This is a genomic window from Thiocystis violacea, assembly GCF_016583565.1.
Lineage (GTDB): Bacteria > Pseudomonadota > Gammaproteobacteria > Chromatiales > Chromatiaceae > Thiorhodococcus > Thiorhodococcus violaceus_A.
In genome coordinates this window covers 1-113,198 of the sequence record NZ_NRRF01000010.1, presented here as the reverse complement: position 1 = coordinate 113,198, position 113,198 = coordinate 1, and the positions used below count along the sequence as shown (strand labels likewise).

Sequence of the window (113,198 nt, the reverse complement as noted above, 5' to 3'; positions counted from 1 at the left end):
GACCGAGCTATCGGGCAGGGCGACGCGAGCGAGCGGGCGCACTGAGGGCGCTCCTCGGGTATACTTTCAGTCGCGTCGGTGACCGGTTGCTTCGGTCTTTATGCCGGGGATTGGCGTCCCCGGTGACGGCGCCTTTCAGCGTCATCTGCGTTACACGATAAGCCTTGAATCGAGTCCTTTGCAACGCCTCGCGAGCCGGTTACTCGCGGGGCGCTTTCGTTTCTGGCCCATCGCTCTGTTCGTTTCGCGCGCCTTTCAGCGCGGATCTGTCTGGATTTGCTGCTCATCTCGCGCTCCCTCACGCAGCCTGGGTGCCGCACTGCGACAACCAAGCAACGAAGCGAGGACGAACCACGAACAGCATCGCTTTCTTGGCTTTCGGATTGATGCGTCGCTCGACGATCGCGCCGGATGCGAGGAGCCCGTTTACGGCGCGGAACCTCAGCCACCATTGGAGCTGGCCTTTGGTCGCGATCCCATTCTTTTCGCATTCGCGAATGAAATCAGATAGCTGGGTGATGTCGGATAGATCCAGCGGGGTGCTGGCGGGTGCGGAGGGTAGAGTCATCTTTGCGCCTCACGGGTTGTTGTGTGAGGCGCAGTGTCGGGAATCGTGCCGGAGAAATCGCGAAATGAAACCCGGCTATTTCGTTTCGCATGGCGCGAGAGATAAAGCCCTTCGTCGGTCGCGATGCCTTTTCCAGTAAACCTTGACCATGGGAGCGTCTATTTCGCGAATCCCGCCTTGCAGCAATTCGGCAACAACCTCATTGGCATCAGGTTCCGACATCAGTAGATGATCGACAAGGAGCCCGACCTGCGCAGCCACGCGGTGCTCCCACCAAAGCTGGTCGATAGGGTCCAGCGAAACCCCGGCGCGCCGCTTGACGTGCATCGCAGTGCTGGCGTCTTGACCCTGCGCGACCCCCATCAGCGTGCTCGCGAGAAAAGACCGCAGTCCCTCGGGCATCTCGGAATATCCATGAGCCAGGCATAGAGATCCGAGCGCGTGCAATTCTCGCGCGGCCTCGGGCGATGTGTTCTTGCGACCTTGGCGCGGGGTAGTCGCCATGGTCAGCCATAAATCAACCCAGCCCCACGATTCAAGCACGGCGATCAAATCAGCCACATCTGCGGCGGATTTGATCTCGGCGCACATCTGCGGCGTGAGCATCGGCACATATCCCACTGGCCGAGCCTTTGGCTTTGGCGCCTTCCTGATCGACTCCCTTATCGCCAAAGCCTCGCGGCTTAGAGGAGGCTTGGTGGCGCCTACAAGTCTCTTGATCGCGTCTCTCAGTAGAGTTTTGGCGGGTCGGCGGCTCATTCAGCCGCCCTCCCGCCGAGCACACCAGCCAAGGCGCTTTCCATGAGCCCTCGGGAGTCCTCCGCGACCAGATGCACATAGCGCGCGGTGAGCCCTGGGCCGGAGCGGTGCCCGAGGATCGCGGCAATCTGGAAGGCGGACGCCCCAGCTCTGGCCAGATAGGAACCGCAGGAATGGCGAAGGTCATGGATTCGCAGGGTCTCAACCTGGGCGGATTCCTTTGCCTTGCGCCATGCGTATTCGACGTTGGCTTCCTCGCCGGCTGATCCGCCAGGAAAGACGCGCATGTCGTCCAGCTTGCGGACCTTGGCGCGGGCTTCGAGGAGTAAGCGCGCGTCTCCGAGCAGCGGGACGCGCCTGTCATCGCCGTTCTTGGTGGCGCGCAGTAGGATCGATCCGCCCTTGAGGTCCACGTCGCGCCATTCGAGCTTGAGCAGCTCGCCTCGACGGGCACCGGTCGCCAGAGCTAGCCGGACGAAGAGCCCGAGATCCGGCCAGGTCGATGACTGATCGCAGGCTTCGAGCAGCCGAGCACGCTCGTCGTCTTCGAGGCACCGACCGAACCGGCTACTACCCTCCTTGCGCTGGCGCACTCCCGCAAACGGGTTGTCCTTGAGCCCATACCATCCCCGGTCGAGCCCCGCCTTGAAACAGGCACTCAAGGCCGACTTGTAGCGGTTGATGGTCGAGCCACTGCGCGGCTTGCTGTTCTCCCCGGCCGGGTGAGAGCCGCGACCAACTCGCTCCATCTCCAGGCTGGCCAAGGCTTCGCGCGCGGTGTCGGCGGTGAACTCAGCCAGAGTCACGTCCCCATAGCGATCCCTCCACCAGCCGAGCCGGGACGATAGGTTGTGATCCTTCCCGTCATGGACCTGCATGTAGCGGTCGATCAGGTCGGCTAGGGTATGCTTTCGCAGCTCGCCCCCGAGCACCTTGCTCCAGCGGTCAAAGTCGGCCTCGACCTTGGCGGCGAAACCCTTGGCCTCGGTCTTGGTGCGGAAGTAATTGGGTGGGAGGGTCTGCCCCTTGCGGGTGATACGGACCTGCCAGGGTTTCGCCCTGCCGTCCGTCAGCTTGCGGATGGATGCCATGGAACCGGACTCCCGAAGTCCGGTCGGCTACAATCGGATGGAGCCATTGCCGAACCTCTGCACTAGGTTGGTCTTGGTCAGAAGCCTCGCGGTGTTCTCAGCACCCCGAGGCTTCGTCGTTTGTGGGCTCAGAACAGCACCGCACGACACAAGTTTAGCGCAGTTTTTTGGAAGTCTTGGCTCAGATTTGGCTCAGGAGAGGATTGAAAACCATGCGGCTATCAGAAGCCATCCGGCCAAACGATTGATTTTTAAGATGGTGCCCGGAGCCGGGGTCGAACCGGCATGACCGAAGTCGAGGGATTTTAAGTCCCTTGCGTCTACCAATTTCGCCATCCGGGCGGGAGTGCGGCGCCCTCTGCCTTTCGTCTTCCAGAGGGAGGCGTTCATGCTACATGATTTCGAGCCAACTGAGCTCCCATCCAGCCTCAGAGGCACGCCATCCGGGAATGCCCAAGCGCGGGAGGCATGCTCGAACTTGAGCCGAACACGCGGGATTCTAATCCACTGCCGCGAGCGAGCAACAAAAAAAGGCCGATCACGCAGTGCGTGATCGGCCCTCCCATGAACCCCAGTCGGGGGGGTGAGGTTCATCGGACCCAAAGAGATCCAACGGCTAGCCGGGATCCCGCTACGTTCAAGGATTGTCGTGAGAATTGTCGGCGCCGATCACCCGGCAGGGGGCGGGCACCTCTACCAGATCCTCGCCGCTGCGCCCGTCTGCCGACGCCACGCCGAGGATCCAGGGTCTTGCTTACTGCGCGTTGATCTTCACGCGACGCTGCTCAACCGAGTAGATATCGACGCCCGGCAGCATGTCGAGTTCGCCACGGCTATCGACCGAGACGATGTCCTCGGCGGGAACGCCACGGCTGATCATGTACTCTTGCACGGTCTGCGCACGACGCATGCCGAGCTGATAGTTGTAAGCCTCGGAGCCCTTGGCGTCCGTGTGGCCGGTCAGCGAGATCTGCTCGCGCGCTTCCGTCGCGTTGACGTTGGCGATGTAGTCGTCCAGGCGACGCAGCTCGTTGTCATTGACGATGTTATCGATCCGATACTTGTCGAACTCGAAGTTCAGGCGAACGGTGAACTCGGCGGGCACGACGACGGGCTGAACGCACGGCTCCAGATCAGTCGGGCCATGCAGGCTCTGCCAGCACTCGCCGTAGTTGGTCACCCACGCCGTGCCGTCTGGCTTGGCAGACCAGAAATGCTCGTAGTTGTAGTCGCTCGCATTCACGGCCAGCGGAGCTGCGAGCATGGTGGCCACCGCGAACGGAGCGGCCATCAGGGCGAGGCTTGCGATTTTCAGTTGTTTGCGCATCTTTTCGTTTCCTGTTCAGGTGGGTGGAGATGATCGAATCGGAGACTTTGGGTTAAGCTGAGTAGACGTCAGTTAAAAACAACACGTCGTGATTCTTCTCTCGCTCACGCCACGTTCCCGCCTCGCGAATCTCACTGGCGAAATTATCGGAGCGCTGACGACGTTACCAGAGCCGCTCGTTTGACACAGACATTTTAGCCTACAAAAAGAGCAAAAGTGCAACTTTTTTCTGGTCTCGCAACATATTTACAACGCCCAAGCGTTTCCCGCCACGATCCGTCCATCAAGTCGAGTGAGAAATGAGGCAAATCAAGTCAAGCAGGACCAGATCGCGCGTGCCAAATTTACAACATTTACGTGCCGGGCGCGCCTTTTCGTACAGGCATTCGGCGGCCGGATGTATGTATCAAGCATCGATCAAAAGCGATGAGGCAAGTTGTCTATGTCCAAGTCCATCGACTACGAGGGCCTTGAGCTTGGCGTCTCCCATGAGCCGCTCGAACTCGACCGCATGGCCGCTATCCGCGACATCAGTGGCAACATGGCACGCCAGGCGCGGCGGGAGCTCCTGCTCTTCGGACGTACCATCGAATCCAACCTCTACGACCAGCAACCCTTCCTTGATGCTGTTCGCCGTCTAGCGCTGTCCCGACCGACCCTTTCGGTGCGCATCCTGGTCTTCGACCCGCGGGATGCCGCGGCATCCGGTCACAGACTCGTCGAGCTCGCGCGACATCTGACCTCGCGGATCGGGATCCGCAGCGTCGACGAAAACGACCGAGACCGCCTGGATGCCTTCCTGATCGCGGACGAACGCGGCATCGTGCACCGCCGCTTCGCCGACACCATGGCGGCCATCGCGGATTTCAACAACCCGCTTGAGGCTCGCAAGCTGAGGACGGATTTCAACCAGATCTGGGAGAGAGGCACACCAGACACCGAACTCAGGCGGCTTTACCTTTGATGCATCGGCTGCGGCGCCCGAGTCAGTCGGACACCCGATCAGACACGCAAGCCCCCTGCCCGAGAGGCGGCACAGGCGCGTGCCGGCGGGCGTCACGGCCATGACGCATCAAGAACGCCCCACCCGGCAGCGCCTGCGGCGTTGGCCGCGCCTCCTGCCCCTGACACTCGTGATCCTGGCCAGCACGCTGTCGGGATGGATCTGGTGGGCCGAGCACCACCCCGACAAGGAGCGTGCGCTCAGGGTGTTGGCCCAGCAACAGCTCGAAGCCTGGCTGCCCGATGCCATGGGGACCGACCAGGATGGCTGGCATGGCCTGCAACACCACGGGGCGAATCCGCACCCAAGCGCAGGGCGCGTGCTCTTGGTTCACGGACTGGACGAACCCGGAAGCATCTGGGACGCGCTCATTCCGGCCCTGCAGTCCGATGCCTATGACGTCTGGGAGCTGCGCTATCCGAACGATCAGGGAATCGACCGCAGTGCCGCCTTCCTGGCGGGAGAATGGCCGCGACTGACGGCCGAGTCGCCTGTCTTCCTCATCGGGCATAGCATGGGCGGACTCGTCATCCGCGACTTCCTCACCCGCTGGCGATACCCAGCCGGCGAGGCGCCTCGGGTCGCCGGCGCCGAGGTCGGCGGAGCCATTCTGGTTGGGACACCCAATCACGGCTCGGAGTGGGCGCGCCTGCGGATCTGGCTCGAACTTCGGGAGCACTTCGCGCTCAACGAGCATCGCCGCTTTTCCTTGCTCGCCTCCCTGCGCGACGGAACCGGTGCCGCCAAGATCGACCTCAGACCGGACAGCGAGCTGCTCAAGCACCTCAACGCCCGCCCCTGGCCCGCGCAGATTCCGCTGCAGCTCATCGGCGGCCGGCTCGTGGAGCCGACCCGCGAGATGACCGACAGCCTGGCCGCCATCGCCACGCACACAGGCTCGAAGGGGCTGCAAGAGGGTCTCTCGGACTGGTGGTCGACGCTCGGGGACGATCTCGGTGATGGCGTGGTCGCGCTCGCCTCACTCAGGCTGCCAGAGGCCCCGCCTCCGATCCTCGTGAACGCGTCGCACCGAGGCATGCTGACGCGCCTGATGCCCTCCGACGCCCTGCCGCCAGCGATCCCGATCATTCTTGAGATCCTGCAGCAGTGGCGACCAGACGCGCCAGACGCCCCTGAGACCGCGCCAGTGCACTGATCGACATCAGTGACGCAGGATGCGTCCGTCCAGACCTGACGGTGGCTGAGCGCCAGAGCGAATCGCCGCGATCACCACCTCCGCGACAAGACGCCCGGTCATGACCTGCTCGCCATGCTGGGCCAGCATGGCGTAACCGTCACCGCCCGCCGCAAGGTAGTCCGGCATCACGACCCGGTAGCGTCGGCTCGGATCGATCGCTTGGGTGCCGCGCCCTGCCGCGTCAAAACGGGCGGACAGGAGACGACCATCGGCGATCGCATAACGCAGACCGGAAACCTGCAGAAAACCGCCCGGCTCCTCGGCCGGGTCAAGCCCGGCGCTGCGCTCCAGCGCGGCGACGATCTGGGCGCCGGCGAGTTCGCCGACGACCAGCTGGTTGCCAAAGGGCAAGGCCTCGTAGACCTGCTTGAGGGTGACCTCGCCCCTGGGGATACTGGCCCGGAAGCCACCCCCGTTGAAGAGCGCAACATCCGCCGCCGTGATGTCGCGCGCGAGATCCGCCACGAAGTCGCCGAAGATGGCCTCGCCACGACGGATCCCCTCGCGCGCGGCACTCAGATCCACGTCGACCCTGCCGATGACCTCGCCCATCCCGGCCTCCGCCTGAGCGACGATGCAGTCGACCTCGGCGGCGATCTCAGGATCTTCTGGCAGGCTCGCGACGACAGGGATGAGTTGGTAACGGCTCGGCTGCAAGCGGCCCTGCACGCAGCCCAGATCCATCCTGCCGAGCCACTGTCCACGCGCGCCGGCCTGCAGGATGCTCACGCCGGACTCCACGACCGGCGCGCGCAGCGCCTTGTGATCATGGCCGCCAACGATGACGTCGATGCCCGCGACCTCGCGCGCCAGGCGCCGGTCCGCCGCAAGTCCGAGATGCGACAGGACCACGACCAGATCCGCGTGCGCCCTGAGCCGGGGTACCAGAGCACTGGCAACCGCGACGGGCGACTCCGCCCGCAGCCCCTGGGTGTTGCGCGGATGGGTCGTGGTCAGCAGCTCGGCCGTGGTGAGCCCCAGCACAGCGATCGCCGGCTCCGCGTCTCCGCCCAGCATGAGATGCGACTGCACGGGGAGCGGCCGGGGCCTCGCCTGCACATTGGCGCTCAGGAAGGGAAAGGACGCGAGTTCGGCCAAGCGACGGAAGTTGTCCTGCCCGTCGTCGAATTCATGATTGCCGAGGGCCGCGGCGTCGAGGCCCATGCGCTCCAGCAACAGAACGTCGGGCTGCCCCATGAAGAGGCTTGAGGTCAGGGTTCCTTGCAAGAGGTCGCCAGCGAAGAGGAGCAGAACCGGCCGATCAGGATCTTCGGCCCGAACGTCGGCGACGCGTCGGGCGATCCGCGCGATGCCGCCGGCCTGGCCATCGACCGCACCCGAGATGGGCGCAAGTTGACCATGGAGGTCATTGAAGTGCAGGAGGGTCAGCTGATCCCCGAACCGGCATTCGGCCTTCGCCGGCCCCTGCAGGGCAATCAGCGCGAGCAGGGCGAGGAGCCCATCCCGAAACGCGCCTGTGCGCCACACGTGAACACCTCGCTGATGCCTGGAAGCACCCCGCGCTTCGATCTCTCAGCCCGACGGGCCGCAGGTCCCGCGTTGCAGTGGCACCCGCGGCAAGGGCTGCGCAGCCAGGATGCCGCGCAGCCCGATGGGGCTTATTGCTGCGGACGGCTCAAAGGCCCGAACTGCAGCATCCAGGCAGGCTGTGGGCGCTGCACCGGGGGTGCCGGCTTAGCCACTGGGGCGGCGACCGCCTCCGCAGGAGCCGTCGGGGCCTCTTCAGGCGCCGCCGCTGGTGCGGCGTCGGCCTGAGGTGCTTCTTCAGCGGGGGCAGCAGCGGCCTCAGCCGCCGCGGCCGGCGCCTCCTCAGGCACCGCCACAGCCTCGACCGGGGCAGCGGCCGGCGCCTGCTCGGACGCGGCGGCAGCCTCGGCAGCAGGCTCGGTCGGCGCCTCAGCCTCGGCGGGGGCAGCGGCCTCGGCGGCCGGCGCCTCGGTCACATCCGCTGACTCGGGCGCCATCTTGGTCTCGGCAGGCGCCACGGCCTGCTCAGCAGCAACCGGCGCCTCCGCGGCCGGCGCTGGCTCAGCCGGAGCCGCCGGAGCCGCCTCCTCGGCCACTGGCGCCGGGGCGGCAGGCGCCTCGACCGCCGCTGGTTCGGCGGCAACCGGTGCCTCGGCAGGAGCCGCCGCCGGTTTCACGCTACGCGAGGATGGCAGAGGCGCAAAATGCTCGAGACCCGGCTGCATGATGATCATGGGCTTGGCACTGGGCGTCTTTGCGGCAACAGGCGCGGGCGCGCTGCTCGCCGGTTCCGGCTCGGCGGCGGCTGCCTCTGATGCCGGCGCGGGCGCCTCAGCAGCGGCGCTAGCCGCAACCGGCTCGGCCACCTTCGCCGTCTCTGCCGCCGACGGCGCTGGAGGTGCTGCGGGCGCGGGGGGCGCCGCTAACGCAACCTGCCCAATCGGCGCGATATTCGCCTCGACTTTGCTTTGATCGAGCGGCTTCGGGTTCGCGATCAACGCCTCGTGCGTGGTCATGTAAACGGCTCCCGCCACGACCAAAGCGCCTACGCCGCCAACGATCAGTTTGGTCGAATCGACGGACTCCAGCGATGCCCGCAGGCTTGCGAGACCGGGCACGAGTTCATTCATCAGGTAAATCCTCTTGGTTCGAAAATCTGCTAGTCATTAGGAAACTATCCGCATAGCCTATCTAGGCTGCCTGAACGGGCGCATTGGTTCAAGTTGAGTATGGATTCCGAGGGTCTGCACTACCTCGTCTTTTTTGGCTGCTCCTCCAACGTCAATGCGAATCCTTCGGTGATTGCCATGAAACAACATCTCGGCAGAGACCATTCCGCCGGATGGACGACACCTGCGCCCTCCCCGCTGAGAGTCTGCACCGACCGGTGACGGGCGCGCCCATCCTAGCGCCCATCGTCTAAAGGTACAGCGCCGGAGCCGCGAGCGACCAAGACGCAAATCCCCTTTCTTGTTACAGGTTACTCAATCCTGAAGATTGATTCACTGTTCGCGCGTTCAGGATCCGAGTCGGTTATATTTTCACGATTGTATTGCGGCTTTCGCAACAGACCCTCGCGCCCCGAAGGTCGCCAGGTAGAGATCCTGCGCCGAGCCTCTGCGTCCTGATCGTTTCCGGCACCTCGCTGAGTGCCGCGCGATCCCGCCATTCCCAAAGACCGGAGAACGACTACGATGACCGACTACGTCCGCTGGCTAAGCGACCTCGGTATGGACGATGTACCCGTCGTCGGAGGCAAGAATGCCTCCCTCGGCGAGATGATCCAGAACCTCACCCACCTGGGGGTCCGCGTGCCCGGCGGTTTCGCCACCACGGCCGATGCCTATCGCGAGTTTCTGGCACACGAGGGCCTGGACGAGCGCATTCAAGCCGTGCTCGACGAACTGGACGTGGACGACGTCACCGCACTGGCCGAAGCCGGCCCCCGCATCCGCGCCTGGGTGATGGAGCAGCCCTTCCCCGCCGCGCTCGAAGAGGCGATCGACACCGCCTATGCCCGCCTGACGAGCGAGGCCGGCACCGACGACGTCTCCTGGGCCGTGCGCTCCTCCGCAACCGCCGAGGACTTGCCCGACGCCTCCTTCGCCGGTCAGCAGGAGACCTTCCTCAACGTCCACGGCATCGACAGCATCAAGCACCGGATCAAGGAGGTCTTCGCCTCCCTGTTCAACGACCGAGCCATCTCCTATCGCGTCCATCAGGGCTTCGAGCATCGCAACGTCGCGCTGTCCGCTGGCATCCAGCGCATGGTGCGCAGCGACCTGGCCGCTTCCGGCGTCATGTTCACCCTGGACACCGAGTCCGGCTTCCGCGACGCCGTCTTCGTCACCGCCAGCTACGGCCTCGGCGAGATGGTCGTGCAAGGCGCCGTGAATCCGGACGAGTTCTACGTCCACAAGCCGACCCTGGCCGCCGGTCGCCCCGCCATCCTGCGCCGCACCGTCGGCGACAAGGCGATCCGCATGGTCTACAGCGATCCGGAGCACGACGCGCACGTCAAGACCGAACCGGTCCCTGAGGACATGCGCCCGCGCTTCAGCATCACCGACGAAGAGGTGCAGGAGCTGGCCAAGCAGGCGCTGCTGATCGAGAAGCACTATGGCCGACCCATGGACATCGAGTGGGCGAAAGACGGCACCGATGGTCTGCTCTACGTCGTCCAGGCGCGCCCCGAGACCGTCCAAAGCCGCTCCGGCAACGTCATCGAGCGCTACGTGCTGCGTCAGAAAGGCCCAGTCCTGACCACCGGGCGCAGCATCGGCAGCCGTATCGGCGCCGGCCAGGCCAAGATCGTCGAGAGCATCGCCGACATGGATCGCGTTAAGCCCGGTGACGTCCTCATCACCGACATGACCGACCCCGACTGGGAGCCGGTCATGAAGCGCGCCGCCGCCATCGTGACCAACCGCGGTGGGCGTACCTGCCACGCCGCCATCATCGCCCGCGAGCTGGGCGTACCGGCCGTCGTCGGCTGCAACAATGCCACGGACGTCGTCAAGGATGGCCAGGCAGTCACCGTGAGCTGCGCCGAGGGCGACACCGGCTACATCTACGACGGCAAGCTGGACTTCGACTACAAGACCGTCGAGCTGACCGCCATGCCGGAGATTCCGGTCAAGATCATGATGAACGTCGGCAACCCGGACCGCGCCTTCGCCTTCTCGGCCACGCCCAACGCCGGCATCGGCCTGGCGCGCCTCGAGTTCATCATCAACAACATGATTGGCATCCACCCCAAGGCGCTGCTGGAATTCGATCAGCTGCCGCAGGACCTCAAAGACCAGATTTCGCCGCGCATCGCCGCCTACGCCAGCCCGCGCGAATTCTATGTCGCCAAGCTCGCCGAGGGCATCTCGACCCTGGCCGCGGCCTTCTCGCCCAACACCGTGATCGTGCGCATGTCGGACTTCAAGTCCAACGAGTACGCCAATCTTATCGGCGGCCCGCGCTACGAGCCCGAGGAAGAGAACCCCATGATCGGCTTCCGCGGCGCTGGCCGCTACGTGGCCGAGAACTTCAAGGCGTGCTTCGAGATGGAGTGCGAGGCGCTGAAGCGGGTCCGCGACGACATGGGCCTGACCAACGTCGAGATCATGATCCCCTTCGTCCGCACCCTGGGTCAGGCCAAGGCGGTCAGCGAGGCGCTGGCGGCTCAAGGTCTGGAGCGCGGCAAGAACGGGCTGCGCCTCATCATGATGTGCGAGCTGCCCTCCAACGCCGTGCTGGCCGAGGAGTTCCTGGAGTACTTCGACGGCTTCTCCATCGGCTCCAACGACATGACCCAGCTGACCCTGGGTCTGGACCGCGACTCCAGCCTCGTCGCCGAGCACTTCGACGAGCGCGATCCGGCGGTGAAGAAGATGCTCTCCATGGCCATCGCCGCCTGCCGCGCCCAGGGCAAGTATGTCGGCATCTGCGGTCAGGGTCCGTCCGACCACAAGGACTTCGCCGACTGGCTGCTCAAACAAGGCATCAGCAGCATCTCGCTGAACCCGGATACCGTCATCGACACCTGGATCTATCTGGCCGAGCAGGCCAAGACGCTCTAGACATCCCGCCAGCCTCCAGCCGTCGGCGGAAACGTCCGCCGGCGGCTGGTGCTCACCGAGAAGCAACCCCATCCCTTCCCCGGCAGAACGGGCCTGTCAGCCTAGCGCACCAACTAGCCGGCCCGACCGGCCTCTTCTTTCCCTTCCGAACGCTCCGCACCTGGCTCAGACGCGCCATCCTCCGTCTCAGGCTCGTCCAGCGCGCAGGTATCGACCAGACCATGCTCCTCGCCGAAGTCGAGCAGCAGCGAGTCCACGTCCGGCAGCACGTCCGCAAACTCCACCCCGTAGATCTCCCAGATGGAAATGAGCAGCGAGGCGATCAGCGGACCGATGAAGAGCCCCGCCAGCCCGAACATGAAGATGCCGCCGAGGGTGCTGAAGAAGATCATCAGCTCGTGCATCTTGGTGTCCTTGCCGACCAGGATGGGACGCAGGACGTTATCCAGGCTGCCCACGATCAATCCGCAGAAGAGCCCGAGCATCACGCCGGTTGCCGTATCCCCCTGAGCGATCAGAATGATGACGGCAGGGATCCAGACCAATGCCGCGCCGACGTTCGGGATGACCGAGAGCACGGCCATCACCGTACCCCAGAAGACCGAGTTGTTGATTCCAGCGAACGCAAAGGCGATGCCCGCCAGCGTGCCTTGTAGCAGCCCGATGAGGAGCGAGCCCTTGAGCGTCGCGCGCGTCACCGAGGTGAACTTCTCCAGCATCAGCCGCTCATCGCTCGTCTTGAGCGGCAGGTAGTAGAGGATGCGCTCGACCAGCTTGGGACCGTCCATCTGCAGGAAATACATGCTGTAGAGCAGCACGAAGGCCATGAAGATGAAGTTGGCGGTCCCCAGGGTGGCTGAAGAGACCCAGTCGACCAGCAGCTTGCTGAGCAGGCTCGCGACGGTGCCGGCCTGCTGCAGGATGAGATCACGGTGGGCCATCACCTGGTCGTAGAAGGGCAAATGCTGCAGATAGGCGGCGAGACTGGCCGGATCCTGCATGGCACCCTTGAACCAGACCGAGAGCAGCTGACTGACATCCAGCGCCTGACCGATGAGGACGGCGATGAGCATCGCGGTCGGGATCAGCACCACGATCGCCATGACGAAGAGCGTCAACAGGGATGCCAGTGACGCCTTGCAGCCCAGCGTCCGCCGCAGCCGCACATAGAGCGGCCGAGCCAGGGCGCTGAAGAGGCCGGCGAGAAAGAGCGCCATGAGGAACTGCTTGATCATGGCGAGGAAGAGCGCCGAGATCCCGAGCGTCATCAGCAGGATGACGGCCTTGTTCACGGTGTCCTGGCTCACGTTGCTCATTGAGATCCCCACTCCTCGACTGGCACAGTGCGATGGTCGGGAGTGTATCTCAAACGGGGAGGCGGGCCGTCAGCACAGCCGAGGGAGACCGCTCCCACTGCGTCAGTGCCCGCCGCCCTTGAGTGCGGCGTTCATCCCCTCGATGGTGTCCTTGGCATCGCCGAAGACCAGATAGGTGTTGTCCTGATAGAAGAGCAGGTTGTCCACACCCGAGTAGCCAGGGCGCATGGAGCGCTTGAGGAAGTAGACCTGCCGCGCACGGCCCGCCTCCAGGATGGGCATCCCATAGATCGGGCTGCTGGGGTCTTCCTTGGCGGCGGGATTGACGACGTCGTTCGCACCCACGACCAACACCACATCCGTGCTCGGGAACTCGGAGTTGATCTCGTCCATCTCCAGGACCTGGTCATAGGGGATATCCGCCTCGGCCAGCAGCACGTTCATGTGCCCCGGCATCCGCCCAGCCACCGGATGGATGCCGAACTTGACCTCGACACCACGGGCCGTCAGCAGCTCCATCAGCTCCTTGAGGGCGTGCTGGGCCTGCGCGACGGCCATCCCATAGCCGGGCACGATGATCACCCGACCCGCGTCCTCCATCCAGTAGACGGCGTCTTCCACGGCGGCGGACTTCACGCCCTTCTCAGCCGCTTGAGCACCCGCACTGTCCGCCGATCCGCCGTCCGACCCAAAGCCGCCAAAGACGACATTGATGATGGAGCGGTTCATCGCCTTGCACATGATGAAGGAGAGAATCGCGCCCGAGCAGCCCACCAGCGCGCCGACGATGATCAGCAGGTTGTTGTGCAGCGTGAAACCGGTCGCCGCCGCCGCCCAGCCCGAGTAGCTGTTCAGCATGGAGATGATGACCGGCATGTCCGCGCCACCGATCGGGATGATGAGGGTGACGCCGATGGTGAGGGCCAGCAGCGTCATGAGCAGCAGCGAGAGCAGGCTCCCCGTCATGGCAAAATGCACGGCAAGCGCCACCGCTGCCGCACCGATGAGCGCGTTGAGCAGGTGCTGCCCCTTGAACTTGACCGGCGCCCCGCTCAACAGCCCCTGCAGCTTGCCGAAGGCGATCACGGACCCGGTGAAGGTGATGGCGCCGATGACCACGCCGGCCGAGATCTCGCCCATCAGCAACGGATTCAGCAGCCCACCGGCCTGCTTGTGGAAGAAGGTGCCAATTCCGACCAGCACCGCCGCCAGACCCACGAAGCTGTGCAGGGCCGCCACGAGCTGCGGCATGGCGGTCATCTGGATGCGCATGGCGACGATGCCGCCGATCACCGCGCCGCCCGCGATCCCCGCGATGATGAAGCCGTAGGACTGAACCTCGCGCCCCAGCAGGGTCGCCACAATGGCGATCAGCATGCCGAGCATGCCGTAGAGGTTGCCGCGCCGCGCGGTGGCCGGATGCGTCAGGCCCTTGAGACCGAGGATGAAGAGGACGGCGGAGACCAGATAGGCCACCGCCTGTTGGTTGACTGATAGATCCATCGATGGCCGTCCTTATTTCTTCTTCTTGAACATGGAGAGCATGCGGTGGGTCACCAGGAAGCCACCGAAGACGTTGATGGAGGCCAGCAAGACCGCCACGAATCCGATGAGCTGAACCAGAATTCCAGACTCCGGGTCGCCCGCGACCAGCAGCGCGCCGACCAGCACGATGCCGGAAATGGCGTTGGTCAGGGCGACCAAGGGGGTGTGCAGCGAGGGCGTCACGCCCCAGATCACCCAATAGCCGATGAAGCAGGCAAGGACGAAGACGTACAAAGCAACGAGCGAGGGATCGAGTGCCTCGGGCATGTGCGTGGCTCCTGAATGGATGTGATGTGCGCGCCGCGCGCCGGGAAGACCCGGCGAACCGCGGCGCAATGCTCGGATGTCGGCCTCGGCGGCGCGATCAGACGGCGGGCCGCGCCAGCATGGCCGCCGTGATGTCGTCGGCGTCCAGATCCTTGAGCGCGGGTCCAGCCTCGCCGGATTCGATCATGATCTCGATGAGATTGAGCAGATTGCGGGCATAGAAGGCGCTCGCGTCCGCGGGGACCAACGCCGGGTAGTCGGTGAGTCCGACAATGGTGACGCCGTGGCGCTCGACGATCTCGTCCACGACCGTGAGCGGGCAGTTGCCGCCGCTCGCCGCCGCCAGGTCGACGATCACGGAGCCTGGACGCATGCGCTGGACGACCTCCTCGGTGACGAGCACGGGTGCCGGCCGACAGGGAATGAGCGCCGTGGTGATGATCACATGGGCCTTGGCGAGCTCATCGCTCAGCGCCGCCCGCTGGCGCGCCTTGGCCTCTTCCGACAGCTCCTTGGCATAGCCGCCCTCCCCGGCGCCGCTCTCGCCCAGGTCGAGGTCGATCGGCTTGGCGCCGAGCGACAGGATCTGCTCGCGCGTCTCGGGGCGAACGTCGTAGGCATGGACGTCCGCACCCAACCGACGCGCCGTCGCGATCGCCTGCAGACCGGCCACGCCGGCACCCAGCACCACCACCCGCGCGGGCTTGGCGGAGCCAGCAGAGGTCATCATCATGGGGAAGAAGCGTCCGTAGCGGGCCGCGGCCTCCAGCGTCGCGCGATAGCCAGCGATGTTGCTCTGCGAGGAGAGCACGTCCATGGATTGGGCACGCGAGGTCCGTGGCACGCGCTCCAACCCCAGAACCCGCAGCCCTTTGGCCAGCATCGCCGCCACGATCGGATCCTCGCCGCAGGACTCCAGCAGCCCCATGTAGAGCCCGCCGGGCCGCATCGCCTCGACGTCCGCCTCATCGGGCCGGCGGACCTTCAGGAGGAGATCGACATCATAGGCGCCGGCCCGATCGGCCAGCCGCGCGCCGGCCTGCGCATATTCAGCGTCCGGATAACCGGCCAGGACACCGGCCCCGGCCTGCACCACGACCTCCAGCCCCTTCCCAACCAGCTTCTTGACGACATCCGGCGTCGAAGCGACACGCGTCTCGCCCGTGCGCGTCTCCATAGGGATTCCGATCTTCATGCTGCGATTCGCCCCGTGCTTCGGTGTCACCGCCCTCAGGGCGGAAAAATCGGCGCATTATCATTGGGTCCTTCGATGATCGCAACCGTGGGGACGCGTAAACCGAGCTGCGCGGATGATATGAAGGCGCCGACGGTCGCCGCCTGCGCTCCACGCGCAACGCCCAACCCGCGCTTGGCCAGCCTCCCGGACGCAACCGATCGACCGCGAGCCGGAAAGACAGAGCCAGAAGGGCACGCCCGAGAGTCGGCCGCTGAATTCCAACCGCGACCAAGCCGCCAGGCCAGGCGTGCTCAGCCCGCGTAGCGTTGCGCCAAATGCCGGAGCCGCTGCACCATCGAGGCGAGCCCATTGCGGCGGGACATGCTCAGGTGCTGATCCAGACCGATCCGCGTGAAGTAGGCCTCTGCGTCGAAACCGAGGATCGCGGCGGCATGCTGACCCGAGTAGAGCTGCTGGAGCAAGGCGATGAGGCCGCGCACGATGTTGGCGTCACTATCGGCCAGGAACTCGATGACATCCTCTGTCCCGGGCTTGAGCCGCGCGGCGATATGGACCGTGCTCTGACAGCCGCTGACCGAATTCGCCGCCGTCTTGAGGAAATCCGGCATCACCGGCAGTTTGTCCCCGAGGTCGATGATGTGCTGATGGCGCATGGGCCAATCCGGCAGAAACTCGAAGAGATCGGCGATCTCATCTGCGGCCGCCTCGGGTGACTGCGCCGCGGCAGCGGGATACGTCAGATCCTGCGTCTCCGCCAGCGACTCGGATGCGGGCGTTATCGGCGAAACAGAGGCCGACACGCGCGTCCGAACCGACGCCACGATCTCAGTCAACGCCTCGGCCAAGCGGTCGATGTCGTCACGCCCGTTGTAGAGCCCCAAGGACGCCCGCGCCGTCGAGGTGACGCCAAGCCGATCCATGAGCGGCTGACAGCAGTGGTGTCCCGTGCGGATGCAGATGCCACGCAGATCCAGCTGGACCCCGATATCGAGCGTCGCGATCGGCGGATCCCTCATGACCCAGGACACCACGCCGCTCTTCGCGCCCGCCTGCCCCTTGATCTCCAGCCCCGCGACCTGACTCAGCCGCTCGGTCGCGTAGCGGAGCAGCGCCTGCTCGTGGGCGCTGACGCGATCCAACCCAAGTGCCTCGATCCATCCGATGGCCGCCCCCAGCCCGACCGCGCCCGAGATGTTGGGCGTACCGGCCTCGAACTTGTTCGGCAGCGCCGCGTAGGTCGTCTTGGCGAAGGTCACACGCTCGATCATATCGCCACCGCCCTGGTAGGGCGGCATGCAATCGAGCAGGCGACGCTTCCCGTAAAGCACCCCAATCCCGGTCGGGCCGTAGAGCTTGTGGCCGGAAAAGGCATAGAAGTCGGCGTCGAGGGCCTGCACGTCCGTTGGCCCATGGGCCACCCACTGAGCCCCGTCGATCAGCGCCAAGGCACCAACCGCGTGGGCCTCGGCGATGATGTCGCGCACGGGATTGATGGTCCCGAGCGCATTGGAAACATGATTGACCGCGACCATCCGCACCTGCGGCGAGAGCAAGGCCCTGTACGCCTCCAGGTCGAGCTCACCCGCGTCGTTCATGGGGATGACCTTGATGCGGGCGCCCGTCGCCTCTGCCACCAGCTGCCAGGGGACGATGTTGGAGTGGTGCTCGAGGACGGAGAGGATGATCTCGTCGCCAGGCCTCAGAGTCGCCCGGCCCCAGGTGGACGCCACGAGATTGATCGACTCGGTCGTACCGCGCGTGAAGAGACACTCGGCCGGCTCCGCGGCGTTGAGCAAACGCGCCACGCTCGCCCTCGCCTCTTCATACATGCGCGTCGCCGTCTGGGAGAGCTGATAGACGCCGCGATGGATGTTGGCGTGATGCAGACGGTGATAGTCGCTGACCGCCTGAATCACCGCCTCCGGCTGCTGGGTGCTGGCGGCGCTATCGAGATACACCAGAGGGCGTCCGTGCGCGCGCGCCTGGAGGATCGGGAACTGAGCACGGATCTCCCCCACTGAGGTCGAGCCATGATCCGATGTCGCGAGAGACGGGGAAGCTGTCATAAGCACTCTATGCTGAGCAGAGTTTGGAAGAGTCAAACGCTCAAGGCGATGACCCCAGTATGACAGTTGGTCAATTTGAGCGGAAGCAGCCGAGGGGCTGGCGCGCATTGACTGAGCAGGGAGTAGACGCAGGGATTGACCCCTGCCGAAACGAAAAACAGCGACCGAAGTGGTCGCCGTTTTGAAATTTGGAGCGGGAAACGAGACTCGAACTCGCGACCCCAACCTTGGCAAGGTTGTGCTCTACCAACTGAGCTATTCCCGCTAACAGCCGCCTATTATAGCGGCCTATTTTCGCTTGTCAAGCATTTTTCACCGTGATGCGATGGCGTTCTCGTCAGCCTTGCCGGAGAGACTCGGCCAGGCCGCCATCATATAGAGCACCATGGACCAGAGCGTCAGGATGGCCGCGACGTAGAGCAGCACGATACCGATACCGTAGACCCAGGGGCCAAAGACGGAATCCCTGAGGATCAGCAGAACGATGGAGATCATCTGCGCGGTTGTCTTGATCTTACCGAGATTGGAGACCGCGACAGCGGCGCGGGCACCAATCTCCGCCATCCACTCGCGCAGCGCCGAGACCGTGATCTCTCGACCGATGATGACCATGACGGGCAGCGCGATCAAAATACGCGGATCGGCCTGCAGCAGGACCACCAGGGCGACGGCCACCATCAGCTTGTCGGCGACGGGATCGAGAAAGGCACCCAGTGGCGATGTCTGCCCCAGGCGACGCGCCAGATAGCCATCGAGCCAATCCGTCAGCGCGGCGGCGCCGAACACCGCTGCCGCCGCATAAGGCGCCCAAGGTTCCTCGACGTAAAAGACGGCGACGAAAACGGGAATGAGCACGATACGCAGCATCGTGAGGATATTCGGCAGGTTCCACATCGCTTCAGGATCCCGAGACGTCTTGGTGAAAGGCATCGTAGATATGCTGGGCCAACTGCCGGCTGATGCCATCGACCCCAGCAATCTCCTCGACCCCGGCGCGGGACAGACCTTGCAGCCCGCCGAACTGCCTCAAAAGGCGCTGGCGGCGCTTGGGTCCAACCCCGTTGATCTCTTCCAGCACTGACGTCGTTCGCGCCTTGGCGCGACGCTGACGGTGACCAGTGATTGCGAAGCGATGGGCTTCGTCGCGCACCTGCTCGATCAGATGCATGGCCGGCGAATCACTCGGTAGTATAACGGGCACCCCCTGCCCCAACAACCAGAGCTGCTCGGTTCCCGGACGTCGGTCAGGCCCCTTCGAAACGCCGACCAGGAGCATGCCGGTCACGCCCAGCTCCTGGAGCGCGGCCGCAACGGCCCCCATCTGACCGCGCCCACCGTCGATGAAGAGGATGTCCGGGATCGGATACTCGCCCCGCTTCACCCGGGTATAGCGGCGTGTCAGCGCCTGATGCAGGGCGGCGTAGTCGTCTCCGGGCGTGATGTCGTCGATATTGAAACGCCGATAGTCCGACTTGCGCGGCCCTTCCACATCGAAAACGACGCAGGATGCCACGGTGCGCTCCCCGCCCGTGTGGCTGATGTCGAAGCACTCCATGCGCGATGGCAGCTCCTCGAGGTCCAAGGCATCCCGCAGCGCCTCGAGACGACGGGCATAGCCGGCTTGGCTCCCCAGGCGCGACTTGAGCGCGATCCGCGCATTGTCCAGCGCCATGTCCAGCCAGCGCGCCCGCTCGCTCCGCACGCTGCCGCGAATCTGCACGCGGCGTCCGGCCTGCTCGGAGAAGGCCGTTTCGAGCAGCTCCAGGTCATCGGGCTCGACGCTGACGATCAGCTCCGACGGAATGAGCTTGTCCACGTAGAACTGGGCCAGGAAGCCGGCCATGAGCGCGGCGGCCTCCGTATCGTCCGGCGCCTGCGGGAAGAAGGCCTTGTTGCCGAGGTTGCGCCCGCCCCGCACGAAGAAGACCTGAACGCAGTTGACGCCGGCCTCCTGCGCGCAGGCAATGATGTCGAGATCGCCGCCCTCCCCGTTCACATACTGGCGCTGCTGAATGCGCACGAGCGTCGAGATCTGATCGCGCAGCACCGCCGCACGCTCGAACTCCAGCGCGGCGGACGCCTGCTCCATGCCAGCCGCCAGCTCGCTGACGACCTCGTCGGTGCGTCCTTCGAGAAACTTGATGCTGTGGGCGACGTCCTCGAGGTAGTGCTCCGGGGAAATCAGTCCGACGCAAGGCCCGCTGCAGCGCTTGATCTGATACTGCAGACAGGGCCGCGACCGGTTGCGGAAGAAGCTGTCTTCGCACTGGCGCACTGGAAAGAGCTTCTGCAGCAGCTGCAGGGTCTCGCGCACGGCCCAGGCGCTGGGATAGGGCCCGAAGAAACGCCCGGGCCCCTTGCGCGAGCCGCGATAGAAGGCCAGCCGGGGATAATCGTCCTGAGTGGTCAGATAGATGTACGGATAGCTCTTATCGTCGCGCAGCAGCACGTTGAAGCGCGGTCGCAGCAACTTGATGAGATTGCTTTCGAGCAGCAGCGCCTCACCCTCGGTGCGCGTCACCGTCACCTCGATGTCGGCGATCTGGCTCACCATGAGCTGGAGACGACCGTTGAGCGAGCGGCCGAAGTAGCTGCCGACCCGCCGCTTGAGGTTCTTCGCCTTGCCGACATAGAGCACGGTCCCGTCCTCATCCACCATGCGGTAGACGCCGGGCGACTGCGGCATGCCCTTCAGCAGCTGACGCGGATCCTGGTCCGTCATTCCGCCGCGACGCCCGCCGCGTCGACAGCGCTCAAGAGGCTATGAGCCCGGCTGAAGACGGCATGGAACATGGACGCCGTCAGGCGGCCAGTCTGCGTGTTGTAGCGGCTGCAGTGATAGGAGTCGATCAAGACCCCGCCAGCGGGCAGGCGATGCTCCGCGCCGTGCGCAAAGCTGAACGCGGCTTGCCGCAACCCCAGGGCGCGCAGCACGGCGGTGTGCGCAATGCGCCCGAGCGCAACCACCACGGCGTGCGGCGGCAACTGCGCCAGCTCGGCCGCGAGAAAACCATTACAGGCGCGAATCTCGTGCGTCGTCGGCTTGTTGGCGGGCGGCAGACACTTCACCGCATTGGTGATTCGGCAATCCCTCAAGGTCAGGCCGTCATCCAGCGCGGTCGAGACCGCGCGGCTACCGAAGCCGAATCGGTGGAGCGTTTCGTAGAGCAGGATCCCGGCGTGGTCGCCGGTGAAGGGCCGCCCTGTCGCGTTGGCGCCATGCATCCCTGGCGCAAGGCCGACGATCAGCAGGCGCGCGCCCTGCGCACCGAAAGGCGCGACCGGAGCTGCATGATAGGTCGGATAGGCAGCGCGCACGGCGGACAAGTGAGCCGTGAGGCGCGGACAACGGCGACATTGGGGATCGAAGTGCTCAAGTGTCATCGGTCACGACCCAGACTGGATCCTGCAGGCGTCGGGGCGGAGATGAAGAGGCGGGTCTGCGGGCCAGCTAGCCCAGCGGACAGACGGGAGAATTCGAGCATGCGGGAGACGCGCTGTGTGGCGGAGAGGGAGGGATTCGAACCCTCGATAGGCTATTAACCTATACACACTTTCCAGGCGTGCTCCTTAAGCCACTCGGACACCTCTCCGGGATTGACGAGGGTCGATCTCAGCTCAATTTGACGCACCGTGAATCGGTGAGCGCCCCGCTGACGATCTTTCCTGTCGTTCAAGAGCGCGGAAAGATACATGAACTGGACGCGGGTTTCAAATCCAACCTCGAGCGCGCGCGGACCGCATAATAGTCCGACTCGAAAATCCGTCAGCCGGAATGCAATCACCGTGTCGCCACGCCGTAAAACCCAGGGGCCGTCGGCCGCCGATCGGGCGGACCGCCATCGCCTCTATGAACTCGCGGTCCAGAATCCCGCCGCCGAGGTCGATTTCGTCGACCGGACATTCCGCATGCTGCGTGGCCGCGGCGCGCGCCTCTTGCGCGAGGATTTTTGCGGGACCGGCGCGGTTTGCTGCGAATGGGTGCGCAAACGCCGGTCGAACCGTGCCTGGGGGCTGGACCTGGACGCCGAGGTGCTGGCGTGGGGCCAAGCGCATCACCTCGCGGCACTGACGGAGCATGCCCGCGCGCGCGTCGCGCTGATGCACGCGGACGTGCTTGCGCCACAGGATCGGCGGGCCGAGATCGTGCTCGCGATGAACTTCAGCTACTGGCTCTTGCGTGATCGCACCACGATGCTGCGCTACTTCCAGCAGGTGCGCGAATCCTTGACCGATGACGGCGTGCTGTTCCTCGATGCCTACGGCGGCTATGACGCCTTCCGCGTCCTGAGCGAGACACGGCGGGTCAGCGATCCGGATGGCGGGGAGTTCAGCTACGTTTGGGAGCAAGCCGCCTACGACCCCATCTCCGGGCGCCTGCTCTGCCACATCCACTTCCGCTTCGACGATGGCTCCAGCCTGGAGCGCGCCTTCAGCTACGACTGGCGCCTATGGACACTGCCAGAGGTGCGCGAGATCCTGATGGAGGCAGGATTCTCGAGGATTCTGATCTACTGGCAAGGCTGGGATGAGGACGACGAACCGGACGGCCACTTCGTTCCGGCCGAGACCGGAGAGCCGGATGCGGGTTGGATCGCGTACCTGACGGCGGAGCGATGAAGCTGACGGCCGCATCCGCGGCCGATGGGTCATGATCAGTCGCTCCGGGCGGAACGCAGGCGCCCGAGGGATTCCAGACACCCTCGCTCGCGCTGCGTGCGCCATCCTGGCAAGGGCTGACCCACGCGGCCTTCAAGACGCCGGATAGGGCAATCGACCGTAGAGCCGACTCATGGCGTGCAGCCTCTCGGCGGCGCTCTCCTCAAGCATGTCCGCTCGGTAACGCCACACCCAGTTGCCTTCCTGCGTGCCGGGGCGGTTCATGCAGGCATCCGCGCCTAGCCCCAGGAGATCCTGCATCGGGAAGAGCGCCATGGCCGCGCTGGAGCCGAGCGCGGCACGGATGAAGTCCCAGTGGATCTCGCTTGTGTCGCTGTTGAGGTAGAGGCCGATGTTGCGTCGCAGATCCTCTTGCCGAGCCTCCCACCAGCCGAGCGAGGTATTGTTGTCATGGGTTCCGGTGTAGACGGCGAGCCGCTGGCGGTGGTTGTGCGGCAGGAAGGCGGAGCGCCCGAAGCCGTCTTCCAAGTCCTCGAAACCGAACTGCAGCACCGCCATCCCGGGCAGCTTGAGGGCGTCTCTGAGGGCCTCGACGTCCTCGGTGATGACGCCGAGATCCTCCGCGATCAGCGGCAGGTCATCGCCGAGCGCCGCGCGCAGCGCCTCGAACAGCGCCATGCCCGGCCCGGGAACCCAGTGACCGTTGATGGCCGTCTCTTCGGTGGCGGGGATCTCCCAATAGGCGGCAAAGCCGCGGAAGTGGTCGATCCGTACCACGTCGACCATCTCCAGGATCCGTCGCAGCCGCTCGACCCAGAAGCTGTAGCCATCCTCCGCGAGCTTCGACCACAGATACAAGGGGTTGCCCCAGCGCTGGCCGGTGCTGCTGAAATAGTCCGGCGGCACCCCGGCGATCGAGCGCGGGCAGCCCTGCGCGTCCAGATCGAACCACTCGGGATGCGTCCAGACCTCGCTGGAGTCATGGGCGACGAAGATGGGCATGTCCCCGATCAGCCGAACGCCGCGGGAGCGCGCATAGGCGCGCAGATCCGCCCACTGCCGGTAGAAGACGAACTGAATGAAGCGCTGCAGCCGCAGCTCCTCCTGATGGCCTTGCGACCACTCGACCAAGGCGCGGGGATCGCGTTGCGCGAGTTCGGGTGCCCAGTCGGTCCAGGGGCGCAGGTCGTGGTGCGTCTTGAGCGCGAAGTAGAGGGCGTAGTCGTCCAGCCAGAAGCCATGCGTCTCGCAGAACTCCGCGAAGGCGGCGCGCTCGGCCTCCCCCGCCTGGGCGTCGAAGCCGGCCATCGCGCGCGCCAGGCGCTCGTATTTCCAGGGTGCGACGGCGCCGAAGTCGACCCAGTCCTGCGGGAAGTCCGGCGCCACGAGATCCGCGTCTGCGAGCCATCCCAGATCCCGCAGCAGCTCCAGGCTGATCAGGAGCGGATTCGCCGCGAACGATGAGGTGCACTGGTAGGGGGAGTCGCGATACCCCGTCGGCCCGAGCGGGAGCATCTGCCAAAGCCCCTGCCCCGCGGCGGCAAGGAAATCGACGAACCGGCGCGCGGAAGGTCCGAGGTCGCCGATCCCGAGGGGACCTGGCAGAGAGGTCGGATGAAGCAGAATGCCGCTCGAGCGGTGCATGAAACATTGACCTCCGTTGATGGCTGGGGCAAGAAGAGTGCGGAGTCTAACCAAAGCGCCATGCAAAAATCTTGTTCGATCGCACTGAAGACGAAAACCCGATCGCGCCGCGGGCTCCGCGCGCATGAGGAGACGCCTGAATACAGGGCGAATTCGCGCCGGGCGCGAGCCGACGCGCGGTCGTGGCTCACCGCCGATTCGATGCTCGACGCGAGGTGTCTTTCGCCCGGATAATCCCAGGTCGGATTCATGAAGACGAGGCCAAGTCTAAAGAGCTTGAGGAGACGACAGATCGACCTCCACCCGATGCGATAACCAGGCGATGCGATAACCAGGCGATGCGATGAAATCAACCAACGATCTGGCGTCAGCCGCCAGCATCCGCGAACAGGTGCGCCAATTCCTGCGCGAGCGAACGCTCGAGAGCATCATCGATCAGCTGAGCCGCGGCGAGCTACAACTCGCCGACGTCCTGGAAGAGCTGTATCTCTGCCACAGCGAGCTCAAATTGCAGCAGGAGACATTGCGCGATAGCCAAATCATCGCCGAGCAATTGGTGGCGCGCTTCGTCCAACTCTACCGCAGCCTGCCCGTGCCCACGCTCCTGATCTCGCTGGACGGCGCCCTCAAGGAGGGCAACACCGCCGCAACCGAGACCCTGGCCCTCGACTGCAAGCGCTTTACACAGCTGGCAACCCCCAGGGACACGCCGATTCTGGAGGACGCCTTGCGGCAGGCGCGCACGCACGGGCAGGCCGCCTGCACGGAAGTCACGCTGCGCAGCGCCCGTTACGACACCCTCATCGTCGATCTGAAGCTGTTCCTGCTGCCTGGCGTGGACCACAATCCGCCCGAGCTGATCTGCACCCTCATCGACCAGACCGATCGAATTGCCCAGCGCAAGGCGTTGATCTCGACGGCACAGGTGGTGGATGCCAGCACCACCATCGCGGTGCGCTGGGAAGCCAAGCCGGGTTGGCCGCTGGTCTATGCCTCGGAGAACGTGCGGCATTGGGGCTTCCCGATCCACGCATTCGCCTCGGGCTATATCCACTTGATCGACCTGGTGCACCCGGAGGACCGGGAAGAGGTCGAGGCGGTCTTCACGGATGCCATCCTCAAGCGACGTCCGCATTTCACCCTGACCTGCCGATTCATCTGGGCCGACAATTCCGTCCACTGGGTCGAGTTGGAGACCAGCACCCAGAAGGTCGATGGCGTCAATGGCAGCTGCTACCAAGGTTTGATCAGGGACGTCACGGAGCGCGAGCAGGCACAGATCGCCCTGCGACGGCAGCTCAGATTTCAGGAACTCATCGCGGACATCTCGGGGTTCTTCGCCAACAGCCTGCGCGAAGACCTCGACCGGGTATTGGACGAGGCCCTGGATCGCATCGGGCATTTCTTCAGGGTCGACCGCTGCTACCTCCATCACTGCCACCCTGACGACCAGGCACCGGCACACACCCACAACTGGTGGACCGAGACCCTGCGCGCCGACAAAGACAGGCGCCGCCGGGTGGAAGGGGGCCAACTGGACGCCTGGCTGGACCGAATCCGCCAGACGGGGCTGATCTGCGTCCCGGACGCCATGCGCATGGCGCCGGAGGGCGACGCCCTGCAATCCGAGCTCGTGCGACGCGTCATCCGCTCGCGGCTGATCCTCCCGCTCAATAGCGAGGGCCACCTGCTCGGCGCGCTCGGGCTCGACACGCTGGTCAAGCCACGCGCCTGGACCGAGGAAGAGATCCGACTGCTGCGCCTCCTCAGCGAGACCATCGCGAGCATGTTGGTGCGCCAGCGCATCGAGCACGAACGCCAGACCAGCGAGACCCGCTACCGCCACCTCAGCGCGACCATGAGCGACGTCGCCTACTCCTGCGTCAGGGAGCCGGAGGGCACCTTCGCAATCGACTGGATCACGGACTCGGTCGAGGCCCTGACCGGTCACACCAGGAAGGAGGTGTTGGCCCGTCATGGCTGGGGTGCCTTCGTTCTGCTGGAGGATCGGGAGACCTTCGAGGGCCAGGTTTTGGGACTCGCCCCCGGCGAAACGACATGCTGCGAGCTGCGGCTGCGCCATCGCGACGGCTCCCTGCGCTGGGTGCGCGCCACCACGGAGTGTCAGGCGGATGCGACCGCGTCCGACACCCTGCGCCTCTATGGCGGATTGGTCGACATCACCGAGCAGAAGACGCGCGAGACCGAGCGACAGCGGCTCGCCTTACTGGTCGAGCAGAGCCCGAGCATCGTGGTCGTAACGGACCTGTCCGGCATCATCGAATACGTCAACGCGCGCTTCTGCGAAGTCACCGGCTACCTGCCGGATGAGGTTCGCGGACAGAACGTGCAGCAGTTCCAGGCCGACACGGCCCCGTCCGAGACCTGGAGCGCGCTGTGGAGCAACATCCGCCGTGGCCAGGTCTGGCGGGGGGAGTTCCAGAACCGCACGAAGTCGGGAGAGACCTTCTGGGAGCATGCACTGGTGACGCCCTTGCGCGACGAGCACGGCGTCATCTCGCATGTGGTCAAGCTCGGCGAGGACGTCAGCGACAAGAAGGCGCTGACCGAGCGGCTGACCTACCTCATCCACTACGACCCGCTCACAGGACTACCCAACCGGTCGCTGATGCGCGAGCGTGTCGATCGCGCCCTGGCACGAGCGCGCCGCAAGGGCCATGGACTGGCGCTCCTCTCGATCGATCTCGACCGGCTGAAGCTGGTCAACGATACCCTGGGCCACAGCGCGGGCGACCTGCTACTGCGCGAAGTCGCCCAGCGTCTGCAGGGACTGCTGGAGAAAGAGGACACCCTGGCAAGACTGGGCGGCGACAACTTCGTTCTGCTGTTGGGCAGGCTGGCGCAGGTGGCGGATGTCGTCTTGTTGGCCGAGCAGATCCGCAGCCTCGTCGAGCAGCCCATCCTCCTCGGCAAGGACAAGGCCCGCATCACCTCGAGCATCGGCATCTCCCTCTACCCCGAAGACGCCCAATCCACCGAGGCCCTGATGAGCCACGCCGACGCGGCGCTTCACAAGGCCCAGAGCGAAGGGCGGCGGCTCTACCGCTTCTATACCCCAGCCCTCAACGAGCAGCTACTCGAGCAGTTCCAGCTGGAGCAGGCGCTGCGACACGGCCTGGATCACGACGAGTTGCTGCTCTACTACCAACCCAGGGTCGACATCCGTACCGGAGAGATCCTCAGCCTAGAGGCCCTGGTGCGCTGGAACCATCCGCAATGGGGATTGATCGAGCCATCGCGCTTCATCCCGATCGCGGAATCGACCGGCCTGATCCTGGAGCTCGGACCGGTCGTCCTCCGCCAGGCTTGTCGACAGCTCAAGGCGTGGCAAACCGCGGGGATTCCGGTGGTGCCGGTCGCGGTCAACCTCTCGGCCAAGGAACTCTACCAGGACGCCCTCTCCAGTCGTATTCAGGCCATCATGACGGATGCCTGTGTCGATCCGGGCCAGTTGGAATTCGAGATCACCGAGAGCGCCGCGATGCACTCCGTCGACGAGGCCATCGACATCCTCTCGGCCTTGCGCGGCCTGGGTTTCGCGCTGGCGATCGACGACTTCGGCACGGGCCACGCCTCACTGAGCTACCTCAACCGACTGCCCACGCAGACGATCAAGATCGATCGCTCCTTCCTGCTCAAGATCGGCGGCGAGGCCGAGGGCGAGGCCCAGGGCGCAGCCATTGTGAAGGCCATCATCGGACTCGGCCTCAACCTTGGGCTGCACATCATCGCGGAGGGCGTGGAGACGAACTCCCAACGGGATTTTCTGATCGAGAACGGCTGTAATGTCGCTCAGGGGCACCTCTTCAGCATTCCCTTGCCGGCCGACAAGATCGAGCCGCTGCTGATGACAGGCAGCGTCTCGCCGACCCTTCACTGAGCGCAGCGCTTTGCCGGGCCGATAAGCGCCCCCAGACTCGGAGCATTGAGGCGATCGATCGGAGCATTGAGGTGATCGAGCCGTGTCTCGCCGCCTTGAGACACGTCAGAGATCGGCATGCGCGAGGCGGATTTGAGCGACAATTCGACGCATCCGTCCCCCAACATGAGGAGCAAGCACCGTGGATACAGGCGCCGCCAAGGCCATCGAAGTACTCGTCATCGCCGCACTCGTCATCGGCTTCTATGTGCAGCAACAAAATGCGCTGAAGCGCACGAACACAGACGAGAGCAAGACCAAAGAGGACGCTGACGCACCGTCAGCGGAGCCTGACAAGAAGCCGTGATCCGAACCCATCGGCGACCGAGCGCACGCGCCGCGGATGGACGCGCGCCTGCCGAGCACGCCACGGACTGCCCCAAGATGCGCGCCGCGTCGGGGCAACGGACGTCACAACTGGAGATCGACGCAATGAAACAGCTTCTGAGCGCGGCGCTGCTGTGCGCCTGCATCGCGGGGCCGGCACAGGCCTATGACACCTACCGCCAGGAGGAAATCATGGAGAAGGTCGAGACCTTCTTCGGACAGGGCGCGCAGAACCTCGGCCAAGTCGTTCAAAAGGCATTCGCGGATCAGGGGGAGCCCAACGCCTACATCGCCGGTGAGGAGGTGGCCGCCGCGTTGGGGATCGGCCTGCGTTATGGCCGCGGAGCCCTCAATGTGAAGGGTGGCTACGAACGACCGATCTTCTGGCAGGGACCCTCCCTGGGGCTGGACCTGGGCGTGAACGTCTCGAAGGTCTTCGTTCTCATCTATCGACTCCCGAGCGAAGAGACGCTCTTCCAGCGTTTCCCTGGCGTCGAAGGCAGCCTCTATTTCATCGGGGGCGTCGGCGTCAACTATCTGCAGTCCGGGGATGTCGTCGTCGCCCCCATCCGCTTTGGCGCGGGCTGGCGTCAGGGCCTGAGCGCCGGCTACATGGATTTCACCGAGCGGGCGTCCTACAACCCGTTTTGAGCACACGAAGGATGCAGCCGCCCGTCGCGGGCGGCGCGTCTCGAAGCTCGAGTTCGCACAGGCGAGCAGCCGCCAGCCAGAAGGCTCGACGGGCTCCCGACCCGACGTCTATCTGTCGTCATAGGGGCGAGGCGGCCTCGGACCGCGGTCATCATCGCGACCTGGGGGCGGTGGCGGTCTGCGGTCGTCTGGGCCGTAGACCCACTCATCATTGTGGGTCAGATCGTCAATGCGTCGATCGGCGTCGCGCAGGCGCTCTTGCAGCAGGCGACGACTCTCGTGTGGTGGATAGCCCTCGCGCCGCAGACGATCACCAAACTCCTGGATCTCACGCTGCTGACGCCTGAGCGAACGCGCCTCATGCTTGGTCAAGGCGCCAGAGTCGATACCGCGCTGGATCTCCTGCTGCTGTCGGTCCAGCCAGCGCTGAATGTCTTGCCGGCCGGGTTGAGCAACAGCCGTCAAGGCGGTGCATACACCCAGCGAGAGTAGAAACAGCCGACCAATCCACGTCTTCATCAACCGCTCTCCTGTTAACATGAGTTGCACATTGGCGGTCCAGCGTCGCGCCTGGATCATGAACGCCACGTGAGAGGTTCTGAAAGAACCCGCCGAGCCTGAGTGTGTGCACCGAGAGGCCACTGCCCAGCGCGCACGAGCACGCGTTGGCCTGCCCGCTCACCGGAATCGACGCCATGCATCCCACCGACATCAAGGCATTGACCGCACGCATCGGCCGCGCACACCTGCGCCAACGCCTGGGGCTGGAAGGGGATCATGAGGTCTTCGTGATCAACCGCCCTGGGGCACACTTCTTCTACCCTGAGAATTGGTATTCAGTCCACGGCTTCATCCGCAACTGCCTGCGCGTCGCGGGGCTCTATCAGCGCGCCCAGCATAATGCCTGCAACCTTCACGTCCGTCACCATCGCCTGGAGATCCCCCGCCTGCCGACGAGCTTCGCCGGCTTTCGGATCCTGCATCTCAGCGATCTGCACCTCGACATGGACCCCCGCAACGCCCAGGCGATCTGCGCCGGGGTCCGCGACCTCGACTACGACCTCTGCGTGCTGACAGGCGATTACCGCGCCAAGACCTTCGGACCCTTCGAAGCCGTCATCGCCGCCATGCGCTCCCTGCGTCTGAACCTGAAGGATCCGGTCTATGCCGTGCTGGGCAATCACGACACCCTCAGGGTGGTGCCGCATTTCGAGGCCCTCGGGATTCGCGTGCTCCTGAACGAATCGGACCGGATCGAACGCGGCGGGCACGGCATCTACCTCGCCGGGATCGACGACGCGCACTACTACCAGGTCCACAACATCGCCAAGGCCGCCGCCGACATTCCGGAAGATGCCGTCTCCATCCTCTTGTCCCACACCCCAGAGGTCTATCGACACGCGGCACACGCCGGATTCGATCTCTGCCTCTGCGGACACACGCACGGCGGACAGATCTGCCTCCCCGGTGGGATCCCCCTCACCTGGGATGCACGCTGTCCCCGCCGGATGGCCGCGGGTGCCTGGCGCTACCAGGACATGATCGGCTACACCTCGGTGGGCGCGGGCACCTCCGTGGTCAACGCCAGACTCAACTGCCCGCCAGAGATCACAGTGCACGAGCTGCAACCGGCCGCGACCTAGCGCCCAGGACGGGCGTGACGGCCGGTGACCAAGGGCGTCAGAACCAGATCGATCACAAAGAAGCCAAGGGCCACCAGGAGCAGTTCCAGAGCGCTCAGCGCCAGAGGCTCGCGCAGCACCAGAAGCGGGAGCAGGGACTCGGGAGCCTGATCCAAGACGAGCACCGACTGGCTCGCCCGCACACCAAGGCGGCGCTTGGCGAAGCTGGCGATCGCATCGCCAAGCATGGCGCCGGCCGCGACCCACAACCCAAGGCACCAGGAGAAGCCGAGCAGCAGCGCGACCAGCGGAGTGGTCACACCGCTCGCGACCCAGCCACGCCAGGTCTTCGAGCCACCCAGGATGGGTCGACCGTCCCACAGCAGGCGGCCGGAGTCGACCGGACGTGCCCAGCGCGATCCCAGCAGCAGGCGCGCAAGCACGGGCGAGGCATTGGCCCAGGTCACCAGAATCAAAGCAGCTAGCATCAACGATCTCATTGAGGATGCCCGGCAAACGAGGCGAATCCGGACGATGGCCGATACCGATGACCAAGATCCGAAGATTACCCTGAAACAGCAAACCTCTCGCGACACCGCAGAGTGGTGTCGCGAGCGAGCGCCAGCGTTTCATGTTCCGGGGTGCCGCCACTCCCGCATGCTCGTTAGACGAACTCCAGGGTGTGTCCAACCCTTGGAGTGTGTCCAACCGCTGGATCTAGACTCACGAGCGGCTTGGTTGACTCGCCCCAGGAGCCGGCGCTCGTGGCTGACGGCACCGCATGCGCACTGACGACCCGGCACCAAAGCCACCTAAAGGTGAACGGAGCGACATCTTCAGCAACGCGCTACCAACAAGGCGATGACTTTGGTGTATGTTGCGCGCCATGAACGCAAACTTCTCTGACTATCTCCTGCCCGACGTCCTGTTACGCGGTCTCGCCAAGGCCGAGCTCGTAACGCCAACCCCAGTGCAGACTCAGGCCATTCCGCTCGCAATGGACGGGGTGGACCTCCTGGTCTCGGCCGCAACGGGCTCTGGCAAGACAGCCGCCTTCCTCTTGCCGATCATGCAGCGCTTCATCGATCAACCCAGATCCCGCGGGGGGACCCGAGCGCTGATCCTGGTCCCCACGCGCGAACTCGCCCGGCAGATCTTCGAGCATTTTCTCAAGCTCGGCAGCTATACGCGCCTGAACGCGGGCGTGATTATGGGCGGAGAGTCCAAGGCGCACCAGATCGCCAGCCTTCGCAAGAACCCTGAAATCCTGATCGCGACACCGGGGCGCCTGCTCGAATTCATCGAGAGCCGGCAAGCCGATCTGACGGACCTGGAGATCCTGGTGCTGGACGAGGCCGACCGCATGCTCGACATGGGATTCGCCGACGACGTGCTGTCCATCATCGGCGCCACGCCGACGCAGCGCCAATCCATGCTGTTCTCGGCGACCCTGCACCATCGCGGACTGAGCCGCATTACGGATACCCTGCTGCGCGCACCCGAGGTGCTGGTAATCGACCCGGTGCGGGCACAGCACCCGAATATCACGCATCGCCTCATCCTCAGCGACGACCCCGCCCACAAACAGCTGCAACTCCTCTGGATCCTCGCGAACGAGACCTTTGCCAAGGCGCTCGTCTTCACCAATACGCGTGAGGGCGCCGCCAGTCTGGGCGATTTTCTGAAAGCCCAGGGGCAACGCGCCGCCGCCCTGCACGGCGAGCTGGAGCAGCGCGAGCGCAACCGCATCATGGGGCTCTTGCACAGCGGTCGAGTCAATACCATCGTCGCCACGGATATTGCCGCGCGCGGCCTCGACGTCCCCGGCATTCAGCTCGTGATCAATTTCGATCTACCCCGCAGCGGCGACGACTACCTGCATCGCACCGGCAGGACGGGGCGCGCGGGAGAGGCTGGGCTCGCCATCTCACTGGTCGGCCCGCCCGACTGGAACCGCATGGAGAGCATCACCCGCTACCTGAATCTCGACCTGCAGCAACAGGCGATCGAGGGACTCAAGGCGACCTTCCAGGGACCCTCGAAGCGCAAGGGCGCAGGCAAGGCGGGCAGCGCTCATCGCAAGGCCGCGCTCGCGACCAAGGCGAAAGACAAGCCCAAGACGAAGAACCGATTGCGGGACCAGAAGAACATCGGCAAGCGGCGACAAGCATCAGGAACGCGTACCCTCGAGGCCGGACATCGCCCCCTGGCCAAGAAGCAGCCCGCTGCAGTCGCGTCCCCCAAGCCGCGCAAATCGCCCGAGGACACTGACTAGCACCATCACGCCCGAGCATGGATCTCGGGCGCGCCCAGCCATCCGGGCACGCACTCTCGCCCGCTCCTCGCCGCGTCTGCGCTCAGAGTGCGACGCCCATCGCCTGGTGAATGTGCTGGACGACCATGGGATGCAGCCCGGTCTTCTCGGCCAGTTGACGCAGATAGTCGCGCTCTTCCTGGGTATCGACCTCGACGGCCAGCAAAGAGGCGGCATAGACCTCGGCGGCAATCTCCTGATTGGGTATCTCGGCGACGAAGGCATCGAGGTCGAGTGGCTGGCGCAGCTCCGCCATCAGCCAGGCCTGCTCCTCGGCGCCCATCCCGTCGGACTCCGCCTTGCCGGCAATCCGCGTGATCTCATCCACGCTGACCTGTCCGTCCGACTTGGCGATGTTGATCATCCCCTTGAGGATCAACTGGGCCTTGGTCTCCATGACCTGCGCCTCCGCGGGTGTCTCCGCCGGCTTGAGACCCAAGGGAAGATTTCCGGTATTGAAGGGTGCCTGCAGAGCGGCCCCAGCCTGCCCTTGCCCAGCGTTCGTGAGTGCCTTGAAGGCGACTCCGGCGAGCATCGCCAGGGCACCACCGGTCAGCGCACCCTTGATGGAATCCCCCCCACCACCCAGGAAAGAACCGAGCACGGCACCAAGCCCACCGGCCTGCGTAGGGTTGTGCGCGGCATTGCCGAGTGATTCCTTCGCCATCCCCATGATGGTGCCGAGCATGCCGCCCGCCCCACCTTCTCCTCCCAAGACGCCGCCCAGATTGCTTTGCAGATCCTGCAGGGCACTGCCCATGCGCGCCTGACCGGATTCACCCATATTGCTCTGCAAGAAGCCGCCGAGTAAGTCGCCAAAGTTCGCCATGACCTCATTCTCCCGGATTCGTCGATCATTAGAAGGGGGTTCGACTGCCAGTGAACGCATTCAGCACGCCGAGCGTCATCGTCCATGTCAGGCCGGCCCATTGTCCACGTCTCGCAGCGATTCGAAAACAGCTGATTTGGGCACCCAGGCCGAGCAGGACGGATGCCCAGAGGCCGCTGAGACACTGCTCTCGTCGCTCCGGGAGGACCGCCGCCGACGCTCGACTGCCGCGCCATGGCGGCTATTCGACGTCAGGCAACAAGCCGCCGACACGGTCCCCCGCGGCGAGACCCAAGAGGCTATCCGCACGCCCCTGATTCACGGCGATCTCGACCAGGCCCAGGGCATTCTCGTACCAGAACGCCTCCCCCGACTCCACCTCACAGAACGTCCTTGCGTGTCTGAGTCGACGCCATCCCAGCGGAAGCACCTGGCCTTGTACAACGCAAGGTGCACGCATGCCGGTCATGAGGTTTCCATACCTGTCGATATAGACCACGGCCTCCAGATCCGCCGGCCAGTCCGCCCCCACCATGGCGGTCACGGGCATCTCGGTGAGCTGCAAGTCCTCGCCCTTGCAGAGGCGTGCGGCCGCGGGTGCGAACCAATCGCGTCCGTGGAAGCTGGAGGACATCGCGTTCGGCTGCCAGCCGATTCGCCAGACCCGAGCCGACGGCACACGTGCGGCGAGGGGTGCGAAAAGCCCATTGTCCGGCCCTATGAACCAGTCTCCAGCCGCCTCGACGACGAGCGCGGCACGCGCCCCCCCCACGCCAGGATCGACGACACACAGATAGAGCGTCCCGCGCGGCATATCGCGCACGAGCGCTGGGAGCAGGTAGGCGGCGAGATCCGGCCTGAACGGCGCTAGATCCTGGACCAGGTCGATCTGCTCCACCTGCGGCACCAAGGCACTCAATCGGGCGCGCATCTGCCCGACATAGAGTCCGTCACCGAAGTCCGTCACCAGGGCGATGCGCGCGATCTCGGTCGTCGTCACTCCAACACCTCCATCCCTTGCTCGGCCATCGGCCCGCGCCTGCCGAGCTTAGCGTCACCTTGGTACCGCACAGCAGAGCTTTGAAGGTGCGAAAATACAACTTGTATAATCAGCATCTTACGCAGGCACCTAGGCGGTGCTCCGGTGGTTAGCATCGGATTTGAGGCAGCGCAAAGCAGGTAAATCAATCGGTTACGTTTCTACACTTTTCGTGACCTTCACAGCCCTGGTACCGCACAGTGACAGACACAAAAAAGCCGGGCGAGTGCCCGGCTTTTTCACGACCCGCTTGCGCGTGCCTCAATCTTCGTCGTCCTCGGCGGCCGTCTCGACCACTGGACGATCGACGAGTTCGACATAGGCCATCGGCGCCGCGTCGCTCGCACGAAAACCGCATTTGAGGATGCGCAGATAGCCGCCAGGACGATCCTGGTAACGCGGCCCCAACTCGACGAAGAGCTTACCCACGGCATCCTTGTCACGCAGACGTGAAAAGGCAACGCGGCGCTTGTGCACGGAATCCGACTTCGCCATGGTGATCAAGGGCTCGGCCACGCGACGCAGCTCTTTGGCCTTGGGCAACGTGGTCTTGATCAGCTCGTGACGAAACAGCGATGCCGCCATGTTGCGAAACATCGCCTCACGGTGAGAGCTGGTACGATTCAGATGCCTTCCGGCTTTGCGGTGACGCATGGTCCTGATCCCAAGTAATCGTTATATCATTGAATTCATTGATTAGAGGCCGCCAAGGCGACCTCAACCCAAGCTATCGGATGCTGAGCTCCGCGATATTCTCAGGCGGCCAGTTTTCGAGCCGCATGCCGAGCGAGAGTCCGCGCGTCGCCAAGACGTCCTTGATCTCGGTCAAAGACTTCTTACCGAGGTTCGGAGTCTTCAGCAGCTCCACTTCGGTCCGCTGGATCAGGTCGCCGATAAGATAGATGTTTTCTGCCTTGAGGCAGTTCGCCGAGCGCACGGTGAGTTCGAGGTCGTCGACCGGCCGCAGCAGAATCGGATCGTAGGGCGACTCGTCGCGCGATTCGAGCACCTGACTCTCGACCGGCCCGGTCCCCTCGAGGGCGACGAAGCTGGACAGCTGATCACGCAAAATGGTCGCTGACCGCTGAATGGCCTCTTTAGGGTCGATCGTGCCGTTGGTCTCAAGGTCGATCACGAGCCGATCCAGGTCTGTCCGTTGCTCGACGCGCGCCGACTGTACCTCGATCGCCACCCGCCGAACTGGACTATAGGAAGCGTCGATCGGGAGCTTCCCAATCGGGCGATCTTCGCTATTATCGAGCTCGCGCTGCGTGGCGGGCTCGTAACCCCGACCACGCCGCACGGTCAGCGTCATGCTCAGCTCACCCTCGGTGAGGTTCGCAATCACCAGATCCGGATTCGCGATCTCCGCCGAATGGTCGATCTGGATGTCAGCCGCGGTCACTGCACCGGCCCCACTCTTGCTCAGAGTGTAGGTCGCCTCGTCCTTGCCCTTCAGTGAGATCGCCAGCTGCTTGAGATTCAGCAGAATCTCAAGCACGTCTTCCTGGACACCTTCCAGCGTCGTGTACTCATGCAGCACACCCTGAATCTCGACTTCCGTTACGGCGCAACCGTCCATCGAAGAGAGCAGGATCCGCCGCAGGGCGTTTCCCAGGGTGTGGCCGAAACCGCGCTCGAGGGGCTCCAACGAGACCTTGGCATGGCGCGCGCTGCCATCGACCAGTTCGACCTTAACGATGCGCGGTTTCAAAAATTCGCCAATAGCGTCAGTCATTCAGTGCCTCTCTGGGTGCTCCTTACTTGGAGTACAGCTCAACGATCAACGATTCGTTGATATCGGCTGGCAAATCCGAACGGTCCGGAATGCGCTTGAAGACGCCTTTCAGACCCTTGGTGTCGACCTCGACCCAGTCGGGGAACCCATACTGCTCAGCGAGCGCGAGCGCATTCTGGATACGGACCTGCTGGCGCGCGGCCTCGCGAACCTCGACCTGATCCTCCGCGCTGATCTGGAAGGACGGGATGTTCACGATGCGTCCGTTCACCAAGATCCCTTTGTGGCTCACGAGCTGACGCGATTCCGCACGCGTCGCGCCGAAACCCATCCGATAGACGACATTGTCGAGCCGACGCTCGAGGAGCTGCAGCAGGTTCTCACCCGTAGCACCCTTGCCCTGCGCGGCTTTCTTGTAGTAATTGCGGAACTGCTTTTCCAGAACGCCGTAGATGCGGCGAACCTTCTGTTTCTCACGCAGCTGGACACCATAGTCGGAGAGGCGGCGGCGGCGATCGGTCGTCTGACCGGGCTGCTTCTCCAGATTGCACTTGGTATCCAAAGCGCGCGCGCGACTCTTGAGCGAGAGATCGGTGCCTTCGCGCCGCGCCAGCTTGCAGGTAGGGCCTGTGTAACGTGCCATGTCTCTTCCTGTTGAACTGTCAGACGTCAGACGCGCCGCTTTTTCGGCGGACGGCAGCCATTGTGCGGGATCGGCGTCACGTCGGTGATACTGGTGATCTTGAAGCCAGCGTTGTTGAGCGCACGCACAGCGGATTCACGTCCGGGCCCAGGCCCTTTCACGTTCACGTCCAGATTGCGCAGCCCGTACTCCTTCGCGGCCTGGCCAGCCTTATCGGCAGCAACCTGGGCCGCAAAGGGCGTGCTCTTGCGCGAACCGCGGAAGCCGGAGCCGCCAGAGGTCGCCCAAGCGAGGGCATTGCCCTGGCGATCGGTGATCGTGATGATGGTGTTGTTGAAGGAGGCGTGGACGTGAGCGACCCCGTCCGCGACCTGCTTCTTGACCTTCTTCTTCGTGTTGCGAATCGGTTTAGCCATTCGACGTAATCCAGCTCATAGGCAGCGCGCAGGCGCTTAGCGTTTAATCGGGCGACGCGGACCCTTGCGGGTCCGGGCGTTGGTTCGGGTCCGCTGTCCACGCAGCGGCAAACCACGGCGATGACGGATGCCACGGTAGCAACCGAGATCCATCAGACGCTTGATGTTCATCGACACTTCGCGGCGCAGGTCGCCTTCGACCGCGAATTTCGCGACTTCGCCACGCAGCTTGTCGACTTCTTCTTCGGTCAGGGCCTGAACTTTGGTTTCGCGCGGGATGCCCGCGGCGTCGCAAATTTGACCCGCACGAGTGCGACCAATGCCATAAATCGCAGTCAACGCGATCACGGCGTGTTTTTTATCTGGGATATTGACGCCGGCGATACGGGCCATAGTTTACGAACCCCTTTGTCCTAAATGCTCAGCGGGTAAACCGCGTAGTATATCAAACGGTCTGATCAGGTCAACCGGAGAGTGGTCAACCCTGGCGCTGTTTGTGGCGCGGGTCAGAGCAAATAACCCGGACTGCCCCGTTGCGCCGGATGATCCGGCAGTTTCTGCACAACTTCTTGACTGATGCACGCACTTTCATTGTTTATCTCCTAAGACTCGAGCGCCCCAGCGCTTCAAAATGGACCTAGCGCAACATGCCGGCGCCCGGCGACTTCAGGTTGGCCTTTTTCATCAGACCTTCGTACTGATGCGACATCAAATGCGCCTGTACCTGGGCCATGAAATCCATGACGACGACCACGACGATCAACAGCGAGGTACCCCCGAAGTAGAAGGGGACGTTGTAGCCGACGATCAAAAACTCAGGCAGCAGACAGACAGCCGTGATGTAGATCGCGCCCGCGCCCGTGAGCCTCGTCATAACCCCATCGATATATCGCGCCGTCTGCTCACCGGGCCTGATGCCAGGGATGAAGGCACCAGAGCGCTTCAGGTTGTCTGCTGTCTCCTTCGCGTTGAACACCAAGGCGGTGTAGAAGAAGCAGAAGAAGACGATCGCCGTCGCGTAGAGCAGCACATACAGCGGCTCCCCTGGCGCAAGCTTCGAGGTAATGTCAGCAATCCATCGCAGATCTTCATTGCTGCCGAACCACTGCCCCAAGGTGCCAGGGAACAGGATGATGCTCGAGGCGAAAATCGGCGGAATAACACCCGCCATGTTGAGCTTGAGCGGCAGGTGCGTACTTTGCGCCTGCATCATCTTGCGGCCCTGTTGCCGCCGGGCGTAGTTCACGGTGATTCGCCGCTGACCACGCTCCACGAACACCACGAATGCCGTCACCCCCAGCGCCATCGCGAAGAGCGCAAGCACCGCGAGGGAATTCATCTCGCCAGTGCGCGCGAGTTCGAGCGTTCCCCCCAGCGCCGCCGGCAGACCGGCCACGATTCCCGAGAAGATGATCATCGAGATCCCGTTGCCGATTCCGCGCTCCGTAATCTGCTCGCCGAGCCACATGAGGAACATAGTCCCCGTGACCAGCGACACGGTCGCAGTGAACACAAAACCAAATCCGGAATGCGTCACGAGCGCCGAGCCACCCGCTGTCTGGCCCTGCAGGGCCACCGAGATCCCGATCGCCTGGAAGGTCGCTAGAAACACCGTCCCGTAACGGGTGTACTGGGTGATCTTGCGCCGCCCGGACTCGCCTTCCTTCTTCAGCTGCTCGAGCTGCGGTACGACGGATGTCATCAGCTGCACGATGATGGATGCAGAGATGTAGGGCATCACGCCCAGCGCGAAGAGACTCGCGCGCATCAAGGCGCCACCCGAGAACATGTTGAACATGCCCAGGATGGAGCCCTGATTCTGCTCGAAGAGGATGGCGAGCGCCTCCGGGTTCACCCCGGGGACCGGGATGAAGGTACCGATGCGGTAGACCAGCAGAGCCCCCACCAGGAACATCAGACGCTGCTTCAGCTCGGTCAGCTGACCGGCCGCGCCCAGCGCCTTACCCATGGATCCGACGTTTCTAGCCATCCGTTTCGCGCCTTTCGCTTAGTCTTCGACGTTGCCGCCAGCGGCCTCGATCGCGGCCCGAGCGCCCTTGGTCACGCCGAGACCACGAACGGTCACCGCCCGACTCAATGCCCCAGACGCAATGACCTTCGCCACCTTCACGGCCTGATTGATGACACCGGCCGCCTTCAGGGCCTGCAAATCGACGGTATCACCCTCGACCAGCGCCAGCTCTTGCAGACGGACCTCGGCGGAATAAAGTGCCTTGCGGGAGCGAAAGCCGACTTTCGGCAGACGACGCTGCAACGGCATCTGACCGCCTTCAAAGCCAACTTTATGGTAGCCGCCCTTGCGGGACTTCTGCCCCTTGTGGCCGCGGCCGCAGGTCTTGCCGAGTCCGCTGCCGATACCCCGCCCGACCCGCTTCGGGGCGGTGCGGCTGCCCTCAGCGGGCTTCAGATCATTGAGATGCATCTCAGGACTCCTCCACGACCTTGACCATGTACGACACGGCATTGACCATGCCGCGCGTACAAGGCGTATCTTCGACTTCCACGACCTGGTGCATACGGCGCAAGCCCAGCCCCTGGACGCAAGCCTTGTGACGATCGAGGCGACCGTGGGCGCTGCGCACCAGCGTCACCTTCATGGTTTTCTTGTCAGACATCGCTTACCCCAGAATCTCTTCAACGGTCTTGCCGCGCTTGGCAGCGATGGTCTCGGGGTCGTTCATCTCGCGCAGCCCGTTCACCGTCGCACGTACGACGTTGATCGGGTTGTTGGTGCCGATGCACTTCGCCAAGACGTTCTGCACCCCCAGCACCTCGAACACTGCACGCATCGCGCCACCAGCAATGATGCCGGTACCGTCGGACGCAGGCTGCATGAAGACCTTCGCGGCGCCATGCTTACCCTGCAGCGGATACTGCAAGGTGGTGCCGTTGAGCTTGACCTCGACCATGTTCTTACGGGCGCTTTCCATTGCCTTCTGAATCGCGATCGGCACCTCGCGTGCCTTACCACGTCCGAAACCGACCCGCCCCTTGCCGTCGCCGACCACCGTCAGCGCGGCAAAGCCGAACTGACGCCCGCCCTTGACCACCTTGGCGACGCGATTGACCGACACCAGCTTCTCGAGAAGGTCGTCGCCTTCTGCCTTTGGATTGAAGTTCGCCATGATCGACCCCTTAGAATTTCAGTCCGGTCTCACGCGCGGCATCCGCCAACGCCTTGAGACGACCGTGGTAACGGAAGCCGGAACGGTCGAACGCAACCGAATCCACACCAGCGGCCAAGGCGCGCTCTCCGATCGCCTTGCCAATGACGGCGGCTGCCGCGACATTTGCCTTGTTTCCCTCGATCGACTGACGGAGTTCTTTCTCCAAGGTCGATGCGCTCGCGACAACCTTGTCGCCGGTCGGGGCGATAATCTGCGCATAGGTGTGACGCGGCGTGCGATGAACGCACAAGCGATACACACCAAGCTCCCGGATCTTGGCGCGAGCCCGCGACGCGCGACGCAGACGAGCCTGTTTCTTATCCATTTCTGAGACCCCTTATTTCTTCTTGGCTTCCTTACGCAGGACGTTCTCGTCCGCGTAACGAACACCTTTGCCCTTATACGGCTCCGGCGGACGGAACCCCCGAATCTCGGATGCGACCTGACCGACCTGTTGTTTGTCGGCGCCACTCACGACGATTTCGGTCTGACTTGGGGTCTCGATCGTGATGCCCTTTGGCACTGGATAATCGATCGGATGAGAGAAACCGAGGCTCAGGTTGAGGACATCGCCCTTCGCCTGCGCACGATAGCCCACGCCAACCAGCGTCAGCTTGCGGATAAAACCCTCGCCGCAGCCAACGATCATGTTGTTCAGCAAGGCACGGGTGGTCCCAGCCATGGCCCAGGCATCATTCTGCCCCTCGGCCGGCGCGACCTTGATCGCACCCTCGTCCTGGCAAACGGCAACCGCCGGGTGGACAGTCCACTCCATGTTGCCCTTCGAGCCCTTGACTTTGACGGTCTGGCCAGCGATCTCGACAGTGATACCCTTTGGCACCTGAATCGGCGCCTTCGCGACACGTGACATATCCGCCTCCCTTTAAGCGACGTAGGCGATGATCTCGCCGCCGTGCCCTGCTTGACGGGCCGCGCGGTCGGTCATCAGACCCTTGGAGGTGGAAATGATCGCAATACCGAGTCCCGCCCAGACCTTGGGCAGCTCGTTCTTATTGCGATAGATGCGCAGACCTGGGCGCGAAACGCGCTTCAGCATCTCGATGACTGGCTTGCCACGGTAATACTTGAGCTTGATGATCAGCTCGGACTTGCAGCCATTGGCCTCGACCGTTGCGTCGGCGATATAACCCTCTTCCTTCAGCAAGTTCGCGATCGCGACCTTTTGCTTGGAAGACGGCATCACAATCGTGATCTTGCCGCGCTGCTGGCCGTTGCGGATGCGTGTCAGCATATCCGCAATCGGATCCGACATACTCATGTGGTTTCTCCTGGGTCAGGCCACCTTTGCGGTGCGATACCCTGAAATCAGTTGACAGTTGTCAGTTGACAGTTGTCAGTCAGGCAGCCGAGCGGCTGACCCCTTCCTGAGCATGACTGACAACCGCATTGCTGCACCCTCGCCGCGAGATGACTTGCATCCGTCTCGCTCGAAGGTGCTTTGGTTAAGTCGCCCTTGGACGGTCGTGAGTCTCAGGAATCACGAAGACAGCCAAACGACCGCTTCGATCCTGACAACTGAGAACTGTCCACTGACAACTTGAGCTACCAGCTAGCCTTGACGACGCCGGGAACGTCACCGCGCATCACGGCCTCGCGCAGCTTGTTGCGCGACAGTCCGAACTTGCGATAGACAGCGTGCGGACGTCCGGTGATCCGGCAACGACGCTGCTGACGCGTGGGGCTGGCATCGCGCGGCAGCTTCTGCAGCTTGGCCGTCGCTTCGTCGATCTGCTCCGGACTTGCAGTGCGATCGTTGATCACAGCCTTCAGTGCCGTGCGCTTCGCGGCGTATCGGGCAGCAGTCTGGGTGCGCTTGACGTCGCGCGCAATCATGCTTTTCTTCGCCATAATCCTGTCTCAGATCCCTGGTCTTAGGTACGGAACGGGAAATTGAAGGCCTCGAGCAGCGCTCGACCCTCCGCGTCCGTCCGGGCCGAGGTCGTGATGGTGATATCGAGGCCGCGGAGCGCATCGATCTTGTCGTATTCGATCTCCGGGAACATGATCTGCTCACGCACACCCATCGAATAGTTGCCACGACCATCGAACGCCTTGGGGCTCAGTCCGCGGAAGTCGCGGATACGCGGGATCGAGACATTGATCAGTCGGTCGAGGAACTCATACATCCGCTCGCGGCGCAGCGTCACCTTGCAACCGATCGGCCAACCCTCGCGGATCTTGAAGCCGGCAACCGATTTGCGTGCGAAGGTCACGATGGGCTGCTGCCCAGCGATCGCCCGCATGTCCGCCACGGCGTTGTCCATCACCTTTTTGTCGGCGATGGCTTCACCCACACCCATATTGAGGGTGATCTTCTCGATGCGCGGCACCTGCATCACGCTCTTGAAGCCCAAACGCTCCTTGAGCTGGCCGACGATGCGCTCGTTGTATTCAGTCTGTAATCTGGACATCTCGCTTCCTTCCCTCAGACGTCGATGACTTCGCCGTTCGATTTGAACACGCGAACCTTGCGACCGTCTTCCAGGGTCTTGAAGCCAACGCGATCCGCTCCACCCTTCTGGGGGTTGTAGAGCGCGACGTTGGACACGTGGATCGGCATCGCCTTGTCGACGATCCCGCCCGGCTCACCGGCCTGCGGATTCGCCTTCTGATGCTTGCGGGCGATATTGATGTTCTCGACGATCAAATGACCCTCGTCGACCACCTTGAGCACGGTCCCGCGCTTGCCCTTGTCTTTACCGGTGATGACCATGACGTCGTCACCTTTTCTGATCTTTTGCATGACGTCGTCTCCTTACAGCACTTCAGGCGCCAGCGAAATGATCTTCATGAAGCGCTCGCCGCGCAGTTCGCGCGTCACGGGGCCGAAGATACGCGTGCCGATCGGCTGCAGCTGGTTGTTCAGCAGTACGGCCGCATTACCGTCGAAGCGGATCAAGGATCCATCTGGACGACGCACACCCTTGCGCGTGCGCACGACGACGGCATTGTAGACATCGCCTTTCTTGACCTTACCGCGCGGAATGGCATCCTTGACGGTGACCTTAATGACATCGCCGATGCCCGCGTAGCGCCGATGCGACCCGCCAAGCACTTTGATGCATTGCACGCTCTTGGCGCCGCTATTGTCGGCGACGCTGAGATTCGTCTGCATCTGAATCATTGTCTTTTACCTAAAGCTCGTTGCTGATCCGGGGTTGAATCCGGTTGCTCTGCGAATGACCGCGCCGACCGCGAGAACGGACGAATGCCTGCTAAGCAGGACGAGGGGCCGTCTCAGCGTGCCTTCTCGACGATCTCGAGCAGACGCCAGGACTTAGTCTTCGAGAGCGGACGGCACTGCTCGACGCGCACCAAGTCGCCTTGGTTGCAGCTGTTGTCTTCGTCGTGCGCATGCACCTTCGTGGAGCGCCGCATGAACTTGCCATAGAGCGGATGCTTGACGCGTCGCTCGATCAGCACGGTCACCGTCTTATCCATGGCGGCGCTGACAACGCGCCCTTCCAGGGTCCGATTGGTCTTGTTCTCGTCGCTCATGATTTACCGCCCGCCGTCAGTTCTGCCATCACCGTCTTGATCCGGGCGATGTCCCGGCGTACGACCTTCATCTGCGAGGGCTTGGACAGCTGCCCAGTACCCCGCTGCATACGCAGGTTGAATTGCTCGCGAAGGAGGTCGACCAGTTGCTTCTGCAGCTCTTCGACGCTGGTGGTTCTAAGCTCGTTCGCCTTCATCACAGAATCGTCCGCTTAATAAAGGTGGTCTGCACAGGCAGCTTCGCCGCAGCCAGCTTGAAGGCCTCACGCGCCAGCTCCTCAGTCACACCCTCGATCTCGTAGAGCATCCGGCCCGGCTGGATGAGTGCCACCCAGTATTCGACGTTACCCTTGCCTTTACCCATACGAACCTCGAGAGGCTTTTTCGAGATGGGCTTGTCGGGGAAGACACGGATCCAAAGCTTGCCACCGCGCTTGACGCTGCGGGTAATGGCACGACGCGCCGCTTCGATCTGACGCGCCGTCAGGCGTCCGCGCTCGGTCGCTTTCAGGCCGAACTCGCCAAAGCTCACGCTATTACCGCTCTGAGCCAGGCCACGATTGCGACCCTTGTGCTGCTTTCTGAATTTGGTACGTTTTGGCTGCAGCATGACTTACCCCTTCTTACCGGCCGTCTTGGACGCCGGCTCCTCAGGGTGTTGATCGGCAAAGACCTCACCCTTGAAGATCCAAACCTTCACGCCGAGAACCCCATAGGTGGTCCGTGCCTCGGCGAATCCGTAGTCGATGTCGGCACGCAGAGTGTGCAAAGGCACACGTCCATCACGCGCCCACTCGCTCCGCGCGATTTCGGCGCCATTCAGGCGGCCCGCGACGTTGACCTTGATGCCCTCGGCACCCAGACGCATGGTGTTCTGGATGGAGCGCTTCATGGCGCGGCGGAACATGATGCGCCGCTCGAGCTGCTGCGCGATCCCTTCCGCCACCAGCTGTGCGTCGAGCTCCGGCTTACGGATCTCCTCGATGCTGATGTGGACCGGAATCCCCATCATGGCGGACACCTTCGCCCGCAACTTGTCGATGTCCTCGCCCTTCTTGCCGATCACCACGCCAGGACGGGCCGTGTGAATGGTGATATGAGCGTTCTTGGCAGGACGGTCGATCTGAATGCGGCTGACCGAGGCCTTCGCGAGCTCCTTGCGCAGGAAGCCCCTGACCTGAAGATCAGTGTTGAGCAGATCGGCGTAATCTTTCGAATTCGCGTACCACTTGGACGTCCAATCCTTGACGATGCCAAGTCGGATACCATTCGGATGAACTTTCTGTCCCATGCTGGTCCCCTGGATCCCCTAGGCTTCGGCCACAGTCAGTGTGATATGACTGGTGCGTTTCATGATGCGGTTCGCGCGGCCCTTGGCGCGCGGCATGATCCGCTTCATGGTCGGGCCTTCGTTCACCTGAATGGCCGCGACCTTGAGCTCGTCGATATCCGCACCTTCGTTGTGCTCGGCGTTGGCAATGGCGGACTCTAGGACTTTCTTGATGAGCCCGGCACCCTTCTTGGTGCTGAAGCTCAGCGTGCTCAGGGCTTCCTCGACATGGCGGCCCCGAATTAGATCCGCGACCAATCGGGCCTTCTGGGCCGAGATTCGGGCGTACTTGAGTGTTGCGACGGCTTGCATCCTCGATCTCCGACTAGCGCTTCTTGGCCTTACGATCAGCCGCATGTCCACGGTAGGTGCGGGTAATCGAGAATTCGCCCAGCTTGTGGCCGATCATGTTTTCATTGACGAGCACCGGCACGTGCTGACGCCCGTTATGGACCGCAATGGTTAGACCAACCATCTCGGGCAACACCATGGAACGGCGTGACCAGGTCTTGATCGGGCGCTTGCTGTTTTGGGCGACCGCCTCTTCCACCTTCTTGACAAGGTGGTGGTCCACAAAGGGTCCTTTTCGAATCGAACGTGGCACTTGCTCAACCTCGCCTTAATTACTTGCGACCGCGGCGACGCACGATCATGCTGTCCGTCCGCTTGTTCTTACGTGTCTTGTGACCCTTGGTCGGCACGCCCCAGGGAGTGACCGGATGACGGCCACCGGAGGTACGGCCCTCACCACCGCCATGCGGGTGGTCGACTGGGTTCATGACCACACCACGGACCGTCGGGCGAACACCGCGCCAGCGGCTCGCGCCGGCCTTGCCGAGCTTACGCAGGCTATGCTCGTTGTTACCGACCTCGCCGATCACGGCGCGGCAATCGGCATGCACCTTTCGCATCTCGCCGGAGCGCAGACGCAGGGTCGCGCTACCGGAGTCACGCGCCACGAGTTGAGCCGACGCGCCCGCTGAGCGAGCGATCTGCGCACCCTTGCCGGGGCGCATCTCGATGCAGTGCACCTGCGTACCGACAGGGATATTGCGCAAGGGCATGCAGTTGCCCACCGAAATGGGCGCTGCATCGCCAGCCTGCACAGGAGCGCCCACATTCAACCCCTTAGGGGCGATGATATAGGCGCGCTCGCCATCGGCGTACTTCAGCAGCGCAATGTGCGCGGAGCGATTCGGGTCGTACTCCAATCGCTCGACGGTCGCCGGGACGCCCTCTTTATTGCGCTTGAAATCGATGATGCGATAACGCTGCTTGTGACCGCCGCCTTGGTGGCGAACGCTCACACGGCCCTGATTGTTACGCCCGCCGTTCTTGCTCTTCTTCTCGAGCAGCGGCGCATGCGGCTCCCCCTTATGCAGCCCAGGGGTCTGCACCTTGACGACGAAGCGGCGCCCAGCAGACGTCGGTTTAGTCTTTACGATTGGCATCTTGGTCTATCCGTTGCTATCCGCTGCGCAATCAAGCTGCGCCGCCGAAGTCGATGTCTTGACCTGGCTGCAGACGGACATAGGCCTTACGCCAGTCCTGCCGCTTGCCGAGCCGCTGCCCGAAGCGCTTCTGCTTGCCCTTGACGTTGAGGATCTGGACCTCGTCGACCTTGACCTCGAACATCAGCTCGACCGCCTTGGCCACTTCTTGCTTGCTCGCGTCCCGCAGAACGCGGAAGGCGACATGCCTGGAGATCTCCGCCATGCGGGTCGATTTCTCCGAAATGATCGGCGACAGCAGCACCTTCATCAGACGCTCATTGTTCATGCGAGGCGCTCCTCAAGCTTCTTGATCGCTGCCTCGGTTGCAAGCACGTGTCCAAAGGCGATCATGCTGACCGGATCGACCTCCTGAGCCGACAGGACGTCGACCTTCGCCAGGTTGCGAGCCGCCAGGTACAGGTTCTCGTCGAGACCATCGGTCAGAATGAGAACATCCTGCACGTCGTAGGTCTTCAACAGGGCCACCATCTCCTTGGTCTTCGGCGCGGAGACCGAAAGGTCGGAGGCGATGATCAAACGCTCGCTGCGCACCAGTTCCGAGAGGATCGAGCGCACCGCACCGCGGTACATCTTGCGGTTGACTTTCTGACTGTAGTCACGCGGTTGAGCGGCGAAGGTCACACCACCCGAGCGCCAGATCGGGCTGCGCGAGGTGCCCGAGCGTGCACGGCCGGTACCCTTCTGGCGCCACGGTTTGGCACCGCCACCAGAGACCGCCGAACGGTTCTTCTGTGCCTTGGTGCCGGCACGCGCGCCCGCCATATAGGCGGTCACGACCTGGTGAACCAGGCCTGGTTTGAATTCCACGCCGAAGACGGCGTCGGAAACTTGCACACTGGCCGCGCCAGTGTGGTTTCTGATGGCGATCTCCATGAGTGCTTAGCCCTTGTTCTTCTGCTTGACGGACGGCAGCACGATCAAGCGCCCGCCTGTCGGACCGGGCACACCGCCGCGGACCAGGAGCAGGTTGCGGTCGGCATCGACGCGTACTACCTCGAGGTTCTGCTGGCAACGATTAGCGGCACCCAGGTGCCCCGCCATCTTTTTGCCTTTCCAGACACGACCAGGTGTCTGGTTTTGGCCAATCGAGCCGGGCGCGCGGTGCGACAGCGAGTTGCCATGCGTGCGATCTTGTCCGGCGAAATGATGGCGGCGGATGACGCCAGCGAAGCCGCGACCCTTGGTCACGCCACGCACATCCACTTTCTGGCCCGGCTCGAAGATCGCTACGCTGATCTCGTGCCCGACCTGCATGTCTGCGCCTTCCTCTCCTTCCAGAGGGAACTCGCGCAGCACCTCGCCGGCCTCGACCCCTGCCTTCGCGTAGTGACCCGCCATCGGCTTTGTCACGCGGGAGGCCCGGCGCTCGCCAAAGGCGACCTGAATGGCGCGATAGCCATCGGTTTCCACGGACTTGACCTGGCTGACGCGATTCGGTGACACCTCGATCACGGTGACCGGGATACTCTCCCCGTCCTCGTTGAACAGGCGCGTCATGCCGGCTTTGCGCCCGATAACTCCAATCGTCATCGTTTCGTCCTCAGCTCAGCTTAATCTGGACGTCGACACCGGCGGCCAGATCCAGTTTCATCAGCGCGTCGACCGTCTTGTCTGTCGGGTCGACAATGTCCATCAGGCGCTTGTGGGTGCGCAGCTCGTACTGATCGCGCGCGTCCTTGTTGACATGCGGCGAGACCAGGACCGTGAAGCGTTCCTTTTTGGAAGGCAGCGGAACCGGACCCCGCACCTGTGCGCCCGTGCGCTTGGCGGTGTCGACGATTTCGCGAGCGGACTGGTCGATCAGACGGTGATCGAACGCCTTGAGTCGGATTCGGATTCTCTGATTCGCCATTTCCTTACTCGATAACCTTTGAAACCACACCAGCGCCGACGGTCCGGCCGCCTTCGCGCACGGCAAACCGCAGACCTTCTTCCATGGCGATCGGCGCAATCAGCTTGATCGTCATCTTGACGTTGTCACCCGGCATGACCATCTCGATGCCCTCGGGCAGCTCGCAGGCGCCCGTGACGTCGGTGGTGCGGAAGTAGAACTGCGGGCGATAGCCATTGAAGAACGGCGTGTGACGACCGCCCTCTTCCTTGCTCAGCACGTAGACTTCGGCTTCGAAGTGGGTGTGCGGGGTGATCGAGCCGGGCTTGGCCAGTACCTGACCGCGCTCGACGTCTTCACGCTTGGTGCCACGCAGCAAGGCGCCAATGTTGTCGCCGGCCTGACCCTGGTCGAGCAGCTTGCGGAACATCTCGACACCGGTGCAGATGGTCTTGACGGTGTCCTTAATCCCGACGATGGCGACTTCTTCACCCACCTTGACGATGCCGCGCTCGACACGACCGGTGACGACGGTGCCGCGACCGGAGATGGAGAAGACGTCTTCGATCGGCATCAGGAAGGCGCCGTCGATCGCACGCTCGGGCTCGGGGATGTAGCTGTCGAGCGCCTCCATCAACTTGTCGATGGACGGAGTGCCAATCTCGGAGGTGTCGCCTTCGAGCGCCAGCTTCGCCGAGCCGGTGATGATCGGGGTGTCGTCTCCCGGGAAGTCGTAGCTGGAGAGCAGCTCACGCACTTCCATCTCGACGAGCTCGAGCAGCTCGGCGTCGTCCACCATGTCAGCCTTGTTCAGGTAGACCACGATGTACGGCACACCGACCTGACGCGAGAGCAGGATGTGCTCGCGGGTCTGCGGCATCGGACCGTCGGCCGCGGAGCAGACCAGGATCGCGCCGTCCATCTGCGCCGCACCCGTGATCATGTTCTTGACGTAGTCAGCATGGCCGGGGCAGTCGACATGGGCGTAGTGACGCTTGTCGCTCTCGTACTCGACGTGCGCGGTGGCAATGGTGATGCCGCGCTCGCGCTCTTCGGGGGCGTTGTCGATCTGGTCATAGGCACGTGCCTCACCACCGAATTTCTTCGCCTGGTGGGTCGTGATCGCCGCCGTCAGCGTGGTTTTGCCGTGATCGACGTGGCCAATGGTGCCAACGTTGACGTGGGGCTTGCTACGTTGAAATTTTTCTTTAGACATCCCGCTCTACCTATAACTCGATGACTATTTCTTGGAGACCGCTTCGGCAATGCTGGCGGGCACCTCGTTGTACTTGCTGAACTCCATGCTGTAGGTCGCGCGACCCTGAGTCGCAGAACGGAGGTCGGTTGCATAGCCGAACATCTCCGAGAGCGGAACCTCGGCACGGATGATCTTGCCGGACGGCGCGTCCTCCATCCCCTGGATCATGCCGCGACGGCTGTTCAGGTCGCCCATGACGTCGCCCATGTTCTCTTCGGGCGTCACCACCTCGACCTTCATGATGGGCTCCAGCAGGACTGGCTTGGCCTTGGCCGCGGCCTCCTTGATCGCCATGGAACCGGCAATCTTGAACGCCATTTCGCTCGAGTCGACCTCGTGGTAAGAGCCGTCGTAGAGCGTGACCTTGATGTCGACCATCGGGAAGCCCGCCAGGATGCCGTTCTTCATGGCCTCCTGGATACCTTTGTCGACGGCCGGGATATATTCCTTCGGCACGGTGCCGCCAACGATCGCGTTGACGAACTCGTAGCCAGCGCCCGCCTCTTGCGGCTCAGCCTTGATATAGACGTGGCCGTACTGCCCGCGGCCACCAGACTGGCGAGCGAACTTGGTTTCCTGCTGGACGGCAGTGCGGATGGTCTCGCGGTAGCTGACCTGAGGCGCACCGACATTGGCCTCGACCTTGAACTCGCGCCGCATGCGGTCGACGATGATCTCCAGGTGCAGCTCGCCCATGCCGGAAATGATGGTCTGGCCGGACTCTTCGTCGGTATGCACGCGGAAAGACGGGTCTTCCTGCGCCAGCTTGGAGAGCGCGACACCCATCTTCTCCTGGTCGCTCTTGGTCTTCGGCTCGACCGCAACGGAGATGACCGGCTCGGGGAACTCCATCCGCTCCAGGGTGATGATGTTGTTGAGATCGCACAGGGTGTCACCAGTGGTGACGTCCTTCAGACCCACCGCAGCCGCGATGTCGCCCGCGCAAACCTCCTTGATCTCCTGGCGGTCGTTGGCATGCATCTGCAGGATACGGCCGATGCGCTCCTTCTTGCTCTTGACCGGGTTGTACAGGGTATCGCCCGACTTGAGGACGCCCGAGTACACGCGAAAAAAGGTCAAGGTACCGACGAAGGGATCGGTCGCAATCTTGAACGCCAGCGCAGAGAAGGGCTCCGAATCGGACGAGTGACGCTCGGCTTCGGTCTCGTCCCTGTCGTCGAGAATACCCCGGATCGCAGGCACGTCGACCGGCGAGGGCATGTAGTCGATCGCGGCGTCGAGCATGGCTTGCACGCCCTTATTCTTGAAGGCGGAGCCGCACATCATGGGGACGACCTCGGTCTTCAGCGTGCGCGCGCGAAGGCCGGACATGATCTCCTGCTCGGTCAGCGCCTCGCCCTCGAGATACTTCTCCATGAGCTCTTCGCTGGCTTCGGCGGCAGCCTCGACCATCTTCTCGCGCCACTCCTCGCAGGTCGCGACCAGATCTTCCGGGATATCGCGCAGCTCGTATTCCATGCCACGCGAGGCATCATCCCAGTAGATGGCCTTCATCTTGACGAGATCGACGACGCCCTTGAAGTCTTCTTCGGCACCGATCGGCACCTGGATCGGCACCGCGTTACCGCCGAGGCGATCCTTGACCTGCTGCACGACGCGAAAGAAGTTCGCGCCCATGCGGTCCATTTTGTTGACGAATGCAATGCGCGGCACGCCGTACTTGTCGGCCTGACGCCAAACGGTTTCGGATTGGGGCTCGACACCACCAACCGCGCAGAAGACGGCGCAGGCGCCGTCGAGGACGCGTAGCGAGCGCTCGACTTCGATGGTGAAGTCGACGTGTCCGGGGGTGTCGATGATGTTGATACGATGCTCAGGGCGCTCACGGCTCATGCCTTTCCAGAAGCAGGTCGTGGCGGCAGAGGTGATGGTGATTCCACGCTCCTGCTCCTGCTCCATCCAGTCCATGGTGGCAGCGCCGTCGTGCACTTCGCCGATCTTGTGCGAGACACCCGTGTAGAACAGGATGCGCTCGGTCGTAGTGGTCTTCCCGGCATCGATGTGCGCCATGATGCCAAGGTTGCGGTACCGCTCAATGGGTGTGCTACGTGCCACGACTAAATCCGCCCTGATGAATCCGAAAAACTAAAGAACTCGAACAAGCACGCGCTCGGAGCGCGGAAGGAACGAACTACCAGCGGTAATGAGAGAATGCCTTATTGGCCTCTGCCATCCGATGCGTATCTTCCTTCTTCTTGACCGCCGTGCCGCGCGACTCCGCCGCATCCATGAGCTCGCCCGCGAGCCGTTGCGCCATCGACTTCTCGGAGCGCTTGCGCGCCGCGTCGATCAGCCAACGCATAGCGAGCGAGTTGCGGCGCGTCGGACGAACTTCGACAGGAACCTGATAGGTCGCACCACCGACACGGCGCGACTTGACCTCGACGGCCGGACGCACGTTCTCCATTGCCAGCTCAAGCAGCTCGATGGGCCGACCACCCTTTTTCTCAGCCATTTGATCCAGGGCTTTGTAGATGATCCGCTCAGCAACGGACTTCTTACCGTCTTCCATCATCATGTTGATGAACTTGGTCAACAGCTCGCTTCCGTGCTTGGGATCCGGGAGGATCTGGCGACGGGCGGCAACGCGTCTTCTCGGCATGATCTTTAAGGCTCCGACCTTATTCGTTAGTCATTGATCGCTCTGGCGTGGATCGCCCCAGCAACCAACTATTTCTTCGGGCGCTTGGCACCGTACTTGGAACGACCTTGACGGCGCTTCTCGACACCAGAGGTGTCCAGGGTGCCGCGCACGGTGTGATAACGCACACCCGGCAAGTCCTTGACACGGCCGCCACGGATCAGCACCACCGAGTGCTCCTGGAGGTTGTGCCCCTCGCCACCGATGTAGGAAGCAACCTCGTAGCCGTTGGTCAAGCGCACACGCGCGACCTTACGCAACGCCGAGTTCGGCTTTTTCGGTGTCGTGGTATAGACACGGGTGCAGACACCACGGCGCTGCGGGCAAGCCTCCAGCGCGGGCACGTTGGATTTCGCCACGTTCCGCTTGCGGGGCTTCCGGACGAGTTGGTTGATCGTAGCCATGCAAAGAGTCTCCAGCGGCGCCCTCGCGCCATGATCTCGATGAGTCAAACGACAGCTGCGCGAAATCCTACCAGCGTAACCAGCGCCAGCGTTCACGCATCAAAGCCATCGCTTGCTCGGGGACCGGGCAGGTGCGCCCAGACCAAGGAACCGGACTAGTGAAAATGAGACTAGCCGGCAGAGTGCCGGCTAGCTGAGACAAAGCAGTATAGGGATACGCCTAGGTCATGTCAACAACCACAACAAGAACTGGGTAGGCATCCCCAGCGACCGCTATTCGGCCTCGGAGGTATTGAGCGCCTTCTTCAACGCCTCTTCGAGCTCCTCGGTCGCCATCTCGACCTTGGCCGAGCCCTGCCCATCCATCATGGCGCGCTGGCGACGGCGCTCCTGGTGATAGGCCAGACCCGTGCCGGCCGGGATCAAGCGCCCAACGATGACATTCTCCTTCAGCCCAGTGAGCCGATCCGTCGAGCCGCGAACGGCCGCCTCGGTCAGCACGCGGGTGGTCTCCTGGAAGGAGGCGGCGGAGATGAAGGACTCGGTCGCCAAGGAGGCCTTGGTGATACCGAGCAGCAGGGGCTCGAAGAGCGCGGACTGCTTGCCTTCCGCCGCGACCCGCTTGTTCTCGTCCTGGAGATAGGCGTACTCCACCTGCTCGCCGCGCAGAAGTCGGGTATCGCCCGTGGCGGTCACTTCGACCTTGCGCAGCATCTGGCGCACGATCACCTCAATGTGCTTGTCGTTGATCTTCACACCCTGCAGGCGATAGACGTCCTGGATCTCCTTCACCAGGTACTCGGCCAGCGCGGTGACACCCTTGAGCCGCAGGATGTCGTGCGAGGACAGCTCGCCGTCGGCGATGACCTCGCCACGCTCCACGCGCTCGCCCTCGAAGACGTTGACATGACGCCACTTCGGGATCAGCTCTTCGACCGTCTCACCGTCATCCTTGGTGATGATAAGCCGCTGCTTGCCCTTGGTGTCCTTGCCAAAGCCGATGGTGCCGCTGGCCTCCGCCAGCAAGGCGGGCTCCTTCGGCTTGCGCGCCTCGAAGAGGTCGGCAACGCGCGGCAGACCACCCGTGATGTCGCGCGTCTTACTGGACTCTTGCGGGATACGGGCGAGGATGTCGCCGACCCCGACCTGAGCCCCGTGGGACACGCTGACGATGGCCCCCGAGGACAAGGCGTAACGTGCCGGCAGATCCGTGCCGGCGATGTTGAGCTCGTTGCCATGCTCGTCGAGCAGCTTGACCATGGGACGCAGATCCTTGCCCGTGGCCGGACGCTGCTTGGGATCGATGACCACGAGCGAGGTGAGGCCCGTGACATCGTCGACCTGGCCCTGCACGGTGACGCCCTCGATGAAGTCCTCGAACTCCAGCGTACCCGCCACCTCGGTGACCACCGGGTGAGTGTGCGGGTCCCAGCTCGCGACCACGTCGCCCGGCTTGACGCTATCGCCGTCAGCCACGCGCAGGGTCGCGCCATAGGGCACCTTGTAGCGCTCCTTCTCCATGCCGCGCTCGTCAACGACCGTCAGCTCGCCGGAGCGCGAGACGGCCACCAGGTTGCCCGAGTGGTGCTGCACGGTCTTGATGTTGTGCAGACGCGCCGATCCGGCGTTCTTGATCTCGATGCTGTTGACCGCCGCCGCTCTGGACGCCGCGCCACCGATGTGGAAGGTCCGCATGGTGAGCTGCGTGCCCGGCTCGCCGATGGACTGTGCCGCGATGACACCGACGGCTTCGCCCATGTTGACGCGATGCCCGCGGGCCAAGTCACGACCGTAGCACTGGGCGCAGACGCCCAGACGCGATTCGCAGGTGATGGGCGAGCGTACGCGGACCTGGTCGATACCCACTTGCTCGAAGCGCTCGACCCAACCTTCGTCCAGGAGCGTCCCGGCGGAACAGACCAACTCGTCGGAGCCCGGGCGATAGACGTCGACGGCGCAGACACGCCCCAGGATCCGTTCGCGCAGCGGCTCGACGACGTCGCCACCCTCGATGATCGGCGCCATCAGCAGACCTTGATCGGTCCCGCAGTCCACCTCCAGAACCACCATGTCCTGGGCGACGTCGACCAGACGGCGCGTGAGATACCCGGAGTTCGCCGTCTTGAGTGCCGTGTCGGCCAAACCTTTGCGCGCACCGTGCGTCGAGATGAAGTACTGAATGACGTTCAGACCCTCACGGAAGTTCGCCGTGATGGGGGTCTCGATAATGGAGCCGTCCGGCTTGGCCATGAGGCCGCGCATACCGGCGAGCTGGCGGATCTGCTGGGCAGAGCCACGGGCACCGGAGTTGGCCATCATGTAGATGGAGTTGAAGGAGTCCTGCTTGCGCTCGGCGGCGACACGCGCCTTGGCCTCCTTCAAGCCACTCGCGCCCCGATCCCTGGCATCCTGGCCCTTGGTCTGCTCCAGATCCAGATACCCGAGGGCCTGCGGGCGATAGGTCTCGGTGAGGGCGTTCGCCCGCTCACCGAAGTCCTCGGACGTCAGTCCACCTCCGGCCAGCTCATCGCAGAGGCTCTTCAGCTCACCCTGCCAAGCGGAGAACAGCTTTCGCACGGCATTGCGGTTGCCGTCTTCCACCGCGCCCACCACCACCTGGCGATACTCGGCGACGATACGCTGCGCCTCGAAGGCGACATTCGCCGCGGCAGTCTCGGTGCCAAGCTTGGCCATCATGGCCTTGGCCACCTGGTCGTTGGTACGCGACCAGATGTCGACGACCTTGTTGTAGCGCTCGCCGTTGGTGACCAGACCCGAGGCATACTGCTCCTGGATCTCCTTGACCTCCGTCTCCGCGGCGGCCAGCAGGGAGCCTTTGTCCATCTTGGCATCCAGGTCGTCCGTCGGGACCTCCATATCTTCCAGGCCGATGGACACACCGGCCCTGGTCGCCATGCGGAAGCCCAGATACATGATCTGGTCGGCGAAGACCACGGTGTCCTTCAGACCCAGTCGGCGGTAGCAGACATTGATGAGCAGGGAGATCTGCTTCTTGCCCATGGCGCGGTCGACCAGTGCGAAGGGCAGTCCCTCCGGCACGATGGAGAACACCAGGGCGCGACCCAGGGTCGTCTCCTTGATGCTGGTCAACTCATGCAGCGTGCCATCCTTCTCCTTGATGACTTCACGGAGACGCACCCGGCAGCGGGCATGCAGATCGGCGCTGCCCGTCTCGTAGGCACGGCGCGCCTCGTCGATATCGGCGAAGCTGCTGCCCTCGCCCTTCGCATTCACCCGCTCGCGGGTCATGTAGTAGAGCCCAAGCACCACGTCCTGCGACGGCACGATGATGGGCTCGCCATTGGCCGGCGAAAGGATGTTGTTGGAGGCCATCATGAGGGCACGCGCCTCCAACTGGGCCTCCAGCGAGAGCGGCACGTGGACCGCCATCTGGTCGCCGTCGAAGTCCGCGTTGAAGGCGGTACAGACCAGCGGGTGAAGCTGGATGGCCTTACCCTCGATCAGCACCGGCTCGAACGCCTGGATGCCGAGACGATGCAGGGTCGGCGCGCGGTTGAGCATCACCGGGTGCTCGCGGATCACCTCTTCGAGGATGTCCCAGACCTCCGGCGTGCCGCGCTCGACCATCTTCTTCGCGGCCTTGATGGTCGCGGCCAGGCCGCGCAGCTGCAGCTTGCTGAAGATGAAGGGCTTGAAGAGTTCCAGCGCCATGCGCTTGGGCAGACCGCACTGGTGCAGCTTGAGCGTCGGGCCGACCACGATGACCGAGCGGCCGGAGTAGTCGACACGCTTGCCGAGCAGGTTCTGACGGAAACGGCCCTGCTTGCCCTTGATCATGTCGGCGAGCGACTTGAGCGGGCGCTTGTTGGTACCGGTGATGGCGCGACCGCGACGACCGTTGTCCAGCAGGGCGTCGACCGACTCCTGCAGCATGCGCTTCTCGTTGCGCACGATGATGTCGGGCGCGACCAGATCCAGCAGGCGCTTGAGACGGTTGTTGCGGTTGATGACGCGACGGTAGAGGTCGTTCAAGTCCGAGGTCGCAAAGCGTCCGCCGTCCAGCGGCACCAGGGGACGCAGCTCGGGCGGCAGCACCGGCAGCACGGTCAGGATCATCCACTCCGGCCGATTGCCGGACGCGAGCAGCGACTCCATCAGCTTGAGCCGCTTGGAGAGCTTCTTGATCTTGGTCTCGGAGTTGGTGCCCTCGATCTCCTCGCGCATGCGGCGGATCTCGGCCGCCATGTCGATGGTGCGCAGCAGCTCGTAGACCGCCTCGGCACCCATGCGTGCGTCGAACTCGTCGCCGTTGGCCTCGAGGGCCTCCAGATACTGCTCATCGTTGAGCAGCTGACCGCGCTCCAGCTCCTGCACCAAGCCTGGATCGATCACGACGAAGGATTCGAAATAGAGGATGCGCTCGATGTCGCGCAGCGTCATGTCGAGCAGCAGGCCGATGCGCGACGGCAGCGACTTGAGGAACCAGATGTGCGCGACGGGGCTGGCCAGGTCGATATGACCCATGCGCTCACGGCGCACCTTCGCCAGCGTCACCTCGACGCCGCACTTCTCGCAGACGACGCCACGGTGCTTGAGCCGCTTGTACTTGCCGCAGATGCACTCGTAGTCGGTGATAGGCCCGAAGATCTTGGCGCAAAAAAGACCGTCGCGCTCCGGTTTGAAGGTACGGTAGTTGATGGTCTCGGGCTTCTTGACCTCGCCAAAGGACCAGGAACGGATCATCTCGGGGGAGGCAAGTCCGATCTTGATCGCGTCGAATTCGAGTGCCTGACCCTGTTGCTTGATGATTTTAAGTAGATCTTTCAAGACCTTAATCTCCTGCCTGGGATAATCGGCGTAGGATGGGTAGAGCGACAGCGAAACCCATCGCAACAACGCTGAGCGCGTGAGGCGACCCAGGACGTGGCGACTACGTCGGCACGCCCTAGGATCACCCGCTAATCCTGCTGAAGCTCCACGTTGATACCGAGCGAGCGGATCTCCTTGACGAGCACGTTGAAGGACTCGGGCATGCCCGCCTCCATCCGGTGGTCGCCATCCACGATGTTCTTGTACATCTTGGTGCGGCCGTTCACGTCGTCGGACTTGACCGTGAGCATCTCTTGCAGCGTATAGGAGGCGCCATAGGCCTCCAGGGCCCAGACCTCCATTTCACCGAAACGCTGGCCTCCGAACTGCGCCTTACCGCCGAGCGGCTGCTGCGTGACCAGGCTGTAAGGCCCGGTCGAGCGCGCGTGCATCTTGTCGTCGACCAAGTGATTCAGCTTGATCATATACATATAGCCGACCGTCACCGGACGCTCGAACTGGTCGCCGGAACGCCCATCGAAGAGGACGGTCTGGCCGCTCGGGATGCCCTGCGCGACGTTATCGCGCTCGGCGAGTACGAGCATCGCCTTGATCTCTTCCTCGGTCGCGCCATCAAACACCGGTGTCGCCAGGGGTACGCCCGCCGTCAAGTTCTGCGCCAGCTTGATGATTTCATCATCCGAGAAGGAGTCCAGATCTTCCTGCTTGCCGCTGGAGTTGTAGACCTGATCCAAGAAGCCGCGCAGCTCCGCCACAGCGACCTGCTGCTTCAGCATGCGATCGATCCTGTCGCCGAGGCCGTTCGCCGCCCACCCCAGATGGGTCTCGAGCACCTGCCCAACGTTCATACGCGAAGGCACGCCCAGCGGATTCAGCACGATGTCGACCGGCACGCCGTCAGCCGAGAACGGCATGTCCTCGACCGGCACCACCTTGGAGATGACACCCTTGTTGCCGTGCCGACCGGCCATCTTGTCGCCTGGCTGGATGCGACGCTTCACAGCCACATAGACCTTGACCATCTTGAGCACGCCGGGTGCCAGGTCGTCGCCGCTTGCGATCTTGCGCTTCTTGACCTCATAGCGCTCGCGGAACTCCTCGCGCTGCTGCTTGACCTGAGCCGCGACCGCCTCGAGCTGGGTCGCGATCTCTTCGTCCTGCATGCGGATCTCGAGCCAGGCATCACGCGAGCCCTTGGCCTTGAGTCCGTCGAGATAGTCCTTGGTAACGGTCGAGCCGGGGCGCAGATTCGCCGGGCCGCCATCCGCCACCTTGCCAATCAACATCTTCTCGACGCGCTGGAAGGTATCGTTCTCCATGATGCGTTGCTGGTCGGCGAAGTCCTTGCGGACCCGATCGAGTTCCATTTCCTCGATCTGCAGGGCGCGCTTGTCCTTTTCCACTCCGTCGCGGGTGAAGACCTGCACGTCGACCACGGTGCCGTTCATGCCGGTCGGCAGACGCAGGGAGGTGTCCTTGACGTCGGAGGCCTTCTCACCAAAGATCGCGCGCAGCAGCTTCTCTTCAGGGGTCAGCTGCGTCTCGCCCTTGGGCGTGACCTTGCCCACCAAGATGTCGCCGTCGCGCACCTCGGCGCCCACGTAGACGATGCCCGACTCGTCGAGCTTGGACAACGCGGACTCACCCACGTTCGGGATGTCACCCGAGATCTCTTCCGGCCCGAGCTTGGTGTCGCGCGCCAGACAGGCCAGCTCTTCGATGTGGATGCTGGTGAAGCGATCTTCCTGCACCACACGCTCGGAGATGAGGATGGAGTCCTCGAAGTTATAGCCGTTCCAGGGCATGAAGGCGACGCGCAGGTTCTGCCCCAACGCCAGCTCGCCCATATCGGTCGAGGGACCATCCGCCAGCACGTCGTTGCGCGCCACCACGTCCCCCGGCTTGACCAGAGGACGCTGATTGATGCAAGTGTTCTGGTTGGACCGGGTGTACTTGGTCAGATTGTAGATATCGACGCCTGGCACACCCGGCACGGCCTCGTCGTCGTTGACGCGCACCACGATACGCGCGGCGTCGACCGATTCGATGGCACCGCCGCGCCGCGCGACCACGCAGACGCCGGAGTCCTTGGCGACCACGCGCTCCATGCCGGTACCGACCAGCGGCTTCTCGGCACGCAGCGTCGGCACCGCCTGGCGCTGCATGTTCGATCCCATGAGGGCGCGGTTGGCGTCATCGTGCTCGAGGAAGGGAATCAGCGATGCCGCGACCGAGACGATCTGTCGCGGCGAGACGTCCATGTACTGGACCTCTTCCGGCGCGCGCATCGTGAACTCGTTCGCGTGACGGCAAGAGACCAGCGCGTCGGTCAGATGACTCTCTTCATCCAGGGTCGCGTTCGCCTGTGCGATGACGAAGTTGCCCTCCTCGATCGCCGAGAGATAGTTGATCTCATCGGTGACGCGACCGCCATCGACCTTGCGATAGGGGGTCTCCAGGAAGCCGTAGGAGTTGGTCCGCGCATACACGGCCAGCGAATTGATCAGGCCGATGTTCGGACCTTCAGGGGTCTCGATCGGGCAGACGCGGCCATAGTGCGTCGGGTGGACGTCGCGGACCTCAAAGCCTGCGCGCTCGCGGGCCAGACCACCAGGACCGAGCGCCGAGACGCGACGCTTGTGGGTGACCTCGGACAGCGGGTTGTTCTGGTCCATGAACTGCGAGAGCTGGCTCGAGCCGAAGAACTCCTTGATCGCGGCCGAGACCGGCTTGGCGTTGATCAGCTCCTGCGGCATGAGCCCCTCGGACTCGGCCAGGGACAGCCGTTCCTTGACGGCGCGCTCGACACGCACCAAACCAACGCGGAACTGATTCTCGGCCATCTCGCCGACGCAGCGGATGCGGCGATTGCCGAGGTGGTCGATGTCATCGACGGTGCCGCGGCCATTGCGCAGCTCCACCAGGACCTTGAGGGTATCGATGATGTCGGAGACGGCTTCGCCCTGGGCCGCGAACAACGACTTGGAGAAGTCGTCCGCGCGCGCGCTGAAGTAGCGCCCGTCATAGACCACACCCGGCCCCTCCTCGGTGGGACGGCCGAGGCGGCGATTGAACTTCATCCGGCCGACCGCCGAGAGATCGTAGCGGTCCGGGGTGAAGAAGAGGTTGTGGAAGAGGTTCTGCGCGGCCTCCTTGGTCGGCGGCTCGCCAGGACGCATCATGCGGTAGATCTCGACCTGGGCCTCCAGATCGTTGGTCGTTGGGTCGATCCGCAAGGTCTCGGAGATGTAGGGGCCTTGGTCGAGATCGTTCACGAAGAGGGTTTCGAGCGTCTCGATCCCCTTGTTGAAGACGGTCTCGAGGATTTCGGGCGTGATCAGCTCGTTGGCCTCGGCGAAGACCTCGCCAGTCTCGGTGTCGACCTGCGCATGGGCGAGCGTGCGGCCAATCAGGAACTCGGCGGGCACCTCAAGGCGATCGACGCCGGCCTTCTGCAGCTCGCGGATGTGGCGCGCGGTCACGCGTCGGCCAGACTCCACGAGAACCTCGTCGCCGATCTTGACGTCGAAGCCGACCGTCTCGCCGCGCAGACGCTCCGGCACCAGATCCAGGGTCACGCTACGGTCCTTGATACGGACGATGTCCGTCTCAAAGAAGCGCGCAAGGATGTCCTCCACACCATAACCGAGCGCTCGCAGCAGCACCGTCGCCGGGAGCTTGCGCCGACGGTCGATACGCACGAAGACGTTGTCTTTCGGATCGAACTCGAAGTCGAGCCAGGAACCACGATAGGGGATCACGCGCGCCGAGAAGAGCAGCTTTCCGGACGAGTGGGTCTTGCCCTTGTCGTGATCGAAGAAGACACCTGGCGAGCGATGCAGCTGGGAGACGATGACTCGCTCCGTGCCGTTGATGATGAAGGTGCCCGTCTCGGTCATGAGCGGCAGCTCGCCCATGTAGACCTCTTGCTCGCGGATGTCCTTGACGACCTTGGAGCCTGCCGGCGCCTCCTTGTCGTAGATCACCAACCGCAGCAGGACACGCAAGGGCGCGGCAAAGGTCGCGCCGCGCAGATGGCATTCACGCTCGTCGAAGACCGGCTCGCCGAGACGATACTTCACATACTCGAGGACGGCGTTTCCTGAATAGCTCTCGATGGGGAAGACGGACTGGAAGGCTGCATGCAGCCCCATATCCCGACGGTCTTTGGGCGCGCGGTCGGCCTGCAGGAACTCTCGATAGGAGTCGATCTGCGTCGCCAGAAGGAACGGCACGTCCAGAATGCTGGGACGCTTGCCGAAGTCTTTGCGGATGCGCTTTTTTTCGGTGAACGAATAGGCCATTATGCCTTCCCTCGAGGTGCTTGCGTGGGTCCCTGACGGGGCGCGGACACGGATGCAGATTGCGGACGGCTTGGAACGAGCATCGATCCGGTACCTTGGCCGGCGTCACGGTCAACATGGGGGCCAAGGCGAAATCTGTAGTCGGACTGCAAGAGCCCAACGGGAAAAGGCCGGCAGCTCGGAGCCGCCAGCCGATTCCCAGGGTCGAAAACGTTTCGACGCAATGCGCCGTTACTTGATTTCGACAGTGGCGCCAGCCTCTTCGAGCTGCTTCTTCGCGTCTTCGGCCTCGCTCTTGGAAACGGCTTCCTTCAGCGTCGTGGGAGCGCCTTCCACGGCGTCCTTCGCTTCTTTCAGGCCAAGACCGGTGAGACTGCGAACAGCCTTGATGACACCAACCTTATTGGCACCGAAGGACGCGAGAATCACGTCGAACTCAGTCTGCTCTTCGGCAGGCGCGGCATCGCCACCGCCGGCACCAGGTGCTGCTGCCATCACGGCGGCAGCGGCGGTCACGCCGAACTTCTCTTCCATCGCGCTGATGAGGTCGACGACCTCCAGCACGGTCATGTTGCCAATCGCTTCGAGAATCTCGTCTTTCGAAACGGCCATGGTCTTCTCCTAGAATTTAAAACGATAGATCGGATTGCTGATGAACGGAGACGGCCGATCAGGCCGCCTCTTTGGCATCGCGAACCGCGGCAAGGGTACGGACGAGTTTGCCCGGCACCTCGTTGATGGTCGCTGCGAGCTTCTGCACCGGAGCCTTCATGGTGGCCATGAGCATGCTGATCGCCTGGTCATAGGTCGGCATCTTCGCGAGATTACCGATCTCAGAGGGATCCAGCAGCTTGCCGCTCAGGGCGATGAGACGCACCTGAAACTTGTCATGCTCCTTCGCAAATGCCTCGAAGACGCGCGCCGCCGAGCCCGGATCTTCCTGCGAGAAAGCGAGAATCATGGGGCCAGTAAGCCCATCCCGCATGCAGGCAAAATCCGTCTCTTCCAGCGCGCGCCGCGCCAGGGTATTCTTGACGACGCGAACATAGACGCCGCTCTTGCGTGCTTCCACGCGCAGCTTTGTCAGTTGCCCGACGGTCAAACCCCGGTACTCGGCACCGATAGCCGAGTAGGCAGTCTTAGCGACTTCCGCGACTTCGGCGACGATTGCTTCTTTTTGCGCAAAATTGAGCGCCATTGTCGTCACCTCTTTCACTTATGAGCCCGGCGAGTGCCGGGCGGCGAAGCGACTGCCACCTCCAGTGGCACCCCGTTTCGCCGGGGTCGTGCACCTTCATCAGCATTCGATCTGAATCCGGAGCACCGTCTGCGCAGGCGTGATCTGCATTAAGCCCAGGCAGCCAGATCCCAATGGACGCCCGGGCACCTGCGGTCTTTAACGGTCTCCGGCCATTGCCGAGACCTCAAAGAAACGCGATCCAACTCCGGCGCAAAGCGCCGGTGCCGATCATCAAAAACTGAGCGAAGAGTGATCGATGGTGACGCCCGGCCCCATGGTGCTGGAGACCGTGACCTTCTTCATGTAGATACCCTTGGCCGCGCTCGGCTTCGCCTTCATCAGATTGGAAAGCAGCGCCTCAAGATTCTCACGCAGCTTGGCAGGCTCGAAGTCTGCCTTGCCGAGCGGGCAGTGGATGATGCCGGCCTTATCGGTGCGGTAGCGAACCTGGCCAGCCTTGGCATTGTTGACGGCCTGCGCGACGTCAGGCGCGACGGTACCCACTTTCGGGTTTGGCATGAGCCCGCGCGGACCCAGGATCTTACCCAGCTGGCCGACGACGCGCATCGCATCTGGAGAGGCGATCACGACGTCGTAGTCGAGCTGACCGGCCTTCATCTCTTCCGCCAGATCCTCGAAACCGACACGATCGGCCCCGGCGGCAGTCGCGGCATCGGCAGCGGCACCCTGCGCGAAGACAGCAACGCGCACGGTCTTGCCGATGCCATGAGGCAGCACGGTCGAACCGCGAACGACCTGATCCGACTTACGCGGATCGACGCCCAGGTTCACCGCAACGTCGATGTTCTCGACGAACTTGACCTGAGAGACCTCTTTCAGAAGGACGAAAGCCTCTTCGGCTGGATACAGCTTGCCGTGCTCGACACGCTCGCGGATTGCACGCAGGCGCTTAGATAGATGAGCCATCAGTTCACCCCCTCGACGTTCAAACCCATCGCACGCGCACTACCCGCGATGGTGCGGACGGCCGCATCCATGTCCGCGGCCGTCAGATCAGGCATCTTCGCGGTCGCGATTTGCTCGAGCTGCTCGCGCGTCACGGTACCAACCTTATTCGTATTGGGGTTTGGGCTGCCCTTGGCCAAACCAGCCGCCTTCTTCAGCAAGATGGACGCCGGCGGGGTCTTGGTGATGAAGGTGAAGCTGCGATCCGAGTAGACGGTGATGACGACCGGGATCGGCATTCCCTTCTCGAGTTCTTGCGTGCGCGCATTGAACGCCTTACAGAACTCCATGATGTTCACGCCATGCTGACCAAGCGCAGGACCGACAGGCGGACTTGGATTCGCCTCACCCGCCTTCACCTGCAGCTTGATGTAGGCATTGATTTTCTTTGCCACAGTTTGTCTCCAATGGGTGCAAGCGCCAGCGCAACGCGAACTGGCTCCCCATGCGTGACCCCTTGCGGGGCTTCATTAAATTCGCCAGACCGAAGAAAAGGCCCGGCCATGAAATTCGTCTCGGCCCGAGGAACGGCAGACGCCGCTGCGGAACGATCAGCCTTTTTCGACTTGGGAGAACTCGAGGTCGACGGGCGTCGAGCGCCCGAAGATCAGGACAGACACTTTGACGCGGCTCTTGTCGTAGTCGACATCCTCGACGACCCCATTGAAGTCGGTGAAAGGCCCATCGACGACGCGAACCACTTCGCCCGGCTCGTAGAGGATCTTTGGCCGCGGTTTCTCACCGCCTTCCTGAAGCCGCTGAAGGATGACATCGGCCTGCGAATCCGGCACCGGGGCTGGCCTATCGCCAGTTCCGCCGATAAACCCCATGACCTTTGGCACGCTCTTGACGAGGTGCCAGGTCTCGTCGGTCATCTCCATACGCACGAGGACATAGCCCGGAAAGAACTTGCGCTCGCTCTTGCGTTGCTGACCGCCACGCATCTCGACGACCTCTTCGGTCGGCACCAGAATCTCGCCGAACTCCTCCTCGAGACCAGCCCGCTTGACGCGGTCTTCGAGCGCACGTTTGACTTGACCTTCGAAACCTGAGTAAGCATGGATGACGTACCAACGCTTGGACATCATCAGCCTCCCTGGCCAGTCAAGAAACGCAGAATCGACATGAGCACCATATCGAAGAGCCAGAGGACGATCCCGACGATCAGGACCATGACCACGACGACCAGGGTCGTCTGCAGCGTTTCCTGCCGAGATGGCCAGACGACCTTGCGGACCTCCATGCGTGAATCGGCGACGAACTGCCACAATAGCCGCCCGCGCTCCGTCTGGAACGCGATCACAGCAGCACCCGCACTGATCACCAAGAGACCGATCACCCGGAGAAGGGTTGAAATGCTCGCAAAGTAATAGAAGGCAAAGATGCCAATGACGAGCAAGAAAATAGCGACGGCCAGCTTGATTGCGTCCAAGCTGGCGCCACGGGCCTCTGCACGTGAATTCATGAAATCGCCTGTTGACTAAGCGATGGATAAATGGCAGGCCAGGAGGGAATCGAACCCCCAACCTGCGGTTTTGGAGACCGCTGCTCTGCCAATTGAGCTACTGGCCTAGAAAAGGATGGCTTGCGTAATATGGAGCTGCGGACAGCTCCATTCAACACAAGCACTAAGAGCTTACTCGATAACCTTTGAAACCACACCAGCGCCGACGGTTCGGCCGCCTTCGCGCACGGCAAACCGCAGACCTTCTTCCATGGCGATCGGCGCAATCAGCTTGATCGTCATCTTGACGTTGTCACCCGGCATGACCATCTCGATGCCCTCGGGCAGCTCGCAGGCGCCCGTGACGTCGGTGGTGCGGAAGTAGAACTGCGGGCGATAGCCATTGAAGAACGGCGTGTGACGACCGCCCTCTTCCTTGCTCAGCACGTAGACTTCGGCTTCGAAGTGGGTGTGCGGGGTGATCGAGCCGGGCTTGGCCAGTACCTGACCGCGCTCGACGTCTTCACGCTTGGTGCCACGCAGCAAGGCGCCAATGTTGTCGCCGGCCTGACCCTGGTCGAGCAGCTTGCGGAACATCTCGACACCGGTGCAGATGGTCTTGACGGTGTCCTTAATCCCGACGATGGCGACTTCTTCACCCACCTTGACGATGCCGCGCTCGACACGACCGGTGACGACGGTGCCGCGACCGGAGATGGAGAAGACGTCTTCGATCGGCATCAGGAAGGCGCCGTCGATCGCACGCTCGGGCTCGGGGATGTAGCTGTCGAGCGCCTCCATCAACTTGTCGATGGACGGAGTGCCAATCTCGGAGGTGTCGCCTTCGAGCGCCAGCTTCGCCGAGCCGGTGATGATCGGGGTGTCGTCTCCCGGGAAGTCGTAGCTGGAGAGCAGCTCACGCACTTCCATCTCGACGAGCTCGAGCAGCTCGGCGTCGTCCACCATGTCAGCCTTGTTCAGGTAGACCACGATGTACGGCACACCGACCTGACGCGAGAGCAGGATGTGCTCGCGGGTCTGCGGCATCGGACCGTCGGCCGCGGAGCAGACCAGGATCGCGCCGTCCATCTGCGCCGCACCCGTGATCATGTTCTTGACGTAGTCAGCATGGCCGGGGCAGTCGACATGGGCGTAGTGACGCTTGTCGCTCTCGTACTCGACGTGCGCGGTGGCAATGGTGATGCCGCGCTCGCGCTCTTCGGGGGCGTTGTCGATCTGGTCATAGGCACGTGCCTCACCACCGAATTTCTTCGCCTGGTGGGTCGTGATCGCCGCCGTCAGCGTGGTTTTGCCGTGATCGACGTGGCCAATGGTGCCAACGTTGACGTGGGGCTTGCTACGTTGAAACTTTTCTTTGGACATGAACGGCTCCCCGCATGATTCAAATCGACTGAATGCGCCTCGGCGCACGCGAAACCAAAATATCAATGGAGCCCATGACCGGAGTCGAACCGGTGACCTCACCCTTACCAAGGGTGTGCTCTACCAACTGAGCTACATGGGCCAAGACAAACTCTACAAATTCGCCACGCTCGTATGACATGGAGCGGGTGATGGGAATCGAACCCACACCATCAGCTTGGAAGGCTGAGGTTCTACCATTGAACTACACCCGCCAACGAAATCTGCACCGATCTTTAGTGCCGCCAGACGACGCACCAAGAACGGCGCGAAACTAGCTGCAAACACGGAGAGCCGAAATCGGATGCGTGTCCGTGATTTGGTGGAGGGGGGAGGATTCGAACCTCCGAAGGCTGAGCCGTCAGATTTACAGTCTGATCCCTTTGACCGCTCGGGAACCCCTCCAAATGAGCGGCGCAGTATAGAAGCTCCTCAGCACCCCGTCAACCACTTCCTGCAACTCAGGGCCGGCGTCGGCGACATCCGGGCGCCGATCTCGCGGAGGAGTCGCGGAGTCGCGCGACTGCAACCGGACAGCCATCTCTGGCTGATAGAATCACCGTTTGACTTCAAGAATCCAGACTAACACGCGGAGCGATAGCACAACGATGGATGTCACTATTTTTGGCAGCGGCTATGTCGGCCTGGTCACCGGGGTCTGCCTTGCGGAGGTCGGCAACAATGTCCTCTGCGTGGACATCGACCCCAAGAAGATCGAGGTGCTCAACAGCGGAGGCGTTCCCATCTACGAGCCCGGCCTGGACGACCTGATCAAGAGCAACCGCGATTCGGGCCGACTGAAGTTCACGACAGACGCCGAGGCAGGCGTCAAGCACGGACTCTTCCAATTCATCGCGGTTGGCACGCCCCCCGACGAAGATGGCTCGGCCGACTTGCAGTACGTCATCGCCGTCGCCCGCGCCATTGCCGAGCACATGGACTCCTATCGCATTCTGGTCGACAAATCCACGGTGCCCGTGGGAACGGCGGACAAGGTTGCCGACACGGTTCGAGAGACACTCAAGAGCCGCGGCCTATCACTCGAATTCGACGTCGTCTCCAACCCTGAATTTCTCAAGGAAGGGGCCGCGATCGATGACTTCATGCGACCCGATCGCATCGTCGTCGGTACCGACAACCCACGAACCGCCGAACTCCTGCGCGCGCTCTATGCCCCTTTCAATCGCAACCATGACCGCCTCATGCTCATGGATGTCCGCTCGGCGGAGCTGACCAAGTACGCCGCGAATGCCATGCTGGCCACCAAGATCAGCTTCATGAATGAGCTCTCCAATATCGCGGAGTCGGTCGGCGCGGACATCGAAAAGGTCCGCGTCGGGATCGGCTCAGATCCCCGTATCGGCTACCAATTCATCTACCCGGGCTGCGGCTACGGCGGCTCCTGCTTCCCCAAAGATGTCCGAGCCCTGGAGCAAACCGCTCGCTCGCTCGGCTATGACCCGCAGCTCCTCCATGCTGTTGAGTCCGTGAACTTCCGCCAAAAAACAGTGCTGTTCGAGAAGATCCGGACCTGGTTCGAGGGAGATCTGGAAGGACGGACCTTCGCCGTCTGGGGGCTCTCCTTCAAACCCAACACGGACGATATGCGCGAGGCATCCAGCCGAGTGCTCATGGAATCGCTGTGGGATGCCGGGGCGCGGGTCAACGCCTACGACCCGGTCGCCATGGAGGAGACCCGACGCATCTACGGCGAGCGGCCGGACCTCCTGCTGGCGTCTGACGCCATGGCCGCGCTCGAGGGCGCCGACGCCCTCATCATCGTGACCGAGTGGTCGCAGTTCCGCAGCCCGAGCTTCGAGGCCATCAAACGGGCACTCAAGTCGCCGGTGCTTTTCGACGGGCGCAACATCCTCGACGGCACCCTCGCGCGCGCAGCCGGTCTCAACTATGTCTCGATCGGCCGCTCGGCCTTGAGCCCAGACCAGTAGCCCACATAACCCGGGGCGCATTGTGCGCCCCGAACACTCAAGCCGCGCACAACTGGTCGCCGCCCAACGCGGCCGACCTGCCCGCGTCAGAAGCTGTGGTTCCAGCCAACCGTGATCTCGTATTGCTCCATATAGAGGCTGCCCGACTGGGTCTGAGTGAGCGCCGGACTCGTCCCATCGAAGGTTTCCTGCGGCATGTACGCCAGCGAGAGTGAGAATTCGTCACTCTTGGTCGCCTTGTAGGCCCCGCCTACCGTGAAATGCCAACGGACAGTCGCAGGGGCAAGGACGTTGAAGAGGCCCTGACTATCGGTTTTGAGGAAGTCCGTGTTGTAGCTGATACCGGCTAAAAGGCTTAGCCGGTCATTGGCATCGTACCTGACGCCGAGTTTCAGCACGTCCATGCTCTCCCAGCCGAACCCCACGCCGCTGTTTCCACCCAGGCAATACGACGGCTTGGCGCCCGCTCCTTGACAGGCCGACAGATCGACATCGTTCGAATTCGCGATCGCATGGGTCTCGTCGTAGAAGATGTGCTGATAGTCGAATGCCAAGGTCAGGTCGGGCTTCGCCTTGTATGCCAAGCCGATGTTGAACATGGCAGGGATATCGAAGGAGCCGCCGTCGGCGAAGAGACCGGCATAGTCCTCGAGCTTCGTCATCCAGATGGTGCTGCGGTAGGACGCCCCGAGGGCGAGCTGATCCGTGACCTGGCCATACCAACCGAAATGGAGACCCGCGCCATAGCTCCAGTCCATTCCGTTGTTGGTCACCTTATCGGGCTTGACGGACATCTGCCTGAAGGGCTCCAGACCGGTCGCCTCGAAGCGCTGGATGGCGAAGACGGGCGCAATGCCGATCGATTGATTGCCGGTGCCGAGCTTGAGCGTGTAGGGCACCTCGATGAAGAGCTGTTCGAGATTGATACCGGTTGGCGTCGTCGCGCTGTAGACACCATTCGGATTGCCATTGACCGTCCCCGGGACATCCGCCGTGACCGGCATCGGCGAGCCCGACGAGAAATCGAAGTAGGGTCCGGTGCTCCCGTCTGGGTAGGCGCCGACACGCTGATTCGGATAGACGGAGAAGTTCTCGAAGACGGCGCGATCCTTATATTTGGTATTCATTCCGCCATTACCGAAAACGCTGATGCCGATCGTGCTGTTGGCATCCAGCTGGCGGTTGTAACCGAAGCTGGGAATGAGGAACCAGTCGCCGCTGCTATCGTATTCCCCAGGAGTGACGAAACCGCCCGCCGGCAGCGTGAAGGTTCCATTGGCATTCTGGACCTGCTGCGTCGCGTAGTCGTTATTCGCCTCATAGCCGCGCGGGGAAGGCGTGAAAAAGGAGACGCCGACATCGAAACCGTGACCGATGAAGGCCATTCCCGCCGGGTTCGTGGCCGTGACCAAGGTATCCTGCGGCAAGGCCGCCGCCACACCCGCCATGGCCTTGGATTTCACACCCCAGCCGTGCGAAAAATAGCCGTTGGTCGCGGATGCCGTGACCGGAATCGCACCTGTCGCCACGAACGCGACAATAAGCGCTCGCCTGGTTCTTCTGCTCATCATGACGATGTCCCCCTCGACTGAGGTATTGATAGGCCTATCGGCCCTATTTATCGAGTTTCCGGCGACCCCGACCCCCTGTTGCGTGGGCGCTCAGGATCCAGCCCGCGATCACTGAATTCAATGACCGCACCGACCGCCGCGACAAAAATGCAACGACTGTATCCATAGCCTGATGTTCAACTCGAAAAGGGCATCTTGTCAAAAAGATTCCATGACAAAATTCAATTTATCCTTATATTCGAATTCACTAATTCATCTGTCAGCCCGCAGTCAGCGCAGCAGGCTTCGCTGGATCGCGCGTCGCCATTCGCCCAGCGGGTGGACAGCCGAGTGGCGCCAAGAACGGGCAATCCCCTGGATCTCCGATGACTGGACGCCAAACGCTGACAGCTGACAGCCGGAACTCGGAAGCAGGTTGCGCGAGGAGGACGAACGCCATCCCTGAGAGGCGGAGCCCAGAAGAGGACGCGAGCAGAAGAAGAGGCGTGGCGTGGGCCGGCGGCGGGCGGTGGGCGGGGGCGGTCGCTAGAGAGGTGCCCTGGCATGACAGACAGGCGACCAGGCGCCTTGGCCGTCAAAGCAAAAGCCTGAATGTCGTCAGGCAGGCATCATCGCTGACCGTGGAGACGGTTCATCACCGGTTGATAGTGCGCGGAGATGAGATCGGGAAGGACGCGCTCCGCATCGGCGAGGGCATCTCGAATCAGCGCATCGTCGTCTTTCGAGGGTCTGCCCAGAACGTACCCAGTGACCAAGGTGCGATCACCCGGATGGGCGATGCCGATCCGCAGACGCCAGAAGTCACGCGTACCCAAGGCGGCGATGGTATCGCGAAGCCCATTGTGCCCCGCATGTCCGCCACCCTGCTTGAGGCGAATAGAGCCGACCGGGAGGTCCAATTCGTCGTGGGCAAGCAGGATCTGCTCTGGAGGAATATCGAAGTAGCGGGCGACCGCGACGACCGCCTGACCACTCCGATTCATGTAGGTCGAGGGTTTCAGCAGCCGTAGATCGGACCCGCCGACAGAGATTCGACACAGATCGCCGAAAAACTTCGGCTCGGACCGAAAGGGTTCGCGATGGCTCTCCGCGATGGCATCGACGAGCCAGAACCCGACATTGTGTCGAGTCAGCTCGTATTGCGCGCCTGGATTGCCCAGGCCAACGATGAGGCGGATGCCCGCATCTGCCATGGTCTCGTCCCTTGCTTCTCGGATGGTGCCAAATCAGCGAACATGGGACCGACATCCCCAAGAGAGGACGAACGCCAGCCCCATGCCCCGGATGTCGCTAGACCTCGGGCTCGGCGTCCTCGTCTTCTTCATCACCGCCGATGCGCGCACCGTGGACGACGACGACGGGCTCATCCGGATCCGGCGCATGCGCCAGCTCGACGCCCGCCGGCAGCTGGATCTCGGAGAGGTGAACGATGCTACCGACATCAAGATCGGTCATATCGACGCCAATGAACTCAGGCAGATCCTTCGGCAAGCAGGTGATTTCAATCTCGGTCAGATTGTGGGCCACCTGACCGCCCATCTTCACGCCCGGGCAGCTCTCCTCATTGAGGAAGTGCAGCGGCACGACCATCTTGAGCTTCTCATCCTTGGAGACGCGCATGAAATCCACATGCAGAATGAAGGGCCTGGCCGGATGCCGCTGCAGGTCTTTCAGGACGACCTTCGTGCTCTTGCCGTCGACCTTGAGATCGAGGACGTGCGAATAGAAGGCCTCTTGCTCGAGGTGCTTGAGCAACTCATTATGCAGAACGGAAACGGCCTCCGGATCCTGATGGGCGCCGTAGACGATTCCAGGAACCAGACCCTCGCGGCGCAGGCGGCGGCTCGCACCCTTCCCTGCGGCTACGCGCGGCCGTGCGACAACTTCGAAATCCACGCTCATTGGCGTTCTCCAGGTTGAATGAAACGAAATGCGCCGGAACCCCGCGACCAGGATTCCGGCGCTCTAAAAAAGACGAGCGGCTCAGCCGACCTCAGGGTCTGCCGGCAATCAACGCCACGAACTGCCGCCGACGAGTCGGAACCCGGGGCGCGCGGACTGCCATGGACCTCAATCGACGAAGAGGGAGCTGACCGACTCCTCATTCGAGACCCGCCGCATGGTCTCGGCGAGCAGCTCGCCGATACTCAACTGACGGATCTTACCGCAGGCCTTGGCCTGCGGACTCAGGGGAATGGTATTGGTGACAACCAGCTCATCGAGCTGGGATGCCGTGATGTTGTCGACTGCCGGCCCTGAAAGAACGGGGTGCGTGCAATAGGCCGCGACCATGCGGGCACCGTGATCCTTGAGCGCCTCGGCGGCGCGACACAGCGTCCCAGCGGTATCCACCAGGTCATCGACAAGGACGCATGAGCGACCACGCACGTCGCCGATGATGTTCATCACCTTGGCTTCGTTCGCCCGCGGCCGCCGCTTATCGATGATGGCGAGATCCGCATCATCGAGACGCTTGGCCAGTGCGCGTGCCCGCACCACGCCACCCACGTCGGGGGAGACCACCATGAGGTCGTCGTACGTTTGTCGCCAAGCGTCACCGAGCAGGATCGGAGAGGCGTAGACGTTATCCACCGGGATATCGAAGAACCCTTGGATCTGATCGGCGTGCAGATCCACCGTCAGCATGCGATCCGCCCCCGACTGCCCGATCATCTTGGCGACGAGCCGAGCCGTGATGGGCACGCGCGCCGACCGGGGACGGCGATCCTGCCGCGCATAACCGAAATAGGGAACCACGGCCGTGATGCGCTTCGCCGACGCCCAGCGCAGGGCATCGATCATCACGAGCAGTTCCATGAGGTTATCGTTCGTCGGGGCGCAGGTCGGCTGGACGACGAAGACGTCCCTGCCCCGTACATTCTCCTGGATCTCAGCCATGACCTCGCCGTCGCTGAACTGACCAACGACGGCCTTGCCGAGGGGAAGACTGAGATGCGCGGCGATCTCCGCCGAAAGCTCCGGGTTCGAGTTCCCGGAAAACACCATCAATTGGCTGGCAGGCACGAGGGCTTTCCTGTCGGCGCGGTCGAGAGAACGCGGGGAATTGGCTGGGGCGCCAGGATTCGAACCTGGGAATGCCGGGATCAAAACCCGGTGCCTTACCACTTGGCGACGCCCCAATAAACGCGAGTGATCGTCCTCGTCCCTAAGACATCGCGGATCCTTCCCCCAGAGGCGCGTGAACATCGATTAACGGCGCGTCTGGGCATGATTAGCCTACATCGAGCTGTCTGAGCAGAGCGGAGCGGTTTTGCCCCTTGGTAACGAAGCCGCGCATCCCACCCGGCAAGCCGGCCAGCGCGCCTTGCGCATCCGCTTCGTCGTCGAACACCGCGAACACGCAGGCCCCGGTGCCGGTCAAACGTCCGTGCCACGGAGAGAGATACTCCAGCGCGGCCGCAACGTCAGGATAATCTTTTCGCACGACGGAGAGACAATCGTTAACCACATCCCCGCTCAGGAAGTCCGCTAGTGTGATGAGTTTCGAGTCCCGTGTCAATTCAGGATGCGAGAAGACCGCCTTGGTCGACACGGCGCAGTCGGGCACAAGCACCAAATACCAGGGTTCCGGCAAGTCGACCGGATCCAAGCGCTCACCGACACCTTCGGCCCAAGCGGCCCTACCCCTGACGAACACGGGGACATCGGCCCCCAGTGGCAGCGCAATGGCCGAGAGGGCGTCTTCGTCGAGCCCCGTGCCCCAGAGGTGGTTCAGGGCGACCAGCGTGGTCGCCGCGTCCGAACTACCGCCGCCCAGCCCCCCGCCCATGGGGAGATTCTTCTCGCAGCGGATCGCTGCCCCGAGACGACAACCCGTCACCTGCTGGAGCGCGCGCGCCGCCCGAACAGTCAGGTCTTGCGACTCTTCGACGCCCTCGACCGCTGTAAGGCGCCGGATACGGCCATCGTCGCACACATCGAACCAGAGCCGATCGCATCGATCGATGAACTGGAAAACCGTTTGCAGCTCGTGATACCCGTCCGCGCGCCGACCGACGACGCGCAACATGAGATTCAGCTTGGCCGGCGCCAGCCAGGCGCTGGCCGCCGAGACATCCCCCGACTCCATCACTTCGCGCCGCCCTTCTTCGCTGGCGTCGCGACCCCGCCCGCGCCGGGCTCAGTCTTGGAGACACGATGGCGGCCGATGACCTCCTGCAGATAGGCGTGGTCCGGGTGGTCCTTGATCGCCCGATCCCAAACCGCCCAGGCGTCTGTCCGCCGCCCGAGCGCCCAGAGCACCTCGCCAAGATGGGCAGCCACCTCACCATCGTCGAGCTTGTCCAAGGCCTGCTCCAGATAACCCCGCGCCTTGTCGAGGTTGCCGAGGCGGTAGTTGACCCAACCCATGCTATCCAAGATCGCCGGCTCCTCCGGCTTGAGCGCATAGGCGCGCTCGATCAATTCACGCGCCTCGTCGTAGCGCTTGGTGCGGTCCGCCAGGGTATAACCCAGCGCATTGAGGGCGTCAGCATGGTTCGGCTCGGCATCGATGATCCGGCGGAGATCCTGCTCGCCCTGCTCGATCCGACCGCTCTTGATGGCATAGAGGCCACGCGCGTAGAGCAGACTGCTGTCGCCCGGATAGGCGCCGAGCGCCGCATCGTAGACCGCCATGGCTTCGTCGCCGCGACCCACCTCGTCGAGCACTTCAGCCTCGACCATGAAGAGCGGGATGGCGTTCTCTGGAGACTCGCCCCGGAGTCGCTGCAAGATCTCGCGCGCCTGCGCAACCTCCCCCGCCTTGGCCTTCAACAAGGCAATGCGGACCTGGGCATCATCCCCGTTACTGCCGTGGACCTTGTCGTACCAGCCCAGGGCGACCGGGACGTCGTCGGCGCGCTCCGCGGTCTGCCCCAGATAGAACGCGGCCTCGTCCTGGCGCTCGCCGGTCTCGAAGAGCCGTTGGAAGTAGAGCCGGGCTCCGTCCAGGTCATCGAGCTGGAGTGACAGGATCCCGACGGCGAAAAGGACATCGGGCTCTTTCGGCTGATTGGTCAGCATCCGCTGGAAGACATCCCGCGCCGTCGTGAACTCCTTCTCCTCGACAAGGAGTTGGCCGTAGAGCATGCGCAGGGCGTGGTCGTCCGGGCTCTCTTTGACGAACCCTTCGAGCAGGGTGCGCGCGTCCGTACGTTTGTTCTCCGAGACCAGGAGCCGCACGAGGAAGAGTCGCGGGGTATTCCACTCAGGCTTCAGCGCCATCGCCTTGCGCGCGGCCTGCTCAGCAATGTCGTACTGAGACGCGCTCGCCGCCACCATGGCCAGCGATTGCTGGGCATCCGCATCACCTGGATAGTGACTGACCAACGCCTGCATCATGGAGACCCGCGTCTCCGGGCTCGGCAGTCGCGCCACGATGGCCGCCGCCTTGGTGAAGGCAGAGTCCGCGCTGTCCCCCGAGAGCTCCACGAGGCGCTGCAGATGGATGAGCGCCCCCTCCTGGTCCTCGACCTTGATGCGCAGGAAAGCGGCCACCTGATGCGCCGCCGCGGAATCCGGCTCGAAACCGAGCCAGAGGCTGATACCGCGCTCGGCCGATGCGTCATCGTCCCCGCTAATGGCGGCACGCACAGCCAGCTCTGCCATCTGCGCCGACCCGGTCAGCTCAGCCGCTTTGAAGTAGTGGATGAAGGCCGTCGCCATATCGCCGCGCCGGCCAGCGATCTCGCCCACCAGCACGGCATAGATTTGATCCGGCTGCAGACCCTTCGCCGCCACTGTTGTCTGCGGCGGCGGACTCCCGGCCGCCCCGGATTGCGGCGCCGCGGAATCGGCCAAGCCGAAAGCACCTGAGCTATAGAGCACACAGGCCGCCAGGGAACTGAAAAGCACGGAAACGCGAGACGAAAGAGCCATAGTGTTTGAGTCCGGAGCTGGTGCTTCGCTGATGACCGAGTGTGAGATTCTAGATGGTCAGTATAACCAAGGAATTCCAGGGGCTTAAAGCCAATCGAAAACCCCGCTCAATGCGCCCTCGCCTGGCGGGCGAGCCCTCCCGCCAAGATACACGTGTCGACCGCTCGGCGGAGCGCAGGTCAAGCCCCCACCTCGTGACCCAGAAATGTCCGAGCGAACCGATCCAACAAGGCACGGCGGTCGCGATCGGAGCACGCACCAACCTGTGCGAGAGTGGCTCAGGCCGGCTAGGCTAGAGCCGTTTCCGTGTTCAAACAGGATCCGCCAGAGCCTGGCCCAACGTTGACAAGGTGACCTGCGCCACGCCGCGGGGATCATTTCACCTAAAAAGTTGGTAACATGGATGCGTTTTGCATCTCCAGCACAGGAACGTTGTGCCAAGGGGCGAGCAACCGATTCGAGTTTCGCACCTGGCGGCCGACGACATTCGCCAATGTCGTCACATCCTCCAACTCAGATCGCCAACAGTTAAGTAACATGAAGCTGCTTGTTCTCGGACTCAACCACAAGACCGCCCCGATCGAAATCCGCGAACGACTGGCCTTTGGTCCGGACATCATCGCCGGCGCATTGCGCGACCTCACTGGCTGCAACAGCGTCTGCGAAGGTGTCGTTCTCTCGACCTGCAACCGCACCGAGCTCTACTGCGCCGTGCATGACGGCGCCGAAGCGGATATGCGTCGCTGGTTGAGCGGATTCCATGGCCTCGAGCATGATCGCGTCGATCCATTCCTCTACGCGCACGCGGATCGCGATGCCGTCACGCACCTGCTGCGGGTCTCCAGTGGCCTCGACTCACTGGTGCTCGGCGAGCCTCAAATCCTCGGACAGGTCAAAACGGCCTATCAGACCGCCGTTGACTGCAGCGCGACCGGAAAGCTGCTTGGAAGACTCTTCCAGCACGCCTTCTCGGTCGCCAAGACTGTCCGAACGGAGACCGCCATCGGCAGCAGCCCGGTCTCCGTGGCCTTCGCCGCCGTCAACCTCGCGCGCCAGATCTTCAGCGACCTGTCGCAGCAGACCGCGCTGCTCGTCGGCGCGGGCGAGACCATCGAGCTGGCCGCGCGGCATCTGCATCACAATGGCGTCGGGCGCATCATCGTGGCCAACCGCACCGTCGAGCGCGCCCATGACCTCGCCTCCCAATTCGACGGCTTCGCCATCTCGCTGACCGAGATCGCCAACCACCTCCCCGAGGCCGACATCGTCATCGCCTCCACCGCGAGCCCGCTGCCGGTGCTCGGCAAGGGCACCGTGGAGCGCGCGCTCAAGAAGCGTAAGCACCGCCCCATCTTCATGGTCGACATCGCCGTCCCGCGCGACATCGAGCCCGAGGTCGGTGAGCTGAGCGACGTCTATCTATACACCATCGACGACCTGCAGGAGGTCATCGACGAAAGTCTGCGCTCGCGCCAGGCCGCCGCCGAGCAGGCCGAGGAGATCATCTCCTTCCATACGGGCGAGTTCATGGCCTGGGTGCGCTCGCTGGACGCCGCCGGCCTGATCCAGGACTACCGTCAGCGGGCCGAGGAGCTGCGCGACGAGGTGCTGGCGAGGGCGCAGCGCCAGATCGATGCCGGCAAGTCGCCGACCGAGGTCCTGAGCTTCCTGGCTCACACCCTGACCAACAAGCTGCTGCACGCCCCCAGCTCGCGCCTGCGCCAGGCTGCGCGCGAGGGCGATGCGAGCATCCTCGAGGCCGCGAACGAGCTCTTCCAGCTCGATCAGACGCGCACCCACGCCAACCCATGAACATCCGCGGTTCATGAACCACTCGATTCGCGCCAAGCTGGAGCGCATCTCGGAGCGCTTCAGCGAGGTCATGGCCATGCTGGCCGAGTCCGAGACCCAGGCCGATACCAACCGCTTTCGCGACCTGAGCCGGGAATACGCCCAGCTCGAGCCGATGATGACCTGCTATCGGCACTATCTCGCCGCGGAGAACGACGTCTCCAGCGCGGAAGAGATGCTCGCGGACCCCGAAATGGCCGCGCTCGCCAAAGAGGAGGTCACCGCGGCCAAGGCCAGACTTCAAGCGCTGGAGCCCGAACTGCAGGCCCTGCTGATCCCGGCGGATCCGAACGACCAGAGCAACGTCTTCCTCGAGGTGCGCGCAGGGACCGGCGGGGCCGAGGCGGCCCTCTTCGCGGCCGACCTGCTGCGCATGTACATGCGGTATGCGGAGCTGGTCGGCTGGCGCACGGAGCTGCTCTCGGAGAGCCCCGGCGAGCTGGGCGGCTATAAGGAAGTCGTGATCCGCATCAGCGGCAACGGGGTCTATTCGCGCCTCAAGTTCGAACCCGGCGCCCATCGCGTGCAGCGGGTTCCCGAGACCGAATCCCAAGGCCGCATCCACACCTCGGCCTGCACCGTCGCCGTCCTCCCGGAGGTCGAGTCGATCGACGCCATCGACATCAATGCCAACGATCTGCGCATCGACACCTATCGCTCGTCCGGTGCGGGCGGCCAACACGTCAACAAGACCGACTCCGCGATCCGTATCACCCATCTGCCGTCCGGGATCGTGGTTGAGTGTCAGGAGGAGCGCTCGCAGCACAAGAATCGCGCCAAGGCGATGTCGCTGTTGCATGCCAAGCTCTTGGCCGGCGCCCGCGCCAGCCAGGCCTCCGAGCAATCCGAGTCGCGCAAGCTGCAGGTCGGCAGCGGCGACCGCTCCGAGCGGATTCGCACCTACAACTTCCCGCAAAACCGCCTGACCGACCATCGCATCAACCTGACGCTCTACAAGCTCGACGAGGTCATGACCGGACAGCTCGACCAGGTGGTGGAGCCCCTGCTCAGGGAATACCGCACCGAGCAGCTCGCCGCCATGATGGAGACCTGATGCCGGACACCGCCGCGCCCGCGCAAAGACGCGTCGGCGCGACCCTGGGCGAGGCGGCGGCGGCCCTCGCGCAGCTCGATGAGGCGTCCCCGCGACTCGAGGCGGAGCTGCTCTTGTGCCAGGCCACGGGCTGGCCGCGCACGCGGCTCATGGCATGGCCGGAGCAGGCGCTGAGCCCGCCTCAGGCCGCCGCCTTCGACAGCCTCCTGCAGCGCCGATTGAGCGGCGAGCCCATTGCCTACATCCGCGGCCATCAGTCCTTCTGGACCCTGGAACTCAGGGTCTCGCCGGCAACCCTGATCCCACGCCCCGAGACGGAACTGCTGGTCGAGACCGCGCTGGATCTCCTGCCGACATCAGACGCGCTGCGCGTCGCCGACCTCGGCACGGGCTCAGGCGCCATCGCCGCGGCGATCGCGACCGAGCGACCCGGCTGGCAACTGATCGCCACGGACCTCTCGGCAGCGGCACTGACCCTGGCGCGCGCGAATTTCCAGGCACTCTGCCCGAACAGCGTCGTGAGCGTCCGGACCCACTGGCTCACGAGCCTGGCCGCGGACAGCCTGGACGCCATCGTCAGCAACCCGCCCTACATCCCGGCCGCAGACGGGCATCTCGAACGCGGCGACCTCAGGTTCGAGCCACTGGACGCGCTCTCGCCCGGTGGCGATGGGCTGGATGCGATCCGCGCCATCCTGAGCGATGCCTCACGCTGCTTGCGTCAGCGGGGGCTCATCGCGGTGGAGCATGGCTTCGATCAAGGTGCCGCCGTGCGCCAACTCTTCCGCGAGCGCGGTCTGCGGGCGATCGAGACGCGGCGGGATCTCGCCGGGATCGAGCGCGTGACCTTGGCGCGACGCTGAGTCGCGCTCAATCCGCGACCACCGCGGCGACGAACGCCAGGTCTCAGCCTCACCGCTCGGCGATCATGCCGCAGGCAGGGTACTCGCCGTGTCGCGAATCCAGTGCTCGGCATCCCGCATCAAGGCATCCGGGCCTGCGTCACAGCTGATCGGCCGACCGATCACCAGGCTGATTCGCCCTGGGAAGCGCAGCATGGAACGCGCCGGCCAGCAGCGGCCCGCGTTGTGCGCAACCGGGAGCACGGGCCGACCGGCATGGCAGGCCAGCTTCGCCCCACCGGCGTTGAACTTGCCGATCTCACCGGGCGGCTGACGCGTTCCCTCCGGGAAGATGACCACGCTGATGCCCGCGTCGAGGCGCTGCTTGCCTTCGCGCAGCAGGCACTTCAGCGCGTTGATGGGCTTGCGGCGATCGATCGCGATCGGCTTCAGGAGCGCCAGCGCCCAACCGAAGAACGGCACCCAGAGCAGTTCGCGCTTGAGCACCGTCGACTGGGGCGAGACGAGCAGCTGCAGGTAGAAGGTCTCCCACTCGCTCTGGTGATTCGCCATGACGACCACGGGTCGATCGGGCGGGATATTTTCCACACCCGAGACATGGATCTCGATGCCGTTGAGCCGCCGCAGCAACCACATGCTTAGACGCGTCCAGAGGTTGACGAACCAATGGCGCCGCTCGAAGCCCATCAGCGGCGCCAACACCAGACTGATCAGGCTGTGCAGGATGCCGAAGAGATTGTAGAGGACGAAAAAGGCCAGGCTTCGAAGCCAGATGCCCAGAGTTGCTTCGCGCGGGTGCATGCTCGGTCGATGGGATCTGTCGGTTGCTCGGACGCGCGACTCAGCAGACCCCAAGGGCTCCGCGGAATCGCCAAAGGACAGGGAAATTATAGCCTTCGGAGACTGGCTCGGATTTTATCAATCCTCAACCCAAAGCGGACAGATACAGCTTGATTATTTCGGGTCCGGGATTAGCATAAAGCCGCTATGGACATTTCAGACTCAGAACGCATCAAACAGCGCGAAATTGCGTTTCATAAGATCCATCCGAACCCCGATCAGGCGACGACGGCGGCGCATTTCCTGATCGAAGTCGATGGCATCCTGAGCGCCGTGCCTGCGTCGTCCACCCTGCTCCACATCCAGTACGACGTCCTCAAGACGACCCTGATCGAGATCGAGGAAGCCCTGACAGAGCTCGGCCTGCACCTCGACACCGGCCTCTTCAACCGCCTCAAGCGCGCCCTGCACTATTACACCGAGGAAACCGTTCGCGCCAACTGCGGTTGCGACTGCTGCGACCTCAACTGCACGGACAAACTCTTCGCCAAACGCTACCAGCTGATCGAGCACGGCTGCCGCGACGAGCGCCCCGAGCACTGGCGGCGTTACCTTTAGTCACGCGCCGACAGCGAACGGCTATTTCTCGCGCCAGCCCAGAGCGCCCTTTGGCGCCCCTCCCCGCAAGCCGATCGCGCGGCCAGGACGCCAGGACGGGCACCCTGGCCTCGCACTCAATGCCGCACGTCGATCGCCGCCTGAGAGAGCCAGATGAGCGCGGGCTCGTCGGCCTTAGCCAAGGCACCTTCCCGGACGATGAGGACGCCATCCTGAACCCGCTTGGCGATCACGCCTTGGGCTCCATCCACAACCGATGCGGACAGGGGGCTGCTCTCGCGTGCCGCGACGCGCTGGTTGAGCCAGTCCTGCACGATGGCGTGGTAGGCGTGTCGGTAATTGACCTTGGTTGCGCTCAGGCGGTCGCCCTGAAAGAAGAGCGTGACCGAAGAGGCGGGAATCTGGTTAAAGGTGCCGATCTCGGCGCCGCAGATGCGATCGCCGAAGGGGTTCTCGCCGTCGGCGCAGTGCAGTTCGAGCTTCGGGAAGGTCTCGCGCAGTTTGGCCTCGGTGAGGTCGCTGCTGAAGGCGTCCAGGGCGGCGTTGAATTCGGGCTTGTTGAGGATAAACATCAAGGCCAGATCCGTGCGCCGCTGGCCGTCTTCGGTGAAGGCCAGCCAGAAGAAGGGGCCGAAGACCAGTCCCAGGATAAGGATGGTCTTGTAGGTCTTGGGGAGTTTCAGGTCGTCTTTTTTCATGGCCGCATTGTAGCCGTTGGCGCAGCCACCGCGCCCGAGTCGAGGTGCAACTCCCCCCGGCGGGCTATTGCGCGACCAGTTCGACCCGGCGATTCAGCGCCCGCCCCTCCTCTGTCGCGTTGGTTCCCAGCGGCGAGAGGTTGGCGACACCCTTGGGCGTGAGTCGGGCACCGACGATGCCGTAGTTCTGGATCAGCGCCTGAACGACGGCCTCGGCGCGGCGCTGCGAGAGGTCGATGTTGTAGTCCAGGGTACCTTTGTTGTCGGTGTGACCGACGACGTAGACCTCCAGCTCGGGCTGCTCGTTGAGCATGCGCGCCATCTCGTCGAGCTGCGGACGCGATTCCGGACGGATGCTGGCCTTGTCGAAGTCGAAGTGGATGCCGTAGAGGGCCACGCGCCCCGCTTGGCTGATGTCCTGGGCGAGCTTCTTGGCATCCACGAGGACCATCCGGTCCTGCATCGGCTTGGCCAGCACCTCCTCGACGAAGACGGCGACCCGGTCGCCAGCGGCGGAATCCGCGAAATTGTCCTGATAGGCGGCGAACACGAAGACATAGGAGTCGCCGTCAGCGCTCTTGTGCCGCGCGCTGTAGATCTGCGGTTCCTGGACCGAGGTATCCGAGAAGACGTACTTGAGCAGGTGAGTGTCGGTCAGCTTCTTGCCATGCGCTTCGTCGATGTAGAACTGCTCGACCTTCTCGCCGCAGGCATCGAAACCTGAGCACTGATAGAGCGCCTCGTAGCCCTGCCCCTCAAGCGCCTGCTGATAGTTGCGGATGACTTCGAGCGCGCTGGCATCATGCGGGGCAATGTAGAGGATGCGGGTGCGCCGACCCTCGACCTTGGTCGTCTCCTTCCAGGCCCCGCCATCGGCGCGCCTGTCCCAAGGCCCGGTCGGTATCGTCGTCTCATCGAACTTGCTGGCGCGGTAGCCGATGATGACGGAGTCCGCGAAGCGGGGGATTCCGGGGATGTCGCTCGCGTCGGGCAGATCCTTGCCGAGATCCCGTGCCGAGGCCAGCCCGAGGACGAGCGTCGAGGCCGAGAGGGCGAGGCACAGCGCCAATCCGCGCGTCTTCATGATTGATCTCCGATCCGGGTTGAGCCTGGCGAGAGGCGCCTGGCGAGCCGCCGAGCTCGCCGCGCGACAGGGCGACGCTCGCGCGATCCCCGACACGAGGCTCGCCCGCCGCGCGGAGAGCCGGATCGCGTCTGCACATTTACGCCCCAGGCACTAGACTAGCGAGCCGCCGATCGTCCGTCCAACCAGACAACGCACCGAGTCAGCATGTCCATCGATCTTTCCCAGCACACGCCGATGATGCAGCAGTACCTGCGCATCAAGGCCGACTACCCGGACAAACTCCTGTTCTACCGCATGGGAGACTTCTACGAGCTCTTCTTCGAGGACGCCGAGCGCGCGGCGCGGCTGCTGGACATCACCCTGACCAAGCGCGGTCAGTCGGCCGGCAAGCCGATTCCGATGGCCGGGGTGCCCTATCACGCCGCGGAGGGCTATCTCGCCAAGCTGGTGCGCAAAGGCGTCTCGGTGGTGATCTGCGAGCAGGTTGGAGACCCCGCCACCAGCAAGGGTCCGGTCGAGCGTCAGGTGACGCGGGTCGTCACCCCGGGCACGCTGACCGACGAGGCACTCCTGGACGAGCGGCGCGAGAATCTGCTGATCGCCATCGGCGAGGGGAAGGACGGCTTCGGCATCGCCGCGCTCGAGCTGTCGAGCGGACGCTTCTCGGTCCTGGAGGTCGGGTCGCGCGAGGCGCTGGCGAGCGAGCTGGAGCGACTCCAACCGGCCGAGGTGCTGATCAACGAGGACAGCCGGCTGCAGGCGCAGCTGCGCATCGAGCAGGGCATCGGCCGACGCCCGGCCTGGCACTTCGATCCGGACAGCGGCGAGCAATTGCTCTGCCGGCAATTCGGCACGCGCGATCTCGCCGGTTTCGGTTGCGCCGGTCTGCGTCTCGCCATCGGCGCCGCGGGCTGCCTGCTGCAGTACATTCGCGACACCCAACTGGCCGCCCTGCCCCACATCCGCGGCCTGACCACCGAGCAGCGCGACGACGCCCTCATCCTGGACGCCGCGACTCGCCGGAATCTCGAGATCGCCGAGAGTCTCAGCGGTCGCCACGAGCACACCCTGGCGGGCGTACTGGATCACACGGCGACCGCCATGGGCAGCCGACTCCTGCGGCGCTGGCTGAGCCGGCCGCTGCGCGACCAGAACGCGGTGCGGGCGAGGCACGCGGCCATCCGCGCCCTGATCGCCGAGGGGATCCTGCCCCAGATCCAGGAGACGCTGGCGAGTATCGGCGATCTCGAGCGCATCCTGGCGCGCGTCGCCCTGCGCTCAGCGCGCCCGCGCGACCTGGCCGTGCTGCGGGACTCGCTCGCGGCACTGCCCCTGCTCCACGACCACCTCGCCGGACTCGACGAGCCCCTGATCACGGAGATACTCCAGGACATCGGCGAGCACCCCGACAGCGTCGCGCTGCTCTCCAAGGCCGTCATCGAGCAGCCGCCCATGCTGATCCGGGACGGCGGCGTGATCGCGGCGGGCTTCGACGCCGAACTCGACCAGCTGCGCGACCTCTCGCGCAATGCCGACCGCTTCCTGCTGGAGCTCGAAGCCCGCGAACGCGAGCGCACCGGCATCTCGGCCCTCAAGGTGGGCTACAACCGCGTTCACGGCTACTACATCGAGCTGGGCCGCACCCAGGCCGACCAGGTGCCGACCGAGTACGTCCGCCGCCAAACCCTGAAGGGGGTCGAGCGCTACATCACACCCGAGCTGAAGCGGTTCGAGGACGAGGTGCTCGGCAGCCGCGAGCGCGCGCTGGCGCGGGAGAAGGCGCTCTATGAAGGGCTTCTTGACCAACTCGGCGAGTCCCTGGGACGTCTGCAGCTCGCGGCGGCGGGCGTTGCGGCCCTGGATGTCGTCGCCAACCTGGCCGAGCGCGCGGAGACGCTCGATTGGGTCTGCCCCACGCTCACGCAGGAGACGCGTATCGAGATCGCGGACGGCCGGCACCCGGTGGTCGAGGGCGTCATCGACGTCCCCTTCGTCGCCAACAGTCTGCGCATGAACGAGCGCCGCCGCATGCTGGTGATCACCGGACCCAACATGGGCGGCAAGTCGACCTACATGCGCCAGAACGCGCTGATCGTCCTGCTCGCCTATGCCGGGAGCTTCGTCCCGGCGCGTGCCGCGAACCTGGGTCCGATCGACCGCATCTTCTCGCGTATCGGCGCCTCCGACGACCTGGCGGGCGGGCGTTCGACCTTCATGGTGGAGATGGAGGAGACCGCCAACATCCTGAACAATGCCACGGCCCAGAGCCTGGTCCTCATGGACGAGGTCGGACGCGGCACCAGCACCTTCGACGGGCTCTCCCTCGCCTGGTCGTGCGGCGTGGAGCTGGCCACCCGGATCGGCGCCTACAGCCTCTTCGCGACTCACTATTTCGAACTGACGACGCTGCCGGAGGAGTATCCCGGCATCGCCAACGTCCATTTGGACGCGGTCGAGCACGGCAGCTCCATCGTCTTCATGCACGCGCTGCGGGAGGGCCCCGCGAACCAGAGCTATGGGCTTGCGGTCGCGGCGCTCGCCGGCGTGCCCGAGCGCGTGATTCGGCGCGCGCGCGAACGACTCGGGGAGCTGGAGGACGCCGCGCGCCGCCATGCGGACCGCGAAGCGGTGCAGCTCTCGCTTTTCCCTCTGGAGTCCGAGCCTGAACCGACACCCGAGCACCCCACCTGTGTCGAGTTGCGGACGCTGGATCCAGATGACCTGACGCCGCGGCAGGCACTCGACCTACTCTACCGGTTGAAGGGGATGCTCGACTGAGGCGAATTCAGGAAACGGTCTGCCCCAAAAAGGCGCGGGGCGGTAGGGCCGTAGAATGGGCAAAGCCCGCGCCATGCGCCTCGTTCGGAGCGCCTAGGATCGACGGGCGTGCCCATCATCACAGCTGCCTTGCTGGATGGGCACGATAGACTGCGCGCGACTCGGCGCGACGGCCCGCCTAGTCGGCGATCCGCTCGCCCACCCGAATCATGGCGAGGGTGACGTTATCGACCCCGCCGCGCTCATTGGCGAGCCGGATGAGCGCATCGGCCGCAGAATCCAGGGTGTTGTGCTGCACGGCGATGAGGATCTGCCGCAGCCAGTCATCCGGGATCATGCCCGTCAGCCCATCGGTGCAGAAGATGAAGAGATCACCCGTGGCGATCTCGACGAGGTCGGAGGAGACGCCAACGCCCGGCGAGGAACCAAGCGCGCGTGTCAGGATGTTCTCGCCGATCCCATAGCGTCGGGCATCCTCCCGAGAGGTAAAGAAGCCCTGATCGACGACCTCCTGGATAAAGGAGTGGTCGCGGGAGAGTTGGGCGAAGGCATCACCGCGCAACCGATAGACGCGCGAGTCGCCGACATGGGCGAAGGCCAGCCAATCCCAGCCGACCGCACCCACGACGACGGTGCTGCCCATGCCGGCATACTGGCTGTTCTCCTTGGCCTGTCGCCAGATGCCGATATTGGCTTCCTCGACGGCGGCCTCGAGATAGAGGCGCGCCTTTTCACCGTCATTGCGCGGTTTCTTGCGCTGGCGGAAGCGGTCCGAAATCGTCTCGACCGCCACGCGGCTGGCGACGTGGCCGGCGGTCGCGCCGCCGACACCGTCCGCCACCACGACCAGGCCGTGCTCGGGATGCACGGCCACGGAATCCTCATTGCGCTGCCGAACGCGCCCCTTATCCGTGCGCCAGGCGAACTCGATGACGTAGGCGCTAAGCGGCAGCGGATCCATGGATTCCTTGCATCATCTGGAAATGACTGGTCGCGCGCCGAAGCTGGACCCTGGAGGAGTTCAACTTCCCACGTCGCCATTGAGACGAGCGGCGAGCTGCTTGGGCGCGACATAGCCCGGAATCAGCTCGCCCGTATCGGTCAGGATGGCGGGCGTGCCGCGCAGCCCCAGATCGTTGCCGAGTGCCATATGGGCATCGACCGGGTTGGCGCAGGTCTTGGCCTCGATCTGCTGACCGGACTTGGCCTTGGTCATGGCCGTGCCACGTGCCTCGTTATCCCCGGCACACCACACGGACACGGCCTCTTCATAGGCGGGACTGCCCTTGCCTGCGCGCGGGAAGAAGAGGTACTGAACGCGGATGCCCTCTTTCTCGTAGTCCGCGATCTGGCTATGCAGCTTGCGGCAGTAGCCACACTCGATATCCGTGAAGACGCTGATCGTGTGCTTGGGCTTCTCCGGACTGAAGACGACCATCTCCGACTCGCCGACCTTGTCCAGCAGGCGCTTGCGGGCCTCCGCGAGGCGCGGCTCGGTCAGATCCTTGCGATCCGTGAGATCCACGATGTGGCCGCTCATGAAGTAACGCCCGTCAGCCGTGACATACATGAGATCCGTCCCCGCCATGACCTCGTAGAGTCCGGCGATGGGGGCTGGCTGGATGTTCGTGATCTCCATATCAGGCACCACACCCTTGAGCGCCTTGCGGATCGCTTGCTCGGGTGAAGCGGCAGCCAGAGTGGTTGTCAGGGCCAGCGTAGTGGCGGCGAGGGCGAAGTGGCGGAAAATCGTCATAGGTGTCTCTAGTCTCTGAAGTTAGTGAACTGTAATGGCAAGCCCCAGTCTTCGTCACGCAGCAGCGTGATGACCTCTTGAAGGTCGTCACGTTTTTTCCCTGTCACGCGCAGCTGATCGCCCTGAATCTGAGCCTGCACCTTGCTCTTGCTGGCTTTGATGGCCTTGACCATCCGCTTCGCCGTGTCCGAATCGACACCTTGCTTGAGATTGATGTCCTGCCGGGCGGCATTGAGCGTGGAGACTGGCTCAGCGGGATCGAGGCAGGCCAGGTCAACCTTTCGTTTGACCAGTTTCTGCCGCAGGATATCCATCATCTGTTGGAGGTGGAATTCCTGCTCGCCGGTGAGGAGCACCTTCTCCTCGGTGAGCTCGAAACTGGCGTTGACGCCCTTGAAATCAAAGCGTGTGCCGATCTCGCGATTGGCCTGATCGACCGCGTTGCGGACCTCTTGCAGATCGATTTCGGAGACAACGTCGAAAGAAGGCATGAATGGATCTCTCAGTTTCGCCGAATAAAGCCCTTCACTATACCGGCTCGGCCGTGGATTTTCGCGCTCTCGTGCGGGTGAGGGGTCATGATTCCGGGCTCAACCGCGCGGATGGTGCTGCGCGTGGAGCTGCTTCAGCCGCTCGCGAGCAACATGGGTGTAGATCTGGGTCGTTGAAAGGTCACTGTGCCCCAGCAGCATCTGCACGACGCGCAGGTCCGCGCCATGGTTGAGCAAATGGGTCGCGAAGGCATGGCGCAGGGTGTGCGGGGAGAGGGGTTTCACCACGCCGGCCTCGATCGCATAGCGCTTGATCAGCAGCCAGAAGGTCTGGCGGGTCATGCAATCGCTGCGACAGGTCGGGAAGAGGAAGTCGCTGACGCGCCCGCCGAGCAGATCCGCGCGTGGGCCGCGGACATAGTCCTTCAACCAGGCGCAGGCCTCCTCCCCCAATGGAACCAGCCGCTCCTTCCCCCCCTTGCCGATGATGCGGACGACGCCTTGATTCAGGCTCACCTGGCTGGGCGTCAGGGTCACCAGCTCAGTCACCCGCAATCCACTGGCATAGAGCACCTCCAGCATGGTGCGATCGCGGTGCCCGCGCGGATCCTGGGTATCCGGCGCGCCCAAGAGTGCCTCGACCTCGACTTCGGTCAGACTCTTGGGTAGCGACCGCCCGAGCTTGGGCGCATCGACGCGGGCACTCGGGTCTTCACTGATCATCCCGCGACGCAGCAGATGCTGGTAGAACTGTCGCAGGCACGAGAGGAGGCGCGCGCTCGAGCGCGGCTTGCGCCCCTGCTGCGAGAGAATCGCCAGATAATCCAGTAGATCGAGCCGCTGTGCCGTCAGCAGACTGCGCCCGTGCTGCCGCTCGAGCCAAGCGGCGAAGGCCCGCAGGTCGGATTGGTAGGCCGCAAGGGTATTCTGGCTGAGTCCGCGCTCCATCCAGATCATATCGGCGAACCCCTCGATCACGGCTCTGTCGTCCATCATCCGACACCCCCCATCAGGCGGAAATTCGATCAATCGATGCCACGGCGACCGCAGGACGCCGGCCGCCCGAGCACACCGTCGGTCGCTGAACGCAACGCCACGCCAGCGGCTCCACACACAAGCCGCTCCATGCCAACCTCATGATAACCGGCGGACCAGGGCACCGAGGAGCCCGAGAGAGGCGCACAAAGCTGTGGATAAGTCTGTGAATGAAGCGTCACTTCGACGGGTCAGGCGAGGAACACACAAAACCAATACTGCATGCGATAGCAATACAAAAAATACATTTACATTAAAAATCAATATATTGAAGAAATCGAGAGATGAGCGAATCATCTGAGCGGAGGCACGGGATGCGGATAGCCCTATTCACCCGCACTGTGAACAAGTCCGACCCTTGGGATGCGCGCCGCGGGCTTCGTCACGCCTCAAGACCGCGCCGATCGGCAGCGAGGCCAATGTGCCGCCGGGCCGTGCAACCCGTTCGCCGATCGGTCAGAATCCCCCGCGAACACCCGGCCTGGCCCGACACCCCGTGAACCGATCTGCAAGCGAGCGACGAACCATGCAAGAACCCTTCTGGCAGAACACTGCCCTGAGCGACATGACCGCGGAGCAGTGGGAAGCGCTCTGCGACGGCTGCGGCAAGTGCTGCCTGGAGAAATTCGAAGACGACGAGACCGGGCGCATCATCTATTCGCGCATCGCCTGTCAGCTACTGGATCTCAAGACCTGCCGCTGCGGAGACTATGACAACCGGGCACGCCTCATGCCGGATTGCGTCACCCTGGTCCCCGCAGTGCTCAAGGAGCCGACCTGGCTGCCAGAGACCTGCGCCTATCGGCTCCTCAGCGAGGGAAAGCCGCTCCCCGACTGGCATCCCCTGATCACCGGCGACCCCGAGAGCGTGGCCGGGGCCGGCCAGAGTGTGCGCGGGCGGGTCATCGGCCCGGAGACGGGCGAGAACCCGCTGATGAATCTCATCGACTGGATACGCTGACCGGGCGCCTAGAGCGCCCGGGTCAAGAGTCCCATGTCGCCGGCGGCATGGGGTGTACGGATGTACACCCGCCATCCAGCGCCAGGTGCAACCGACAACGGATCGCCGTCGAGCGTCTTCATCGCCTCCAAGCGAAATTCGCCATTGCCTGCCGGGCTCATGAGTTCCAGCGCATCGCCGATCTGGAAGCGATTCTTGACGTCGATCCGAATCCACCCCGAGTCGCTCCCGCACACCTCCCCGACGAAGATGCGCCGCTGGTTGCGCGAAACGCCGTCGGCGTAGTTCTGCGTCTCGGCGGGCGCATGGCGCCGATAGAAACCCTCGGTGTATCCGCGATTGGCCAGACCCTCCAGATCCTGTCTGAGCACGGGGCGATAGGGCTGGCCGGCGACGGCATCGTCGATCGCCGCCCGATAGACCTGCGCCGTTCGCGCCGCATAGTAGTGTGACTTGGTCCGCCCCTCGATCTTGAGGCAATCGATTCCCATCGCGACCAGCCGTCCGACATGCTCGACGGCCTGAAGATCGCGCGAGTTCATGATGTAGGTGCCATTCTCGTCCTCGAAGACGGGCATGTACTCGCCCGGTCGCTTTGCCTCCTCCAGCAGATAGACGTCATCGGCGGCCGGATGGCGACCACCCGCATCGCGCATCGGCTCGCCTGGGAAGTCCGCCCCGATCGAATCGGACTGCGCCGGCGTCGAGGCACCCAGCCGGTATTCCCAGCGGCAGGCATTGGTGCAGGAACCCTGATTGGCATCGCGATGGTTGAAGTACCCGGAGAGCAGGCAGCGCCCGGAATAGGCGATGCAGAGCGCACCATGGACGAAGACCTCCAGCTCGATGTCGGGGCACGCCTCGCGGATCGCCGCGATCTCGTCGAGTGACAGCTCCCGAGACAGGATGATGCGGGTCAGCCCCTGCCCCTGCCAAAAGCGCACGGCCGCGGCGTTGACGGTGTTCGCCTGCACGGAGAGATGGACGGGCAGGTCGGGCCAACGCTCGCGCACCAGGAGGATGAGCCCGGGATCGGCCATGATGAGCGCATCCGGTCCCAAGGCGATAATGGGCGCCATGTCCTCGATAAAGGTGCGCAGCTTGGCCGCATGAGGCATCAGGTTCGTGGCGAGATAGAAGCGCCGGCCCTGGGCATGCGCCTCGGCGATGCCCGTGCGCAGGTTCGCGAGATCGAAGTCGTTGTTGCGCACCCGCAGGCTGTAGCGCGGCAACCCCGCATAGACGGCGTCCGCCCCATAGGCCAGGGCGTAGCGCATGTTCTTGAGGGTGCCGGCCGGCGAGAGCAGCTCGGGGCCGCTCCCAGGCCGAGCGCGGCTGATCCGATCGCCAGTGATGGTGTCGCTCAACGCAGCACCACCTCGAACGTCTTGTGCTCGTCCGCACCGATCATGCGGGTGCGCACGACCTCGACCAAAACCCGCTCACCTGGCGCTGAATCGAGCATGGCGATACGGATGTCCGCGTAACTCGCAATGGGCTGAGCGCCGATGCGAAGGATCCGGTCGCCGGCCTCCAGGCCAGCGGCCTTGGCGCCGCTCTCCTCGGCGAAGCCCTCGATCGACATCCCGGCCTGGCCATCCTCCGTCTTCAGCATGACGCCCAGCAGGCCGGCACGCGCCAGCTCGACCGCTTGCGGATAGAGGAAGAAATCCGCCGCCGCGGCGTCCGGCTCGCGCGTCGAGCCGTTGAGAACGATCGCCATCGGCACGAGCTGCCGGCGCATCAGCCGACGCGGGATGCCCTGACCGTATTCGATGTGGCCGCCGCCGGACAGGACGACCAGGGTCTTCTCGGGGTGCTCGGCCAGGTAACCGGCGGCACGCTCCGCCATGCCCTCGTCCCAGAGGAGCTGGACATCGAGGAAATGCTCGAAGTCGCGCTGCTGGTCCGCGGGATGGTGTTGAAACACCGTCTCGAGCCGCTGCCGATAGACGGGATCCTCGCGATCCATCTCGGCCGGGATGCGCGCGCGCTCCTCGTCGCTCAGACCTTCGATTCCCACATCGCCGACCTTGCTGGTCAGCTCCGACTCCAGGTTGAGCGCGATGACCGGGATCCGCTGTTCCCGCGCAAAGCGCAGAATCGGCCGATAGAGTCGATAATCGAAGCGCCAGCGGTCGAAATATTCCGTGCGCCGCAGGAATTCCGACTCATCGATCTTGCCTTCGATATAGTCGTCGACATCTTGCTGGAACGGCTGTTGGAAGAATTCCATGCCGATCGCCAGCGACTTGCCGCGTGCGTGCAGGCCCTGAATGACGGCGAGCTGATTGAGGTGGTCCTCGTAACGGTCGTGCTGCTCACCGACGAAGATCACCCGGCGATCGGCGAGCTTATCGAAGAGCGCGTCCATCCCCGTCAGGGCCGAGGCGTCCAGCACCCGGGTCTGATTGCCCTCGACAGCGCTCGCGGAGGCCGCTTGAGCGGCCTCATGCGCCAGCGCTGCGTTCGGCATCGGGCCGGCCAGGATCAGAACGACCGCGAAGGCCGCTAGTGCGTGAGTTCGATGTGACATGAGCTCCCCTTGTCATCATGGACCCGCGGGTCCGTCTGTTCGGGCACGCGAAGCTTGCCTCTTGGAGGCTGTGCCCTTGCGAAATATGGATACTGTCAGACAATGCCATTCCCCGACATGCAGACCATGCCGCGCCGCTTGCGTTCAAGCGGCCTTGCGAGAACCAGATCCAGACGAGCGGTCTTCCTCGCCGCCGTGGCGTTCTTCTCGCCCATCGCCGTGCTCGCGGCCACGCCGCAGATCGAGCATCGTCTCGCCGTGCGCCTGGAACCCGACACCAGCGGCCTTCAGGTCGAAGACGAGATGCGGTTCCCCGAGGGGAAAAGCGAGTGGATCATCATCCTGCACTCAGACCTCGATCCGCGGGTGACGCATGGCGAGGCTGAACTGACCGAGCTGGACCGGGCCGGGCACCTGAGCCGCTACCGCCTCCAGCTCGATACGCCCGGTCCCGTCACCATCCGTTACGCCGGGAGCATCCGGCACGCGATGGAGCAGATCGACGAGGGCATGGGCCGCATGCGGCAGTGGTCGCTCGGGGTCATCCGGCCGGAGGGGATCTTTCTCGACGGCAACAGCGGCTGGTATCCGCGCGTGCCCGACAGCCTCCAGACCTTCCAGCTCAGTGCCCAGCTGCCTGCTGGCTGGACGGCGGTTTCGCAGGGGGCAGGCCCTGGCGACACCGCCACCGGGCGCTCGACCTGGACCGAGCCCCACCCGCAGGACGACATCTACCTCATCGCCGGACGCTACCACGTCTATCGCTCGGACGCCGAGGGATTCGAGGCGCAGGTCTATCTGCGCGAGCCGGACGCGGCGCTGGCGGATCGCTATCTCAAGGCGACGCACGACTACATCGGACTCTATTCGAACATGATCGGCCCCTACCCCTTCGCCAAGTTCGCGCTGGTGGAGAACTTCTGGGAGACGGGCTATGGCATGCCCTCGTTCACCCTGCTCGGCCCCAGCGTGATCCGGCTGCCCTTCATCATCCGCACCTCCTACCCGCATGAGGTGCTGCACAACTGGTGGGGCAACAGCGTCTTCGTGGACGATTCAGGCGGCAACTGGTGCGAGGGGCTGACCAACTACCTGGCCGACTACTGGCTCAAGGAGCAGGCCGGCCAAGGCGCCGAGGCGCGCCGGGAGATGCTGAAGAGCTACGGCGACTATGTGCGGGAGGGAACGGACTTTCCGCTCGTCGAGTTCCGCGGCAAACACGATCTCGCCTCGCAGGGCATTGGCTACAGCAAGGCCGCGATGGTCTTCCACATGCTGCGCGGACGCCTGGGGGATCCGCTCTTCGAGGCCGGGCTCAAGGCCTTCTACGCACAGAATCAGTTCCGCGCCGCCAGCTATGACGACCTCCGCGCCGCCTTCGAAGGCGTCAGCGGGCAGGATCTCGGGGGCTTCTTCCGCGCCTGGACCAGGCAACCGGGGGCTCCGTGGCTCGCACTCGCGGATGTCCGGGTCGATCGCCATGAGGGGCGCTATCGCCTCTCCGGGCGGATCCGGCAGGAGCAGCCAGGCGCCGCCTTCCCGCTGCGCATCCCCCTGGTCGTCGCCCAAGAGGATGGCAAGTCGACCCGACGCTTCGTCGAGAGCGATGGGGCGGACACCGCGTTCGAGGCCGAACTGACCTCCCAACCCGTCCGCGTCGCCGTGGATCCCGACTTCGATCTCTTCCGCGCCCTCCTGCCCGGAGAGACGCCGATCACCCTCAGCACGCTCTTCGGCTCGGACAGCGGCCTCATCCTGCTGCCAGCTGACGCGCCGAGACCGCTCAAAGAGGGCTACGCGCGGCTCGCGCGCGCCTGGCAGGGCGGGCACCCCCAGTGGCAGGTGCGCGAGGACGCTGAGATCGACGACCTGCCGAGCGACCGGCCGGTCTGGATCCTGGGGTGGGAGAACCGCTACCTGGAGGCATTCGCGGAGGATGCGTCCGGCTTCGCGATCGACACGCCAAAACGCCAGATCGATCTCGACGGCGGTCAGGTGGATGGCCAATCGGAGAGCCCAGTGCTCACGCGCGACCTCAAGGGCCGGCAGCTGGCCTGGCTCGCCACGGCGGAGCCGGCCCAGCTCGTCGCGCTCGCCCGCAAGCTGCCGCACTATGGCAAATACAGCTACCTCGTCTTCAGCGGCCCGGACTCGAGCAACCGCATCAAGGGCCAATGGCCCGCGGGGGATTCAGCATTGACGCTCCAGCTCGTCCCAGGGCCGCCCTGACCGCAACGCGCGGCCCCGGAATCAGCGCCGCGACCGGCGCCCGAGCCGCAGCAGACCGAAAAGGCCGCCGACGAGGAAGCCGAGACCGATGAGGAGGCCGACCCAGGTCGGCGCGATGCCACGGTCCTCGATCATGGGCATGTCCGGCTGCTGCGGCAGCACCCAGATGGGCAGCGGGTCGCCAGCGGCGACCCTGGCCCGCAGCCGGTCCGAGACCAGGTCACGCACCTCGTAGCGCCGCTCGGCGAAATCATAGGTGTAGCGCAGGACATCGTTGCCGCCGGCGAGAGCCTCGAAGCCTGTCACCACCCCGAACAGACGGACGCCTTGCGTGCGCAGCTGGTGCTCCGTCTGCAGCCGCGTCGTGACCATGGCGCAGAGCGCGGCGCCAAAGAAGGCGATCCCCAAGTAGGCGAAGACCCCAGGCTTGCGCCGCGCGCCTAGGAATCTCAGAAGCACGGGCACACCACCAGGAACGACGCGAAGGCCGCCGATGCCGGCGCGGAGGGCTGACGCCGCCGACCGCCAGGCGGCTCAGGCCACCGACTGGTAGTAGAGATTCTGCGGGTGCTTGGCCTCGGCGAAGAAGGACCAGCGCTCGGCCATGAGGCCGACGAACTGGACCAGGAAGGCCAGGATCGGCAGGTTCGGAGACTCGGTGACATGGGCCGCGCCGATCAGCAGCACGGGGAGCGGGAACACCAGGATGAGAAAGGCATAGCGAACCATGTCCACCACCCGATCACTCTGGCCGTGGAAGAACTCGCGCGTATTGAAGCTACCCCCCATGGCTCCCTGCGAACGCTGAACCAAGGCGTTGTGGCGCACGCCGATGGCGGTCTGAACGGTGCTCTTGCGCTTGATGCGCCCATTGCGCCGCAGATGCATCAACCGTGAGCCGATTCCGACGAAGGTCAGGATGACGGCCCAGGTGCCGAAGAAGGTGACCAGCGGATTGCCGATGTAGGCCGAATAGGCCGCCGCCAGCATGAAGCCCGAAGCGGCGCCGAAGAAGATGAAATTGGTGACCGTCAGCGGCGTATGCCATTCCTGCAGGAACTTCACGCCCGCGTAGATCATGGCGGTGCACACGAAAAGGGCAAGGCTCGCCAGGGTGCCAACGATGCCGAGCAGGAGCGTGACGTCGACCTGAAGCGAGGCGCCCAGTTGAAAGAGCGGATTCGTCCAACCCATCCAGTGCGCCGCCGCATAGGCAAACACCAGGGCCATCACGATCGGCAGGATGATGACCTCGCGGGACAGCCAGGAGGTCCGCCATTTGGACGCGGCGCGCCAGGCACGCTCAGGCCGCCCGAGGTGGAAAAAGGAGGCAACCAGCCCGGCAATCAGAAACACCAGGGCAACCAGGCTGCCGATGGCATAGAACTGGTCCTTCTGAGCTTCCACAAACTGTGCGATGGCGTAGAGCTGGCCGGTGACCATCGCCAGATAGAGACCTTGACCGGCACCGATCAGCGTGGTCAGGAAGATGACTGAAAAGGCAGGATGCATGGTGTTCGGTCCTGGGGAGCTAGTTCTCGATTACGAAGGGCGTCGTTCAGTTGTCAGTTGTCAGTTGTCAGTTGTCAGCTTCAGACATCTGGTCGTTGCCGACTCTTCTCTGCCCACTGACAACTTCTTATTACCAAGCCACGTCGTCCAGCGTCTCTTCACCCGTGTAGGTGGTGAGATCCTCTTTGCGCAGCGGGTTATCGACGCGCGTGAGCTCGTCCTGATCGATATGCATCTGGGTCTTCTGCCGCGGCAGATAGTGATTCGCCGGCTTGGTGCCCCATTCTGGCATGAGCTGGTAGCCGCCACGCTCGCGGATGGCGATCGACACCTCGGAGTCGGGGTCGTGGACGTCGCCGAACAGCCGCGCGCTGGACGGACAGGCCAGGACGCAGGAGGGCTTGCGGTCGCGCTCGGAGAGCTTGGGGTCGGTGATGCGATCGATACAGAGGGTGCATTTCTTCATCACCTTCTGCTCTTCGTCGACCTCTCGCGCGCCGTAGGGGCAGGCCCAGGAGCAGTACTTGCAGCCGATGCACTTGTCGTAGTCGACCAGCACCACGCCGTTGTCCGGCCGCTTGTAGGACGCACCCGTGGGGCAGACCGGCACGCAGGGTGGCTCCTCGCAGTGCAGGCAGCTCTTGGGGAAGTGCACCGTCTCGGTGTTCGGGAAGGTCCCAACCTCGAAGGTCTGCACACGGTTGAAGAAGGTCCCGGTCGGCGAGGCGTCATAGGGATTCTGGTCCACCATGGGACCGGCCCAGCCGGAGGTATTCCACTCCTTACAGGAGGTCACGCAGGCATGGCAGCCGACGCAGACATTGAGATCGATGACGAGTGCGAGTTGTGTCATTGCTTAGTCTCTAGCCACCAGCTCATTTCTTTCCAATTACGCCAGCGACGTACGCCTGCCACTTGCCGCGTTTCTTCTCTTGCCCGGGGAGGCGCGGCATGGCCTTGAACTGGGGCGAGGTCATCTTCGGCTCCTTGTCATCAGCCTTGTAGACGCGGACGCGAACGTCGAACCAGGCTGCCTGGCCAGTCACCGGGTCGGCGTTCGAGAGATGCTCACCGGCATCGTGCGCAGGCAGCTCCTCGGCGATGAGGTGATTGAGCAGAAAACCCTTGCGAGACTCATCGGCGTCGGCGCTCAGGCCCCAGGCGCCGGACGCCTTGCCGATCGCGTTCCAGGTCCAGACGGTGCCGGGCTCGACCGCCTCGGAGAAACGGCACATGCAGCGAACCTTGCCGTGCGTCGACTCGACCCAGACCCAATCGCCGTCCTTGAAGCCGTTCTCGATCCCGACGCTCGGGCTGAGGAAGAGATAGTTGTGGCTGTGAATCTGACGCAGCCAGGCATTCTGGCTATCCCAGCTGTGGTACATGGCCATGGGCCGCTGTGTCAGGGCATTGAGCGGATAGCGCCGCGTATCGACCATCTGGTCTTCCAGCGGGTCGAAGTAGAAGGGCAAGGGATCGAAATAGGTCTCGACGCGCTTGCGCAGTCGGTCCGGCGGTTGCCGACCCGGACGCTTGCCCTGCGCGGCGAGGCGGAAGCGCTGCAGGATCTCGGAGTAGAGGTGCAGGGTGATCGGCTCCGCGTAGCGCACCATGCCGTGGGCGCGCGCCCAGTGCAGATAGCCCTTGTTCCAGTTGCGCATATACTGGTAATTGCGCGGCAGCTCATGATGGAAAAAGCTGCCGTTCTTGGCGTACATCTCCCACTGGCGCGGATTGGGCTCGCCCTTGAGCACCTGATCCCCGCTCTTGCCGCGCCAGCCGGCCAGGAAGCCGATGCCGGAGCCAGGCGAGGTCTCGTAGTTGACGATGAAATCCGGGTAGTCGCGGTACTTGCGCGTGCCATCTTCCTTCGTGAAGGCGGGCAGCTTGAGCCGCGAGCCCAGCTCGATGAGGACGTCCTGGAAGGGTTTGCACTCGCCCTTGGGCGGCAGAACCGGGATACGCACCGCGTCCACCGGACCATCGAACTCGGAGATCGGCCGATCCAGCATGGAGAGCGCATCATGGCGCTCCAGGTAGCTGGTATCCGGCAGCACCAGATCCGCGAAGGCGACGGTCTCCGAGGCGAAGGTATCGCAGACCACCAGGAAGGGGATCTTGTACTCGCCGTCCGGATTCTTATCGACCAGCATCTTGCGCACTTCGCCGGTGTTCATGGACGAGTTCCAGGCCATGTTGGCCATGAACAGCAGCAGGGTGTCGATCGGGTAGGGATCGCCGCGCCAGGCGTTGGTGATGACGTTGTGCATCAGGCCGTGAACCGAGAGCGGATACTCCCAGGAAAAGGCCTTGTCGATGCGCACCGCCTCGCCCTCGGCATCGACGAAGAGATCCTCCGGCTTGGCCGGCCAGCCGAGCGGCAGCCCGTCCAGCGGGGTGTTGGGCTGGACCGCCTCGGGGCCGTGCGGCGGCTTGGGACAGGGCGGAATCGGACGCGGATAAGGGGCCTTGTGCCGGAAGCCGCCCGGGCGGTCGATGGTCCCCAGCACCGTCATGAGGATGCCGAGCGCGCGGATGCTCTGGAATCCGTTGGAGTGTGCGGCGAGGCCGCGCATCGCGTGAAAGGCCACGGGATTGCCGGTGACGGACTCGTGCTCGTTGTCCCAGCAATCGGTCCATTTGATCGGCAGCTCGATCTTCTGGTCCCGCGCCATCACGCCCATTTCGTGCGCCAGGCGGCGGATGGTCTCGGCCGGGATGCCGGTGATGGGCGCCGCCCATTCCGGCGTGTATTGCTCCAGACGCTCCTTCAGCAATTGGAAGGACGGCTTGACCGGTGTCCCGTCCTCCAGCGTATAGCTGCCCATGAGCCGCGGATCCGCACCCGGCGTATGGGTGCTGATGGGGCCGTCGATATCGCGGTCCCACCAGAGCTTGTTCTGAGGGTCGAAACAGCCCTCCTCCACATGCATCTCGGCACGATAGAAGAGCCCATGGTCAGGTCGACTGGGATCGTCGACGACCAGTTCGGCCGCATTGGTGTACTGAACCAGGAACTCCCGATCGAAGAGTCCCAGCTTGAGGATCTCGTGGGTGATGGCGAGGATCAGCGCACCGTCCGTGCCTGGCTTGATCGGAACCCATTCGTCGGCGATCGCCGAGTAGCCGGTGCGGATGGGATTGATCGAGATAAAACGCCCGCCGCGGCGCTTGAACTCGGAGATGGCAATCTTCAGCGGGTTGGAATGGTGGTCCTCCGCCGTGCCGATCATGACGAAGAGCTTGGCCCGCTCCAGATCGGGACCGCCGAACTCCCAGAAGGATCCGCCGATGGTGTAGATCAGGCCGGCCGCCATGTTGACCGAGCAGAAACCGCCATGTGCGGCGTAGTTCGGCGTGCCGAACTGCTTGGCGAACATGCCGGTCAGGGCCTGCATCTGATCGCGGCCGGTGAAGAGGGCGAACTTCTTCGGGTCTTCCGCGCGCAGCTTGGAAAGACGCTCTTCCAGCATCTGGAAGGCCTCGTCCCAGGAGATGACCTCAAAGGCGCTCTCGCCCCGCTCCGCGCCCGCCTTGCGCCGCAGAGGCTTGGTCAGGCGCCCCGGCGAATACTGCTTCATGATGCCGGAGCTGCCCTTGGCGCAGATGACGCCCTTGTTCAGCGGATGATTCGGGTTGCCGTCGATGTAGCGAACTTCACCATCGCGCAGGTGCACGCGGATACCGCAGCGGCACGCGCACATGTAACAGGTCGTCTCCTTGACCTCGACTCGGCCAACGTTGCTGTCCGAGTGGCTGACTGGGTCCTGCATGGGTGCACCTATAAGCGGGATCGCGACGGGATAATCCGAACATTCTAATATTCGGAGGCGGGCGGTTTCAAACCCGCTCAATACTCGGGATTGAGGGAAGCGCGGGGAGCCGGCATCCGAGCCGAGGTGAGGTGAGACGGGACCGGCCAGGACTGACGCATGGCCAAAGGATAAAAAGATAAGGGGCCGCACGCGGCCCCTTACGCATCAGCGCACTTGAGAGCGCGGACAGACCTCAGGCGGCAGGAAGCCAAGCGCTCAGACGCTCACGCTCTTGCTCGATGTCCACGCTGAAGAAGTGACTGAGCACGCCGAGCGCTTCGTCCAGATCCTCGCACGGCCACTCGCCGGTGACGGTGCGGCAGTTCCAGTCTTCGACGTGGAAACAGCAGTGTCCACCCTTGGCGGCACCCTCGGCATCGAACCGTAGTTTGTAACCGGTCGATGTCACAGGATCCCATTTATAACGGATCGCGTTCTCGCTTATTTCGAACATGGCTGGCCTTCGTAGAATTCAAGAGTCTGAGTTTGAGCTAATCGTGCTTGAGCTGGTCGTTTGAGCGGATCTGAGAGACGCCTACCCCACCCTGGATCACGCCTGAGTTGCCAGCTGACATCGCTAAATGAGTCGTCTTCGCAACAAGACCGTCTCAGATAGGTTGCATGCCGCATCTCGTGGCTTAAGTCTAGTACAAAAAAGCAACAAACGGCAAGGGTAAAGGTCTGCTATTTCGCCGTAAAACGTGATGTATTACCAGTCTTTCAAGGATTGACGACGAAGACGCCAGGGAGCCGACGGTCCGTTTCAGAGTGTTTATTTTTTACAACAAAACACCCTGACCCGATTGTCAACCTGTCAACTTGTCAACCACGCAAGCCCGAGCCCATGATGGAGCACCATCGATCAAAGATTAGTCGCTCCAAAGAGGCAAAAATGTGGCGTATCGCACCCATTCGAGTGCAAGCGGGCGGGAATCGAGCGGGGAGCGTGGAGCCAGGCATGAGATCCCACAGGACGCCAGGTCGCAAAAGCCCTTCGGCATGCCCTTCGCCTTGCGTTCAGGTCGATCACGCCTGACCCGCGTGCCGAGTGGCCAGTCGAACTCCTGGATCGTCCACCCACCTGGATGGCCCGTTGATGCATGAGCACCGCTCGCTGGAAACCGGCGAGCGGTCAGTTATGGCCGGATGCAGGCTCAGAGCAACGGCTGACCCGTGTGGAGCCCCAGCGGATCCTTCGGATCGACGCGCGACATGAAGGTGAGTTTGCGATCGTTGTTGGTGACCTGATAGACGAGCCCCATCCAGTTGCCGATGACACCCTCGGCCGTGTCGTGCCAGGTGTTGTGGAGCCCCCCCGCAATGCGATGCTCGGGAAATTCCGGCAGCTGGCCGCCGGCGTCCAGGGCGGCGCGGACATGTGCGCGGTGCTCGTCGAGAATGGCCCGCGCCTGAAGCCCGAAGTAGTTGTCCGGGAAGACCGGATAGTCGGCGCGGACACCGGTCGCGAAGCGATGCACCTCGCGCTTGTACTCCTTGAGCAGCGAGATGGTGTCGTATTCGGGATGCCCCTGGAGGAAGACCTGCCTGAAGCCGTCCGGGCTCACGGCCAGATGGACGCCGGCCTCGGCACTCTCGGCGAGCACCTGCAGACCAGCCGCGACGAACTGCTCGTGGCTGATGTCATTGAACCTGGAGTGAGGCACGTCGAAACGGGTGTTCACATCGCTCACCAGCGGATGCGCGCGGGCGACCACGCGATGCGGAAAGACACCCCAGCGCTTTGCGGGCAGTCGCTGGCGGCGTTGCTGATAGCGGAACTGCATCACCGCATGGGTCGCCAGGCAGGAGCAGAGGGTGGAGCAGACGTGCGCGTAGGCCCAGTCGACGACCTCGATCAGGGGCTGCCAGAAGGGCTCTTGAGCGAGGTCTGGCCCGCTGACATTGGCGCCCGTGATGATGAGCGCATCCAGACCCTCGTCGCGGATCTGCTCGAACGGCTGGTAGTAGCGCCGGATATGCTCCTGGGCCTCGGAGCCACGCGCGAGCCCATCGAGAGTGAAGGGGTGCACATAGAACTGCGCGATCTCATTGCTCTGACCGACGAGGCGGAAGAACTGGCGCTCGGTGGCCGCGAGGGCCGCGTCCGGCATCATGTTGAGCAGGCCGATGTGCAGCTCGCGAATGTCCTGGTGCAGCGCCAGCTTCGGATCCAGGATCTGTTGACCCTCCTCGCGCAACCGGGCGAAGGCAGGCAGGGCATTGTGGGCGACGATAGGCATGGGCGGTCGACATCCAATTACGCATGGGCCCGAGCCTTGGACTCGGGACGCGACATCACTTATCCGGCAGCGGTCCGAGCGATGGCTGACTCGATCAGCTCGATGAAATCCGGCTCGTCGCGCACGCGGGCGACGTCTTCGGAGGACACCGTATAGCCGTGCGGCCGGGCGATCGCCTCATAGCGCGGGACCCGCGAGTGGAAGAGCCGCGGGAAGACCCAGCGGGTGAAATCGTCGGGATCGATCTCCGCCACATAGTCCAGCGCGCGCAGCTCCAGGTAGTCCTTGATCGCGGTCTTCAGGAACTCAGGGCGGTAGTAGAGCGGCTTGGGATCGGCCTGGGCACGCTGGATGAGCTTGATCTCATCCGCCTCCGGGACGCGAATGTAGAGGATGAGGCTGTGCGCGGCCAAGAGGTCGATGACCCGTGGCTCGTCCAGCTCGCAGAGGCTGCCACCCACGTCATTGACGATGTGGGCATAACTGTAGATCTCCTGCGCCTTGCGCACGAAGTCCGGCAGATCCAGCATGGCGGCGATCTCAGCCTCGCGGTAGAGCGCCTGCCGTCGGCTGAACTCGTCCAGCGGCACACCGCCGAGCTCCGGATTACCGAGCTTGCCGATGAAGCTGAGCACCGGCCCCAGGTCATTGACCTTGATATTGTTGCGGATGGCGATCCAGTCCCGCCGCAACAGCTCGCGCAGGAAGGGCTCGCGCATCGCCCGCGCCTTGATGAGGTCCAGGATCGGCTCGTCCAGATAGCGCGTGCCGATGCGGTAGTCGCCCGAGTAGTGGAACCAGTCGTTGCGGCGCAGCGTCGCGGACAGGTAGGTCTTACCGACCCCTGACATGCCGAGCAGCGTGACGCACTTGTGCTTCCAGGCACGGAATTCGTCGACCGTGAATTTCAAGAGCGAAACTCCAGAGCAGTGAATGAAGACCCGCCCGCCCCGGCACGGTCGCCGCCGATGGCGCTCGACCAGGGACGCCTCCGGGCAATGAGCGGATGCGAGTGATGCAAGGCGCGATGGTAATGCAGGGCTAGCACCCTTGCCATTGCGCGCAGCGGACGCGTGGCGAACCTACTCCCGCGCCGCCAGCCCCTCCCAGCGCGCGTAGGCCTGCTCGAGTGCCAGATCCACCTCCCCGAGTCGAGACTTGAGCGTGGCGACCGCGTCGGGCTCCGATTGGTAGAGCGCCGGATCCGCCAGCCGGGCATGCAGCTCGGCCTGCTCCGTCTCCAACGCCTCGATCCGCCCTGGCAGCTCATCGAGTTCGCGTCGCTCCTTGTAACTGAGCTTGACCGCATCGCCCTTGGGCTGGGTGGCCTGCGGTTTGCCGGTAGCCGGCTTGGACTTGGGCGCCGCCACTGGGTCCGGGACCGCCGGCGCCGGGCGCTGGCGCAGCCAGTCTTCATAACCGCCGACGTACTCGCAGACCCGCCCGTCGCCCTCGAAGACCAGGGTGCTGGTCACGACGTTGTCCAGCAGGGCGCGGTCGTGGCTCACCAGAAGCAAGGTGCCGGCGAGCTTGACCAGGAGTTCCTCCAGCAGTTCGAGCGTCTCGGTATCCAGATCGTTGGTGGGCTCGTCCATCACCAGGAGATTGGCCGGCCGCGTGAAGAGCTTGGCCAGGAGCAGTCGATTGCGCTCCCCGCCTGAGAGTGCCTTGACCGGCTGGCGAGCCCGCTCGGGGGTGAAGAGAAAATCCTTGAGGTAGGACAGCACATGGCGGCTGCCCCCCTCCACCTCGATCTGGTCGCTGCCACCCGCGACATTGTCCTGCACGCTCTTCTCTGGATCGAGCTGGGCACGCAGCTGGTCGAAGTAGGCGACCTGGAGATTGGCGCCGCGCCGGATGCAGCCCTGCTGGGGCTCCAGATCGCCGAGCAGGAGCTTGAGCAAGGTGCTCTTTCCCACCCCGTTGGGGCCGATGATGCCGATCTTGTCGCCGCGCAGGATGAGCGCACTGAAGTCGCGGACGACAGGTCGCTCGCCCCAGCTGTAGCTCACGCCCTCGGCCTCCGCGACGAGCTTGCCCGAGCGGTCCGCCTCGGTCACGCGCAGACGCGCGGTGCCCTGCAGCTCGCGACGTTCCAGCCGCTCCTCGCGCATCGCCTCAAGGGCGCGCACGCGGCCTTCGTTGCGCGTGCGGCGCGCCTTGATGCCCTGGCGAATCCAGACCTCTTCCTCGGCGAGCCTGCGATCGAAGTGGGCGGCGGCCTGAGCCTCGGCATGCAGGCGCTCCTCGCGCCGGCGCAGGTAATTGGCATAGTCGCCCGGCCAGTCGGTGATCTTGCCCCGGTCGAGCTCCAGGATGCGCGTGGCGACGCGCTGGAGGAAGCGGCGATCATGGGTGATGAAGAGGAGCGAGCCAGGAAAGCCAATCAGCAGCTCCTCGAGCCAATCGATGGCCTCGATATCCAGATGGTTGGTCGGCTCGTCCAGGAGCAGCAGATCCGGCTCGGCGACCAATGCACGCGCCAGCAGCACGCGCCGTTGCTGACCGCCCGAGAGCGCCGCGAAGCGCGCCTCGGCGTCGAGCCCGAGCCGCGAGATGACCCGCTCGGTGCGCTGCTCGATCTCCCAGCCACCGCCGTCCTCCAGCCGATGCTGGATGTGGGCGAGTCGCGCCAGCGCATCGTCTGTCGGCTGTTCGCCCAAGGCATGTGATCTCTGGAAGTACTCCCGAACGAGATCCCCGAGTTCGCCCAGTCCGGAGGCGACGACTTCGAAGACGGAGGCGTCTTCGCCGCGCGGGATCTCCTGAGCGAGGCGCGCGATGGTCACGCCCTGTGCGACGCGCCGTTGTCCGCCATCGGCCTGGGCTTCGCCCGCGATGATGCGCAGCAAGGTGGACTTGCCGGCACCGTTGCGGCCGATCAGACAGACACGCTCACCGCGTTCGATGCTGAACGAGACCTCGTCGAGCAGAGGTGGCATCCCGTAGGACAGGGTGATCGAGTCGAGACTAAGCAAGGTCATGGAATTTCCTGGCGATAAAGGTGTCGATGCAACGGGGGAATGGGGTTGGCATCGCTGGAGACCGCCGCGATGCGGTTCGCGCCTGGCGATGCGCCACCTGTCCAACCGAGACGACTTGGGTTAGCCGGTTCGCTAGGCGACGAGCGGATGGTCCATCGAACGCGTGGACGCGGGCGGGGGTCGAGCCACCGTGGGGACGCCTGGAGCCTGTCCACTCTCACGGTGAGCGGGCGCGAACCTGCGCTCATTCACTGACACCCCGACTCCAGCGCGGAGACCGGACTTTGGGTTAGTATTGTACGCTTGCGCAGAGCGCTAGCTCCTTTTGGTTTAGGGATCGACTGACGCCGATGACGAGAACCGTGACACTCCGTGAAGCCTGGTCCGGCGGGGCGAATTGCATGAACTGCTCGCTGCGGACGTCCGTGCTCTTCGCGGGCCTTCAAGAAGCAGATTTCGAGCGGATCCATGATCCCATCGACCAGTTCACCCTGAAAGCAGGTGCACACCTCTATCACGCGGGCGATGCCGGGGGCCACATGTTCACGGTGCGCAGCGGCGTGCTGAAACTGGTGCAGTATTTGCCGGACGGCAGCCAGCGCATCGTGCGGATCGTGCGCGTCACCGATGTCCTGGGTCTGGAGTCGATCCTCGAGGACACCTATCACCACGACGCCATTGCCCTGCATCCGACCGAGGTCTGCCGTTTCCCCGCCCGACTCGTCCGCGAGCTCGGACAGGAGAACCCCAGCCTGCATCGGGAGCTGATGGCGCGCTGGCAGCATGCGCTCTCCGAGGCCGACGCCTGGCTGACCGAACTGTCGACCGGCTCGGCCCGCCAGCGCGTGGCAAGATTGCTGCTTCGCCTGGTGCGCGATCGCGAGACCAGCGAATGCCAGCTCTTCAGCCGCGAAGACATGGGCGCCATGCTGGGCGTCACCACCGAGACGACCAGCCGCACCATCGCGGAATTCAAGCGCCAGGGGCTGCTGGTCGAAACCGCCCCCAACCTCTTCCTGCTCGACATCCCCAATCTGAAGCGCATCGCGGAAGACTGAGTCTCGGCATGCGCGCGCAACCACCGCATCCGGCCGCAACACGGCTGCTGCGGGCGCCCGCGTTGACTGATTTCAATGCCGCAACCGTCATCCCCGGGTAATCTGCCGCGCATCCAGTTCCAGAGGCCACGCGCCCAAACACGCAGCGGGAGCCCTGGCCGCGGGGAAGCAAGGGGTCGCAGCCCGCCCGGGCGGCAGCGTCCTTAGACAGCACCCCACCACCACACCGCAGTCCCGCTGCCCATGCCAACCAGCCCCATTGCCGGCGGATCCAGCCATGAAACAAACCGTCTCCGTGAACGAGTATCCGGTCTTCTGCCTGGAGATCGACCGCAGTGAAACCAGCCTGGATTCCGTCGAAGCCATCTGCGGTTACTTCCGCGCCTGCATCGAAGCGCACCGGTCGGCGGTTTTCATTGCCGAGTTCGACCACTTCGCCCACACGCAGAGCCTGCCTGAAGGCCACATCGGGGAGGACATCCGCGCGGCGAAGAACGTCGTCTTCTGCTTCGGCATCTCGCTGCCGAAACCGGAGCTGCTCGCCTGCCGGCCGCGCTCCATCGGTGTCGCCGAAACCGACCGCGGCTTCTTGATCACCTTCCTGGAGACCCCCATGCCGGTTGCCAATGCAGCCATGGAGGATTGGGCTGTCGGACTCTGCAAAGCGGAGACGGCGGCGGCCTGATTGAGGCAGACTGAATCCCCTGATATCACTCAGCCTTGGAGAGCCCATGCGCATCGCCGTCACCAGTCAGAACTTCAAGACCATCACCGGCCATGCCGGCAAGACCAGACGCTTCCTCATCATGGAGAGCGACGGCACCGGCCCCGCCGACGAGGTCGGCCGCCTCGATCTGCCCGCCCAGATGTCGCTGCACGACTACCATGGCGACGATCACCCGCTGTTCGGCGCAAGGATCGACGCGGTCATCACCCAGAGCGCGGGGCGCGGCTTCGTCGAGCGCCTGGCGCGTCACGGCATCGCGGTCCACACGACGAGCGCCACGGATCCGCTCCAGGCGGCGGCGGATCTCGCCGCCGGACGCCCGCTACCTGCCGCTGCGCCGCATGACGACGAGCACAGCCATGGACAGGATCAGGTGCAGATTCCGCTCAAGACCCGCTGAACGCCAGGCTTCCGGCGCCGCATCCAGTCAGGATCGAAGACCATCCGATGCCTTTCGACCAGGCGACACGGGCCCGTTGCGGCTGGTACGACAGCCGTGCCAGACGCGCACCGGCCAGCTGCAGGGCACGGCCAGACGTCACGACCGGCAGATTCCAAGCATTGATCCAACCCTCTCCTTCTGGTCTTCCGCGCTCCCGAAAGACCACCCCAACCCTCTGACAACGGTGCGCCGATGCCTTTTAATGACCCTATAAAAAATAAGTCGATCAATGACATGGGAGAAATCTTTCCGTAGGAGCCCAATCTGGTCTAGTCTCCCACGACTGACGCAAAGGTCACGACGGCGTCCCCGATCCAAGGGGCGATACGATGACCCAGCGTCGAATTCCCAACCGTCCGTGGCATCGGGTCACGGGTCCTAGGAGAATTTCACATGCTCGACAGCTCCATGATCGAACTCTCGCGGTGGCAGTTCGCCTCAACCGCGCTCTACCACTTCCTGTTCGTCCCCCTGACGTTGGGGCTTTCCTGGATCCTCGTGATCATGGAGAGCGTCTATGTCATGACAGGCCGTGAGATCTACCGGGACATGACGAAGTTCTGGGGCAAGCTCTTCGGCATCAACTTCGCCCTCGGCGTCACCACCGGACTGACCATGGAGTTCCAGTTCGGCACGAACTGGGCCTACTACAGCCACTACGTGGGCGACGTGTTCGGCGCACCCCTGGCCATCGAAGGCTTGATGGCATTCTTCCTAGAGTCGACCTTCATCGGTCTCTTCTTCCTTGGCTGGGAGCGGCTCACCAAGCGCCAGCACCTAGGCGTCACCTTCCTGACCGCGCTGGGCTCGAACCTCTCCGCGCTGTGGATCCTGATCGCGAACGGCTGGATGCAAAACCCTGTCGGCTCGGAGTTCAGCTACGAAACCATGCGCATGGAAATGACCAGCTTCATGGAGCTGCTGCTCAATCCTGTCGCTCAGGTGAAATTCGTCCACACGGTCGCGGCCGGCTATGTGACGGCCTCCATGTTCGTACTGGGAATCAGCGCCTGGTACATGCTGAAAGGGCGCGATCTGGCATTCGCCAAGCGCTCCTTCTCGGTCGCCGTGGGCTTCGGTCTCGCCTCCATCCTGTCGGTCGTCCTGCTTGGCGACGAATCAGGGTACGAGGTCGGCGACGTTCAGAAGGTAAAGCTCGCCGCCATCGAGGCCGAGTGGGAGACGGAGCCGGCTCCGGCGGCCTTCACCATCTACGGGCGCCCGGACAACGAGACGCAGGAAACGCACGACGCGATCAAGGTGCCTTGGCTGCTTGGCCTCATTGCGACGCGCTCGCTCGACGAGCAGGTCATCGGGCTCAAAGACCTGATGCGCGAGCATGAGATCCGCATCCGCAGCGGCATGATCGCTTACGATTACCTTGAGCGTCTCCGCGGCGGCGAGGACACGGAGGCCAACCGCGCAGTCTTCGATGAGCACAAACAGGATCTGGGTTACGGCCTGCTGTTGAAGCCCTACACGGAGGATCCGGCCGAAGCGACGGAAGAGCAGATCGCACTGGCGGTCAAGGACTCGATACCAGAGGTTGCCCCAGTCTTCTGGACCTTCCGCGTCATGGTCGGCGCAGGCGTTTGGATGCTTTTCCTTCTGGCGCTGGGCTTCTACTTCAATGCACGCAGGTCGATCCAAGACAAGCGCTGGCTGCTGAGACTCTTCGTTATTAGCATCCCGGTGCCATGGATCGCCGCGGAAACGGGGTGGTTCGTCGCTGAATTCGGCCGTCAACCCTGGGCGATCGGTGAAGTGCTGCCCACCAGCATCGCCGCCTCCAGCCTGACCGCGAACGACCTCATCATCAGCCTGTCCGGGTTCATCCTCTTCTACACCGTCCTCTTCGTCATCGAGATGTACTTGATGTTCAAGTTCGCCCGGCTCGGCCCCAGCTCGCTGCACACGGGCCGCTATCATCACGAACGCGAAACCGGACATGCCGGCGGCATGACACCGGCGACAGCTCCTCAGAAACAGGCCGACTAAAGCGGAGACAGATTGATGATTCTGGATTATGAAACCCTGAAGTTCGTCTGGTGGGTGCTGGTCGGGGTACTCTTCATCGGCTTCGCCGTGACGGATGGCTTGGACATGGGCGTCGGCGCCCTGCTGCCCTTCCTCGGCAAGACCGATAGCGAGCGCCGCGTCATCATCAACACCGTCGGGCCGCATTGGGACGGCAATCAGGTTTGGTTGATCACGGCCGGCGGCGCCATCTTCGCCGCCTGGCCGCTGGTCTACGCAAGCGCCTTCTCCGGCTTCTACTTCGCCATGCTGCTGGCGCTCTTCGCGCTCTTCTTCCGACCGGTCGGCTTCGACTATCGCAGCAAGATCGCGAATCCACGCTGGCGAAATGCCTGGGACTGGGGGCTGTTCGTCGGCGGCGCCGTGCCGGCGCTGGTCTTCGGCATCGCCTTCGGAAACCTCCTGCAAGGCGTTCCCTTCCACCTCGACGACCTGCTCCGTCCTTACTACAGCGGCGGCTTCTTCGGCCTGCTGAACCCCTTCGCCCTGCTCGCTGGCGTGGTCAGCCTCGGCATGCTCGTGACGCATGGAGCCATCTGGCTGCAGCTGCGCACAGCCGAGCCGATTGCGACACGCGCCAAGGTCGTCGCCAAAAAGGCCGGCTTGGTGACCATCGTCGCCTTCGCGCTGGCCGGCGTCTGGTTAAGCTTTGGCATCGACGGCTATCGCGTGGTCTCCATGCCGGCCCTGGACGCGACCCCCAACCCACTCACGAAGGAAGTGGTGCAGGAGGCTGGCGCCTGGCTATCCAACTACGGCCAGTATCCCTGGACGCTGCTCTTCCCGCTCATGGGATTCGGCGGCATGGGGCTCGCCATTTTGGCATCGATGTCAGGTCGGGCCGGGCTCGGGCTCATCGCCAGCAGCCTCGGGTTGTCGGGCATCATCGTGACGGCTGGAGCCGCCATGTTTCCCTTCATCATGCCCTCGAGCACCAACCCCAACAGCAGCCTGATCGCCTGGGATGCCGTGTCGAGCCACCTGACATTGACCGTCATGTTCTGGGCCGCGGTCATCTTCGTCCCACTCATCCTCATGTACACGACTTGGACCTACACCAAGATGTGGCGACGCGTCACGGTTGAGGAGATTGAGGCACAGGATCACCTGGCCTACTAACCAGAAGACAGACGCGCGACTTGTCGATTGGCGACACCGAACCGATCCGCCAAACCGACAAGCCGCCGTCACCAACACTGAAGAGAGGAACAACCGATGTGGTACTTCTCCTGGATACTGGGCGTCCTCCTCGCACTCGCCTTCGGCATTATCAACGTCATGTGGTATGAGTCGGAGCAGTGCATGGGGGCCTCGGACGATAATCCGTCTAGCTGACCCGGGCACCACTCGCCCCCAACAAAAAACGCGGCCTGACAGCCGCGTTTTTTGTTGGGCAATCGCGCGCGCCCAGGCACGCCTGGCCCATCCGATGCTCGATCCTCTCGACCACGACGGAGCCTCGAAACGGATGTTGAGTGCACAACAGATGCGTTCGCTTCCTGAGTTCTTTGCCGATGTGCCCGATCCACGTCGCGCCCAAGGTCGGCGCCATCCCTTATCGGCAGTGCTCACCATCGCCGCAGGCGCGGTGCGCGTGGCTAAAGGCCATCGCCGCATGGGCGCAGGATCTTAGCCAGGCCGCCCGTGCGCGCTTTGGCTGCCGCTATCGTCACGGGCGCTACGAGGTCCCGAGCCGCACCCGCATCCGCGATGTGCTCATGCGGGATGGTGACGGGTGCGACCAGAAGTGAGCCAGCGTCCGTCGGTTGGGCCGACGTTAGGAGGCCCAACGTGCGCCGTTTCGTTGGGCCTCGCAGTTGAGAAATGATCATTTGATGGTCGTCTGAATGACACGATTGATGCGGTTCGTTCCTCACCGTATCCTGCGCGGGCTGGACGGATCGCCAAGGCCGACCGGATCCGGCGCTGTAATCTGGGGCGGAAAAAGATCGACGCCCGGCGTCGCCGCACCCAGCAACGATTACGCACCATCGCCGATCGGTCCGCGCATTCCATCGTGGACAAGGCCGCGTTGGCGGTCTCCGAAGCGTTAACGTCGCCCATTGCCCGCAAGGTGCAATGGACGCGATACCCCCGACGCATGAGCGGATGGGCGAAAGGCGCGCTTGCCGACGCCCTCGACTCGGTGTGTGAGCAGCGCAGCGCCGAGCCTGTCTTGGTCAACGCGACCTAAGCTCTACTCCGGCCAAAACGCATCATCCATGATCTGGGCGAAGGTGAAGGGACATGACGTCGGAAAGGTCGATTCCGCCAACCCGGTCTCGCGTTCAGCCTCGATCAAGGCCAGTCGATAGGCTCGCGTGATGGCTTGATCGAGTTTCGCGGTCAGGCTCGGATTATCCTCCAGGTGGGCCTCCAGCCGGATGCGCTGCTCCTTGACGGACAACCGCCAGGAATTCCCGCGACGCCCAGGCTGAAAACGCCACTTCAGGAGATGGAGAAGCAGCACCACCAAGCGGTTGACAAGCTCGCGCTGTTCGCTTCGACCCATGCTCTCGATTTCCTCGATCTGGGGTCTCCACTTAACCGGAGTAAACTCCAAGGGTGACTTACCCTCATGCTGGCGTTGATTATCCGCGGACTGCGGGCGAGTTCCAGTCCTGGTTTCGCACCGATGCGGACTGCCTCGACTACCTGGAGTGGCTCCGGTGG

General features: G+C 63.6%; 108 protein-coding genes and 8 tRNA genes. 24 read left to right on the top strand and 92 right to left on the bottom strand.

Annotated features, from left to right (window positions below):
• Positions 1-298 precede the first annotated feature (298 nt).
• The 5 genes from CKO23_RS06690 to CKO23_RS06670 all read right to left on the bottom strand — a co-directional run bounded on the left by CKO23_RS06690 (position 299) and on the right by CKO23_RS06670 (position 3,745).
• Positions 299-568: a hypothetical protein gene (locus CKO23_RS06690; RefSeq protein ID WP_200329306.1), complete on the bottom strand. Its 270-nt coding sequence runs from the start codon at positions 566-568 to the stop codon at positions 299-301.
• A 75-nt stretch (positions 569-643) separates the two neighbouring features.
• On the bottom strand, positions 644-1,174 hold the full coding sequence (locus CKO23_RS06685) for a hypothetical protein (RefSeq protein WP_200329304.1): 531 nt from the start codon (positions 1,172-1,174) through the stop codon (positions 644-646).
• A gap of 149 nt (positions 1,175-1,323) precedes the next feature.
• The gene (locus CKO23_RS06680; protein ID WP_200329302.1) at positions 1,324-2,418 is read right to left on the bottom strand and encodes a tyrosine-type recombinase/integrase; all 1,095 of its coding nucleotides are present in this window, start codon (positions 2,416-2,418) and stop codon (positions 1,324-1,326) included.
• A 257-nt stretch (positions 2,419-2,675) separates the two neighbouring features.
• Positions 2,676-2,760 (bottom strand) — tRNA-Leu (locus CKO23_RS06675).
• A gap of 412 nt (positions 2,761-3,172) precedes the next feature.
• Positions 3,173-3,745: an OmpA family protein gene (locus tag CKO23_RS06670; RefSeq protein ID WP_200329300.1), complete on the bottom strand. Its 573-nt coding sequence runs from the start codon at positions 3,743-3,745 to the stop codon at positions 3,173-3,175.
• A gap of 442 nt (positions 3,746-4,187) precedes the next feature.
• On the opposite strand from CKO23_RS06670, the gene CKO23_RS06665 reads away from it, so the two are divergent.
• Both CKO23_RS06665 and CKO23_RS06660 read left to right on the top strand, forming a co-directional pair.
• On the top strand, positions 4,188-4,709 hold the full coding sequence (locus tag CKO23_RS06665) for a hypothetical protein (RefSeq protein WP_200329298.1): 522 nt from the start codon (positions 4,188-4,190) through the stop codon (positions 4,707-4,709).
• A 100-nt stretch (positions 4,710-4,809) separates the two neighbouring features.
• Complete coding sequence (locus CKO23_RS06660; RefSeq protein WP_200329296.1) at positions 4,810-5,904, top strand: esterase/lipase family protein; 1,095 nt, start codon at positions 4,810-4,812, stop codon at positions 5,902-5,904.
• 6 nt (positions 5,905-5,910) lie between these two features.
• Here the strand turns inward: CKO23_RS06660 and CKO23_RS06655 are convergent, their stop codons facing one another.
• The gene (locus CKO23_RS06655; RefSeq protein WP_346014572.1) at positions 5,911-7,434 is read right to left on the bottom strand and encodes a bifunctional metallophosphatase/5'-nucleotidase; all 1,524 of its coding nucleotides are present in this window, start codon (positions 7,432-7,434) and stop codon (positions 5,911-5,913) included.
• A 131-nt stretch (positions 7,435-7,565) separates the two neighbouring features.
• Complete coding sequence (locus CKO23_RS06650; protein WP_200329294.1) at positions 7,566-8,564, bottom strand: hypothetical protein; 999 nt, start codon at positions 8,562-8,564, stop codon at positions 7,566-7,568.
• A gap of 564 nt (positions 8,565-9,128) precedes the next feature.
• On the opposite strand from CKO23_RS06650, the gene ppsA reads away from it, so the two are divergent.
• Positions 9,129-11,504 carry a phosphoenolpyruvate synthase gene (ppsA, locus tag CKO23_RS06645; RefSeq protein ID WP_200329292.1) on the top strand — a complete coding sequence of 792 codons (2,376 nt, stop codon included), beginning with the start codon at positions 9,129-9,131 and terminating at the stop codon, positions 11,502-11,504.
• Positions 11,505-11,617: 113 nt separating this feature from the next.
• Here the strand turns inward: ppsA and CKO23_RS06640 are convergent, their stop codons facing one another.
• From CKO23_RS06640 to CKO23_RS06595, 10 genes are all read right to left on the bottom strand, one after another.
• Positions 11,618-12,820 (bottom strand): AI-2E family transporter, encoded by a 1,203-nt coding sequence (locus CKO23_RS06640; RefSeq protein WP_207168459.1) that lies wholly within the window; start codon positions 12,818-12,820, stop codon positions 11,618-11,620.
• A gap of 102 nt (positions 12,821-12,922) precedes the next feature.
• Entirely contained in the window at positions 12,923-14,323 is a 1,401-nt protein-coding gene (locus CKO23_RS06635) for an NAD(P)(+) transhydrogenase (Re/Si-specific) subunit beta (protein ID WP_200329290.1), read from the bottom strand.
• A 12-nt stretch (positions 14,324-14,335) separates the two neighbouring features.
• Positions 14,336-14,632, bottom strand: coding sequence for a proton-translocating transhydrogenase family protein (locus CKO23_RS06630; protein WP_200329288.1), 297 nt, complete (start codon positions 14,630-14,632; stop codon positions 14,336-14,338).
• 97 nt (positions 14,633-14,729) lie between these two features.
• A complete protein-coding gene (locus CKO23_RS06625; protein ID WP_200329285.1) occupies positions 14,730-15,827 on the bottom strand; it encodes a Re/Si-specific NAD(P)(+) transhydrogenase subunit alpha in 1,098 nt (365 codons plus the stop codon).
• A gap of 293 nt (positions 15,828-16,120) precedes the next feature.
• Entirely contained in the window at positions 16,121-17,896 is a 1,776-nt protein-coding gene (locus CKO23_RS06620; RefSeq protein WP_200329284.1) for a SufS family cysteine desulfurase, read from the bottom strand.
• Positions 17,897-18,085: 189 nt separating this feature from the next.
• A tRNA-Gly gene (locus CKO23_RS06615) sits at positions 18,086-18,161 on the bottom strand.
• 47 nt (positions 18,162-18,208) lie between these two features.
• Positions 18,209-18,790: a CDP-diacylglycerol--glycerol-3-phosphate 3-phosphatidyltransferase gene (pgsA, locus tag CKO23_RS06610; protein ID WP_200329328.1), complete on the bottom strand. Its 582-nt coding sequence runs from the start codon at positions 18,788-18,790 to the stop codon at positions 18,209-18,211.
• A 4-nt stretch (positions 18,791-18,794) separates the two neighbouring features.
• A complete protein-coding gene (gene uvrC, locus CKO23_RS06605) occupies positions 18,795-20,618 on the bottom strand; it encodes an excinuclease ABC subunit UvrC (RefSeq protein ID WP_200329282.1) in 1,824 nt (607 codons plus the stop codon).
• A complete protein-coding gene (locus CKO23_RS06600) occupies positions 20,615-21,280 on the bottom strand; it encodes a uracil-DNA glycosylase (protein WP_200329280.1) in 666 nt (221 codons plus the stop codon). The genes uvrC and CKO23_RS06600 overlap by 4 nt, the downstream gene beginning before the upstream one ends.
• A 118-nt stretch (positions 21,281-21,398) precedes the next feature.
• Positions 21,399-21,489: transfer RNA gene (locus CKO23_RS06595), tRNA-Ser, on the bottom strand.
• A 193-nt stretch (positions 21,490-21,682) separates the two neighbouring features.
• On the opposite strand from CKO23_RS06595, the gene CKO23_RS06590 reads away from it, so the two are divergent.
• A complete protein-coding gene (locus CKO23_RS06590) occupies positions 21,683-22,516 on the top strand; it encodes a class I SAM-dependent methyltransferase (protein ID WP_200329278.1) in 834 nt (277 codons plus the stop codon).
• A gap of 132 nt (positions 22,517-22,648) precedes the next feature.
• Here CKO23_RS06590 and malQ read toward each other — a convergent pair whose 3' ends face one another.
• Complete coding sequence (gene malQ, locus CKO23_RS06585) at positions 22,649-24,160, bottom strand: 4-alpha-glucanotransferase (protein ID WP_200329276.1); 1,512 nt, start codon at positions 24,158-24,160, stop codon at positions 22,649-22,651.
• A gap of 343 nt (positions 24,161-24,503) precedes the next feature.
• Between malQ and CKO23_RS06580 the strand changes: the two genes are divergently transcribed.
• From CKO23_RS06580 to CKO23_RS06570, 3 genes are all read left to right on the top strand, one after another.
• A complete protein-coding gene (locus tag CKO23_RS06580) occupies positions 24,504-28,061 on the top strand; it encodes an EAL domain-containing protein (protein WP_200329274.1) in 3,558 nt (1,185 codons plus the stop codon).
• 181 nt (positions 28,062-28,242) lie between these two features.
• On the top strand, positions 28,243-28,407 hold the full coding sequence (locus tag CKO23_RS06575; protein WP_200329272.1) for a hypothetical protein: 165 nt from the start codon (positions 28,243-28,245) through the stop codon (positions 28,405-28,407).
• A 125-nt stretch (positions 28,408-28,532) separates the two neighbouring features.
• Positions 28,533-29,078: a DUF1134 domain-containing protein gene (locus tag CKO23_RS06570; RefSeq protein ID WP_200329270.1), complete on the top strand. Its 546-nt coding sequence runs from the start codon at positions 28,533-28,535 to the stop codon at positions 29,076-29,078.
• A 108-nt stretch (positions 29,079-29,186) separates the two neighbouring features.
• Here CKO23_RS06570 and CKO23_RS06565 read toward each other — a convergent pair whose 3' ends face one another.
• On the bottom strand, positions 29,187-29,597 hold the full coding sequence (locus CKO23_RS06565) for a hypothetical protein (RefSeq protein ID WP_200329268.1): 411 nt from the start codon (positions 29,595-29,597) through the stop codon (positions 29,187-29,189).
• A gap of 176 nt (positions 29,598-29,773) precedes the next feature.
• Between CKO23_RS06565 and CKO23_RS06560 the strand changes: the two genes are divergently transcribed.
• Positions 29,774-30,721, top strand: a complete 948-nt coding sequence (locus tag CKO23_RS06560; protein ID WP_200329266.1) for a metallophosphoesterase — start codon at positions 29,774-29,776, stop codon at positions 30,719-30,721.
• Here CKO23_RS06560 and CKO23_RS06555 read toward each other — a convergent pair.
• The gene (locus tag CKO23_RS06555) at positions 30,718-31,188 is read right to left on the bottom strand and encodes a CDP-archaeol synthase (RefSeq protein ID WP_242482256.1); all 471 of its coding nucleotides are present in this window, start codon (positions 31,186-31,188) and stop codon (positions 30,718-30,720) included. The two genes, CKO23_RS06560 and CKO23_RS06555, sit on opposite strands and share 4 nt — an antisense overlap.
• A 398-nt stretch (positions 31,189-31,586) precedes the next feature.
• On the opposite strand from CKO23_RS06555, the gene CKO23_RS06550 reads away from it, so the two are divergent.
• Entirely contained in the window at positions 31,587-32,975 is a 1,389-nt protein-coding gene (locus CKO23_RS06550) for a DEAD/DEAH box helicase (protein ID WP_200329262.1), read from the top strand.
• 82 nt (positions 32,976-33,057) lie between these two features.
• On the opposite strand, the gene CKO23_RS06545 is transcribed toward CKO23_RS06550, so the two are convergent.
• From CKO23_RS06545 to CKO23_RS06315, 47 genes are all read right to left on the bottom strand, one after another.
• Positions 33,058-33,843: a tellurite resistance TerB family protein gene (locus tag CKO23_RS06545; RefSeq protein ID WP_200329260.1), complete on the bottom strand. Its 786-nt coding sequence runs from the start codon at positions 33,841-33,843 to the stop codon at positions 33,058-33,060.
• A 241-nt stretch (positions 33,844-34,084) separates the two neighbouring features.
• Positions 34,085-34,843, bottom strand: a complete 759-nt coding sequence (locus CKO23_RS06540) for an SAM-dependent chlorinase/fluorinase (RefSeq protein WP_200329258.1) — start codon at positions 34,841-34,843, stop codon at positions 34,085-34,087.
• A gap of 300 nt (positions 34,844-35,143) precedes the next feature.
• On the bottom strand, positions 35,144-35,536 hold the full coding sequence (gene rplQ / locus CKO23_RS06535; RefSeq protein WP_200329257.1) for a 50S ribosomal protein L17: 393 nt from the start codon (positions 35,534-35,536) through the stop codon (positions 35,144-35,146).
• A gap of 73 nt (positions 35,537-35,609) precedes the next feature.
• Positions 35,610-36,620, bottom strand: coding sequence for a DNA-directed RNA polymerase subunit alpha (locus tag CKO23_RS06530; RefSeq protein ID WP_200329255.1), 1,011 nt, complete (start codon positions 36,618-36,620; stop codon positions 35,610-35,612).
• 22 nt (positions 36,621-36,642) lie between these two features.
• Positions 36,643-37,263 (bottom strand): 30S ribosomal protein S4, encoded by a 621-nt coding sequence (gene rpsD / locus CKO23_RS06525; RefSeq protein ID WP_200329253.1) that lies wholly within the window; start codon positions 37,261-37,263, stop codon positions 36,643-36,645.
• Between the two features lie 26 nt (positions 37,264-37,289).
• A complete protein-coding gene (rpsK, locus tag CKO23_RS06520; RefSeq protein WP_200329251.1) occupies positions 37,290-37,679 on the bottom strand; it encodes a 30S ribosomal protein S11 in 390 nt (129 codons plus the stop codon).
• A 36-nt stretch (positions 37,680-37,715) separates the two neighbouring features.
• Complete coding sequence (rpsM, locus tag CKO23_RS06515) at positions 37,716-38,072, bottom strand: 30S ribosomal protein S13 (protein ID WP_200329249.1); 357 nt, start codon at positions 38,070-38,072, stop codon at positions 37,716-37,718.
• Positions 38,073-38,157: 85 nt separating this feature from the next.
• Positions 38,158-38,271: a 50S ribosomal protein L36 gene (gene rpmJ / locus CKO23_RS06510; protein ID WP_200329247.1), complete on the bottom strand. Its 114-nt coding sequence runs from the start codon at positions 38,269-38,271 to the stop codon at positions 38,158-38,160.
• 45 nt (positions 38,272-38,316) lie between these two features.
• Entirely contained in the window at positions 38,317-39,669 is a 1,353-nt protein-coding gene (gene secY, locus CKO23_RS06505) for a preprotein translocase subunit SecY (RefSeq protein ID WP_200329245.1), read from the bottom strand.
• Between the two features lie 18 nt (positions 39,670-39,687).
• The gene (gene rplO, locus CKO23_RS06500; protein WP_200329243.1) at positions 39,688-40,122 is read right to left on the bottom strand and encodes a 50S ribosomal protein L15; all 435 of its coding nucleotides are present in this window, start codon (positions 40,120-40,122) and stop codon (positions 39,688-39,690) included.
• A gap of 1 nt (position 40,123) precedes the next feature.
• Positions 40,124-40,315: a 50S ribosomal protein L30 gene (rpmD, locus tag CKO23_RS06495; protein WP_200329241.1), complete on the bottom strand. Its 192-nt coding sequence runs from the start codon at positions 40,313-40,315 to the stop codon at positions 40,124-40,126.
• A 3-nt stretch (positions 40,316-40,318) separates the two neighbouring features.
• A complete protein-coding gene (gene rpsE, locus CKO23_RS06490; RefSeq protein WP_200329239.1) occupies positions 40,319-40,825 on the bottom strand; it encodes a 30S ribosomal protein S5 in 507 nt (168 codons plus the stop codon).
• Between the two features lie 10 nt (positions 40,826-40,835).
• On the bottom strand, positions 40,836-41,192 hold the full coding sequence (gene rplR, locus CKO23_RS06485; protein ID WP_200329237.1) for a 50S ribosomal protein L18: 357 nt from the start codon (positions 41,190-41,192) through the stop codon (positions 40,836-40,838).
• A 12-nt stretch (positions 41,193-41,204) separates the two neighbouring features.
• Complete coding sequence (rplF, locus tag CKO23_RS06480) at positions 41,205-41,738, bottom strand: 50S ribosomal protein L6 (RefSeq protein WP_200329235.1); 534 nt, start codon at positions 41,736-41,738, stop codon at positions 41,205-41,207.
• Between the two features lie 12 nt (positions 41,739-41,750).
• Positions 41,751-42,146, bottom strand: coding sequence for a 30S ribosomal protein S8 (rpsH, locus tag CKO23_RS06475; protein ID WP_200329233.1), 396 nt, complete (start codon positions 42,144-42,146; stop codon positions 41,751-41,753).
• A gap of 284 nt (positions 42,147-42,430) precedes the next feature.
• A complete protein-coding gene (rpsN, locus tag CKO23_RS06470; protein WP_200329231.1) occupies positions 42,431-42,736 on the bottom strand; it encodes a 30S ribosomal protein S14 in 306 nt (101 codons plus the stop codon).
• Between the two features lie 23 nt (positions 42,737-42,759).
• Positions 42,760-43,299: a 50S ribosomal protein L5 gene (rplE, locus tag CKO23_RS06465; protein ID WP_200329229.1), complete on the bottom strand. Its 540-nt coding sequence runs from the start codon at positions 43,297-43,299 to the stop codon at positions 42,760-42,762.
• Between the two features lie 14 nt (positions 43,300-43,313).
• The gene (gene rplX / locus CKO23_RS06460) at positions 43,314-43,631 is read right to left on the bottom strand and encodes a 50S ribosomal protein L24 (protein WP_200329227.1); all 318 of its coding nucleotides are present in this window, start codon (positions 43,629-43,631) and stop codon (positions 43,314-43,316) included.
• A 12-nt stretch (positions 43,632-43,643) separates the two neighbouring features.
• The gene (rplN, locus tag CKO23_RS06455; protein ID WP_200329225.1) at positions 43,644-44,012 is read right to left on the bottom strand and encodes a 50S ribosomal protein L14; all 369 of its coding nucleotides are present in this window, start codon (positions 44,010-44,012) and stop codon (positions 43,644-43,646) included.
• A 113-nt stretch (positions 44,013-44,125) separates the two neighbouring features.
• Positions 44,126-44,386, bottom strand: coding sequence for a 30S ribosomal protein S17 (gene rpsQ / locus CKO23_RS06450; protein ID WP_200329223.1), 261 nt, complete (start codon positions 44,384-44,386; stop codon positions 44,126-44,128).
• Complete coding sequence (gene rpmC / locus CKO23_RS06445) at positions 44,383-44,583, bottom strand: 50S ribosomal protein L29 (RefSeq protein WP_200329221.1); 201 nt, start codon at positions 44,581-44,583, stop codon at positions 44,383-44,385. Before rpmC ends, rpsQ begins: the two co-directional genes overlap by 4 nt.
• A complete protein-coding gene (gene rplP / locus CKO23_RS06440; RefSeq protein WP_200329219.1) occupies positions 44,583-44,996 on the bottom strand; it encodes a 50S ribosomal protein L16 in 414 nt (137 codons plus the stop codon). The genes rpmC and rplP overlap by 1 nt, the downstream gene beginning before the upstream one ends.
• Before the next feature lie 3 nt (positions 44,997-44,999).
• Positions 45,000-45,677: a 30S ribosomal protein S3 gene (gene rpsC, locus CKO23_RS06435; RefSeq protein WP_200329217.1), complete on the bottom strand. Its 678-nt coding sequence runs from the start codon at positions 45,675-45,677 to the stop codon at positions 45,000-45,002.
• A gap of 18 nt (positions 45,678-45,695) precedes the next feature.
• Entirely contained in the window at positions 45,696-46,028 is a 333-nt protein-coding gene (rplV, locus tag CKO23_RS06430) for a 50S ribosomal protein L22 (protein ID WP_200329215.1), read from the bottom strand.
• A 13-nt stretch (positions 46,029-46,041) separates the two neighbouring features.
• A complete protein-coding gene (rpsS, locus tag CKO23_RS06425; protein ID WP_200329213.1) occupies positions 46,042-46,320 on the bottom strand; it encodes a 30S ribosomal protein S19 in 279 nt (92 codons plus the stop codon).
• 19 nt (positions 46,321-46,339) lie between these two features.
• Positions 46,340-47,167: a 50S ribosomal protein L2 gene (gene rplB / locus CKO23_RS06420; RefSeq protein WP_200329211.1), complete on the bottom strand. Its 828-nt coding sequence runs from the start codon at positions 47,165-47,167 to the stop codon at positions 46,340-46,342.
• Positions 47,168-47,198: 31 nt separating this feature from the next.
• Entirely contained in the window at positions 47,199-47,495 is a 297-nt protein-coding gene (gene rplW / locus CKO23_RS06415; RefSeq protein ID WP_200329209.1) for a 50S ribosomal protein L23, read from the bottom strand.
• Positions 47,492-48,103: a 50S ribosomal protein L4 gene (rplD, locus tag CKO23_RS06410; protein ID WP_200329207.1), complete on the bottom strand. Its 612-nt coding sequence runs from the start codon at positions 48,101-48,103 to the stop codon at positions 47,492-47,494. Before rplD ends, rplW begins: the two co-directional genes overlap by 4 nt.
• A 6-nt stretch (positions 48,104-48,109) precedes the next feature.
• Complete coding sequence (rplC, locus tag CKO23_RS06405) at positions 48,110-48,760, bottom strand: 50S ribosomal protein L3 (protein WP_200329205.1); 651 nt, start codon at positions 48,758-48,760, stop codon at positions 48,110-48,112.
• A gap of 10 nt (positions 48,761-48,770) precedes the next feature.
• Positions 48,771-49,082 carry a 30S ribosomal protein S10 gene (gene rpsJ / locus CKO23_RS06400; RefSeq protein ID WP_200329203.1) on the bottom strand — a complete coding sequence of 104 codons (312 nt, stop codon included), beginning with the start codon at positions 49,080-49,082 and terminating at the stop codon, positions 48,771-48,773.
• Between the two features lie 4 nt (positions 49,083-49,086).
• Positions 49,087-50,277, bottom strand: coding sequence for an elongation factor Tu (gene tuf, locus CKO23_RS06395; protein ID WP_200329182.1), 1,191 nt, complete (start codon positions 50,275-50,277; stop codon positions 49,087-49,089).
• A gap of 24 nt (positions 50,278-50,301) precedes the next feature.
• Positions 50,302-52,395, bottom strand: coding sequence for an elongation factor G (fusA, locus tag CKO23_RS06390; RefSeq protein ID WP_200329201.1), 2,094 nt, complete (start codon positions 52,393-52,395; stop codon positions 50,302-50,304).
• Between the two features lie 76 nt (positions 52,396-52,471).
• A complete protein-coding gene (rpsG, locus tag CKO23_RS06385) occupies positions 52,472-52,942 on the bottom strand; it encodes a 30S ribosomal protein S7 (protein WP_200329199.1) in 471 nt (156 codons plus the stop codon).
• A gap of 68 nt (positions 52,943-53,010) precedes the next feature.
• On the bottom strand, positions 53,011-53,385 hold the full coding sequence (gene rpsL, locus CKO23_RS06380) for a 30S ribosomal protein S12 (protein ID WP_164453462.1): 375 nt from the start codon (positions 53,383-53,385) through the stop codon (positions 53,011-53,013).
• A gap of 273 nt (positions 53,386-53,658) precedes the next feature.
• The gene (gene rpoC, locus CKO23_RS06375) at positions 53,659-58,194 is read right to left on the bottom strand and encodes a DNA-directed RNA polymerase subunit beta' (protein ID WP_200329197.1); all 4,536 of its coding nucleotides are present in this window, start codon (positions 58,192-58,194) and stop codon (positions 53,659-53,661) included.
• Between the two features lie 131 nt (positions 58,195-58,325).
• Positions 58,326-62,501, bottom strand: coding sequence for a DNA-directed RNA polymerase subunit beta (gene rpoB / locus CKO23_RS06370; protein ID WP_200329195.1), 4,176 nt, complete (start codon positions 62,499-62,501; stop codon positions 58,326-58,328).
• A 231-nt stretch (positions 62,502-62,732) separates the two neighbouring features.
• Positions 62,733-63,113 (bottom strand): 50S ribosomal protein L7/L12, encoded by a 381-nt coding sequence (gene rplL, locus CKO23_RS06365; RefSeq protein WP_200329193.1) that lies wholly within the window; start codon positions 63,111-63,113, stop codon positions 62,733-62,735.
• Between the two features lie 58 nt (positions 63,114-63,171).
• Positions 63,172-63,699: a 50S ribosomal protein L10 gene (rplJ, locus tag CKO23_RS06360; RefSeq protein ID WP_200329191.1), complete on the bottom strand. Its 528-nt coding sequence runs from the start codon at positions 63,697-63,699 to the stop codon at positions 63,172-63,174.
• 273 nt (positions 63,700-63,972) lie between these two features.
• The gene (gene rplA, locus CKO23_RS06355) at positions 63,973-64,668 is read right to left on the bottom strand and encodes a 50S ribosomal protein L1 (protein ID WP_200329189.1); all 696 of its coding nucleotides are present in this window, start codon (positions 64,666-64,668) and stop codon (positions 63,973-63,975) included.
• The gene (gene rplK / locus CKO23_RS06350; protein ID WP_200329188.1) at positions 64,668-65,102 is read right to left on the bottom strand and encodes a 50S ribosomal protein L11; all 435 of its coding nucleotides are present in this window, start codon (positions 65,100-65,102) and stop codon (positions 64,668-64,670) included. Before rplK ends, rplA begins: the two co-directional genes overlap by 1 nt.
• Positions 65,103-65,258: 156 nt before the next feature.
• Complete coding sequence (gene nusG / locus CKO23_RS06345; protein ID WP_200329186.1) at positions 65,259-65,792, bottom strand: transcription termination/antitermination protein NusG; 534 nt, start codon at positions 65,790-65,792, stop codon at positions 65,259-65,261.
• 2 nt (positions 65,793-65,794) lie between these two features.
• Positions 65,795-66,172, bottom strand: a complete 378-nt coding sequence (secE, locus tag CKO23_RS06340) for a preprotein translocase subunit SecE (RefSeq protein WP_200329184.1) — start codon at positions 66,170-66,172, stop codon at positions 65,795-65,797.
• A gap of 31 nt (positions 66,173-66,203) precedes the next feature.
• Positions 66,204-66,279, bottom strand: a tRNA-Trp gene (locus CKO23_RS06335).
• Between the two features lie 64 nt (positions 66,280-66,343).
• Positions 66,344-67,534, bottom strand: coding sequence for an elongation factor Tu (gene tuf, locus CKO23_RS06330; protein ID WP_200329182.1), 1,191 nt, complete (start codon positions 67,532-67,534; stop codon positions 66,344-66,346).
• A gap of 66 nt (positions 67,535-67,600) precedes the next feature.
• Positions 67,601-67,676: transfer RNA gene (locus tag CKO23_RS06325), tRNA-Thr, on the bottom strand.
• 38 nt (positions 67,677-67,714) lie between these two features.
• Positions 67,715-67,788: transfer RNA gene (locus CKO23_RS06320), tRNA-Gly, on the bottom strand.
• 105 nt (positions 67,789-67,893) lie between these two features.
• Positions 67,894-67,978, bottom strand: a tRNA-Tyr gene (locus CKO23_RS06315).
• A gap of 203 nt (positions 67,979-68,181) precedes the next feature.
• Between CKO23_RS06315 and CKO23_RS06310 the strand changes: the two genes are divergently transcribed.
• Positions 68,182-69,522 carry a UDP-glucose dehydrogenase family protein gene (locus CKO23_RS06310; RefSeq protein WP_200329180.1) on the top strand — a complete coding sequence of 447 codons (1,341 nt, stop codon included), beginning with the start codon at positions 68,182-68,184 and terminating at the stop codon, positions 69,520-69,522.
• 86 nt (positions 69,523-69,608) lie between these two features.
• Here the strand turns inward: CKO23_RS06310 and CKO23_RS06305 are convergent, their stop codons facing one another.
• The 7 genes from CKO23_RS06305 to CKO23_RS06275 form a co-directional block, all read right to left on the bottom strand.
• Entirely contained in the window at positions 69,609-71,090 is a 1,482-nt protein-coding gene (locus CKO23_RS06305; protein ID WP_200329178.1) for an OmpP1/FadL family transporter, read from the bottom strand.
• Between the two features lie 611 nt (positions 71,091-71,701).
• Positions 71,702-72,286 carry an aminoacyl-tRNA hydrolase gene (pth, locus tag CKO23_RS06300; RefSeq protein ID WP_200329177.1) on the bottom strand — a complete coding sequence of 195 codons (585 nt, stop codon included), beginning with the start codon at positions 72,284-72,286 and terminating at the stop codon, positions 71,702-71,704.
• A 97-nt stretch (positions 72,287-72,383) separates the two neighbouring features.
• Complete coding sequence (locus tag CKO23_RS06295) at positions 72,384-72,995, bottom strand: 50S ribosomal protein L25/general stress protein Ctc (RefSeq protein ID WP_200329175.1); 612 nt, start codon at positions 72,993-72,995, stop codon at positions 72,384-72,386.
• A gap of 168 nt (positions 72,996-73,163) precedes the next feature.
• The gene (locus tag CKO23_RS06290) at positions 73,164-74,117 is read right to left on the bottom strand and encodes a ribose-phosphate diphosphokinase (protein WP_346014571.1); all 954 of its coding nucleotides are present in this window, start codon (positions 74,115-74,117) and stop codon (positions 73,164-73,166) included.
• A 41-nt stretch (positions 74,118-74,158) separates the two neighbouring features.
• Positions 74,159-74,233: transfer RNA gene (locus tag CKO23_RS06285), tRNA-Gln, on the bottom strand.
• Between the two features lie 92 nt (positions 74,234-74,325).
• Entirely contained in the window at positions 74,326-75,183 is an 858-nt protein-coding gene (gene ispE, locus CKO23_RS06280; RefSeq protein ID WP_200329173.1) for a 4-(cytidine 5'-diphospho)-2-C-methyl-D-erythritol kinase, read from the bottom strand.
• On the bottom strand, positions 75,183-76,973 hold the full coding sequence (locus tag CKO23_RS06275; RefSeq protein WP_200329171.1) for a tetratricopeptide repeat protein: 1,791 nt from the start codon (positions 76,971-76,973) through the stop codon (positions 75,183-75,185). Before CKO23_RS06275 ends, ispE begins: the two co-directional genes overlap by 1 nt.
• A 537-nt stretch (positions 76,974-77,510) precedes the next feature.
• Here CKO23_RS06275 and hemA point away from each other — a divergent pair.
• Genes hemA through prmC form a run of 3 tightly spaced genes read left to right on the top strand, consistent with a single transcriptional unit; the run spans position 77,511 to position 80,741 of the window.
• Positions 77,511-78,785, top strand: a complete 1,275-nt coding sequence (gene hemA, locus CKO23_RS06270; RefSeq protein ID WP_200329169.1) for a glutamyl-tRNA reductase — start codon at positions 77,511-77,513, stop codon at positions 78,783-78,785.
• A gap of 13 nt (positions 78,786-78,798) precedes the next feature.
• On the top strand, positions 78,799-79,878 hold the full coding sequence (prfA, locus tag CKO23_RS06265) for a peptide chain release factor 1 (RefSeq protein ID WP_200329167.1): 1,080 nt from the start codon (positions 78,799-78,801) through the stop codon (positions 79,876-79,878).
• On the top strand, positions 79,878-80,741 hold the full coding sequence (gene prmC, locus CKO23_RS06260; protein ID WP_200329165.1) for a peptide chain release factor N(5)-glutamine methyltransferase: 864 nt from the start codon (positions 79,878-79,880) through the stop codon (positions 80,739-80,741). The genes prfA and prmC overlap by 1 nt, the downstream gene beginning before the upstream one ends.
• 63 nt (positions 80,742-80,804) lie before the next feature.
• Here prmC and CKO23_RS06255 read toward each other — a convergent pair whose 3' ends face one another.
• A complete protein-coding gene (locus CKO23_RS06255) occupies positions 80,805-81,542 on the bottom strand; it encodes a lysophospholipid acyltransferase family protein (protein WP_200329163.1) in 738 nt (245 codons plus the stop codon).
• Positions 81,543-81,728: 186 nt separating this feature from the next.
• On the opposite strand from CKO23_RS06255, the gene CKO23_RS06250 reads away from it, so the two are divergent.
• Complete coding sequence (locus tag CKO23_RS06250; protein ID WP_200329161.1) at positions 81,729-82,139, top strand: hypothetical protein; 411 nt, start codon at positions 81,729-81,731, stop codon at positions 82,137-82,139.
• Positions 82,140-82,255: 116 nt separating this feature from the next.
• On the opposite strand, the gene CKO23_RS06245 is transcribed toward CKO23_RS06250, so the two are convergent.
• Together CKO23_RS06245 and CKO23_RS06240 are read right to left on the bottom strand one after the other, a co-directional pair.
• Entirely contained in the window at positions 82,256-82,837 is a 582-nt protein-coding gene (locus CKO23_RS06245) for a hypothetical protein (protein WP_200329159.1), read from the bottom strand.
• A 64-nt stretch (positions 82,838-82,901) separates the two neighbouring features.
• Positions 82,902-83,921 (bottom strand): OmpA family protein, encoded by a 1,020-nt coding sequence (locus CKO23_RS06240; protein WP_200329157.1) that lies wholly within the window; start codon positions 83,919-83,921, stop codon positions 82,902-82,904.
• A gap of 207 nt (positions 83,922-84,128) precedes the next feature.
• Between CKO23_RS06240 and mutS the strand changes: the two genes are divergently transcribed.
• Entirely contained in the window at positions 84,129-86,702 is a 2,574-nt protein-coding gene (mutS, locus tag CKO23_RS06235) for a DNA mismatch repair protein MutS (protein WP_200329155.1), read from the top strand.
• A gap of 178 nt (positions 86,703-86,880) precedes the next feature.
• Here mutS and CKO23_RS06230 read toward each other — a convergent pair whose 3' ends face one another.
• The 4 genes from CKO23_RS06230 to xerD all read right to left on the bottom strand — a co-directional run bounded on the left by CKO23_RS06230 (position 86,881) and on the right by xerD (position 89,945).
• Positions 86,881-87,663 (bottom strand): PP2C family protein-serine/threonine phosphatase, encoded by a 783-nt coding sequence (locus CKO23_RS06230; RefSeq protein ID WP_200329153.1) that lies wholly within the window; start codon positions 87,661-87,663, stop codon positions 86,881-86,883.
• Positions 87,664-87,723: 60 nt separating this feature from the next.
• Positions 87,724-88,458, bottom strand: a complete 735-nt coding sequence (locus CKO23_RS06225) for a DsbC family protein (RefSeq protein WP_200329151.1) — start codon at positions 88,456-88,458, stop codon at positions 87,724-87,726.
• Between the two features lie 8 nt (positions 88,459-88,466).
• Positions 88,467-88,949: a YajQ family cyclic di-GMP-binding protein gene (locus tag CKO23_RS06220; RefSeq protein ID WP_200329149.1), complete on the bottom strand. Its 483-nt coding sequence runs from the start codon at positions 88,947-88,949 to the stop codon at positions 88,467-88,469.
• A 99-nt stretch (positions 88,950-89,048) separates the two neighbouring features.
• Complete coding sequence (gene xerD, locus CKO23_RS06215) at positions 89,049-89,945, bottom strand: site-specific tyrosine recombinase XerD (RefSeq protein ID WP_200329147.1); 897 nt, start codon at positions 89,943-89,945, stop codon at positions 89,049-89,051.
• Positions 89,946-90,510: 565 nt separating this feature from the next.
• Between xerD and CKO23_RS06210 the strand changes: the two genes are divergently transcribed.
• Complete coding sequence (locus tag CKO23_RS06210; RefSeq protein ID WP_200329145.1) at positions 90,511-90,945, top strand: YcgN family cysteine cluster protein; 435 nt, start codon at positions 90,511-90,513, stop codon at positions 90,943-90,945.
• A gap of 8 nt (positions 90,946-90,953) precedes the next feature.
• Here the strand turns inward: CKO23_RS06210 and trhP are convergent, their stop codons facing one another.
• Positions 90,954-92,222 (bottom strand): prephenate-dependent tRNA uridine(34) hydroxylase TrhP, encoded by a 1,269-nt coding sequence (trhP, locus tag CKO23_RS06205; protein WP_200329324.1) that lies wholly within the window; start codon positions 92,220-92,222, stop codon positions 90,954-90,956.
• An 86-nt stretch (positions 92,223-92,308) separates the two neighbouring features.
• Complete coding sequence (locus CKO23_RS06200; RefSeq protein ID WP_200329143.1) at positions 92,309-93,481, bottom strand: ChaN family lipoprotein; 1,173 nt, start codon at positions 93,479-93,481, stop codon at positions 92,309-92,311.
• A 102-nt stretch (positions 93,482-93,583) separates the two neighbouring features.
• Here CKO23_RS06200 and CKO23_RS06195 point away from each other — a divergent pair, with 102 nt between their 5' ends.
• Positions 93,584-95,710 carry a M1 family metallopeptidase gene (locus tag CKO23_RS06195; protein ID WP_242482255.1) on the top strand — a complete coding sequence of 709 codons (2,127 nt, stop codon included), beginning with the start codon at positions 93,584-93,586 and terminating at the stop codon, positions 95,708-95,710.
• A 21-nt stretch (positions 95,711-95,731) separates the two neighbouring features.
• On the opposite strand, the gene CKO23_RS06190 is transcribed toward CKO23_RS06195, so the two are convergent.
• From CKO23_RS06190 to CKO23_RS06155, 8 genes are all read right to left on the bottom strand, one after another.
• Complete coding sequence (locus tag CKO23_RS06190) at positions 95,732-96,169, bottom strand: DUF3592 domain-containing protein (RefSeq protein WP_200329141.1); 438 nt, start codon at positions 96,167-96,169, stop codon at positions 95,732-95,734.
• Between the two features lie 75 nt (positions 96,170-96,244).
• Complete coding sequence (gene soeC, locus CKO23_RS06185) at positions 96,245-97,222, bottom strand: sulfite dehydrogenase subunit SoeC (RefSeq protein ID WP_200329139.1); 978 nt, start codon at positions 97,220-97,222, stop codon at positions 96,245-96,247.
• A 130-nt stretch (positions 97,223-97,352) separates the two neighbouring features.
• Complete coding sequence (gene soeB, locus CKO23_RS06180) at positions 97,353-98,075, bottom strand: sulfite dehydrogenase subunit SoeB (protein WP_200329137.1); 723 nt, start codon at positions 98,073-98,075, stop codon at positions 97,353-97,355.
• 22 nt (positions 98,076-98,097) lie between these two features.
• The gene (soeA, locus tag CKO23_RS06175; protein WP_200329135.1) at positions 98,098-100,995 is read right to left on the bottom strand and encodes a sulfite dehydrogenase subunit SoeA; all 2,898 of its coding nucleotides are present in this window, start codon (positions 100,993-100,995) and stop codon (positions 98,098-98,100) included.
• A gap of 235 nt (positions 100,996-101,230) precedes the next feature.
• Positions 101,231-101,491 carry a hypothetical protein gene (locus CKO23_RS06170; RefSeq protein ID WP_200329133.1) on the bottom strand — a complete coding sequence of 87 codons (261 nt, stop codon included), beginning with the start codon at positions 101,489-101,491 and terminating at the stop codon, positions 101,231-101,233.
• 700 nt (positions 101,492-102,191) lie between these two features.
• On the bottom strand, positions 102,192-103,277 hold the full coding sequence (gene metA, locus CKO23_RS06165; RefSeq protein ID WP_200329131.1) for a homoserine O-succinyltransferase MetA: 1,086 nt from the start codon (positions 103,275-103,277) through the stop codon (positions 102,192-102,194).
• Between the two features lie 59 nt (positions 103,278-103,336).
• Entirely contained in the window at positions 103,337-104,188 is an 852-nt protein-coding gene (locus tag CKO23_RS06160) for an ATPase (RefSeq protein ID WP_200329129.1), read from the bottom strand.
• 171 nt (positions 104,189-104,359) lie between these two features.
• Positions 104,360-106,261: an ATP-binding cassette domain-containing protein gene (locus CKO23_RS06155; RefSeq protein WP_200329127.1), complete on the bottom strand. Its 1,902-nt coding sequence runs from the start codon at positions 106,259-106,261 to the stop codon at positions 104,360-104,362.
• Between the two features lie 350 nt (positions 106,262-106,611).
• On the opposite strand from CKO23_RS06155, the gene CKO23_RS06150 reads away from it, so the two are divergent.
• From CKO23_RS06150 to CKO23_RS06120, 7 genes are all read left to right on the top strand, one after another.
• Complete coding sequence (locus CKO23_RS06150; protein ID WP_200329125.1) at positions 106,612-107,319, top strand: Crp/Fnr family transcriptional regulator; 708 nt, start codon at positions 106,612-106,614, stop codon at positions 107,317-107,319.
• Positions 107,320-107,596: 277 nt separating this feature from the next.
• Entirely contained in the window at positions 107,597-108,004 is a 408-nt protein-coding gene (locus tag CKO23_RS06145; protein WP_200329123.1) for a DUF6858 family protein, read from the top strand.
• A gap of 46 nt (positions 108,005-108,050) precedes the next feature.
• Entirely contained in the window at positions 108,051-108,446 is a 396-nt protein-coding gene (locus CKO23_RS06140; protein WP_200329121.1) for a NifB/NifX family molybdenum-iron cluster-binding protein, read from the top strand.
• Positions 108,447-108,881: 435 nt separating this feature from the next.
• Complete coding sequence (locus CKO23_RS06135; RefSeq protein ID WP_200329119.1) at positions 108,882-110,486, top strand: cytochrome ubiquinol oxidase subunit I; 1,605 nt, start codon at positions 108,882-108,884, stop codon at positions 110,484-110,486.
• 15 nt (positions 110,487-110,501) lie between these two features.
• A complete protein-coding gene (gene cydB / locus CKO23_RS06130; RefSeq protein WP_207168458.1) occupies positions 110,502-111,644 on the top strand; it encodes a cytochrome d ubiquinol oxidase subunit II in 1,143 nt (380 codons plus the stop codon).
• A gap of 96 nt (positions 111,645-111,740) precedes the next feature.
• Complete coding sequence (gene cydX / locus CKO23_RS06125) at positions 111,741-111,860, top strand: cytochrome bd-I oxidase subunit CydX (RefSeq protein WP_200329117.1); 120 nt, start codon at positions 111,741-111,743, stop codon at positions 111,858-111,860.
• Between the two features lie 179 nt (positions 111,861-112,039).
• Positions 112,040-112,276, top strand: a complete 237-nt coding sequence (locus CKO23_RS06120) for a hypothetical protein (RefSeq protein ID WP_200329115.1) — start codon at positions 112,040-112,042, stop codon at positions 112,274-112,276.
• 446 nt (positions 112,277-112,722) lie between these two features.
• Here CKO23_RS06120 and CKO23_RS06115 read toward each other — a convergent pair whose 3' ends face one another.
• Entirely contained in the window at positions 112,723-113,088 is a 366-nt protein-coding gene (locus tag CKO23_RS06115; RefSeq protein ID WP_274600195.1) for a DUF29 domain-containing protein, read from the bottom strand.
• Between the last annotated feature and the right edge of the window lie 110 nt (positions 113,089-113,198).

What these genes read in the sequence shown, in the direction of transcription:
- rpsJ (WP_200329203.1), bottom strand. Translation starts at nt 49,082, where the DNA reads ATGGCGAATCAGAGAATCCGAATCCGACTCAAGGCGTTCGATCACCGT.
- rplV (WP_200329215.1), bottom strand. Translation starts at nt 46,028, where the DNA reads ATGCAAGCCGTCGCAACACTCAAGTACGCCCGAATCTCGGCCCAGAAG.
- prmC (WP_200329165.1), top strand. Translation starts at nt 79,878, where the DNA reads ATGCCGGACACCGCCGCGCCCGCGCAAAGACGCGTCGGCGCGACCCTG.
- CKO23_RS06155 (WP_200329127.1), bottom strand. Translation starts at nt 106,261, where the DNA reads ATGACCTTGCTTAGTCTCGACTCGATCACCCTGTCCTACGGGATGCCA.
- rpmJ (WP_200329247.1), bottom strand. Translation starts at nt 38,271, where the DNA reads ATGAAAGTGCGTGCATCAGTCAAGAAGTTGTGCAGAAACTGCCGGATC.
- CKO23_RS06225 (WP_200329151.1), bottom strand. Translation starts at nt 88,458, where the DNA reads ATGACGATTTTCCGCCACTTCGCCCTCGCCGCCACTACGCTGGCCCTG.
- CKO23_RS06550 (WP_200329262.1), top strand. Translation starts at nt 31,587, where the DNA reads ATGAACGCAAACTTCTCTGACTATCTCCTGCCCGACGTCCTGTTACGC.
- CKO23_RS06625 (WP_200329285.1), bottom strand. Translation starts at nt 15,827, where the DNA reads ATGAAGATCGGAATCCCTATGGAGACGCGCACGGGCGAGACGCGTGTC.
- pgsA (WP_200329328.1), bottom strand. Translation starts at nt 18,790, where the DNA reads ATGTGGAACCTGCCGAATATCCTCACGATGCTGCGTATCGTGCTCATT.
- CKO23_RS06670 (WP_200329300.1), bottom strand. Translation starts at nt 3,745, where the DNA reads ATGCGCAAACAACTGAAAATCGCAAGCCTCGCCCTGATGGCCGCTCCG.
- rpsQ (WP_200329223.1), bottom strand. Translation starts at nt 44,386, where the DNA reads ATGAGCGACGAGAACAAGACCAATCGGACCCTGGAAGGGCGCGTTGTC.
- CKO23_RS06530 (WP_200329255.1), bottom strand. Translation starts at nt 36,620, where the DNA reads ATGACTGACGCTATTGGCGAATTTTTGAAACCGCGCATCGTTAAGGTC.
- rplC (WP_200329205.1), bottom strand. Translation starts at nt 48,760, where the DNA reads ATGACGATTGGAGTTATCGGGCGCAAAGCCGGCATGACGCGCCTGTTC.
- rpsM (WP_200329249.1), bottom strand. Translation starts at nt 38,072, where the DNA reads ATGGCCCGTATCGCCGGCGTCAATATCCCAGATAAAAAACACGCCGTG.
- CKO23_RS06120 (WP_200329115.1), top strand. Translation starts at nt 112,040, where the DNA reads ATGTGCCCGATCCACGTCGCGCCCAAGGTCGGCGCCATCCCTTATCGG.
- rpoB (WP_200329195.1), bottom strand. Translation starts at nt 62,501, where the DNA reads ATGGCCTATTCGTTCACCGAAAAAAAGCGCATCCGCAAAGACTTCGGC.
- CKO23_RS06650 (WP_200329294.1), bottom strand. Translation starts at nt 8,564, where the DNA reads ATGAATGAACTCGTGCCCGGTCTCGCAAGCCTGCGGGCATCGCTGGAG.
- metA (WP_200329131.1), bottom strand. Translation starts at nt 103,277, where the DNA reads ATGCCTATCGTCGCCCACAATGCCCTGCCTGCCTTCGCCCGGTTGCGC.
- CKO23_RS06275 (WP_200329171.1), bottom strand. Translation starts at nt 76,973, where the DNA reads ATGGCTCTTTCGTCTCGCGTTTCCGTGCTTTTCAGTTCCCTGGCGGCC.
- CKO23_RS06665 (WP_200329298.1), top strand. Translation starts at nt 4,188, where the DNA reads ATGTCCAAGTCCATCGACTACGAGGGCCTTGAGCTTGGCGTCTCCCAT.
- CKO23_RS06245 (WP_200329159.1), bottom strand. Translation starts at nt 82,837, where the DNA reads ATGAAAAAAGACGACCTGAAACTCCCCAAGACCTACAAGACCATCCTT.
- CKO23_RS06580 (WP_200329274.1), top strand. Translation starts at nt 24,504, where the DNA reads ATGAAATCAACCAACGATCTGGCGTCAGCCGCCAGCATCCGCGAACAG.
- rplL (WP_200329193.1), bottom strand. Translation starts at nt 63,113, where the DNA reads ATGGCCGTTTCGAAAGACGAGATTCTCGAAGCGATTGGCAACATGACC.
- cydB (WP_207168458.1), top strand. Translation starts at nt 110,502, where the DNA reads ATGATTCTGGATTATGAAACCCTGAAGTTCGTCTGGTGGGTGCTGGTC.
- rpsN (WP_200329231.1), bottom strand. Translation starts at nt 42,736, where the DNA reads ATGGCGAAGAAAAGCATGATTGCGCGCGACGTCAAGCGCACCCAGACT.
- CKO23_RS06145 (WP_200329123.1), top strand. Translation starts at nt 107,597, where the DNA reads ATGAAACAAACCGTCTCCGTGAACGAGTATCCGGTCTTCTGCCTGGAG.
- CKO23_RS06690 (WP_200329306.1), bottom strand. Translation starts at nt 568, where the DNA reads ATGACTCTACCCTCCGCACCCGCCAGCACCCCGCTGGATCTATCCGAC.
- prfA (WP_200329167.1), top strand. Translation starts at nt 78,799, where the DNA reads ATGAACCACTCGATTCGCGCCAAGCTGGAGCGCATCTCGGAGCGCTTC.
- rpsD (WP_200329253.1), bottom strand. Translation starts at nt 37,263, where the DNA reads ATGGCACGTTACACAGGCCCTACCTGCAAGCTGGCGCGGCGCGAAGGC.
- CKO23_RS06555 (WP_242482256.1), bottom strand. Translation starts at nt 31,188, where the DNA reads ATGCTAGCTGCTTTGATTCTGGTGACCTGGGCCAATGCCTCGCCCGTG.
- rplO (WP_200329243.1), bottom strand. Translation starts at nt 40,122, where the DNA reads ATGCATCTCAATGATCTGAAGCCCGCTGAGGGCAGCCGCACCGCCCCG.
- tuf (WP_200329182.1), bottom strand. Translation starts at nt 67,534, where the DNA reads ATGTCCAAAGAAAAGTTTCAACGTAGCAAGCCCCACGTCAACGTTGGC.
- hemA (WP_200329169.1), top strand. Translation starts at nt 77,511, where the DNA reads ATGAAGCTGCTTGTTCTCGGACTCAACCACAAGACCGCCCCGATCGAA.
- rplR (WP_200329237.1), bottom strand. Translation starts at nt 41,192, where the DNA reads ATGGATAAGAAACAGGCTCGTCTGCGTCGCGCGTCGCGGGCTCGCGCC.
- mutS (WP_200329155.1), top strand. Translation starts at nt 84,129, where the DNA reads ATGTCCATCGATCTTTCCCAGCACACGCCGATGATGCAGCAGTACCTG.
- CKO23_RS06565 (WP_200329268.1), bottom strand. Translation starts at nt 29,597, where the DNA reads ATGAAGACGTGGATTGGTCGGCTGTTTCTACTCTCGCTGGGTGTATGC.
- secE (WP_200329184.1), bottom strand. Translation starts at nt 66,172, where the DNA reads ATGAATTCACGTGCAGAGGCCCGTGGCGCCAGCTTGGACGCAATCAAG.
- CKO23_RS06305 (WP_200329178.1), bottom strand. Translation starts at nt 71,090, where the DNA reads ATGAGCAGAAGAACCAGGCGAGCGCTTATTGTCGCGTTCGTGGCGACA.
- rplB (WP_200329211.1), bottom strand. Translation starts at nt 47,167, where the DNA reads ATGCCAATCGTAAAGACTAAACCGACGTCTGCTGGGCGCCGCTTCGTC.
- CKO23_RS06545 (WP_200329260.1), bottom strand. Translation starts at nt 33,843, where the DNA reads ATGGCGAACTTTGGCGACTTACTCGGCGGCTTCTTGCAGAGCAATATG.
- CKO23_RS06560 (WP_200329266.1), top strand. Translation starts at nt 29,774, where the DNA reads ATGCATCCCACCGACATCAAGGCATTGACCGCACGCATCGGCCGCGCA.
- CKO23_RS06250 (WP_200329161.1), top strand. Translation starts at nt 81,729, where the DNA reads ATGGACATTTCAGACTCAGAACGCATCAAACAGCGCGAAATTGCGTTT.
- rpsK (WP_200329251.1), bottom strand. Translation starts at nt 37,679, where the DNA reads ATGGCTAAACCGATTCGCAACACGAAGAAGAAGGTCAAGAAGCAGGTC.
- rplF (WP_200329235.1), bottom strand. Translation starts at nt 41,738, where the DNA reads ATGTCACGTGTCGCGAAGGCGCCGATTCAGGTGCCAAAGGGTATCACT.
- rplE (WP_200329229.1), bottom strand. Translation starts at nt 43,299, where the DNA reads ATGTCCAGATTACAGACTGAATACAACGAGCGCATCGTCGGCCAGCTC.
- rpmD (WP_200329241.1), bottom strand. Translation starts at nt 40,315, where the DNA reads ATGTCTGACAAGAAAACCATGAAGGTGACGCTGGTGCGCAGCGCCCAC.
- secY (WP_200329245.1), bottom strand. Translation starts at nt 39,669, where the DNA reads ATGGCTAGAAACGTCGGATCCATGGGTAAGGCGCTGGGCGCGGCCGGT.
- CKO23_RS06295 (WP_200329175.1), bottom strand. Translation starts at nt 72,995, where the DNA reads ATGAGCGTGGATTTCGAAGTTGTCGCACGGCCGCGCGTAGCCGCAGGG.
- nusG (WP_200329186.1), bottom strand. Translation starts at nt 65,792, where the DNA reads ATGTCCAAGCGTTGGTACGTCATCCATGCTTACTCAGGTTTCGAAGGT.
- rplA (WP_200329189.1), bottom strand. Translation starts at nt 64,668, where the DNA reads ATGGCTCATCTATCTAAGCGCCTGCGTGCAATCCGCGAGCGTGTCGAG.
- rplP (WP_200329219.1), bottom strand. Translation starts at nt 44,996, where the DNA reads ATGCTGCAGCCAAAACGTACCAAATTCAGAAAGCAGCACAAGGGTCGC.
- rplD (WP_200329207.1), bottom strand. Translation starts at nt 48,103, where the DNA reads ATGGAGATCGCCATCAGAAACCACACTGGCGCGGCCAGTGTGCAAGTT.
- CKO23_RS06255 (WP_200329163.1), bottom strand. Translation starts at nt 81,542, where the DNA reads ATGCACCCGCGCGAAGCAACTCTGGGCATCTGGCTTCGAAGCCTGGCC.
- CKO23_RS06195 (WP_242482255.1), top strand. Translation starts at nt 93,584, where the DNA reads ATGCCATTCCCCGACATGCAGACCATGCCGCGCCGCTTGCGTTCAAGC.
- CKO23_RS06310 (WP_200329180.1), top strand. Translation starts at nt 68,182, where the DNA reads ATGGATGTCACTATTTTTGGCAGCGGCTATGTCGGCCTGGTCACCGGG.
- CKO23_RS06230 (WP_200329153.1), bottom strand. Translation starts at nt 87,663, where the DNA reads ATGGATCCGCTGCCGCTTAGCGCCTACGTCATCGAGTTCGCCTGGCGC.
- CKO23_RS06640 (WP_207168459.1), bottom strand. Translation starts at nt 12,820, where the DNA reads ATGAGCAACGTGAGCCAGGACACCGTGAACAAGGCCGTCATCCTGCTG.
- rpsH (WP_200329233.1), bottom strand. Translation starts at nt 42,146, where the DNA reads ATGAGTATGTCGGATCCGATTGCGGATATGCTGACACGCATCCGCAAC.
- pth (WP_200329177.1), bottom strand. Translation starts at nt 72,286, where the DNA reads ATGGCAGATGCGGGCATCCGCCTCATCGTTGGCCTGGGCAATCCAGGC.
- soeC (WP_200329139.1), bottom strand. Translation starts at nt 97,222, where the DNA reads ATGCATCCTGCCTTTTCAGTCATCTTCCTGACCACGCTGATCGGTGCC.
- rplQ (WP_200329257.1), bottom strand. Translation starts at nt 35,536, where the DNA reads ATGCGTCACCGCAAAGCCGGAAGGCATCTGAATCGTACCAGCTCTCAC.
- rplW (WP_200329209.1), bottom strand. Translation starts at nt 47,495, where the DNA reads ATGAACAATGAGCGTCTGATGAAGGTGCTGCTGTCGCCGATCATTTCG.
- CKO23_RS06600 (WP_200329280.1), bottom strand. Translation starts at nt 21,280, where the DNA reads ATGACACTTGAGCACTTCGATCCCCAATGTCGCCGTTGTCCGCGCCTC.
- soeA (WP_200329135.1), bottom strand. Translation starts at nt 100,995, where the DNA reads ATGCAGGACCCAGTCAGCCACTCGGACAGCAACGTTGGCCGAGTCGAG.
- uvrC (WP_200329282.1), bottom strand. Translation starts at nt 20,618, where the DNA reads ATGACGGACCAGGATCCGCGTCAGCTGCTGAAGGGCATGCCGCAGTCG.
- rpsE (WP_200329239.1), bottom strand. Translation starts at nt 40,825, where the DNA reads ATGGCGAACTTCAATCCAAAGGCAGAAGGCGACGACCTTCTCGAGAAG.
- CKO23_RS06685 (WP_200329304.1), bottom strand. Translation starts at nt 1,174, where the DNA reads ATGCTCACGCCGCAGATGTGCGCCGAGATCAAATCCGCCGCAGATGTG.
- rpmC (WP_200329221.1), bottom strand. Translation starts at nt 44,583, where the DNA reads ATGAAGGCGAACGAGCTTAGAACCACCAGCGTCGAAGAGCTGCAGAAG.
- CKO23_RS06135 (WP_200329119.1), top strand. Translation starts at nt 108,882, where the DNA reads ATGCTCGACAGCTCCATGATCGAACTCTCGCGGTGGCAGTTCGCCTCA.
- CKO23_RS06660 (WP_200329296.1), top strand. Translation starts at nt 4,810, where the DNA reads ATGACGCATCAAGAACGCCCCACCCGGCAGCGCCTGCGGCGTTGGCCG.
- xerD (WP_200329147.1), bottom strand. Translation starts at nt 89,945, where the DNA reads ATGATGGACGACAGAGCCGTGATCGAGGGGTTCGCCGATATGATCTGG.
- rpsL (WP_164453462.1), bottom strand. Translation starts at nt 53,385, where the DNA reads ATGGCTACGATCAACCAACTCGTCCGGAAGCCCCGCAAGCGGAACGTG.
- rpsG (WP_200329199.1), bottom strand. Translation starts at nt 52,942, where the DNA reads ATGCCGAGAAGACGCGTTGCCGCCCGTCGCCAGATCCTCCCGGATCCC.
- CKO23_RS06630 (WP_200329288.1), bottom strand. Translation starts at nt 14,632, where the DNA reads ATGCCCGAGGCACTCGATCCCTCGCTCGTTGCTTTGTACGTCTTCGTC.
- ispE (WP_200329173.1), bottom strand. Translation starts at nt 75,183, where the DNA reads ATGGAGTCGGGGGATGTCTCGGCGGCCAGCGCCTGGCTGGCGCCGGCC.
- CKO23_RS06140 (WP_200329121.1), top strand. Translation starts at nt 108,051, where the DNA reads ATGCGCATCGCCGTCACCAGTCAGAACTTCAAGACCATCACCGGCCAT.
- rplX (WP_200329227.1), bottom strand. Translation starts at nt 43,631, where the DNA reads ATGCAAAAGATCAGAAAAGGTGACGACGTCATGGTCATCACCGGTAAA.
- CKO23_RS06170 (WP_200329133.1), bottom strand. Translation starts at nt 101,491, where the DNA reads ATGTTCGAAATAAGCGAGAACGCGATCCGTTATAAATGGGATCCTGTG.
- CKO23_RS06635 (WP_200329290.1), bottom strand. Translation starts at nt 14,323, where the DNA reads ATGGATCTATCAGTCAACCAACAGGCGGTGGCCTATCTGGTCTCCGCC.
- CKO23_RS06150 (WP_200329125.1), top strand. Translation starts at nt 106,612, where the DNA reads ATGACGAGAACCGTGACACTCCGTGAAGCCTGGTCCGGCGGGGCGAAT.
- CKO23_RS06200 (WP_200329143.1), bottom strand. Translation starts at nt 93,481, where the DNA reads ATGTCACATCGAACTCACGCACTAGCGGCCTTCGCGGTCGTTCTGATC.
- CKO23_RS06220 (WP_200329149.1), bottom strand. Translation starts at nt 88,949, where the DNA reads ATGCCTTCTTTCGACGTTGTCTCCGAAATCGATCTGCAAGAGGTCCGC.
- rplJ (WP_200329191.1), bottom strand. Translation starts at nt 63,699, where the DNA reads ATGGCGCTCAATTTTGCGCAAAAAGAAGCAATCGTCGCCGAAGTCGCG.
- rpsC (WP_200329217.1), bottom strand. Translation starts at nt 45,677, where the DNA reads ATGGGACAGAAAGTTCATCCGAATGGTATCCGACTTGGCATCGTCAAG.
- trhP (WP_200329324.1), bottom strand. Translation starts at nt 92,222, where the DNA reads ATGCGCTACGCCCTGGCCTATGGGGCGGACGCCGTCTATGCGGGGTTG.
- ppsA (WP_200329292.1), top strand. Translation starts at nt 9,129, where the DNA reads ATGACCGACTACGTCCGCTGGCTAAGCGACCTCGGTATGGACGATGTA.
- CKO23_RS06210 (WP_200329145.1), top strand. Translation starts at nt 90,511, where the DNA reads ATGCAAGAACCCTTCTGGCAGAACACTGCCCTGAGCGACATGACCGCG.
- CKO23_RS06620 (WP_200329284.1), bottom strand. Translation starts at nt 17,896, where the DNA reads ATGACAGCTTCCCCGTCTCTCGCGACATCGGATCATGGCTCGACCTCA.
- soeB (WP_200329137.1), bottom strand. Translation starts at nt 98,075, where the DNA reads ATGACACAACTCGCACTCGTCATCGATCTCAATGTCTGCGTCGGCTGC.
- tuf (WP_200329182.1), bottom strand. Translation starts at nt 50,277, where the DNA reads ATGTCTAAAGAAAAATTTCAACGTAGCAAGCCCCACGTCAACGTTGGC.
- malQ (WP_200329276.1), bottom strand. Translation starts at nt 24,160, where the DNA reads ATGCACCGCTCGAGCGGCATTCTGCTTCATCCGACCTCTCTGCCAGGT.
- CKO23_RS06680 (WP_200329302.1), bottom strand. Translation starts at nt 2,418, where the DNA reads ATGGCATCCATCCGCAAGCTGACGGACGGCAGGGCGAAACCCTGGCAG.
- CKO23_RS06570 (WP_200329270.1), top strand. Translation starts at nt 28,533, where the DNA reads ATGAAACAGCTTCTGAGCGCGGCGCTGCTGTGCGCCTGCATCGCGGGG.
- rplN (WP_200329225.1), bottom strand. Translation starts at nt 44,012, where the DNA reads ATGATTCAGATGCAGACGAATCTCAGCGTCGCCGACAATAGCGGCGCC.
- CKO23_RS06240 (WP_200329157.1), bottom strand. Translation starts at nt 83,921, where the DNA reads ATGAAGACGCGCGGATTGGCGCTGTGCCTCGCCCTCTCGGCCTCGACG.
- cydX (WP_200329117.1), top strand. Translation starts at nt 111,741, where the DNA reads ATGTGGTACTTCTCCTGGATACTGGGCGTCCTCCTCGCACTCGCCTTC.